Annotated in this window: 100 protein-coding genes (2 of these 100 running past the window's edge); 56 read left to right on the forward strand and 44 right to left on the reverse strand. The window is 40.1% G+C overall.

All coding sequences use genetic code 11. From position 1 onward, the window contains the following. From ACXZ1K_RS07950 to ACXZ1K_RS07965, 4 genes are all read left to right on the forward strand, one after another. Positions 1-84 carry the 3' end of a hypothetical protein gene (locus ACXZ1K_RS07950; RefSeq protein ID WP_458972847.1) on the forward strand. It extends 618 nt beyond the left edge of the window, so 84 of the gene's 702 nt are visible here — the last part of the coding sequence; the start codon falls outside the window, past its left edge; its stop codon occupies positions 82-84. Between the two features lie 28 nt (positions 85-112). Next, entirely contained in the window at positions 113-691 is a 579-nt protein-coding gene (locus tag ACXZ1K_RS07955; protein WP_458972848.1) for a hypothetical protein, read from the forward strand. Between the two features lie 126 nt (positions 692-817). Further along, on the forward strand, positions 818-2,356 hold the full coding sequence (locus ACXZ1K_RS07960) for a PAS domain-containing sensor histidine kinase (protein WP_458972849.1): 1,539 nt from the start codon (positions 818-820) through the stop codon (positions 2,354-2,356). Continuing rightward, positions 2,349-2,708 (forward strand): response regulator, encoded by a 360-nt coding sequence (locus ACXZ1K_RS07965; RefSeq protein ID WP_458972850.1) that lies wholly within the window; start codon positions 2,349-2,351, stop codon positions 2,706-2,708. Before ACXZ1K_RS07960 ends, ACXZ1K_RS07965 begins: the two co-directional genes overlap by 8 nt. A 68-nt stretch (positions 2,709-2,776) precedes the next feature. Here ACXZ1K_RS07965 and ACXZ1K_RS07970 read toward each other — a convergent pair whose 3' ends face one another. Further along, positions 2,777-3,334 carry a PAS domain S-box protein gene (locus tag ACXZ1K_RS07970; RefSeq protein WP_458972851.1) on the reverse strand — a complete coding sequence of 186 codons (558 nt, stop codon included), beginning with the start codon at positions 3,332-3,334 and terminating at the stop codon, positions 2,777-2,779. A 375-nt stretch (positions 3,335-3,709) separates the two neighbouring features. Between ACXZ1K_RS07970 and ACXZ1K_RS07975 the strand changes: the two genes are divergently transcribed. Further along, on the forward strand, positions 3,710-4,660 hold the full coding sequence (locus ACXZ1K_RS07975; RefSeq protein ID WP_458972852.1) for a manganese catalase family protein: 951 nt from the start codon (positions 3,710-3,712) through the stop codon (positions 4,658-4,660). Between the two features lie 121 nt (positions 4,661-4,781). Here ACXZ1K_RS07975 and ACXZ1K_RS07980 read toward each other — a convergent pair whose 3' ends face one another. After that, positions 4,782-5,888 (reverse strand): endo-1,4-beta-xylanase, encoded by a 1,107-nt coding sequence (locus ACXZ1K_RS07980; RefSeq protein WP_458972853.1) that lies wholly within the window; start codon positions 5,886-5,888, stop codon positions 4,782-4,784. Between the two features lie 68 nt (positions 5,889-5,956). After that, positions 5,957-6,718, reverse strand: a complete 762-nt coding sequence (locus ACXZ1K_RS07985; RefSeq protein WP_458972854.1) for a hypothetical protein — start codon at positions 6,716-6,718, stop codon at positions 5,957-5,959. Positions 6,719-6,757: 39 nt separating this feature from the next. On the opposite strand from ACXZ1K_RS07985, the gene ACXZ1K_RS07990 reads away from it, so the two are divergent. Both ACXZ1K_RS07990 and ACXZ1K_RS07995 read left to right on the forward strand, forming a co-directional pair. Continuing rightward, positions 6,758-7,429, forward strand: coding sequence for a hypothetical protein (locus ACXZ1K_RS07990; RefSeq protein WP_458972855.1), 672 nt, complete (start codon positions 6,758-6,760; stop codon positions 7,427-7,429). Positions 7,430-7,434: 5 nt separating this feature from the next. Further along, a complete protein-coding gene (locus ACXZ1K_RS07995; RefSeq protein ID WP_458972856.1) occupies positions 7,435-7,734 on the forward strand; it encodes a hypothetical protein in 300 nt (99 codons plus the stop codon). A 6-nt stretch (positions 7,735-7,740) separates the two neighbouring features. Here the strand turns inward: ACXZ1K_RS07995 and ACXZ1K_RS08000 are convergent, their stop codons facing one another. Continuing rightward, entirely contained in the window at positions 7,741-13,569 is a 5,829-nt protein-coding gene (locus ACXZ1K_RS08000; RefSeq protein ID WP_458972857.1) for a DUF3320 domain-containing protein, read from the reverse strand. Positions 13,570-13,761: 192 nt separating this feature from the next. Between ACXZ1K_RS08000 and ACXZ1K_RS08005 the strand changes: the two genes are divergently transcribed. Beyond that, positions 13,762-14,820, forward strand: a complete 1,059-nt coding sequence (locus ACXZ1K_RS08005; protein WP_458972858.1) for a Fic family protein — start codon at positions 13,762-13,764, stop codon at positions 14,818-14,820. Between the two features lie 36 nt (positions 14,821-14,856). Here the strand turns inward: ACXZ1K_RS08005 and ACXZ1K_RS08010 are convergent, their stop codons facing one another. Further along, on the reverse strand, positions 14,857-15,738 hold the full coding sequence (locus ACXZ1K_RS08010; protein WP_458972859.1) for a hypothetical protein: 882 nt from the start codon (positions 15,736-15,738) through the stop codon (positions 14,857-14,859). A gap of 275 nt (positions 15,739-16,013) precedes the next feature. Here ACXZ1K_RS08010 and ACXZ1K_RS08015 point away from each other — a divergent pair, with 275 nt between their 5' ends. After that, positions 16,014-16,622: a GIN domain-containing protein gene (locus ACXZ1K_RS08015; RefSeq protein ID WP_458972860.1), complete on the forward strand. Its 609-nt coding sequence runs from the start codon at positions 16,014-16,016 to the stop codon at positions 16,620-16,622. 81 nt (positions 16,623-16,703) lie between these two features. On the opposite strand, the gene ACXZ1K_RS08020 is transcribed toward ACXZ1K_RS08015, so the two are convergent. Then, on the reverse strand, positions 16,704-17,477 hold the full coding sequence (locus ACXZ1K_RS08020) for a DUF3667 domain-containing protein (protein ID WP_458972861.1): 774 nt from the start codon (positions 17,475-17,477) through the stop codon (positions 16,704-16,706). A gap of 110 nt (positions 17,478-17,587) precedes the next feature. Here ACXZ1K_RS08020 and ACXZ1K_RS08025 point away from each other — a divergent pair, with 110 nt between their 5' ends. After that, positions 17,588-18,253, forward strand: a complete 666-nt coding sequence (locus ACXZ1K_RS08025) for a DUF4142 domain-containing protein (protein ID WP_458972862.1) — start codon at positions 17,588-17,590, stop codon at positions 18,251-18,253. A 120-nt stretch (positions 18,254-18,373) separates the two neighbouring features. Here ACXZ1K_RS08025 and ACXZ1K_RS08030 read toward each other — a convergent pair whose 3' ends face one another. From ACXZ1K_RS08030 to ACXZ1K_RS08070, 9 genes are read right to left on the reverse strand one after another with little or no spacing between them, the layout of a single operon-like run. Continuing rightward, on the reverse strand, positions 18,374-18,964 hold the full coding sequence (locus ACXZ1K_RS08030) for a WcaF family extracellular polysaccharide biosynthesis acetyltransferase (protein ID WP_458972863.1): 591 nt from the start codon (positions 18,962-18,964) through the stop codon (positions 18,374-18,376). Continuing rightward, positions 18,937-19,473, reverse strand: a complete 537-nt coding sequence (locus tag ACXZ1K_RS08035) for a hypothetical protein (RefSeq protein ID WP_458972864.1) — start codon at positions 19,471-19,473, stop codon at positions 18,937-18,939. The genes ACXZ1K_RS08030 and ACXZ1K_RS08035 overlap by 28 nt, the downstream gene beginning before the upstream one ends. Further along, positions 19,470-20,327: a glycosyltransferase family 2 protein gene (locus ACXZ1K_RS08040; RefSeq protein ID WP_458972865.1), complete on the reverse strand. Its 858-nt coding sequence runs from the start codon at positions 20,325-20,327 to the stop codon at positions 19,470-19,472. The genes ACXZ1K_RS08035 and ACXZ1K_RS08040 overlap by 4 nt, the downstream gene beginning before the upstream one ends. Next, positions 20,324-21,463 carry an XrtY-associated glycosyltransferase XYAG1 gene (locus ACXZ1K_RS08045; protein WP_458972866.1) on the reverse strand — a complete coding sequence of 380 codons (1,140 nt, stop codon included), beginning with the start codon at positions 21,461-21,463 and terminating at the stop codon, positions 20,324-20,326. The genes ACXZ1K_RS08040 and ACXZ1K_RS08045 overlap by 4 nt, the downstream gene beginning before the upstream one ends. Then, positions 21,435-22,820 carry an exosortase Y-associated Wzy-like protein gene (locus ACXZ1K_RS08050; protein ID WP_458972867.1) on the reverse strand — a complete coding sequence of 462 codons (1,386 nt, stop codon included), beginning with the start codon at positions 22,818-22,820 and terminating at the stop codon, positions 21,435-21,437. Before ACXZ1K_RS08050 ends, ACXZ1K_RS08045 begins: the two co-directional genes overlap by 29 nt. Then, a complete protein-coding gene (locus ACXZ1K_RS08055) occupies positions 22,817-23,455 on the reverse strand; it encodes an ABC transporter ATP-binding protein (RefSeq protein ID WP_458972868.1) in 639 nt (212 codons plus the stop codon). The genes ACXZ1K_RS08050 and ACXZ1K_RS08055 overlap by 4 nt, the downstream gene beginning before the upstream one ends. Positions 23,456-23,460: 5 nt before the next feature. Next, the gene (locus ACXZ1K_RS08060; protein ID WP_458972869.1) at positions 23,461-24,300 is read right to left on the reverse strand and encodes an ABC transporter permease; all 840 of its coding nucleotides are present in this window, start codon (positions 24,298-24,300) and stop codon (positions 23,461-23,463) included. Then, a complete protein-coding gene (locus tag ACXZ1K_RS08065) occupies positions 24,297-25,427 on the reverse strand; it encodes a glycosyltransferase family 4 protein (RefSeq protein ID WP_458972870.1) in 1,131 nt (376 codons plus the stop codon). Before ACXZ1K_RS08065 ends, ACXZ1K_RS08060 begins: the two co-directional genes overlap by 4 nt. Then, the gene (locus tag ACXZ1K_RS08070; RefSeq protein ID WP_458972871.1) at positions 25,424-27,760 is read right to left on the reverse strand and encodes a GumC family protein; all 2,337 of its coding nucleotides are present in this window, start codon (positions 27,758-27,760) and stop codon (positions 25,424-25,426) included. Before ACXZ1K_RS08070 ends, ACXZ1K_RS08065 begins: the two co-directional genes overlap by 4 nt. Before the next feature lie 178 nt (positions 27,761-27,938). Between ACXZ1K_RS08070 and ACXZ1K_RS08075 the strand changes: the two genes are divergently transcribed. From ACXZ1K_RS08075 to ACXZ1K_RS08165, 19 genes are all read left to right on the forward strand, one after another. Continuing rightward, the gene (locus ACXZ1K_RS08075) at positions 27,939-28,679 is read left to right on the forward strand and encodes a glycosyltransferase family 2 protein (protein ID WP_458972872.1); all 741 of its coding nucleotides are present in this window, start codon (positions 27,939-27,941) and stop codon (positions 28,677-28,679) included. Further along, the gene (locus tag ACXZ1K_RS08080) at positions 28,676-29,788 is read left to right on the forward strand and encodes an MraY family glycosyltransferase (RefSeq protein ID WP_458972873.1); all 1,113 of its coding nucleotides are present in this window, start codon (positions 28,676-28,678) and stop codon (positions 29,786-29,788) included. Before ACXZ1K_RS08075 ends, ACXZ1K_RS08080 begins: the two co-directional genes overlap by 4 nt. A 50-nt stretch (positions 29,789-29,838) precedes the next feature. Further along, positions 29,839-30,834: a type I glyceraldehyde-3-phosphate dehydrogenase gene (gene gap / locus ACXZ1K_RS08085; RefSeq protein ID WP_458972874.1), complete on the forward strand. Its 996-nt coding sequence runs from the start codon at positions 29,839-29,841 to the stop codon at positions 30,832-30,834. Next, a complete protein-coding gene (locus ACXZ1K_RS08090) occupies positions 30,827-31,261 on the forward strand; it encodes a GNAT family N-acetyltransferase (RefSeq protein ID WP_458972875.1) in 435 nt (144 codons plus the stop codon). The genes gap (ACXZ1K_RS08085) and ACXZ1K_RS08090 overlap by 8 nt, the downstream gene beginning before the upstream one ends. Before the next feature lie 30 nt (positions 31,262-31,291). Next, a complete protein-coding gene (locus ACXZ1K_RS08095) occupies positions 31,292-32,485 on the forward strand; it encodes a phosphoglycerate kinase (protein WP_458972876.1) in 1,194 nt (397 codons plus the stop codon). Between the two features lie 202 nt (positions 32,486-32,687). After that, the gene (gene mraZ, locus ACXZ1K_RS08100; RefSeq protein WP_458972877.1) at positions 32,688-33,161 is read left to right on the forward strand and encodes a division/cell wall cluster transcriptional repressor MraZ; all 474 of its coding nucleotides are present in this window, start codon (positions 32,688-32,690) and stop codon (positions 33,159-33,161) included. Further along, positions 33,151-34,056, forward strand: a complete 906-nt coding sequence (gene rsmH, locus ACXZ1K_RS08105; RefSeq protein ID WP_458973243.1) for a 16S rRNA (cytosine(1402)-N(4))-methyltransferase RsmH — start codon at positions 33,151-33,153, stop codon at positions 34,054-34,056. Before mraZ ends, rsmH begins: the two co-directional genes overlap by 11 nt. Then, on the forward strand, positions 34,053-34,457 hold the full coding sequence (locus ACXZ1K_RS08110; protein ID WP_458972878.1) for an FtsL-like putative cell division protein: 405 nt from the start codon (positions 34,053-34,055) through the stop codon (positions 34,455-34,457). The genes rsmH and ACXZ1K_RS08110 overlap by 4 nt, the downstream gene beginning before the upstream one ends. Next, positions 34,447-36,549, forward strand: a complete 2,103-nt coding sequence (locus ACXZ1K_RS08115) for a penicillin-binding protein (RefSeq protein WP_458972879.1) — start codon at positions 34,447-34,449, stop codon at positions 36,547-36,549. Before ACXZ1K_RS08110 ends, ACXZ1K_RS08115 begins: the two co-directional genes overlap by 11 nt. A 1-nt stretch (position 36,550) precedes the next feature. Further along, positions 36,551-38,008 (forward strand): UDP-N-acetylmuramoyl-L-alanyl-D-glutamate--2,6-diaminopimelate ligase, encoded by a 1,458-nt coding sequence (locus tag ACXZ1K_RS08120; RefSeq protein WP_458972880.1) that lies wholly within the window; start codon positions 36,551-36,553, stop codon positions 38,006-38,008. Next, a complete protein-coding gene (gene mraY / locus ACXZ1K_RS08125) occupies positions 38,008-39,258 on the forward strand; it encodes a phospho-N-acetylmuramoyl-pentapeptide-transferase (protein WP_458972881.1) in 1,251 nt (416 codons plus the stop codon). Before ACXZ1K_RS08120 ends, mraY begins: the two co-directional genes overlap by 1 nt. After that, positions 39,258-40,601: a UDP-N-acetylmuramoyl-L-alanine--D-glutamate ligase gene (gene murD / locus ACXZ1K_RS08130; RefSeq protein ID WP_458972882.1), complete on the forward strand. Its 1,344-nt coding sequence runs from the start codon at positions 39,258-39,260 to the stop codon at positions 40,599-40,601. Before mraY ends, murD begins: the two co-directional genes overlap by 1 nt. Before the next feature lie 3 nt (positions 40,602-40,604). Further along, the gene (locus ACXZ1K_RS08135) at positions 40,605-41,768 is read left to right on the forward strand and encodes an FtsW/RodA/SpoVE family cell cycle protein (RefSeq protein WP_458972883.1); all 1,164 of its coding nucleotides are present in this window, start codon (positions 40,605-40,607) and stop codon (positions 41,766-41,768) included. 4 nt (positions 41,769-41,772) lie between these two features. Then, the gene (gene murG, locus ACXZ1K_RS08140; protein ID WP_458972884.1) at positions 41,773-42,888 is read left to right on the forward strand and encodes an undecaprenyldiphospho-muramoylpentapeptide beta-N-acetylglucosaminyltransferase; all 1,116 of its coding nucleotides are present in this window, start codon (positions 41,773-41,775) and stop codon (positions 42,886-42,888) included. Next, a complete protein-coding gene (murC, locus tag ACXZ1K_RS08145) occupies positions 42,888-44,243 on the forward strand; it encodes a UDP-N-acetylmuramate--L-alanine ligase (protein WP_458972885.1) in 1,356 nt (451 codons plus the stop codon). The genes murG and murC overlap by 1 nt, the downstream gene beginning before the upstream one ends. Beyond that, the gene (locus tag ACXZ1K_RS08150) at positions 44,236-45,168 is read left to right on the forward strand and encodes a cell division protein FtsQ/DivIB (protein WP_458972886.1); all 933 of its coding nucleotides are present in this window, start codon (positions 44,236-44,238) and stop codon (positions 45,166-45,168) included. The genes murC and ACXZ1K_RS08150 overlap by 8 nt, the downstream gene beginning before the upstream one ends. Before the next feature lie 27 nt (positions 45,169-45,195). Then, positions 45,196-46,554: a cell division protein FtsA gene (gene ftsA / locus ACXZ1K_RS08155; RefSeq protein WP_458972887.1), complete on the forward strand. Its 1,359-nt coding sequence runs from the start codon at positions 45,196-45,198 to the stop codon at positions 46,552-46,554. Positions 46,555-46,683: 129 nt separating this feature from the next. After that, positions 46,684-48,321, forward strand: a complete 1,638-nt coding sequence (gene ftsZ / locus ACXZ1K_RS08160; RefSeq protein ID WP_458972888.1) for a cell division protein FtsZ — start codon at positions 46,684-46,686, stop codon at positions 48,319-48,321. A gap of 113 nt (positions 48,322-48,434) precedes the next feature. Then, complete coding sequence (locus ACXZ1K_RS08165) at positions 48,435-49,676, forward strand: aminotransferase class I/II-fold pyridoxal phosphate-dependent enzyme (RefSeq protein WP_458972889.1); 1,242 nt, start codon at positions 48,435-48,437, stop codon at positions 49,674-49,676. 69 nt (positions 49,677-49,745) lie between these two features. On the opposite strand, the gene dapA is transcribed toward ACXZ1K_RS08165, so the two are convergent. The 3 genes from dapA to ACXZ1K_RS08180 are packed head-to-tail and all read right to left on the reverse strand — an operon-like array spanning position 49,746 to position 53,346. Next, positions 49,746-50,627 carry a 4-hydroxy-tetrahydrodipicolinate synthase gene (gene dapA / locus ACXZ1K_RS08170; RefSeq protein ID WP_458972890.1) on the reverse strand — a complete coding sequence of 294 codons (882 nt, stop codon included), beginning with the start codon at positions 50,625-50,627 and terminating at the stop codon, positions 49,746-49,748. 9 nt (positions 50,628-50,636) lie between these two features. After that, the gene (gene ligA, locus ACXZ1K_RS08175) at positions 50,637-52,649 is read right to left on the reverse strand and encodes an NAD-dependent DNA ligase LigA (protein ID WP_458972891.1); all 2,013 of its coding nucleotides are present in this window, start codon (positions 52,647-52,649) and stop codon (positions 50,637-50,639) included. Positions 52,650-52,671: 22 nt separating this feature from the next. After that, entirely contained in the window at positions 52,672-53,346 is a 675-nt protein-coding gene (locus ACXZ1K_RS08180; protein ID WP_458972892.1) for an ACP phosphodiesterase, read from the reverse strand. 101 nt (positions 53,347-53,447) lie between these two features. On the opposite strand from ACXZ1K_RS08180, the gene tyrS reads away from it, so the two are divergent. Then, entirely contained in the window at positions 53,448-54,734 is a 1,287-nt protein-coding gene (gene tyrS / locus ACXZ1K_RS08185) for a tyrosine--tRNA ligase (RefSeq protein ID WP_458972893.1), read from the forward strand. A 48-nt stretch (positions 54,735-54,782) separates the two neighbouring features. Here the strand turns inward: tyrS and ACXZ1K_RS08190 are convergent, their stop codons facing one another. The 3 genes from ACXZ1K_RS08190 to ACXZ1K_RS08200 are packed head-to-tail and all read right to left on the reverse strand — an operon-like array spanning position 54,783 to position 58,585. Next, complete coding sequence (locus ACXZ1K_RS08190) at positions 54,783-55,766, reverse strand: LuxE/PaaK family acyltransferase (RefSeq protein WP_458972894.1); 984 nt, start codon at positions 55,764-55,766, stop codon at positions 54,783-54,785. 27 nt (positions 55,767-55,793) lie between these two features. Beyond that, entirely contained in the window at positions 55,794-56,144 is a 351-nt protein-coding gene (locus tag ACXZ1K_RS08195; protein ID WP_458972895.1) for a hypothetical protein, read from the reverse strand. Between the two features lie 5 nt (positions 56,145-56,149). Continuing rightward, the gene (locus ACXZ1K_RS08200; protein WP_458972896.1) at positions 56,150-58,585 is read right to left on the reverse strand and encodes a penicillin acylase family protein; all 2,436 of its coding nucleotides are present in this window, start codon (positions 58,583-58,585) and stop codon (positions 56,150-56,152) included. Positions 58,586-58,769: 184 nt separating this feature from the next. Between ACXZ1K_RS08200 and ACXZ1K_RS08205 the strand changes: the two genes are divergently transcribed. The 3 genes from ACXZ1K_RS08205 to glgB all read left to right on the forward strand — a co-directional run bounded on the left by ACXZ1K_RS08205 (position 58,770) and on the right by glgB (position 66,365). Then, positions 58,770-61,667, forward strand: a complete 2,898-nt coding sequence (locus tag ACXZ1K_RS08205) for a TonB-dependent receptor domain-containing protein (protein WP_458972897.1) — start codon at positions 58,770-58,772, stop codon at positions 61,665-61,667. Between the two features lie 322 nt (positions 61,668-61,989). Then, positions 61,990-64,458: a glycoside hydrolase family 31 protein gene (locus ACXZ1K_RS08210; RefSeq protein ID WP_458973244.1), complete on the forward strand. Its 2,469-nt coding sequence runs from the start codon at positions 61,990-61,992 to the stop codon at positions 64,456-64,458. Further along, positions 64,458-66,365 (forward strand): 1,4-alpha-glucan branching protein GlgB, encoded by a 1,908-nt coding sequence (gene glgB, locus ACXZ1K_RS08215; protein ID WP_458972898.1) that lies wholly within the window; start codon positions 64,458-64,460, stop codon positions 66,363-66,365. The genes ACXZ1K_RS08210 and glgB overlap by 1 nt, the downstream gene beginning before the upstream one ends. Here glgB and ACXZ1K_RS08220 read toward each other — a convergent pair. The 3 genes from ACXZ1K_RS08220 to ACXZ1K_RS08230 all read right to left on the reverse strand — a co-directional run bounded on the left by ACXZ1K_RS08220 (position 66,310) and on the right by ACXZ1K_RS08230 (position 72,240). Beyond that, positions 66,310-69,027: a CHAT domain-containing protein gene (locus ACXZ1K_RS08220; protein WP_458972899.1), complete on the reverse strand. Its 2,718-nt coding sequence runs from the start codon at positions 69,025-69,027 to the stop codon at positions 66,310-66,312. The two genes, glgB and ACXZ1K_RS08220, sit on opposite strands and share 56 nt — an antisense overlap. Before the next feature lie 92 nt (positions 69,028-69,119). Then, positions 69,120-71,162, reverse strand: coding sequence for a DUF7849 domain-containing protein (locus tag ACXZ1K_RS08225; protein WP_458972900.1), 2,043 nt, complete (start codon positions 71,160-71,162; stop codon positions 69,120-69,122). Between the two features lie 91 nt (positions 71,163-71,253). Next, complete coding sequence (locus tag ACXZ1K_RS08230) at positions 71,254-72,240, reverse strand: hypothetical protein (RefSeq protein ID WP_458972901.1); 987 nt, start codon at positions 72,238-72,240, stop codon at positions 71,254-71,256. 162 nt (positions 72,241-72,402) lie between these two features. Between ACXZ1K_RS08230 and ACXZ1K_RS08235 the strand changes: the two genes are divergently transcribed. Then, positions 72,403-72,972, forward strand: a complete 570-nt coding sequence (locus tag ACXZ1K_RS08235) for an RNA polymerase sigma factor (RefSeq protein ID WP_458972902.1) — start codon at positions 72,403-72,405, stop codon at positions 72,970-72,972. A 1-nt stretch (position 72,973) separates the two neighbouring features. Beyond that, positions 72,974-73,744: a tetratricopeptide repeat protein gene (locus ACXZ1K_RS08240; protein ID WP_458972903.1), complete on the forward strand. Its 771-nt coding sequence runs from the start codon at positions 72,974-72,976 to the stop codon at positions 73,742-73,744. Between the two features lie 15 nt (positions 73,745-73,759). Here the strand turns inward: ACXZ1K_RS08240 and ACXZ1K_RS08245 are convergent, their stop codons facing one another. Further along, positions 73,760-75,280, reverse strand: a complete 1,521-nt coding sequence (locus ACXZ1K_RS08245) for a glycoside hydrolase family 43 protein (protein WP_458972904.1) — start codon at positions 75,278-75,280, stop codon at positions 73,760-73,762. Between the two features lie 113 nt (positions 75,281-75,393). Between ACXZ1K_RS08245 and ACXZ1K_RS08250 the strand changes: the two genes are divergently transcribed. The 5 genes from ACXZ1K_RS08250 (at position 75,394) to ACXZ1K_RS08270 (ending at position 80,506) form a co-directional block, all read left to right on the forward strand. Further along, on the forward strand, positions 75,394-76,401 hold the full coding sequence (locus ACXZ1K_RS08250) for an LLM class flavin-dependent oxidoreductase (protein WP_458972905.1): 1,008 nt from the start codon (positions 75,394-75,396) through the stop codon (positions 76,399-76,401). A gap of 24 nt (positions 76,402-76,425) precedes the next feature. Beyond that, on the forward strand, positions 76,426-77,394 hold the full coding sequence (locus tag ACXZ1K_RS08255; protein ID WP_458972906.1) for a ligand-gated ion channel: 969 nt from the start codon (positions 76,426-76,428) through the stop codon (positions 77,392-77,394). A 70-nt stretch (positions 77,395-77,464) separates the two neighbouring features. Then, complete coding sequence (locus ACXZ1K_RS08260; RefSeq protein ID WP_458972907.1) at positions 77,465-78,094, forward strand: class I SAM-dependent methyltransferase; 630 nt, start codon at positions 77,465-77,467, stop codon at positions 78,092-78,094. A gap of 17 nt (positions 78,095-78,111) precedes the next feature. Next, positions 78,112-78,576: a VOC family protein gene (locus ACXZ1K_RS08265; RefSeq protein ID WP_458972908.1), complete on the forward strand. Its 465-nt coding sequence runs from the start codon at positions 78,112-78,114 to the stop codon at positions 78,574-78,576. Beyond that, positions 78,563-80,506, forward strand: coding sequence for a heavy metal translocating P-type ATPase (locus ACXZ1K_RS08270; RefSeq protein ID WP_458972909.1), 1,944 nt, complete (start codon positions 78,563-78,565; stop codon positions 80,504-80,506). Before ACXZ1K_RS08265 ends, ACXZ1K_RS08270 begins: the two co-directional genes overlap by 14 nt. 49 nt (positions 80,507-80,555) lie before the next feature. Here ACXZ1K_RS08270 and ACXZ1K_RS08275 read toward each other — a convergent pair whose 3' ends face one another. The 3 genes from ACXZ1K_RS08275 to ACXZ1K_RS08285 form a co-directional block, all read right to left on the reverse strand. Next, a complete protein-coding gene (locus ACXZ1K_RS08275) occupies positions 80,556-81,365 on the reverse strand; it encodes a hypothetical protein (RefSeq protein WP_458972910.1) in 810 nt (269 codons plus the stop codon). Positions 81,366-81,463: 98 nt separating this feature from the next. Further along, on the reverse strand, positions 81,464-82,252 hold the full coding sequence (locus ACXZ1K_RS08280) for a hypothetical protein (RefSeq protein ID WP_458972911.1): 789 nt from the start codon (positions 82,250-82,252) through the stop codon (positions 81,464-81,466). Positions 82,253-82,270: 18 nt separating this feature from the next. After that, the gene (locus ACXZ1K_RS08285; protein WP_458972912.1) at positions 82,271-84,907 is read right to left on the reverse strand and encodes a TonB-dependent receptor domain-containing protein; all 2,637 of its coding nucleotides are present in this window, start codon (positions 84,905-84,907) and stop codon (positions 82,271-82,273) included. Between the two features lie 201 nt (positions 84,908-85,108). On the opposite strand from ACXZ1K_RS08285, the gene lspA reads away from it, so the two are divergent. Both lspA and ACXZ1K_RS08295 read left to right on the forward strand, forming a co-directional pair. Continuing rightward, complete coding sequence (lspA, locus tag ACXZ1K_RS08290) at positions 85,109-85,570, forward strand: signal peptidase II (RefSeq protein ID WP_458972913.1); 462 nt, start codon at positions 85,109-85,111, stop codon at positions 85,568-85,570. Between the two features lie 33 nt (positions 85,571-85,603). Beyond that, entirely contained in the window at positions 85,604-86,686 is a 1,083-nt protein-coding gene (locus ACXZ1K_RS08295; protein WP_458972914.1) for a carboxypeptidase-like regulatory domain-containing protein, read from the forward strand. A gap of 67 nt (positions 86,687-86,753) precedes the next feature. Here ACXZ1K_RS08295 and gap (ACXZ1K_RS08300) read toward each other — a convergent pair whose 3' ends face one another. Genes gap (ACXZ1K_RS08300) through pfkA form a run of 3 tightly spaced genes read right to left on the reverse strand, consistent with a single transcriptional unit; the run spans position 86,754 to position 89,590 of the window. After that, on the reverse strand, positions 86,754-87,752 hold the full coding sequence (gene gap, locus ACXZ1K_RS08300; protein ID WP_458972915.1) for a type I glyceraldehyde-3-phosphate dehydrogenase: 999 nt from the start codon (positions 87,750-87,752) through the stop codon (positions 86,754-86,756). 4 nt (positions 87,753-87,756) lie between these two features. Continuing rightward, a complete protein-coding gene (locus ACXZ1K_RS08305) occupies positions 87,757-88,599 on the reverse strand; it encodes a hypothetical protein (RefSeq protein ID WP_458972916.1) in 843 nt (280 codons plus the stop codon). Between the two features lie 4 nt (positions 88,600-88,603). Beyond that, positions 88,604-89,590: a 6-phosphofructokinase gene (pfkA, locus tag ACXZ1K_RS08310; protein ID WP_458972917.1), complete on the reverse strand. Its 987-nt coding sequence runs from the start codon at positions 89,588-89,590 to the stop codon at positions 88,604-88,606. Positions 89,591-89,916: 326 nt separating this feature from the next. Here pfkA and ACXZ1K_RS08315 point away from each other — a divergent pair, with 326 nt between their 5' ends. Further along, positions 89,917-90,606, forward strand: coding sequence for an NUDIX hydrolase (locus ACXZ1K_RS08315; RefSeq protein ID WP_458972918.1), 690 nt, complete (start codon positions 89,917-89,919; stop codon positions 90,604-90,606). 56 nt (positions 90,607-90,662) lie between these two features. On the opposite strand, the gene ACXZ1K_RS08320 is transcribed toward ACXZ1K_RS08315, so the two are convergent. After that, positions 90,663-91,520 (reverse strand): N-acetylglucosamine kinase, encoded by an 858-nt coding sequence (locus tag ACXZ1K_RS08320; protein ID WP_458972919.1) that lies wholly within the window; start codon positions 91,518-91,520, stop codon positions 90,663-90,665. Between the two features lie 320 nt (positions 91,521-91,840). Between ACXZ1K_RS08320 and ACXZ1K_RS08325 the strand changes: the two genes are divergently transcribed. The 3 genes from ACXZ1K_RS08325 to ACXZ1K_RS08335 are packed head-to-tail and all read left to right on the forward strand — an operon-like array spanning position 91,841 to position 94,937. Further along, positions 91,841-92,866, forward strand: a complete 1,026-nt coding sequence (locus ACXZ1K_RS08325) for a threonine aldolase family protein (protein ID WP_458972920.1) — start codon at positions 91,841-91,843, stop codon at positions 92,864-92,866. Continuing rightward, entirely contained in the window at positions 92,863-94,347 is a 1,485-nt protein-coding gene (gene accC, locus ACXZ1K_RS08330; protein ID WP_458972921.1) for an acetyl-CoA carboxylase biotin carboxylase subunit, read from the forward strand. The genes ACXZ1K_RS08325 and accC overlap by 4 nt, the downstream gene beginning before the upstream one ends. A 5-nt stretch (positions 94,348-94,352) precedes the next feature. After that, positions 94,353-94,937: a riboflavin synthase gene (locus ACXZ1K_RS08335; protein ID WP_458972922.1), complete on the forward strand. Its 585-nt coding sequence runs from the start codon at positions 94,353-94,355 to the stop codon at positions 94,935-94,937. On the opposite strand, the gene ACXZ1K_RS08340 is transcribed toward ACXZ1K_RS08335, so the two are convergent. After that, positions 94,938-96,083, reverse strand: coding sequence for a tetratricopeptide repeat protein (locus ACXZ1K_RS08340; protein ID WP_458972923.1), 1,146 nt, complete (start codon positions 96,081-96,083; stop codon positions 94,938-94,940). A gap of 183 nt (positions 96,084-96,266) precedes the next feature. Between ACXZ1K_RS08340 and ACXZ1K_RS08345 the strand changes: the two genes are divergently transcribed. Next, positions 96,267-96,566 (forward strand): hypothetical protein, encoded by a 300-nt coding sequence (locus ACXZ1K_RS08345; protein WP_458972924.1) that lies wholly within the window; start codon positions 96,267-96,269, stop codon positions 96,564-96,566. 8 nt (positions 96,567-96,574) lie between these two features. On the opposite strand, the gene ACXZ1K_RS08350 is transcribed toward ACXZ1K_RS08345, so the two are convergent. Next, positions 96,575-98,341 (reverse strand): sensor histidine kinase, encoded by a 1,767-nt coding sequence (locus ACXZ1K_RS08350; RefSeq protein ID WP_458972925.1) that lies wholly within the window; start codon positions 98,339-98,341, stop codon positions 96,575-96,577. A 149-nt stretch (positions 98,342-98,490) separates the two neighbouring features. Here ACXZ1K_RS08350 and ACXZ1K_RS08355 point away from each other — a divergent pair, with 149 nt between their 5' ends. Together ACXZ1K_RS08355 and ACXZ1K_RS08360 are read left to right on the forward strand one after the other, a co-directional pair. Then, positions 98,491-99,078 (forward strand): porin family protein, encoded by a 588-nt coding sequence (locus tag ACXZ1K_RS08355; protein WP_458972926.1) that lies wholly within the window; start codon positions 98,491-98,493, stop codon positions 99,076-99,078. Between the two features lie 110 nt (positions 99,079-99,188). Beyond that, positions 99,189-99,470 carry a hypothetical protein gene (locus ACXZ1K_RS08360; RefSeq protein WP_458972927.1) on the forward strand — a complete coding sequence of 94 codons (282 nt, stop codon included), beginning with the start codon at positions 99,189-99,191 and terminating at the stop codon, positions 99,468-99,470. On the opposite strand, the gene ACXZ1K_RS08365 is transcribed toward ACXZ1K_RS08360, so the two are convergent. The 3 genes from ACXZ1K_RS08365 to ACXZ1K_RS08375 all read right to left on the reverse strand — a co-directional run bounded on the left by ACXZ1K_RS08365 (position 99,467) and on the right by ACXZ1K_RS08375 (position 102,841). Next, the gene (locus ACXZ1K_RS08365) at positions 99,467-100,387 is read right to left on the reverse strand and encodes a YihY/virulence factor BrkB family protein (RefSeq protein WP_458972928.1); all 921 of its coding nucleotides are present in this window, start codon (positions 100,385-100,387) and stop codon (positions 99,467-99,469) included. The genes ACXZ1K_RS08360 and ACXZ1K_RS08365 overlap by 4 nt on opposite strands. Before the next feature lie 137 nt (positions 100,388-100,524). Further along, positions 100,525-101,655: a 4-hydroxyphenylpyruvate dioxygenase gene (gene hppD, locus ACXZ1K_RS08370; RefSeq protein ID WP_458972929.1), complete on the reverse strand. Its 1,131-nt coding sequence runs from the start codon at positions 101,653-101,655 to the stop codon at positions 100,525-100,527. Positions 101,656-101,686: 31 nt separating this feature from the next. Next, positions 101,687-102,841, reverse strand: a complete 1,155-nt coding sequence (locus ACXZ1K_RS08375) for a homogentisate 1,2-dioxygenase (protein WP_458972930.1) — start codon at positions 102,839-102,841, stop codon at positions 101,687-101,689. Positions 102,842-103,170: 329 nt separating this feature from the next. On the opposite strand from ACXZ1K_RS08375, the gene ACXZ1K_RS08380 reads away from it, so the two are divergent. Both ACXZ1K_RS08380 and ACXZ1K_RS08385 read left to right on the forward strand, forming a co-directional pair. Then, positions 103,171-104,166: a fumarylacetoacetate hydrolase family protein gene (locus ACXZ1K_RS08380; RefSeq protein WP_458972931.1), complete on the forward strand. Its 996-nt coding sequence runs from the start codon at positions 103,171-103,173 to the stop codon at positions 104,164-104,166. Positions 104,167-104,172: 6 nt separating this feature from the next. After that, positions 104,173-105,060 (forward strand): flavin reductase family protein, encoded by an 888-nt coding sequence (locus ACXZ1K_RS08385; RefSeq protein ID WP_458972932.1) that lies wholly within the window; start codon positions 104,173-104,175, stop codon positions 105,058-105,060. 48 nt (positions 105,061-105,108) lie between these two features. Here the strand turns inward: ACXZ1K_RS08385 and ACXZ1K_RS08390 are convergent, their stop codons facing one another. The 7 genes from ACXZ1K_RS08390 to ACXZ1K_RS08420 form a co-directional block, all read right to left on the reverse strand. After that, a complete protein-coding gene (locus ACXZ1K_RS08390) occupies positions 105,109-105,657 on the reverse strand; it encodes a C40 family peptidase (RefSeq protein ID WP_458972933.1) in 549 nt (182 codons plus the stop codon). Between the two features lie 58 nt (positions 105,658-105,715). After that, positions 105,716-106,417 carry an SDR family NAD(P)-dependent oxidoreductase gene (locus ACXZ1K_RS08395; protein ID WP_458972934.1) on the reverse strand — a complete coding sequence of 234 codons (702 nt, stop codon included), beginning with the start codon at positions 106,415-106,417 and terminating at the stop codon, positions 105,716-105,718. Further along, positions 106,417-108,201, reverse strand: a complete 1,785-nt coding sequence (locus ACXZ1K_RS08400) for an aromatic amino acid hydroxylase (RefSeq protein WP_458972935.1) — start codon at positions 108,199-108,201, stop codon at positions 106,417-106,419. The genes ACXZ1K_RS08395 and ACXZ1K_RS08400 overlap by 1 nt, the downstream gene beginning before the upstream one ends. 41 nt (positions 108,202-108,242) lie before the next feature. Continuing rightward, entirely contained in the window at positions 108,243-108,728 is a 486-nt protein-coding gene (locus ACXZ1K_RS08405; protein ID WP_458972936.1) for a GtrA family protein, read from the reverse strand. A gap of 78 nt (positions 108,729-108,806) precedes the next feature. Then, positions 108,807-109,502 (reverse strand): CAP domain-containing protein, encoded by a 696-nt coding sequence (locus ACXZ1K_RS08410; protein WP_458972937.1) that lies wholly within the window; start codon positions 109,500-109,502, stop codon positions 108,807-108,809. 68 nt (positions 109,503-109,570) lie between these two features. Further along, complete coding sequence (locus ACXZ1K_RS08415; protein WP_458972938.1) at positions 109,571-110,212, reverse strand: DUF6266 family protein; 642 nt, start codon at positions 110,210-110,212, stop codon at positions 109,571-109,573. 326 nt (positions 110,213-110,538) lie between these two features. Beyond that, positions 110,539-112,020 (reverse strand): glycine--tRNA ligase, encoded by a 1,482-nt coding sequence (locus tag ACXZ1K_RS08420; protein WP_458972939.1) that lies wholly within the window; start codon positions 112,018-112,020, stop codon positions 110,539-110,541. Positions 112,021-112,364: 344 nt separating this feature from the next. On the opposite strand from ACXZ1K_RS08420, the gene ACXZ1K_RS08425 reads away from it, so the two are divergent. From ACXZ1K_RS08425 to gldG, 5 genes are all read left to right on the forward strand, one after another. Continuing rightward, a complete protein-coding gene (locus ACXZ1K_RS08425; RefSeq protein ID WP_458972940.1) occupies positions 112,365-113,072 on the forward strand; it encodes an ATP-binding cassette domain-containing protein in 708 nt (235 codons plus the stop codon). 169 nt (positions 113,073-113,241) lie between these two features. Beyond that, entirely contained in the window at positions 113,242-113,781 is a 540-nt protein-coding gene (locus ACXZ1K_RS08430) for a hypothetical protein (RefSeq protein WP_458972941.1), read from the forward strand. A 117-nt stretch (positions 113,782-113,898) separates the two neighbouring features. Further along, on the forward strand, positions 113,899-114,414 hold the full coding sequence (locus tag ACXZ1K_RS08435; RefSeq protein ID WP_458972942.1) for a hypothetical protein: 516 nt from the start codon (positions 113,899-113,901) through the stop codon (positions 114,412-114,414). A 9-nt stretch (positions 114,415-114,423) separates the two neighbouring features. Next, a complete protein-coding gene (gene gldF, locus ACXZ1K_RS08440; RefSeq protein ID WP_458972943.1) occupies positions 114,424-115,152 on the forward strand; it encodes a gliding motility-associated ABC transporter permease subunit GldF in 729 nt (242 codons plus the stop codon). After that, positions 115,146-115,343, forward strand: partial view of a gliding motility-associated ABC transporter substrate-binding protein GldG gene (gene gldG, locus ACXZ1K_RS08445; protein WP_458972944.1) — the 5' portion only. It continues 1,485 nt past the right edge of the window; 198 of the gene's 1,683 nt are visible here — the first part of the coding sequence; the start codon lies at positions 115,146-115,148; the stop codon falls past the right edge of the window. The genes gldF and gldG overlap by 7 nt, the downstream gene beginning before the upstream one ends.

Here is a 115,343-nt window from a genome sequence, read left to right on the forward strand (position 1 = left end):
CTGTTTGATGATAACCATAAAATGCAAAAAGTTGAAAACGGGTATTTGAGGTTTAGCGTGCTGAAGGTTCTGGAAGGGGCTTAATTATTATATCTTTGCAAAAACTGAATTGATGGAAGGAATTACACCAAAGGAATTATTAAAATTAGTTGTTGATATCATCAAAGACGCCGTATGCGACATACATATCGACTATGTTTCGGAGCATGTTGCTGTTTTAAAAGATGGCAACGACAGCATTCATTTGGAACAAAAAAATGATGAGAACGGATCTTCTTCCTCCGTTTTCATTAATGATCCGCGCGAAATTATCGTTAGTGAAGATCTGTTGCCAGCACTGACAGCGCTTCAACATGGACTGCCGGGAAGAACAACCGCCAGACCTAAGGATGCTTCAATTGTTTTGAACGGTCTTGATGTAGAAACCTATCAAATTCTCGATGCCGCAAAGGATGCTTATGATGAATTAAATAACAGCTATCAATACGAAGCTACCCTTAAAAAATTGCATAACGAGGTAACCTGCAGTTTCAAATTTGGTGATCATGATTTTCAAATTACCCTGGTTAATCAAAATGACGCGATAGCAATAACAGCTGAAACTTCGGCAATTACCGCCAAAGGAATCGCCGATATTATTAAAAATGATACTGCAAAGGTACAGGTTGCTTTAGAGGCAATCTACAAATAGGAGTCGGTCGTGTAGCCACTCATGCAGTAATCTCAGCGTAGTGATTTCATCGAATCGCTATCAAACAGAATTAAGTAATTAAACAAAACTTGCCTCTCTGACGTTCTTTTATTAAATTTTTTTAGAATGAACGTTAACAATGAACATCTTCTGCAAGATTCTATGCTCTTGGGAAAAGTGCTGGAATCTACTAATACGGGAGTAGTTATTACTGATAATTTACTACCTGATAACCCGATCATCTATTGCAATCCGGCATTTGAGCGGATTTCAGGTTATAGCCGTGAAGAGATTATTGGTCGCAATTGCAGGTTCCTCCAGAATCAGGATCGCAACCAGCCTGCACGTCTTGAGATTAGAAAAGCGATTGATGCAGGCGAAAAGTGTATGGTGCAGATTCGCAACTACACCAAACAAGGAGATTTGTTCTATAACGAACTATACCTATCGGCAGTAAGGAATAATGCCGGGGAGGTGACAAATTTTATAGGGATCCAGAATGATATTTCTGCAAGGATAAAAGCCGAGCAGGAATTGGATCAAAACTATAAAGAGATTGAGCAGAAGGTGGCCGAACGGACTGAGATGCTGCGGGAAAGTGAAGAATATTTAGCCAGTATTGTGGAGACCATCCGCGAAAGCCTGATTGTAATGGATAAGGACTACAAAGTGCTTAGCGTAAATAATCACTTCTTGAATACCTTCAAAGTGAGCATCAATGAAACCAAGGGAAAGTTACTGTATGATCTGGGTAATGGACAATGGAACATTCCTGAACTGAAAAGAATGATGGAAGATATCCTGCCTACTAATAATCCTGTGCTTGATTATGAGGTGGAGCATGAGTTTCCACACATTGGCCGCAAACTGATGTTGCTTAACGCCCACCGCGTGGAGCTTGAAGGAAAATTTAAGGACCGGATCCTGCTGGCCATTGAAGACATCACTGAACGCAGAAATATTGAACAACGTAAGGACGATTTTCTTTCCATTGCCAGCCATGAGCTAAAAACCCCGCTGACGACAGTATTAGGGTATGTGCAAATGATGCAGCGATTGATCCCTGAAAATGCAAGTGATAAATTCAAATCTGTGGTTTCCAAAACTGGACTGTATGTGGACAGGCTAAATCAGTTGCTTAGCGAACTATTGGATGTGTCCAGGATCCAGTCGGGAAATATTGAATTGCATAAAGAGCTTTTTGATTTTGATAAGATGGTAATCGAGGCGATAGAAGGTATTCAAACAGCTACTCCTAAGTATCGCATCATCACCCGGGGAACGTCTGGGGTTTCTTTCTATGGAGATGAATCTCACCTGACGCAAGTGTTGACTAACCTAATCAGCAATGCCATTAAATATTCGCCTGATGCAAATGAGGTGGAGGTTTATGTGTCCAGGGTAAGCGATTTTGTTAAAGTATCTGTAAAAGATTTTGGGATGGGGATTAAAGAAGAGGAACGCAAAAAAATCTTTGAGCGCTTTTATCGTGTTGGTTCCATACAAAAGGACTTCCCGGGAATGGGTATAGGTCTGTATATCTGTGATCAGATCATTAAAAATCATGGGGGTTTATTTTGGGTAGAAAGCGAATTGGGGAAAGGTTCTGTTTTTTCTTTTACCCTTCCATTAAGTGCTGCAGGAAAGGAGAACGGTAATGCGTAAAAAAATTATGATCTGTGACGACGATCAGGGGATATTAGAAATGATGGAAATGATTTTGGACGAATATGGATTTGATGTCATTACAGAGACCAATAGTTTAAATGTGCTTAAAGGATTGGAGCGGGAAAATCCTGACTTGTTATTGTTAGATATATGGATGCCCATACTTTCCGGTGATCTGGTTTTACAGAATATCAAAGCAGACACGCGGTTCAATCAATTACCGGTAATCATGTACTCCGCCAGCTCTGAAGGCAGATCTATCGCTGAAACTGCGGGTGCGGATGATTATGTTGCCAAGCCATTTAATATTGACGATCTGGATAAGAAGATACGCAAATTGATCAACTGATACTTAAATGCTTTATTGATGGTTTAGTGAGCGTGGGGATCGATATGATGTGCCGTCGCCATTGCCTGCTAATGGTACAGCGAGCGGATCACCTGATCGAGATCTACTGCACTCTGTTCAATCATAGTAGAAATTGTTCGCATTTCTCCCGAGTCGGTTTCCTCACTTAGCATTTTTCCTAGAGCAACGAGATTGGCTACATGCTTCCTTACCAGATGTGAGTGCGTATTTTTCATTTCATCAAGTTCTCCCGTGATTTGGGTAAGATCTGTAATGTCGTGACCAATACAAAAAATACCCATAGGTGAACCGTCCTCATCAAACATGGCTTTGTATTCCCACTTGGTAATAAAATATCCGCCATGACCATCATTTTTTCTAATCATTGCAGGGAAAGCAGATTCCCGGTAGGTAAATGCCAGATGAGAAACAATTTTGCAAGTTTGCTGATCGTCAGGGTGTAAGGTTACTGCATAGTTTTGACCGATCAAATCGCCATGGATAGGCTCAAAAATCTGCGCATAGCGCCTGTTGAGATAACTGTAATTAGACTCCATATCTACAGCAATCAAATAATAGGTAGTGGAATTACCTAGCAGCGTTTTGATTTCATCGAATTGCTTCATATTGATGTGTCGTGACGGGAAAATATCGCAATAAACCCGAATGGTGAGCTTCTGGCGGGCAATATAGATAATTTAATTTAGTTAAATAAATTTAGTCGTGCGAAACCTTTATCTTGAAAAAGCTGTGAAGGAATAAATGATCCTTTGGTCGATAAGTTTTTAGGTTGTTCGGGCACGGAAAATATACTTAATGAGGTGTAGTGTTATGTAATAAAATATTTCTAAAGTGAAAATGTTATATTTTATGATAATAAATTGCTAAATTTTCTTTCAGGTATAAATACAGTTAAGTTACAGTACTTTTCTACCAAACTATAGGTTATAAGAATGGTTAGCTATGTGAACAATTCATTAATCACTTTTAACCTACCTATCATGTTTCATCATTCAAAAGATTTACAATTTAATGCCCGTGTGTCTCGTCCCGACCCGGCCTTCGCAAACATCCTGTTGGAACAGTTTGGCGGTGAAAACGGCGAATTAGCAGCAGCCATGCAATATTTTACGCAAGCCTTTGGTGCCAAGCAACCACACCCAGACAAGTATGACATGCTTATGGACATCGCTACGGAAGAATTTTCGCATCTGGAAATTGTTGGCGCGACCATTCAGATGTTACTTAAGGGAGTAAATGGGGAGTTGAAAAACGCCGCTGACTCGTCTGAAATTATGCAGGTTCTGGAAGGCAAGGCTGCTAAAGAAAATATCATCCATGCCGCGCTAAGCGCAAATCCTCAGTTCCCGATCATAACTGGCGGTGGACCAACGTTAAGGAACAGTCAGGGAATTCCATGGTGCGCATCTTATATACATTCCAATGGAGACCTAACTGTTGATTTAAGAAGCAATCTTGCATCAGAATCAAGAGCTAAATTGGTTTATGAACACCTGATGAAGTTTACAGATGATCCTTATGTGAAGGAGACTTTGTCATTTTTGATGACCAGGGAAGTAGCGCACTATAAAATGTTTGAAGCGGCTTTGGAAACGATTCAGCCTAATTTCCCTCCAGGAATTTTGCAGGCCGATCCTCGTTATACCCAACAATATTTTAATTTGTCGCCTTCACAAAGTGTTCGCGGCCCGTGGAATGAAGGTGAGATGCCAGGAATGGGATTACAGTGGGATTATATTGCTGAGCCATTCGATCATATCTCCGAAACGGAGGGATTGACCAATCTGGATGATGACAAAGCGGAAGAATTGGAGACAGCGGACCAACTTAATGAACAATTGAGCGAAGAGCGTAGTTCGGAAGTCAAAAACGCTGAACCGGAAGGTGTAGCGCAATGGAGCGATTATACAGCTGATGAGTCAATGGATTAGCCAAAGTTGATAACGATCTAAACATCATTTATTACTGGATACCTAAACTTAAAACCGGGGAAGATCTGCTTAGATAGTCCCCGGTTTCTTATTGATTACGGAATACTGTGTTTATGTTTCCTCAAAAACGCACTACATTCCAATATGCTGTTTTGGGTTGCAGATCTTTATCAAATAGAAGCGGGTAATTTTTTCTTCCACGAACCGGGAAATTATCAAGCCAGGAAGAGCGGTCTGACAGATTCCAAAAGGTAACTCCCGTTAGTATTCCCTTGTTTTGTCGAAATGTTTTAAAGAGTGTACCGTACTGATTTGCCTGCTGCTGATCCAACATAGGTGTAAATCCTTTTGCAGCATCGCCAGCCTGCTCCTGTATATTGCCATCTCCATAAATAGAGACATCAAGTTCTGTTACCTGAACTTTTAAACCCAGGGAAGCATATTGTTGGATTGCCTGATTGAGCATTTCCTGAGAAGGATTGTTAAGTGACCAATGACCTTGCAGGCCAATGGCGTGCACAGGAACGCCTGCATCAACTAGCATTTTGAGTAACTTGAAAATACGTTGTCTTTTTTCCGGATATTCTGTATTATAATCATTGTAAAAAAGTACAGCCTTTGGATCTGCCTGGTGGGCATATTCAAACGCTTTGCTGATAAAATCTTCGCCACAGATTTTATACCATAGCGAGTTGCGAAGGAATTCTTTTGGGTTATCTGAAATGGCTTCGTTCACCACATCCCAGGCATAGATTTTTCCTTTATACCTGCCTACCACAGTTTGGATATGGTCTTTTAATCGCCCAAATAAAACTTCTTTGCTCACCAAAGCTCCCGACTGGTCGTAAAAGATCCACTTTGGTGCTTGAGAATGCCAGCATAGGTTGTGCCCGCGCACCTTTAAATGGTTGGCAACAGCAAAATTTACGATCGCATCAGCACCCTCCCAATTGTAGCGGTTTTCTTCGGGGTGAATGGGTTGCATTTTCATTGCATTCTCTGCTGTAAGGCTATTAAAGTGTTTGAGTATAAATTGTCGTTGCGTAGAATCCTGCAGCTGACCGGGTGTTACTGCCACACCTATTGGGAAAAATTTGGTATAATAGTCTTTTAGGCCCTTATTGCTAGTTTTCTGTTGGGCAATGGAAATCTTAGGAGCGATACAAGATAACAGCAGTATCGATATAACCAGGTTTCTACTGTTTTGAGGAAAAATTGACTTCGTCATTGAAAATGATAAATTTAGAAGTAAAGATAACATACAGCATGAGAACTTTAGCCAAAACCAGTTGATTCTTATAGATTCCAATATCGGAGGTAGCCGGGCTTTTCATTGCTGCCATAGTAATAGCAAACGATATAGATAACCGTAGGCTTTTTCAGAAACGTAGTCCCACTAACGCTAATATCGGTTAATAAATGCCTTAGGTAAGCTTTGTTTAAATCCGGGTTATTAAATTTTTCTATTGCTTTGACTTTGCCTACTCCTCTGGTTTTTTTTATCTGCACTTTAAAAACTCCGACCATGTTATTGTTTTTATAGCCATCAAATAAATTGTATCCTGGAGTTGTGAACTTGAGGTTTGAAGGATTCAAATTTGTAATACCGTGTTTCTTAAGCAAGTCTAGCGTAAGGACTTCCAGGTCTCTGCTTCTTTTATAATTTTTCGCAGCTTTAGGCTCCTGAATTGGGTCATAAAAATCATCCATTCTATGGCTTCCCGAGCAGGCTCCAAAACTTAAGACCCCTTTATATACCTTGGCAAATATCAACCATGTTGTATTCTCTGTAGCTGCAAACCGGCATGAACTCCTGTCGTCACTCATAATTTTAATTGTTTTTAGCGGATTGCCTTTATACAAAGTAATCATCTCTATGTCGACGTCTTTGTACAATGCATTTGTTGAGTCGGGTGTTATTTTAATAATTTTTACCATTGCCGCGAAACTGGCACGCTGATAATCTTCAACGACAGTGGTATTAGCACAGACGCAGGCAAAACTATCCAATGATGCAAACAAAGATGCGATAAGAAGAATAAGCGTTAAATTTTTCATAGTGACAGGCTAGGTATGTAAGTTATCAAAAACTCCTGTATGTTTGGACTGGAAATTGTACCTAGGTTTTTAATGACCAGATTTACGCTACTTATTCTCACTGCAATACTCTTAGTTGCCTGCAAAAACAAAAAGTCTGTGGAGAAGAACACAGTTTTAAATACCAGCAAGGAAGCCGTTACTCATACCGATACCTTGCAGTTTGTCGCTTTTGATGGTAATGCTGGTTACTGGATCAGTACTTTCCTCAACTCAAAGAACGATACCGTTTCTTTTGTAACCGACAGTGCAATATCCGAACATTTGAAAGACCGGCTTTTTAAAGTGAGCTGGTTTTCCGACACGCTTTATGAGGCTGGCGACAATGATCGTAAGTATACAGCCAACCGCCTTTCTCATTTGCGCTTACTTAAAGGAAAGCCATTTAATGCAGCAGAGGTGATCGCAGCGCCGGCTACTGAAGCGCAGATTATTAAAGACCTTAAAAATATACCTGAAGTACAGTCCGGCGCAGATCAAGTGGGTATTGCCGAAAGGCCGGCTAAAGGGAAAGCTTACTACCTTATTGAAACCGGCACCCATGGGGAAGACAATTTTTCGCGCTTCCTGATGTTCAGGGTATATGTCCACCCTAATTACGAAATCAAAGTATATGACCCTGCTAATGACATAGAACTAACGCTCGAGGAGTGGAGAAAATTAAACAAATGATCATTATGACAATTACTACTGGATTTATTATAAAACTAATATGCCTTGCGCTTCCTTTTACCATACTTACCTTCATCCTTCATGATGGCAGCTCTAGTGGCGGTATTGGTGGCGGGGGTTACGACCTATCGGGCCTGGTTTACGGATCATTACTCTTCGCTGTAATCATCATCTGGTTGCTTTGGATGTTAATCAGTTATTCCAATGCAAAAGATAGTAACCAGAGTACCCAGCAACTGATACTGACGGCAATTGGTGTCGTCGCATTAATAGCAGCCTGGTTTATCACGCCAAGAATGTTTTAATATGGGTTAATCTACAAATTTTACCCGCTCGCCTTCTAGTTTTGCGTAGCCCCGGCCTATAGCGGTTTCAATGCCTTGGTTGACTGCTGTTGAAACATTAGCGCCAACTTTCCCGTATCCGAAAAGCTTTGCGGTTTCTCTGATTAAGTCTTGCCTGGACAGGCTGATTTGGTTTTTTAATACTTCATGTATGCCATTGGCAATTTCTTCTGGAGACAAGTCTTCCGGATCTCTTCGTTGCACTTCCAAATCTGTTGTTCTAAAAGTTTTATAATTGGTGTTGTCTTGTCCGCTTTTCCAGAAGAATGTGGTAACCATATTTTCTGTTTGTTGAAGGGACATGGACATAGTTAAATCATCTAAGTATCTAGCGGCTTTGCCACCCGATCGTGTAATTCCCCAGGCGTTTAGAACACGTTTGTAGAGTAGGGTTTTGCTGATGGGCGCTTCTGTTTGGATGATATTGAACAGCTGTGCTTTTATCTTGCCGCGGTTTGCCGGGTTTAGAAATTCCTCGGGAGTGCTGGTATGGGTGTATTCCAGATCGGTAACTTCATAATGGAGTGCGGAAAATTGCAGGTGAGATTGCTTCGTCTCTGTATTCCTCGCATGTAATTGGGAGCTTCCATTTGCAACAGGGGTTTGCTTGATCTCTTCATTAACGGCGATAGCAGGTTTTGTTTTTGCTTCGTTGATGGCTTTAAGGATACCGGCTATTACCGCTTCTGGTTTTTCCCACCACTCCGTGCTCCATATTTTATGGATATTCCAGCCCAAGGCCTTTAACACGTCAAGTTGCACAATTTCCCGGTCTTTAGAAGTTTTAGCGGCTACGTAGCCTTTGCCATCACACAGTATTCCTAAAATATATTCGTTTTCGTTCTCGGGGTTTACTACCGCCAGGTCTATCTTATAAGCAGAACAGCCAATCTGGGTATGTACCTCGTGGCCGTGTTTCCGAATCTCTTCTGCAATGAGGTTTTCAAACTCGGGTTCCCAATCGGCCGTATTGGCTGTACGCCCTGGCAATGCCACTCTGCCTTTTTCCGCATAGGCCAAAAATGCTTTTAAGCCAGCCATGCCTTCTGAACGGGAGCGGTTTAAGTCAATCTGATCTGCCGTAAGCGTAGAGAAAACCATCATTTCATAACGTGCCCTTGATACCGCTACATTTAAACGCCTCCAGCCACCTTCTCTATTGATAGGACCAAAGTTTAGACTTACGTGTCCTTTTTCATCAGGGCCATAACCGATAGAAAACAGGATAATGTCGCGCTCATCGCCCTGTACGTTTTCCAGGTTCTTGATAAAAATGGGTTCTTCGGTTTCCAGGGCAATTTGCTCTAAATCTGGTCGCAAGCTAAAAATGGAAGTAAGCTTGTCTTCTATCAGGGTTTGCTGTACAGCGCTGAAGGTTACGATGCCGATGCTTTTCTTAGCCAGGGTGGAGTCTGAAAGCCTCCTTACAATCTCATTGACAATAGCATCTGCCTCGAATTTATTTTGCCTGCTTTTTCCTTTATCGTAATACCCCTCAACTGGCACAAATTTAACTTTGGAACTGATGTCGTCCATAGAGGGGAAGGTGAGCAGTTTGTTTTCGTAGTATTTGGCGTTACTAAAGGCAATTAAGCTTTCATGCTTGCTGCGGTAATGCCACAACAGGTGTTGTGAAGGCATGGAGAGGGCAAGGCAATCGTCCAGAATGCTTTCCAGGTCTTCTTTCTCAATATTTTCTTCATCAATATTGTTTACGGCAAAGAAGCTGGTGGGCGGCATTTGTTTGGGATCGCCAACAATGATCACATTGCTTGCCCTCGCGATGGCGCCTACGGCCTCGCAGGTTGGCATTTGGGATGCTTCATCAAAAATGACCAGGTCAAATTGCTCGATATTGGCTTCGAAATACTGCGCTACTGAAATGGGACTCATCAACATACAAGGTGTGAGGCGGTGCAGTAGATTGGGTATGCCATCAAATATTTTACGGATGGAGGTAGCGCGACCGTTGTTACGGATATTCCTTTGCAGGAAGCCGATCTCTGAACTTTGAGAGGCTTCTTGAGCAAAAGAAGGAACTTTGGAAGCCAGTTTGGCGTACAGTTCCTGCCTTGTGAGCAATTCAAATTGCTTGCTGATTTGACGAAATTTTCTGATCTTATCCTGGAACAGGCTGCCATTGAAGGCGTTTAACAGCGGATCGCCTTCTATAACATAATCTGCCGCCGAACGGTAAAAGCTTTTAAGGAACTCTGCATGGAGATTAATGCCGACAATGGTACCACTTTCGTATGCTTCTACCAGTGGTTGGAGGCCAGATTGGTTAGCTTTTGTTTTTACTTGCAGCCAGCTGATCCAGTCTTTTAGCTGGTGAAGGTGATCTACCCAGCCTTGAGCCTCCGTGCTCAGATTAGTGACCCAGTCGGCCCCTGAGCGGGTCAGCAACTTACGGTCTAGTTGTAACACCCGGTTTAGTTCCAGTTCTGTTTTGGACAGTTCATCGCTCTGCGCTATGTAAGTATGTAGGTTGTTGGAATTGGCACTTATAAATAGCTTGCTGCCTTCGGTAAATTGCTCGGCCATGGCCATGCGCCATTTCCGACTGCCGGAAACATCCAGCAATGCCGCTACATTGCGGTTAATTTGAATGAGCGTGTTGCAAGCGCTGAGGATATTGGGCCAATTGGCCGATCCGTTGTTCCATAAGAAGCCCAGTGCAGTTGGCAAGTTACTGGCCTGGTCTATAAATGCTTGCTCTTCCTGCAAGGCGATGATGTTCTTTAACAGGGCGGGTACTTGCTCCTTATTGATTTTAGCGCCAATGCCGTGGGCAGTCAACTCTTTTAGCAGGCTGTTTTGCGCAAACCATTTGGGCAGGAACCACTTTTCTGATGCCATGTTCCATTCGGTCAGCAATCGCCTTGCGGTTAAAGTAAATACACTGTCTTCAAAATACTGCCGCAACGCTGTTTTCAGTTCATCTCGTTTGATACCATGATCGGCTACGCCAATGATTTGGGCCAGGGTTTGCTCAAATGAATCGACCTTTAAAAGCGCGGCGGGAACATCCGGAAGGTTAAGCATATGGTTAGCCAACTCGTACAACGCATCATTTTGATCGCGACTAACCAATGTGATGTCAATTTTGAGCGTTTCTGCTGCCTGCGCAGCACTCGTTCTAATCTGTTGGAGCAATTGGACGAGCTTTTGGGAAAGCAAAGACCCCTCTTCCCTGATTTGTTGGGTGAAATTGCTCACTCCAATGGCTTTAAGCGGATGGCCGTGCGCGTTGCCTACTACCTGGGCTGCCGCCTGCATTTCTTCTGCCAGGTCTCCCCATGTGATGAACTGTTGCTGCGTTAGGTTCTCCAGCCTGGCTGCAGGGAAACGCACGTTCCCAGTTGCATTTTTGATTTGCCCATAATTGCTAAACAGTTCAAACAAGGAGTAACCGAATGACTGCTTTTGGTGTAAGGCCGTAACATATTGGTTGAGTTCTGCGCGGAGATCGAAAAGGCGACCGGCCTCATCCAGATAGTTTTGCGGTGATGCTTTCCCTTGGATATCTGTAGCTGCTTTAAGCTGTTGCAATACCTCAGATTTTTTAGATTTATTGGAGTGAAGCTCCAGGCAGAAACTGCCAATCCCGATGGCTTCCAGCCGACTTTCTACTACCTCCAGCGCTGCTTTTTTGGCCGCAACAAACAATACCTTTTTGCCCTGGTACAGCGCGTTGGCAATGATGTTTGTGATGGTTTGCGACTTACCCGTTCCCGGAGGGCCATGCAGTACAAAGCTTTTGTTTTGCGATGAGCTGATGATGGCCTGCAACTGTGAAGAATCTGTGCTGATGGGCAAAGACAGCGCTGCGGGGTGTAATTGATCGTCTAGTATGGCCTCGTTGTCAAGTTGCTCTCCTATTTCCCATTCCAATTTCCCCGAAACCAAACTGGCCACTACTTTATTACGAAGCAGTTTATGGGAGTTGTTGTGGATATCGTTCCATAAAATGAATTTGCTAAAAGAGAAGTTGCCGAGTATGGCCTGTTCTTCTACATCCCAACGGGATTTCTCCATAACGGCCTGGCGTATGGTGTTGAAGATCATTTTTACATCCACGCCACTTTCGTCTTTAGGCAGGGATTCTAAACCGCCTATGTTGATGCCGAAATCTTGTCGCAGCATTTCCAACAGGGTGATGTTCATTATGGTTTCTTCTTCGCGGCTTTTGATGATGTAGCCTTTGAGCGCAGATTTTCGAACAATTTCTATCGGAATGAGCAGGAGCGGGGCATATCTTGGGCGTTCGCTGGCCTCGGTTTCATACCATTTAAGTAAGCCCAAACCGATGTAAAGGGTGTTTGCACCATTCTCTTCCATGGAGGTGCGGGAAGCCCTGTAGATAGTGGTGAGGCTATAGGCCAGGTCTTGCTCGTTAAGAAAGGTACGAATTTTATAGTGACCAAGCTCATGCTTTACAAGGTCTGAAATGGGATCTGAATTGTTAATTTTTTTATAGATCACTGTGTCGCGCAGGGGATTATCCCAGTCGGACGGTCTTGGTAACATGTGAAATTCGCTGCCAGTGGCAAGCGCATCTTCCAACTTAGAGGCATCAATGGTAATGAACTGGATAATGCTTTTGGTAACGCGTAGATTAAGGAGGCTGTTTCTTAAAGTAAGGTCCAGGAGTTTACGTTCCCAAAGAAGTTGTTTGGATACATCGATCCTATCTGTATAATTTAGTTTTTCGCCTACATAGATATCTTCAGGCGAATCGTGATTTCGCGTTGCGCTGATTTCTTCTTCAATTTCCCAGCCGCCTGGTGTTTGGATTCGTAAAGGTAGTGGTCTGACACTGCCATATCTGGCACGTTTTACATCCAGAAAGAGGATAAAATCTTCTGTAATCTTTTGCATCGCCTGCGCTACCGCGCTATCAAAAGAAGTGTTCATACCGGCATTCATGCAGGTGGCTTCCAGGATGGCGATTTCACTGATGCCATCTGCCATGCGTTTGGTAATGAGTGAGGCATCGTCATTAACGGCATCGGCAAAGGTTTCGTCAATTAACCAGGCGCCGCAAAAGGCATGGCCTTTGGTAATGATAAGGAGTGGTCTGATACCTACTGCCTCCAGACACGCGGCGTAGAGCAGAGAGAGGTCCAGGCAGTTGGCCAGTTTATTGGAGAAGATGGCATCTGCCAGGCGGATACGCTGACCAGACTCTTCGAAGCTTGCCGGAACAGAACAGTAGATGAGTTGCATTTCTGCAATGGCTTCAAAGATGGCGGCCATTTGCTTACGCACCCGATCAGGATTTCTGCTTTGGTATTCATCAAACGAGGGGTTGCCCGTCCACCGCTCTAATATTATTGCCGCATTCCTGATGATCCTGGAGATTTCTGGATGGTTTGGCGTGATAAAAGCGGCAAGCATTTCAGGCAGGATAGAGATCCCATTCCACTGGTCGTATGCCAGGATTTCAATAGGAAAATTTTCAATTTGTTCCTGACCATTAAAAGTGAGCTTTATCGAAACGTGACCTACAACACGTTCTGTAAGTTCTGCAAGGTATTTTGACTGTATGGCAATTGGTATGGCGCCAAACTCAAAGCTTTCGTTTTTTCTTAAAAACTGTATGGATTGTTTCCAGGCGACCGTAAATTCTGGTTCTGTAGATATTTCGATATCAATGTTTTGTATATCGTACTCAGCGTTGTTTTGAATTTTCAGTGATTTTACTGCCGGTACGTGATTTTGCTGCAAAGCGAAATTGAGTACAGGAGTATAAATAAAGTCGGTTTTAAGCAAAGCTTTTGAGAGAATATCCATATTGGTTAAATTATGCAAAATTCAGTAAAGCCCGGTAGTGATTGCTGAAAATAATAGAAAGTGATTTTAGCTGTGAGCCGATTAAATCGCTAATCGGCTCAAAATTTGCTAATATTTGAGCCGAATAAGTTTATTAATCGGCTCATGATTTACAATTGGCAGTTTAGGAATTGACCTAATTTCGTTTACTAGGTGGATGCCGTACAACCTTTTATTGTGGCTTTTGCAGAAGAAACAGGTGAGGTTAATGGCATTATTTCTGGTTTATCTGCACAATTAAAGCAGGAAATGCTTTTAGAGATGATGTTGTCTGAAGCTATAAAAACTTCTGAAATTGAAGGGGAGTATATTAGTGGAGAGGAAGTGATGTCTTCTATACGTAACAACCTTGGGTTAAATGATAACCCTGTAAATGTTAAAGATCAACGCGCAGTGGGTGTGGCTCAACTCATGGTAAAGGTACGTGAAGTTTTTTTTCAACCCTTAAGTTTAGATATGCTATCGAATTGGCATGGCCTGTTAATGGCTAATGTTAAAGGCATCAATGCCGGGCATTGGAGGGCGGGTTCTGAGCCGATGCAGGTTGTTTCAGGATCCTATGGGAAGGAAGTTGTACACTTTGAAGCGCCACCTTCCTCTACAGTTCCGCAGGAAATGGAAGATTTTGTCAGTTGGTATAACACTGCTGCTTTCTCATTAAAGGGCGGAGCAGCAGAGGCTATTCTTAAATCGGCCATTGCACATTTGTATTTCGAAACCATCCATCCTTTCGAAGACGGCAATGGACGTATTGGGAGGGCTATAGCGGAGAAAGCTTTGTCTGAATCGCTAGGTCGTCCGGTAATGCTCAGCCTTTCTAAAATTATTGAGCTTGATAAACGAGCCTATTATGCTGCGCTAAAGGAAGCCCAGCGATCTTTGGAAATTACGCCCTGGATAAATTATTTCGCCAATGTAATTTTGGACGCACAGCGCGATGCAAAAAGCATGGTGCAGTTTACTGTAGCAAAAGCACGTTTTTTTGATTCATTTAAATCCCAATTGAATGGCCGACAATTAAAAGCCATAAATAAGATGATGGGAAAAGGTATGCAAGCTTTTGAAGGTGGTATGACCGCAAAAAAATATATGAGCATCAATAAAACTTCAAAAGCTACAGCCACCCGTGATTTACAACAGCTTCTGGAAATGGGGGTTTTCGTTATTGAAGGGGCAGGGAGATCTATAAGTTATCAATTGAATATCCTTTAGAGAGTACGGATCCAGGTTAGTATCGTTATTTTAAGATTAGACACTTTGAAAAGTTGGGAAATACTTATTGTTACGACGTATTTTTTGATCTGGGAATTTAAGTCTTAAGACATTTCCTCTAATTAGTAAACTTGTAAATTTAATTTGCTCACCATTATTGAACGTAATAACAAATATCTCACAATCACTCCATGGGCTTTTAGAAGCAGTTGTTACAAAATTATCTATGGAGTTGATATCTAGCTTGCTGTATTCTTTTTCATGACCTCTTGTGCCGAAAACGAATTTATTATGGCCTCTGGAGATTTGCAGGAATCTATTCTTATCTGCGGTGAGATAATCGTAATAAAGGTATAGCTGTGGAAGAAGCAAAAAGGCAAGCAGTGCAATTGCGACAATTGGAATGCCTATAGAAAATTTCTCAGGGTTTTCAATATATTTTAAAAAGCATAAAAGGGCGCAAGCTCCTGTTATAATTCCCGTGATCCTAAAAAATCTGCTGATTGCACTGCTATCGATAGTGTATTCAAAAGAATTGGTTTCAAAATGCTTGTAAGGGCTAATTGTAAATCCATATTTATCAAGCCCCTGTAATTGCCCTTTTTGTTCAAAATAAATCTTTACCCATTCGCAAGCCTCCTCCAATTTGCCCACTGTTTTGAGGTAAACTCTCCTTTTGGTATCAAGGTAGTAAAGGGAATACTTTCCTGAGAAATAGGGGCCAATCTTTAGGTATGAACCACTTACATGCTCAACGGTAACAGAAGGACAAGTTAGCTCCACAGAAGCAAGGCTTCGTTCAGCATCCCAAGGGTAACTGAGAATCAGCTTAATGGTTTCATCAAGGTCTCGCATTGCGATATCATGAAACTCGCCTTTTTCGCTTCGCTTGTATTGGAGTTTGGAGGTTAATTGCATAGCATAAAGCTAATAAAAGAAAACGGGGAACGATCATACCGACCTTTCCCCGTTCATCTAAATTAACGCTCTCAAGTATATATACGACCGCATATTTGTTTTATTGTATCTGGGGTCATTTATTTTAGTTTTCTTTTTCGAGTTGGTCGAGATATTACAGGCGTTCGTCGTGAGTTGAGTAACGCTGGTATAATACAGGGAAAAGTGCTGCAACGTTTTGGGATTGACTGCGTCTTAATTACAAAAAACAAAGAAAATCTTAAAAAATATAGATCATGAAGACTCTAACAAAAACATTATTCTCAGTAGCATTAACAGCAGTAGTATTGGCAGGTTCAGCATTCAGCACTTTTGCTGCAACACCAGAAAAAGCATCAACAACAGTTGCAACAGAAACAGGATTTAACAAGATCTGGGTGAGCGGAAACGTAAAGATCGTTTTAACACAAGGCAACAAAGAAAGTGTAAGTGGCTCTGAAAACTTCAATGCAGAGCGAACTTCAGTACAACGTCAGGGCCAAACGCTTTTTATCAATTCCATGGAATCATCGCCGGTAACAATTAACATTACTGTTAAGGATTTACAAAGGATAGAAGCTTACGGAAATGCAGTAGTAACTACCAGCAACAAGTTTGATGTACAGTACTTACAATTGTTTTTAAACCAAAGCGCTACTGCAAAGATCAACGCTGTAACCAGCAGCTTATATACAGAAATTAAAGACAATGCAGTATTGAAAATGAGTGGTATTGCCCACCAAAGCACAATAGTTGCCACCAAAATGCAAAACGTAAACCTGGATAAATTTGCCAGTGTAAGGCCAAGTATGATCCTGCCTCAAAATATGGTGACCGAAACTGTTGCAATGACTTTGGCAAAATAAGATTTTAGTTTAGTTAATAGTTAAAAAGCGGTTAGATGGATGTCTCCCGCTTTTTTTTATTTTCCAATTGAAGTGATAAAGCTATTTACCGGCGTGGAAAAGAAAGTAATAAGTAAAAAAGACGATCAGGGTAATGGTGATTTGGATGATGTAAGATGATAAGAAGATCAACAGTGATTTGCCAAGTGCATTAGCAATTTTTACTTTATAGAATTGGTGATAAGTCATAACCAAACTACCTATCGCCAAAACAAATGAAATTAATGCTGATTGAAACGCAGTACCCTTAACAAGAATAGAAGCTGCCAGAAAAAGTGCGTTAATGGTATTTACTTGTGAAATTGAAAAAACGATAAGCGTGAAATGTTCCGCATAGTTGTTTCCTTTATTACGAAAATAAGCCCAACTAAAAAAAGCGAAAAGCGGTAAAAATGCATAAGTAAGCAAATTGGTATGGCTTTTTAAAAAATGATTTAAATCTGCCATTGCGTTTTGCACACCCTGTGGCAATCCCTTTACATTTGCCTGGTTCATAGACTCCATATTTTCATAGAAGCCCGATTTGACCATCAGGAAAATGACCACTCCAATGCTTAGGAAGAAATACTGGTACGGATTGAAAATTTTCCTTTTGCCGTCAATATATTCTTTAGCCAATATGCCGGGTGTAAGGATAAGTCTCGCGATAAATGGGAAAATACCCTTATCGGCATGAAGGAAGATATGCATGATGTCGTGAGAAACATGCAATGGGGTAATTCGATGCGCTTCTCTTTGTCCGCACTGGCTGCAAAACTGATCTACGGCAACAGCATTACAATTTTTACATGTCTTTTTTAATTCTCCCTCTGTCATGTTGCATAATTTTTAAGCAAGATATAAATTTTCATAATCACAGAAAAAAGCAATCAAAACATTATGATAGCTGTCGCAGTTTAACAGTAAGAAGACCTAAAAATACGACCATGAAACGTTTACTGCAATTGCTCACTTTATCACTTATCCTTGGCACTGTTATTTCGTGTGGTACATCAAGAAAATCAAAAATCACCACACTAAAGCCAAATACCAGTAATCCTAGCCAGGGAGTAATTAACGCATCTGGCGACGCACTAACCATCGGCATACCTTCGGGCAACCCACAACGTGCCGGCTCTTCAGAGAATGCCAATGCAATTGCCAACAATGCAATTTCTAAGTTAAACGGGCCGGATGCTGCTGCACAGATCAGGCTTGATTCATTAAAAGATGTGGATTTTATTAATAAAGCTGCGGTAAGCGAAATGTTGGAAATTGGAAGTAGCAAGGCGATATTAAACAAAGCCAATAACAAAAAGGTAAAAGATTTTGCCGGGTTGCTTATTGCTGAACAAACTAGGGCGAAGGCAGAATTAGATAGGCTGGCGTCAGACAAAAGGGTGATGCTATCATTCCCCAAAATGGAGATGCCTGAACCGAGTTCTGAGGCAGCATATTTAAACTTAATAATTGAAGACCATCAAAATAATATCAGGATTTTTGAAAGCGGTATCAAATCTAAAGATCCAGAGATTAAAGCATTTGCCAGCCGTTACTTGCCGATTTTAAGAAAGCAATTGGCAGCGGCTCAAGCACTAGCCAAAGAGTTATAGAAAGTGGTAAAAAAAAGCGGTGAGTGGTCATACCAACCCTTCACCGCTCCATCTAAATTAACGCTCTCGGTAATAAGACGCCTGTTTTAAAAGATTATTGTATTTAAATCCAAATATCTTCTAAGCTGACGTTTTGATGACGCGTTGGCGAATTGATATTGCGGGATTGCCTTTGTAAATTTGATAGGGCTGGGTTAATCCAGATATTACGGACCCTACTAGAATTACGGAATGTGAGCGAATTGTGGTGCCGGGACAAACAGTGGCATTTGCACCTACCCAAACTCCGTCTTCAAGTGTAATTGCCTGGGCCATAAGATTAAAACTTGTTGATTTATAGTTGTGGTTGCCTGTTAGGAGCATCGCTTTTTGAGAAATACAAACATGATTCCCGATGTTTACTTCGTCTAAATTTTCTATATAACAGTCAGCCAGCCAGGAAAAATTACCAACCTTGAGTTTCCAAGGATATTTAATATAAATACCAGGTTTAATCCGGACTTCCCTTCCTATTTTTGCGCCAAAAGTACGAAGTAGTAGTACAAGGATATTGCTAAATGGCATAAGTCCTGAAGTAAATAGTAGCAGGCGGACAATATGCCAGCAAGACAATCTAAATATTGATGCACCAATGCTGAACTCATGTTTGTCGAAATCTTTTTTGAGTTCCTGAATTGGAAATTTTAGTTGTTCGGTTGATATTTTATCCATAAGTAGCTTCCAGAGATCGTGAATATATATAAGAACAAATTGAAAATTTCATGATAGCCTAGACCCAAAACCATAAATGCAGGCTGATAAAATATTGCAATTAGACACAATCTGACTATGTTTAGTATTTGGATACATAGGATGCCCAAAATTGCTGTCGAATACTTCGGAAAGTTTGCTTTTGGATAAGCAAAAGCGAAGGCGAGTAGGACATTGCTTATACCATACCCCAGACATGAATAGACAATCTTAAAACCAGCACAGCCAATTACTTTCAATCCAGTAGCATTTATCAGCACAACATAGCCAAGTGTTTGGAGAATTTTTGCAGTGCATATGATTAGAAAGCTTCTCCAAAGCGTGATGAAATTTAAGTGGTCATTAAACCAGGAAATGAAAAATCCACCTGGCGTAGTAATTCCAATGAAGGAAATTATAATTGTTTGGAAGGCCATAAAAAGTAAAAGAAATTTTAAGAGGAAACGAAATGTCTCAAGAGTATTTTTCATTCTTGTACGTTTGAGTTTTTTAATTCGTCAATTTTAATATCTATAAGCAGTCGGAACCAAAAGGCTTGTAAGAAGTGAAATATGATGCCATGTCTGCCATCAAGGATACCCCCTCTTATAATGAATCGATAAAAAAAATATAGGAATGGCCGAAGGTATAAAGGCAGCTTAGACCAAACTTGTTTGAGCCATATTATTTTTTGGTTAGGTGTGCCCAACATAGAGGAAATAGGAAGTTGGAGAGCGTCAGCTGGTCTTTTCATATGTCCCTTAGCGGCCAAATCGCTATATCTATTGTGTTTGTCGATCCAAAATTTAATTTGGTTTTCTTTTAAGTTCTCTTCTAGTAAAATTCCTTTTTTGCAGATTAATGTGTTGCCTGGAACCTGAAATCGATGGTCGAAATTTTCTGACAAATCTGAATAGCCGATCCCGGTACGAAACATTTTAAGTAGGTATTTAGGGAAATACCCACCGTATCTAATCCACGTGCCTTTAAAATAATTTTTACGATTAAAATAGATCCCATTAATTTGTTTGAAGTTGTGATCTGAAAAATTGAGGAGAAAATAGTGTAATTCGTTAGACACAATTTGGTCGGCATCTAACGCAACGATCCAAGGTGTCTTGATTTTAAAGTGTTCTAATGCAAAGTGCCACTGATTAGGATGATCTGTAAACGGATGAAACGCCGTCTGTATACCTTTGGTATGACAAATGTTCAACGTATTATCGGTGCTGCCGGAATCAAGTACAAAGGTTTCTGCATTTAGTCCATCTAGTGATTTTAAAAGTCTTGGTAAGTGCATTTCCTCATTTAGGGTTAATATGATTACTGAGAAATGTAAATTCATAGACGATTATATAATTTGATGTATTGCGGTAGCAATGTGGTAGGATGAAAGTTCTCACAAACAATGGAAGCTGCATTTTCGAAGATTGTTTTCCTTTTATCAAAGCCGAAATAAGCAGCCATTAGAGCTGCCTTGATTGAAGGAATGTTGAGGTCTGCCACCCATCCGAGGTCATTTTGTGTGACGAAATGAGCGAGCCCAACTTCTTTTGATATGCATACTGGAAGGCCGAAACTTAGACTTTCCAATATGACGTTTCCAAAATTTTCATTCTTTGAAAATAAGACCAGCAGATCGTGTCGGTTAAAAACTGCATGTTTTTTCTGGTTGTGAATAAATCCTTTCCAAACTATCCTTTTATCGATGTTAAGTTCGCATGCCATTTTTTTAAGCTTGCAGATGTACACTTCCTTCCCGAAACCACACATTGTCAGTGACCAAACTATTTTAAGTTCTGACAAAGCCTTAAATAGCAATTCAATTCCTTTTTTCTCTTCTATTCTTGAAAAAAAGAGCAGATTAAAATCTCTTTCAATATTAACCATCACTGTTTTAAGTTCAGCTGGAATTGGCAATGACTCAGGTATGTTGGCAATCACCGTGGTATTGCTGTTCGGTTGGATTTGTAATACATCTTGCTCTTCTTTTTCTGAGGTCACATGTATTTGGCAATATTTAATGAGTCGATTTCCAATAACTTTATGGATCAACCACTTCAAAAGGAAGTGTCTGTTATTCAAAGAATAAGCAGTGATCATTCCCCTTGGTGACAGGACAACTCGTTTCCCTCTTATCATCCCCAACATACAAGATAGCATAGCAGTTCCATTCCACCAAGAGTGGATATGGACTACCGTATCTTTTTTGCGTAGCTCTTTATTAAGTTGCCTTAATAATTGAAGGGATAAATGTATCTGCCCTCTAATTAACCTTTTGAAGTAATAAACGGGGACGTTATTAACTGGTAAAGCTTTACCAGTTTGTATCTTTAATTCTTGCGGCCCATTTGCTGTTGTCGTTAGTACGATGATTTCTTGTTTGGCCGCTGCCAATTCTTCGCAAAGCCGTGCAACCGAAATCGTTGGTCCGCCGTAAATGTACGCTGGTTTATAAGCCGGTGTAATGTGAATGATCATATATTGGATTTAAGCAATTGGTGTATTTCATAATGTTGTAGATTAGTAGCATGAGGAGGTATGCATAAACAATGTTATTGATGAGAAACTCCAGGTTATTTCCTCGCCACAGTTGCTGAAACAAACTGTTAAATATAATGCTGCAGCCCATTTCGTATCCTCCAAATAGATTTTCTGCCTTATTGCAGATTCTTTGAGTCAGCATCCCGTAAAGGATCATCGTAATAAAAACGCCTACATTTCCATAGATCAGATATCCATCTACAACTGGTCTGGTCTTGGCTGATATCGGTGAGGTTTTTTTAGCCACCCCTGCTTCGTAGACACGTTTCATGGAAAGAGCTTCCATCGATGGCTTTTCGTCCCAAAACATTTTTGGAATCAGGGCGATGCAGGTATTGTAAAAGATTTCCAAACCATAGAAATCATGTGAATCTGGTACCTGAGACACGTATTTGCTAAACATACCTATTTCGCTAAACCGATTGGTTAGAAATTTCCAGTTATTCTGATCAATGATTTCATCATTTCCATCGTCGAAAAATGTTTGGTATGCTTGCTCTCGTGCATTTTCCCGGGGTTTCCCTTTAAACCAGGATTGCTCTCGTATTACAATTGTGTAAGTGGGAAGTATGTATAAGAAAAGACATGCTATTGGCAATCCTAATGCAATTATTGATTTTTTATAAATAGGTAATGCGATAAATATGATGGTTAGCCATTGAACTATTATCCCCTCCTTAAATCCTGATAAGGTTGAATTTATGAAGTTTGTGATGTAGATAGTTGTTCCAAATAATGCAAAAAGAAACGACCGTTGATAGATACCATGAATAAGAAGATATGAACCGCAAGTCGCAGAAAGCACCAGTAATGGGTATTTTAGCTGAATTAGTCCTGGGATATAGTCAAGCGATAGTGCTACAGCCAAACTTACAACACACACTTTTGATAGCGTCCATAGAAATTTCTTAGGGTATAATGTTGTACTAGACTTGTTCTCATTCAACGTAATCATAATGCCAGATACCAGTGAAATATGGCCTAAGAGGCTTATTCTTTGACAGTTCGCTATGACTAAAAGGTCGCCGTCTAAATGGGCGATAAAATAGAATATAGACGTACAGCACATGAACCCTGCAAAAATTAGCTGAATCATAAAAATTGGCTGCATATACGCTATTTTGTCATGACTAAAGACCGAATAAACGGAGCAACGGGAAAACAATGTGATGTAGAAAATATAAAATGACCCCGACCATGCCGTAAGGAAGGAGAGGATAGGGAAATCCGAAAAAATCATGGCTAATAACCAAGGGATGCAAATTAGCGCAAAAGCAGGATGGTTGAGCTTCATACGATCATTCCATTGCTAAGTTTAATCTCCTGATCATAACTAATTTTAATAAAATCCGAATTGTGGTTCACAGAAAGGATGGTCCTGCCATCACGTAAGTTGGTGTCTTGAAGTTTTTCGGCGCATTTTTTCTGAAAATCACGGTCACCTACTGCCATGACTTCGTCAATAATTAAGATTTCGGACCTTAAATGGGCGGCAACTGAAAATGCCAGGCGCATGTATTCTCCCGAGGAATAGTGCTTTACCGGGCTATTGATTTGACGATCGGCTTCAGCAAAAAATATGATGGAATCCAGTTCCTTGTTGATTTCCTTTTTACTCATTCCATGCATTGCTCCATTCAAATAGATGTTTTGAATTCCAGTAAGGTCACGGTGGAATCCTGTCCCTATTTCCAGCATGCTGATTATCCTTCCTTTTCCACTAATTGTTCCGGTTGTGGGGGCTGTTATTTTACTGATTATTTTAAGTAGGGTGCTCTTTCCAGCTCCATTGTGGCCAGTTAGGGCTACTTTTTCACCTTGATCTATTGTGAAATTTATATTCCTTAGCGCCCAGAATTGCCCGTTGTAATTGTTGTTCACTTTCCTAGCTATTTGGTATAACTTTGATATATTTTCTGCTTTTATCATGATTTTTAGATTTTATCAATAAAAGTTCTTCCGGTATGTTCATAGGAAATAACGCCCACAATAAGTAGAATTAAGGATATAAAGAAACTGTAGACCAGTGCCAAATAGTTGATATTACCATTGTTAAGCAGAGCAAATCTGAATGTCTCTATTACGGTAGTCATCGGATTGACCTGCACAAAAATTTGTAAATGTTTGGGTACAGCAGATAATGGGAAAAACAATGTTGTTGCGTACATCATTAGCTGCATGGTGAAAGTTGTCAAAAAGTTCAAATCCCTATATTTTATTGTCAGCGAGGCAATGATTAATCCCATTCCCATTGCCTGACAGGTGGCAATACCAGATGCAAGCATTATTAGGAGCGCTGACCTGGGGACTGATGGTATTTCGTTGGCCAATTTTATTGAGAACAGAATCACTGTAATTATCAGCAATTGAATGATTAATCTTAAAGCCATGGAAATGGATATCGTTAGTGGAACGAGTATCCTTGGGAAATAGACTTTTCCAAAAGTTTCAATATTGTCTTTAAAAACTGAAGATATTCTGGTCGTGCATTCTGAAAAGTAAGACCAGATTGCTAAACCAGTTAGGTAGAAAATTGGCTTAGGTATGCCGTTTGTATGAATATTTACGATGTTTCCAAAGACGAATGTAAATACTCCCGCAGTTATAATTGGGTGAACAATAAACCAGGCTGGACCTAAGACAGTTTGTCGATAAGATGCCACAAAATCCCTGTATACAAGTTGTTTTAAAAGATATTTGTAAGTATAAATATCTCGGAATGTGATTTTTTTGTAGGAGAACTTGGCATCAATTCTCCATTCCTTCTTTGTCATTTTAATAGTGCTAATATTTTATCCTGATAAGTGCGCTGAGTGAACATGCTCAGGCAAAGGTTTTGTCTTTTAAATGCGATCTCGACTTGTCGATTCCTTGAGAGTGATTTACGAATTGCTTTCCGTATCTGATTGTTGTCATTGGGGTCAACCATCATTCCAAGTTGTCCGTATAACATGGCTTCAATACTTCCATCCTTATTGCCTGATATTATATCACACCCGCAGGCAGCCGCTTCAATAAAAACTAAACCAAACCCTTCCTTTTTACTTGGCAACACGAAAAGGTCACATAATGAATAGTGCATAACTAATTCCTTTTGGGGTATAAATCCCAGGAGGCTAACATTTTGGGTGAGGTTTAGATGATTGATAATTCTTTTTAGCCGATCAAGTTCATCCGGATCAATCCTTCCGCAAATTATATAGTGTAGCGTAGGGAATTCCTTTAAAAGCCCAGGTAGTGAGTCTAATACCTTTTCGTGCCCTTTGTCGCGTTCGTGTCTTGTTATTCTTGAAAGTGTCAGCAGTATTTTTTGGTCTTTTTTTAAGCCATATTTGGTCAGCAATTGTTCGGGTTTCCGAAAAGCTGAGGGTGGTTTAAAAAAGGGATCGAGGCAATTATGTAAGACGTGTATTTTTTCATCATCAATTTTGTGTATTTCACAGATTTGACTTTTGGTATAATTGCTAACTGACCATATCACCACCTTCCTTTTTATAAATCTTATTTTCCAGGGGCTGAGTGGTCTCCATATTTCAGTTCCATGAGCAATCAGAATAATTTTTATGCTCCGTTTAAAAATAGATAAGAGGAAAGCTACAGGTAAAAGGTTTACGTGGCTTAAGATAATTGTATCCGTTCTTCTTGCAATGCGAAAGCAACTCCCGATAAGTCTTGCTACATTTCCGTTAAAACCTTGAAACCGACTTGGACATATGTAGTTATCATCCGAGGTAACATCGTACAACGATTTCATGTAAAAATTAAACTGTTGAGATCTTTGCGATATTGATTGAAGTGCAAAACCTAAACTCCTGCAAACACTTTGAATTCCGCCGTCGTTATTGAAGCTATCTAGCGTGAGTAGTATCAATTTTTTTTGTGGGTGTCTTGTTGAGCTCATGCCTTAGGTATCTGCTTTAGTTGTTCGGAGTAGTAATAACTACTTGGATATGACGGATAAGATTTATCTTGACTGTAGTATCGCTGTTTAAAGTTGTCCGGTTCAAAGTCGTTTAGAATAATCGCCATAGAGGTGATTTGGAGGTCATTTCTAATCCTGTCCGCAGTTTTTAGATACTGATATTTTGAAACGCCGCTTCTAAGTACGAAAAGATTAACATCTGCTAACTTCATTATAGGGCTAACATCGGTGACCAGTCCTGCCGGAGCAGAATCAATAATTACAATGTCATAACGGCTTTTAAGGAACAGAATTAAGTCTTTCGTTTTGTTACTAGCAATTAACTCTGATGGATTTGGAGGAATCGGGCCAGACGGGATTACATCCAAGTTAGCAATCGCTGAGGGTTTGGTTATGGAGTCTAAATGGATGTGCCCAGTTAGATAAGAACTTAAGCCATCAACGTCATTGCATAAGTCTGGGAAACTTTGTGATATTTTTCTTAAGTCGGCATTAACTATCACTACTTTTTTTTGGACTAGCGTGAATGCGTACGCTAAATTTAAGGCTATAAATGATTTGCCTTCGCGGGAGGTTTCAGACGTTATACAAATGGTTTTTAGCCCTTGGTCATAGTGAAGCGAAAGGTTACTTCTCAAAAAGCGGATGGACTCAGCAAATATTGATCGAGGTGAATTTTGAAGGGCCAAATAGTTATTTTTCTCGCTTAGACTGCCTTTAAACTTTCGAATTGTGCCCAATATGGGCAAAGAACTGTTTAACTCAAGATCTGACTGGTCATAAATAAATGGATTATTTGAATTAAGCAGAAGTATAATTGCTATCCCACCGGCCATACTAAGGATAATAAACAATGAATACGTTTTTAGAGGTAGGGGAGAGACCAATTCGGAGGGGTCTGAAGCCTGGTCTAAAACCATCGCACCGGGAACCACTGCTGCTTTTGCTACTAATGCTTCCAGCCTTTTTTCAGATAGATATTTATAGATCTTTTGGTCTACTTCATAGCTTGATTGCAGATTTAAAGACTCCGTCTCTATGTCAGAAATACTTTGTAATTTCTTGTGTAAACTATCAAGTAAAACAGATACGATGCTTGAATTTTTTTCGTTAGTGGCCATATACTCCTTAAGGCTATTTTGAATCCCATACAATATGTTTTCAATTTGGGTATTCTGAGATACGATATAATCCGAAGTAGGTGTATATAGATTAAGCCTTTCGTTTCTTGATAGAATCAGTTGTTGATATTTGGTAATTAAGTTAACTAATTGCGGATCAGTTAGACCACGCAAGTCGAATGTTAACTTATTAGTTTCACCTTTTAATTCTATTTTTTCGAGATTGTATTTTATCAGTTGCCTTTGAATTTCCAGCTCATTTTGTCTATCCTTTAAAACTTCCATCTTACTCAAGCTTTGAACTTGCTGTGCATTAAAGTCATAGAGATTGTTCGTTCTATTGAACTGTTGAATTGTATTTGAGGATTTCGTGGCTTTTGTATCCATATCTAATAACATCTTGGAGATGAATTTCGAAGTTTGTGTAAGCGAGGCTTGGCGCTGGTGCCTATCGAAATTAATATATGAGGACATTAGTGCGTTAAGGAAGTCCCTGCAGAATATAGCATTTGAGCTTGTGAATTTGATTGTCAGAGTATTGGTGTTCTGACTATCATCTGATTTTAAATTGCTGCTTATTTTCTTAATTAGTTCATTTCTATCTATCAATTTGAATACGACTGGATCAATTGTTATTTGCTCTCTCTCGTTTACTACCATAAAGGTTACTCCTCTCCAGGAAATATGGTGCCCATATTTAAACCGCCGCTCAATAACATGTCTGCCTATTTCAAGGGAGAGAAGAAAAGTACGGTTGTCGACACGCTTGAATCTAAAAAGATGATCAGGAATGGGAGCTGCGGTTCTTTTTACGATTTGAATTTTTATTGGTGTAACCGGATAAATATTTTCGTCTTTGAAGTGCGTTTGAATGAAGAATTCAATATTGTAGTTTAGTTGATCTATTGCTGCCGAGATTATTCTATTAGAAAATATGATGTTTTTTTCAGACTCAACTTTGTTAGAGCGCTCGTAAAAGTTTTTTGCAGAGATAAGTTCAGCTATTTCAGATTTTTTTTCTTCGAATTTCAAAGTGCTAGTTGAGCAATAGCGAAAAGGAATAAGCTTTAGGTAAACAAAGCATGACCCAACTCCGATAACCACGGCACATATTAGCCAATACCATCTGCTTAGTATGATCTGCACCACTTTTAAATAGTTTATTTCAATATTAATTTTCGTATTCGACATCGACTAAAGTTTGCACAGTATTAAATACAGTTTAGGGTTTTTATAGTTGTTTTGTCCGGCGGTAAAAATTTTAAATAATTGTAAATAATTTCTGTAAAGGTTCAATATTCTAATAAAAAGAAATTTAGTATTTTCAATAAATATTATTTAATATTGAAACGCAAATATATTAATTATTATGATTTTTAGCATCATCACTCCTGTTTTAAATGGAGAAGAGTTTATCGAATGTTGTATCCAGTCGGTACAATCACAGGATTATCCTCATATTGAGCATGTTATTGTCGACGGGGGATCATCAGATATGACGATCTCTAAAATTGAAAATTTTAATTTCAGGAATATCAGGTTACATTCAACACCGAAACTCGGGCTATATGAAGCGATCAACGAGGGGATTTTACGTGCAAATGGCGATGTGATCGGAGTTTTAAATGCAGATGATTTTCTCACACAAGATAAAGTCATCTCATCAATGGCCTCTTATTTTTTGAATGGATATGATGCAGTTTATGGTTGTTTAAACGTTGTAAAACGCAAGGATGGCCGGACGGTCTGCCGCAAATGGGTTTCAAGTAACTTAACCTATCGGAAGCTTAAAACTGGATGGATGCCTCCTCATCCGACACTCTATATCAGACGAACACTATTTAATCAATCTGGTCTTTACACGACAAAATATAGGATTGCCGGGGATTATGAATTTATCCTCCGCCTGTTTTTAACAGTAGAAATTAAGACGTTTTTTGTCAATAGTGTTTTAGTGAACATGAGGGCGGGGGGAATAAGCAATGGTTCCTATAAGAAGCAAATAGATGTCCTGAAACAGGATTACGCCATCATGAAAGCTATGGAGATTAAGTGGCCGATTGTTATCGTACTGTTAAAGAGGATACGCAAAATTAATCAAATACTATGAGCATATTGCTGCCTATCGTGATTTCGTCTGTAATGTTGAATGCAATGCTGATGTCAGTTATCATTAGATTTTCAGCTTACTTTAAGCTATTCGATAGCGCTGATAAGTATCGAAAGAATCACGAATTTTATATATCAAGACTAGGTGGTGTAGGAATATTTTTAACCTTAAATATAATTACTTTTTTAGCCTTAGACCATGCGACTTTTATTTATGGGATTTTGAAAGCAGGAGCCATTTTGTTTTTGCTAGGACTTAAAGACGATCTGCTTGGTGGTGCAAAACCAAGTGAGAAATTTTTAATGCAGTTATTAGCTGTGGGATTATTGATAGCGCAGGGTCAATGTCAGGCTGTTGAATTGTTTCCACTTGTTTATGGAGTGCAACTTAGTCAATTTTTAAACGTGTTAGTGATAATCATTTTGATGCTTTTTATCATTAATGCTTTCAATCTAATTGACGGAATTGACGGTCTGGCTGCAGTTCTTGGTCTTATTGTAATCCTCTATCTCTCCTTGCAATTGCTAAGATTTGGATATAGTGAATATGCCGTTGTGGGGCTGATAACTTCCGGATCGTTGATCGGATTTTTAAAATATAATTTGATAAGCCGGAAGATATTTATGGGTGACGTAGGTGCCATGCTGGTCGGCCTGATTTCTGTTATTTTAGGAATAAAGTTTATCCAAATTTGTGACGAGGGACCGGATACCTTCTACAACGCGCCTTACGCTTTATTGATGTCGTTACTAATCGTTCCGTTTTTTGATTCGTCGAGGATCTTACTTATCAGGTGTTTTCATGGAAAATCATTGTTAAAGGGAGATCGAAACCATATTCATCATCGTTTACAAGATATAGGCCTTCGCGATTCTCAAATAGTGTGTGTGTTGGCGACCCATACCATTTGTATGACTTGTTTTGTGCTTTGCTTTCAAAGTTTAGGTAATTTCTCTTTGATCTGTATGACTATTTTTTGCAGTTTAATTGGGAATTCTTATTTGACATACCGAAGAGGGAAATTTTTATTTAATCATTATAGTTTCGTCGATCTTTTTTTTAGAGACACACTAAACCTCAGGCGGAATATTTTCCGTCGCGATTCTTAAAAAACAATCTCTTATTATCGGTACTTTTGCGACCTCAAATATTATTAACGATGAATGTTGCAATTAATGGCTTTGGTCGAATAGGTCGTATCTTTTTGCGTACCGCAATTGAAAGGAACATCAATGTGGTGGCCATCAATGATCTTGGTGATGTGGGTACTTTGGCGCATTTGTTCAAATACGATTCTGTGCATCAAGGTTTTAAAGGCACAGTTAGTTTTGATGATAGTAATTTGATCATCAATGGTAAGAAGATAAAGGTTTCTTCGCACGCTAGTCCTGAATTGTTACCCTGGAAGGAATTGGAGATAGATCTCGTTATTGAATCTACCGGCAAATTCATCACCAGGCAAGCGGTTGAGCTCCACATCAAGGCAGGTGCTAAGCAAGTCATTTTATCCGCACCTTCTCCAGATAGAGATATCCCGATAGTGGTATTGGGTGTTAATGACGAGCTGGTCGACTTGAAGTCTCCAATTTTGTCAAACGCTTCTTGTACAACCAACAATGTGGCGCCAATGATTAAGATATTGGACGACAATTGGGGTATCCTGGAAGGTTACATCACCACTGTGCATTCAATGACGGGCGACCAAAACTTGCACGATGCCCCGCACAAAGATTTGCGCAGGGCAAGGGCTGCTTCTACATCTATCATACCTACAACTACCGGTGCTGCAAAAGCAATAACCCGTATCTTCCCGCAATTGGAAGATAAGCTGGGTGGTGCGGGCATAAGAGTACCTGTACTTAATGGTTCCCTTACTGATTTTACCTGTTTGCTAAAATCTCCAACATCAATAGCCGAAATCAATGCTGCTTTTAAAAAGGCTGCAGAAAATGAGATGCCTGGTATTTTGGAGTATACCGAAGATCCAATAGTGTCTGTAGATATTATTGATAACCAGCACTCTTGTATATTTGATGCCCAGCTAACTTCTATAGTAGGCGATATGGTTAAGGTTGTGGGATGGTATGATAATGAAGCTGGCTACTCTGCACGTTTGGCCGATCTTGTACAAAAAATCGACAATAACAATGGTTAAATACATCAACTCAGATCAAGTGCTTCCGCTAAGAAGCAAAGTGCTCAGAAATGGTCTCGATCCCGACAAATGTAAATTCCCTACTGATGAAATTACGGATGGGTTTCATTTAGGTTGCTTTGTAGGCGAAGAGCTCGTTTCCATTGCCACATTTTTTCCTGAAGATTACCCTGAGCAGGGAACAGGTGGCTATAGGTTGAGGGGAATGGCCACTGATTCCCTTTCTGCAGGCAAGGGTTACGGAGCAGAATTGATTAATTTTGCGGTAGAAACACTTACATCTGCTAATGCTTCTTATATTTGGTGCAACGCCCGTAAAATTGCGGTTGGTTTTTACCATAAACTGGGCTTTGAAATCATCTCTGATGAATTTGAAGTTCCCGGAATAGGGCCGCATTTTAACATGATTAAACTTTTAACTCAATAACACATACGGAACCAGAAATTTAAATTAAAAATGAAAACAGTAGACCAGTTTAATTTCAAAGATAAAAAAGCCCTGATCCGGGTAGATTTTAATGTGCCCCTGGATAAGGAATTTAACATTACGGATGACAAAAGAATGCGCGCAGCGCTGCCTACAATTAATAAGATTTTAAAAGATGGTGGCTCAGTAATTCTGATGTCGCACCTGGGCCGACCTAAAGGCGGACCAGAAGATAAATATTCTTTGAAACACATTCTCAAGGATCTTTCTGCAATGTTAGGTCAGGATGTGAAATTTGCTGCTGATTGTATTGGTGAACAAGCTGAATCTGCTGCTGCACAACTAGCTGCAGGTGAAGTGCTTTTGCTGGAAAATCTTCGCTTCTACAAAGAAGAGGAAAAGGGAGACAAAGCTTTCGCAGCGCAACTCGCCAAACTTGGTGATGTCTATGTAAATGATGCATTTGGTACTGCACATCGTGCACACGCATCAACGGCTATCGTTGCAGAGTTCTTCCCGGATGGTAAATATTTTGGCTACTTAATGGCTGAAGAGCTAAAGAATGCTGAAAAGGTAAATCACGGTGCTGAAAAGCCCTTTACTGCAATTATGGGTGGTGCCAAGGTTTCAGACAAGATTTTACTAATTGAAAGCCTGTTGGATAAAGTAGACAACCTGATCATCGGTGGTGGTATGGCCTATACTTTCGCAAAAGCTCAGGGCGGTGAAATCGGTACTTCTCTTTTAGAAGAGGATAGAATGGCGCTTTGTCTTGAGTTATTGGATAAGGCAAAAGCTAAAGGGGTGAATTTGTTATTGCCTTTGGATACCGTGATTGCGGATAAATTTGACAATGAGGCGGACAAAAAGTTTGTAGATACCGGAAAAATCCCTGCTGATTGGATGGGTCTTGATATTGGTCCGAAAACCGTTGAATTGTTCTCAAAAGTGATTAAAGAATCTAAAACTTTGTTGTGGAATGGTCCGATGGGCGTGTTTGAAATGGCAAATTTTGAACAGGGTACCCGTGCTATTGCCGATGCAGTAGTGGCCGCTACACAGGACAATAATGCCTTCTCTTTGATAGGTGGGGGCGACTCCGCCGCTGCCATTGCTAAATTTAATTTAGAGGATAAAGTTAGCTACGTATCAACCGGTGGTGGTGCATTGCTGGAATATATGGAAGGTAAGGAATTGCCTGGTGTTAAGGCAATTAACGACTAGTATGACTGAACTATTTTAAGGACAGGCGTTTCGTTTTTTCGAAACGCCTGTTTTTTTTACCACTTCGTTTTTAGGGCCTGAAATGCCTAAAATGGGGGAAAGTGGTAGAAACAGAATATGTGGAAAACTTTTTGTGGTAAGATGTGGTAAAAAGTGGTAGAGATATCTATTTTTACACTACATAAAAAGCGCGTATTATAAAATGGTTCAGTTGTTAGGAGAGTTTGATTGTAAATTAGATGCGAAAGGTCGCCTGATGGTGCCTGCGAAGCTAATTAAGCAACTTCCTAATGTTGATAAAGAGGGCCTGATCATCAACCGCGGCTTTGAAAAGCACCTGGTCATCTATCCTAAAAAAGTATGGGAGGATGTTGTAGAAGATCTACACAAGCTGAACCGGTACGAAGAAAAGAACAGAGAATTTATTAGATATTTTACCCGTGGCGCTACAGACTTGTCTATGGACACCACCGGTAGGGTAAATTTGCCAAACTCTTTAATGGAGTCTGTGGGCATTGAACCAAACTCAGAAATTGTGCTGGCCTGCCAGTTCGATAAAATTGAGGTTTGGTCTAAAAAAGCATACGAAGCACTTTTTGATAAGGCGCCTGCTGATTTCGCCAATCTTGCGGAAGAGGTAATGGGCAGCAAGAACAGGAGGGATGATGGAAGATAACTACCATGTGCCTGTCTTGTTGGAAGAATGTATCGCCGGCTTACTCATTAAGCCTGATGGCGTTTACGTTGATGTGACGTTTGGTGGCGGTGGGCATTCCCGTGAAATCCTAAAAAATCTTAATCAGGACGGCGTATTGATCGCTTTCGATCAGGATCCGGATGCGCAGCGCAATAAAATTGATGATCCTAGGTTCCATTTCGTGGATCAAAACTTTGCTTTTTTGAAAAATAACCTTCGATTATTGGGTTTTAAGGCGGTAGATGGCATTCTTGCTGATCTTGGGGTTTCTTCTCATCAGTTTAATGAGGCCGAAAGGGGTTTCTCTACAAGATTTGAGTCGACGCTTGATATGCGGATGGATAAGCAAAGAAAATTGACTGCTGCCGATGTATTGAATACCTACACGGAAGAACAACTACACCTCATTTTCGGGATCTACGGGGAAGTGAAAAATGCAAAGTCGCTTGCTAAGGCTGTTGTAACCGGCAGGGTAGAGAAGCCAATTGTAACGCTATCTGATTTTAAGAAGGTAGTTGCGGCTCATATTCCAAAGGGAAAAGAAAACAAATACCTCGCCCAGGTTTTTCAGGCACTTAGGATAGAGGTGAATGGGGAAATAGACGTGTTAGAAAGTTTTCTGTCGCAAACTGCAGACGTTTTAAATACAGGTGGGCGACTGGTGGTGATGTCTTACCACTCGCTGGAAGACCGGCCGGTAAAGAATTTTCTTGCCAAGGGTAAGTTTAGGGGAGAGGTGGATAAAGATTTTTTTGGTAATGAACAAAAGCCATTTAAGGTGATTACCCGAAAAGCCATCATTGCTGATGAGGATGAATTAACGCGAAATAGCAGGTCAAGAAGTGCGAAACTTAGAATTGGAGAAAAGTTATGAATAACCGGTTCAGAGAAGAGATAGAAGAGCAAGCCCCTTTAGAGGAGGTGGAGGTTAAGGTAAAGAAGAAAGAGCCTGAGAAGGATAACTTTTTTACTAAGTTCTTTAGCGAGGATCTGGTTACGAAGGAAACCGCTACGGAAATGATGCCTTTCTTAATCTTCATTGCGGTGTTGTGTATGCTTTATATTGCCAACAGCCATATGGCCGTAAAGAACATCAGAGATATTGATAAATTAAATAAAGAGGTGAAGGAGCTGAGCTGGGAGTACAAATCGCTAAAAGCAGACCTCATGTTTAAAAGTAAGTTGACAGAGGTTGCTAAGAAAGTAGATACCCTGGGTATTAAAGAATTAACTGAACCGCCAAAGAAAATTATAATCAGCAATAATGAATATTAGGGCTAACATATTATTAAGGGTTTACCTGTCTTTCGGTCTGATCGTGCTGTTTGCCGTTGCAGTTTTGATCAGACTAGGCGACGTACAATTTGTAGAGGGACATAAATGGCGTGCCATGGCCGATAGTCTCTCTACAAAGTATGTCACCGTGGATGCTGCCCGTGGCAATATCTACTCCGTTGATGGCAGTCTGCTGGCCACGTCGATTCCGGAATATGAATTGCGAATGGACATGAAAGCGGGAGGAATAAGTGACAGCACTGTATTTTACAGTAAAGTTGATTCTCTTGGTATGGCACTGGCCGATTTTTTTAAGGATAAAACTGCTAAAGAGTATTCACGTTACCTGCGTGCGGCCAGGAGGGATGATGAAAGGTATTTGTTGATCAAACGCAAAGTAGGCTATCAGGAACTGAAACAGATCAGGACTTTTCCTTTATATAATATTGGCAAGTATACAGGTGGTTTAATCGCCGTTCAGCAAAATAAAAGAATTAAGCCCTTTAAATTTCTCGCAGCCAGAACTATTGGCTATAAGAATGAGAATGTAAGCAATGGTGTTGGTTTGGAAGGTGCATACGGTGAATACATCAATGGTGAATCTGGTAAACGTTTAATGCAGAGAATCGCCGGAGGTGTTTGGATGCCAATTAATGATGAAGCTGAAGTAGCGCCTAAAGAAGGTGCTGATATCATTTCAACGATTGACATCAACATGCAAGACCTTGCTCAGAATGCGCTTGAAAAGCAATTGAAGGTAAGCGATGCAGACCATGGTACGGTTATTTTAATGGAGGTAAATACTGGAGAAGTTAGGGCTGTAGCCAACTACACCCGTGTTAGTGAGGGGGTTTATACGGAACAATTCAATTATGCCATTGGTGGCAGTCAGGATCCTGGTTCTACCTTTAAACTTGCTTCCTACATGGCTTTGCTGGAAGACAAAAAGGTAGATACCAATACACTTGTAGCTACTGGTGATGGTTTTTATAAGATCCCGGGACATATCATCAAAGATTCGCATGGTGGTATCGGGACGGTTACTGTGAAGAAGGCATTTGAAGAATCTGCAAATACTGCGGTTGCCAAACTCGTTAATCAGCATTATCAAAACAATCCTTCTCAGTTTACTGATCATCTGTATAGAATCCATATGAACGAGAAACTGGGACTACAGATTCCTGGTGAAACCAAACCAGTAATTAAAAATCCGGGGTTCAAAAGCTGGAATAAGAACATGACATTACCGCAAATGGCTTATGGATATGAAATGCAAATAACGCCATTGCAAATGCTTGCTTTTTATAATGCTATTGCCAATAACGGAAAGTATATCGCTCCAATCTTCGTAAGAGAAATTAGGCGGCTGGGTAACCCTATTGAGCAATTTAAGGCCAGGGTAATCAGCGAACAAGTTTGCTCGCCGGAAACGGTTAAGAAATTGCAAGCCATGCTGGAGGGTGTAGTTACTGAAGGTACGGGCAAGCTAATGGGTTCTCCGCTATACCGTGTTGCTGGTAAAACAGGTACTGCTCAAGTTGCAGATGGTAATAATGGTTACAAAGCCAAAAAAAGTTACCAGGCATCTTTTTGCGGCTATTTTCCTGCTGATAAACCGAAGTATGCAATCATGGTTGCGATCAACGGTCCTAAGCATGGCTATTATGGTGCCGCAGTAGCGGGACCTGTATTTAAAGAGATAGCCGACAGGATTTATGCCAGCGATATGCAGATGTATAATAAAATTCCGGATAGATTGGTGGGCAATACGGTTAATCCTGAAAGTAAATCCGGGCCAAGTAAGCCAATTAAAAAGGTTTACAATGCATTTGGTATCAAAACTTTATATGCCGCTAAATCCAAAGACTTCAATAAAGTAGATACAAGTAACGGCATCGTGTACGAGGAGTTTAATACTGTAAAAGGTATAATGCCTGATATTAAAGGAATGGGCCTGAAAGATGCACTCTACCTTACCGGGAATGCCGGCTTAAAGACACGTGTTAAAGGAAGCGGTAGGGTTGTGGCACAATCAATTGCCGCAGGAAGCAGAATAGGTAAGGGGTTATTATTGCAAATTGAATTACAATAACATGCAGTTGCAGGAATTATTATATGGAGTATCAATCGTAAGCCTCTCTGGTCATACAAACAGGGAGATAACCGCGTTGGTATTCGACTCCCGCAAAGTAAGCCCGGGATCTGCATTTTTTGCCATTAAAGGTACTTTGTCTGACGGGCATCAATACATAGAATCTACGATCAAAGCAGGTGCATCTGTTATTGTTTGCGAGGATATTCCTGAGCAAAAAAGCGGTGATGTCACTTATATCCAGGTTGCAGAAAGTAGTGCTGCCCTTGGAATTATGGCTGCAAATTTCTATCAGAACCCCTCCGCTAAGCTTAATTTGATTGGCATCACCGGTACCAATGGAAAAACGACGATTGCCACATTGCTTTTTAAACTATTTGTAGCACTGGGTTATAAAGTAGGACTGATATCTACTGTACAGAATCAAATAAATGATGAAATCATTCCTGCTACGCATACTACCCCTAATCCTCTAGCTTTGAATGATTTGCTAAGCAAAATGGTAGAGCAGGGTTGTAGCTATTGTTTTATGGAAGTGAGTTCTCATGCTGTAGTGCAACACAGAATTGAAGGGTTAACTTTTGCCGGTGGTGTGTTTTCCAACATCACTCATGATCACCTGGATTTCCACCATACGTTTGACAACTATATCAAAGCAAAGCGTGGATTCTTTAATCTTTTGCCCAAATCTGCATTTGCCCTAACGAATGCGGACGATAAAAATGGTATGGTCATGTTGCAAAATACCAAAGCATCAAAAAAGACTTACGCACTGAAGCAGCTTGCAGATTTTAAAGCCACTGTGGTTGAAAATAGTTTCAATGGCCTTCATCTTGATGTTGACGGTATTGAAGTATTCTTTAAACTGGTAGGGTCGTTTAATGCCTATAATTTATTGGCTGTTTATGGGACTGCCTTGTTGCTTGATCAGGATCAGCTGGCTGTGTTAACTGCATTAAGCAAACTTGATGGTGCAGAGGGAAGGTTTGAATACCTGACTTCTAAAAATGGCCTTATCGGGATTGTTGACTATGCGCATACTCCAGATGCCGTACAAAATGTGTTAAGCACTATTCAAAATATTAGAAAAGGTACAGAACAGGTCATTACTGTTTTGGGTTGTGGCGGCGACAGGGATAAATCCAAGCGTCCGATAATGGCACAAGTTGCCTGCGATTGGAGTGATAAGGTTATCCTTACCTCTGACAACCCGCGTACTGAAGATCCTGCCACAATTGTAAGAGAAATGGAAGCAGGAGTGTCGCCAACAAATAAGAGAAAGGCACTAAGCATTATAGATCGAAAAGAAGCAATTAAGACGGCGTGCCTTTTGGCAAGACCAGGCGATATTATTTTAGTTGCGGGAAAAGGCCACGAGAAATATCAGGAAGTGAATGGGGTTAGGCATCACTTTGACGACAAAGAAATCTTATTGGAACAATTTAACTTAATCAGCTAATGTTATATTATTTATTCGAGTACTTAAATCAGAATTATGATTTTCCCGGATTAAGGTTGTTTCAGTACATCACTTTCAGAACCTCTCTTGCGATTATAATTTCCCTTATTATCACAACAGTTTACGGAAGAAGGATTATCAATTATTTGCAGCGCATGCAAGTGGGAGAGACCGTTAGAAATCTGGGCTTAGAGGGACAAATGCAAAAGCAAGGTACGCCTACCATGGGTGGTATCATGATTTTATTGGGTATTCTTATTCCAACGCTGCTCTTGGCAAACCTAACCAATGTTTACGTGATCTTGATGATCGTGACCACAGTTTGGATGGGTGCAATTGGTTTCGTTGATGATTATATAAAGGTTTTTAAAAAGAATAAGGAGGGCTTGGCCGGTAGGTTTAAAATAGTGGGGCAGGTTGGTTTAGCAATAATAATAGGCTGGACCATGTATTTCAACCCGAATATTGTAGTGAGGCAAACTGTTGATGAAGGAAGTATCACAAAGCCTGCCGACGCACCAATGATTCTAAGGCAAAAAGGGGAAAGCTTTTACTATACACAAGATGTAAAATCTACCTTAACGAATGTGCCTTTTTACAAGAACAATGAGTTTGATTACGCCAAAGTGCTTAAGTTTTTAGGTCCAGGCTACGAGAAGTATGCAGTAATAGTCTTCATGTTTTTTGTGATCACTATCATCACCGCAGTTTCAAACGGAGCCAATATTACAGATGGAATTGACGGGCTAGCCACGGGAACATCTGCTATTATAGGGATTACCCTGGGGTTATTGGCCTATGTTTCTGGTAATACGGTTATTGCAGACTACTTAAACATCATGTACATCCCCAACTCCGGAGAGTTGATGATATTTGCTGGTGCTTTTGTTGGGGCCTGCGTAGGTTTCCTTTGGTACAATTCATACCCGGCGCAGGTTTTTATGGGTGATACCGGAAGTTTGGCCATCGGGGGCATAATTGCGGCCTTTGCAATAATGATTCGTAAAGAATTGCTAATTCCCATTTTATGTGGAATATTTCTGTTAGAGAATCTATCTGTAATTATTCAGGTAAGTTATTTCAAGTACTCGAAAAAGCGTTTGGGTGAAGGTAGGCGCATATTTTTAATGGCACCGCTACATCATCATTATCAGAAAAAAGGATATCACGAAGCTAAGATTGTAACCAGGTTCTGGATCATCGGAATTTTGTTAGCAATTATCACCATAATAACGCTAAAACTAAGGTAATGCAAAAGGGTAAAATTGTAATTCTTGGAGGCGGAGAGAGTGGCGTTGGAGCAGCTATGCTGGCACAAAAGCAGGGCTTTGAAGTCTTTGTTTCTGATTTTGGTATCATCCCGGATCAGTACAGGCAACAATTACAGGAATTGAACATTGCATTTGAAGAAAAGCAACATACGGAAGATCAAATATTAACTGCAACGGAAGTAATAAAAAGTCCTGGTATACCAGATACTGTCCACATCATAAAAGAGATCAAGCGCAGGCAAATTCCTGTAATCTCTGAAATCGAATTTGCTAAACGCTACACGAATGCAAAGACAGTTTGCATTACCGGTTCAAACGGTAAAACCACGACCACCATGCTCACCTACCATATCCTGAAGAATGGTGGTTTAAACGTTGGTTTGGCAGGAAATATCGGGAACAGCTTTGCTGCATTAGTTGCAACTTCAGATTTCGACTGGTATGTGCTGGAACTTTCCAGCTTTATGCTTGATGACATGCATGAGTTTAAAGCAGATATAGCAGTATTGCTCAATATAACCCCTGATCATTTAGACAGGTACGATTACAAATTAAGTAATTACGCAGCCTCTAAAATGAGGATTACCAGGAACCAAAAGCCTGATGATACCTTCATTTATTGCGAAGATGACGAAGAGACGATTAAGATCATGAAAAAATTAAGGGTCAACGCGAGAACATATCCTTTTTCTATTCACAAGAAGGTGGATAGTGGCGCATACCTCGAAAACGATAACATACAAATCAATATAAACCTAAACGACCAATTAACCATGTCTATTACAGAGTTAGCCCTTCAGGGAAAACACAATATCTATAACTCTATGGCTTCGGGCATAGTAGCAAAAGTTTTAGATATTAGAAACGCCACAATACGCGAAAGTATGGGTGATTTCAAAAATATTGAACACAGACTGGAGCATGTCGCAAAGATATCTGGCGTTGATTATATAAATGACTCAAAGGCTACGAATGTAAATTCCACCTGGTACGCACTGGAAAGTGTTAATGCAGAAGTGATTTTAATCATGGGTGGTGTAGATAAAGGCAATGACTACTCCATGTTAAAGGATATGGTTCATAAAAAAGTAAAAGCAATAGTCTGTTTAGGTAAGGACAACAAGCGTATACATGAGGCCTTTGAAGATGATGTGGAGATCATCGTAAATACTTTCTCGGCAAATGAGGCTGTTCAAGTTGCCTACCATCTTGCTAAGAAAGGGGACACGGTATTGTTATCGCCCGCTTGCGCAAGTTTTGATCTTTTTAAGAATTACGAAGATAGAGGCAATCAATTTAAATCGGCTGTAAAAGAATTGTAAGCTATGATCGCATTAAATACTATTCTGGATAAAACAAAAGGCGACCGTTGGATTTGGTTGATCATTATTCTTTTGTCGATGATCTCTATACTGACTGTATACAGTGCAACAGGAACAATTGCCTACAACAAAGGTGTTACCGTAGAAAAGTATTTATTATATAAGCACGTGATTTTTGTGGTTATGGGCGTTGTAATGATTTATGTGGCCCACTTATTGGACTACAGGTATTATGCAGGTATTTCAAAAATACTGATGTTAATTACCATACCGTTGTTGGTATATACATTGTTTACCGGTCAGATTAACGGTGCTGCGCGCTGGGTTCAGGTACCTGTTATTGGACTAACCTTTCAGACCTCAGATCTTGCGAAACTTTCTTTGATTACATTTCTGGCCAGGATGCTGACCAAAAAGCAGGAAAATATTAAGGATGTTAAAAATTCCTTCTTACCCATTATGGGTTCTGTGGTGATTGTTTTCGGTTTAATTGCTAAAGCCAATTTGTCGACAGGCTTGATGCTTTTTGGCGTGAGCATTCTGTTACTGATTGTAGGACGTGTAAGTATCAAACAGATATCTATTGTTTGTGTAGCTGGCGTTTTTATGATGGTCATCTTGTTTTTAACAACTGAACGTGCAGCAACATGGAACTCAAGGATTGAGGCGTTTATGCACCCTGAAAGACAAACATCAGATAAGAATTTCCAGGCAAACCACTCCAAGATTGCCCTGGCAACAGGGGGTATGTTTGGCAAAGGTCCGGGTAACAGTACAGAAAGAAACTTTTTACCGCATCCTTATTCAGATTTTATTTTCGCGATTATAGTTGAAGAATACGGCACGTTAGGAGCAATGGTTGTGGTAGTTCTGTATATCGTGCTGCTGTATCGGTGTGTACGAATAGTAACCAAAGCACCAAAGGCATTTGGCGCCCTGCTGGCGGCAGGGCTTAGTTTTAGTTTAACCATACAGGCCTTTGCAAATATGGCTGTAGCAGTAGGCTTAGGGCCCGTTACCGGTGTCCCTTTACCCCTGGTAAGCATGGGAGGTACATCACTGATATTTACCAGTATTGCATTTGGAATAATATTGAGTGTGAGCAAGGATGTAGAAGAGTACGGAAGTAAAAAGATAATAGTAGGCGAAATACCTGCAATGGCATAGCATAATGGGAGCAACAAGAATTATCATATCAGGTGGCGGAACTGGCGGACATATTTTCCCGGCAATTTCCATCGCGAATGCGCTAAAACGTATGAGGCCGAACTGTGAGATTTTATTCGTTGGGGCTACAGGACGTATGGAAATGGAAAAAGTTCCTGCGGCAGGTTATAAAATTGTCGGACTTAATATCGCTGGAATTCAGAGAGGGTCAATAGCTAAGAATTTGAGTTTGCCATTTAAATTGGCTGGAAGCTTAAGGGCAGCCCTAAAGCTCATCAAGGATTTCAAACCAGATGTGGTTGTCGGGGTTGGTGGGTATGCATCTGGCCCAATTCTTTTTGCAGCTTCAATAAAGAACATCCCATATCTAATACAGGAACAGAACTCCTATGCTGGGATCACAAATAAGTGGTTGGGCAAAAAGGCAGCTAAAGTTTGTGTTGCATTCGATGATATGGATCAGTTTTTTCCGCCATATAGTTTGATGAAAACCGGTAATCCGGTTAGAAAGGATGTGGTGAATATCACGAATAAGCACCACCAAGGTGCAGAAATGCTGAAACTGGATCCTTTAAAGAAAACAATATTGGTTACCGGTGGTAGTTTAGGTGCTGGAACCCTAAATAAAAGTATTGAAAAGCATTTGCCTGAAATCCTGAAAGCGGATGTTCAGCTGGTTTGGCAAACTGGAAAATTTTATTACAAGGGCATCATAGACAGATTGGGCGTCGATTTTCATCCAAATATTAGGATACTTGAGTTTTTAAATAAAATGGACATGGCGTATGCTGCTGCCGATTTGATCATTTCCAGGGCAGGAGCAGGTACCATTGCTGAGTTATGTCTGATTAAAAAGCCGGTAATATTGGTTCCATCGCCAAATGTGGCAGAGGATCATCAAACCAAAAACGCGATGGCACTGGTTAAGAATGGCGCTGCGTTGTTGATTAATGATAGGTCTGCAGAGGACACGTTGGTTAGTGAGGCTTTGGCTTTATTAAAAGATGAACTACGCATGCAGGCATTTTCAGAAAATATAGGAAAAATGGGCTTGCCTGATGCGGACGACCTGATTGCCCTGGAAGTATTAAGTTTAGCGGATGGGAGGGATGCAAGCTGATGGAACTAAATACAATTAAGCGCGTATATTTTGTAGGCATCGGAGGAATCGGTATGAGTGCAATTGCCAGGTACTTTTTAAACAGGGGCTGCGTTGTTTCTGGATATGATAAAACGAAAACAGCGCTTACCGAAACCCTGGAAGCGGAAGGAATGCTAATTTCTTACGTTGATGAGCCTTCTTCACTGCCTGGTAATTTAGATGCTGCCGATCAGGAATTACTTATTGTTTATACACCGGCTATTCCCAAAGACTCGTTGATACTTAATTATTTTTTAGATCATCATTTTGAACTAAGAAAGCGTTCTGAAGTTTTAGGAATTATTAGTAAAGGTCAATTTTGTATCGCAGTAGCCGGTACACATGGAAAAACCACTACTTCCTCCATAATTGCGCACATACTTAACGATAGTGGATTTGGATGTACGGCTTTTCTTGGCGGCATTGCTACAAATTTTAATAGCAACTTTTTGTTAGGTGATAATGATGTTGTGGTTGTAGAAGCAGACGAATATGATCGGTCGTTTTTGACCCTTCATCCGGATATCGCCGTAATCACTTCCATGGATGCAGATCATTTGGATATATATGGAGACGCAGTTCAGTTACAAGATTCTTTCAGGTTATTTGCAGGACAAGTTAAACCAAATGGTTCTTTATTTGTAAAAGCTGGTTTGCCCATTGTGGACGGAGAAACTTACGGAATTGATAACGACAAAGGTATCCGGGCCACAAATATTCAAGTTAAAGACGGGCGGTTCGTATTTGATTTCACTGACGGAATCCATCACCTTAAAGAGGTTGAATTGGCCCTTCCCGGCAGACATAACATCGAAAATGCTACTGCGGCAGTAGCTGCATCAATAAAAGCAGGTGTAGAACCTGAAAAGATTAAGGCTGCTATTGCTAATTTTAAAGGAGTAAAACGCAGGTTTGAATATATTGTTAATAGACCAGAGGTGATTTATATAGATGATTACGCACATCACCCTGAAGAATTAAAGGCCTGCTTTGATGCGGTTAGGGAATTGTATCCTAACAAAGCATTGTCAGTGGTGTTCCAGCCTCATCTATTTACAAGGACACGTGATTTCGCAACAGGCTTTGCTGAAGTGCTCAGTACAGTTGATCACTTGATGTTATTGGAGATCTATCCTGCACGTGAAAAGCCTATCAGCGGAATCGATTCCAGGTATTTGTTGGATCTGATTAGTCTGGAAGATAAAATGGCATGCACCAAGGAAGAGGTGCTGGAAGTAGTGAAACAAAGAAGGCCTGAACTTTTGGTAACGGTTGGGGCTGGAGATATTGATACATTAGTTAATCCGCTTAAAAATCTCTTAGCTTATGTTTAAAAGAATTAATTGGAGAGCGGTTTTTAAAGGTTTTGCCTGGATAGTCTGTCTAAGCGGTGTGATTGTGCTGATGAGTTTCGTTAGTGTAAAGCAAAAATCCATGGCGTGTAAAGACATAAAAATCCTTATTCCCGGTGCCGACAATTTTATAGAGCGCGAAGAGGTAGATGCTATACTGAATCAGAGCCAGGGTCGTTTAATAGGGCGAAACCTTGAGGATATTAATCTTGAGGAAATTGAAAAAAGTATTAAGTCTAACCCTTATATCGCATTTGCTACAGTTTATGCGGATATGGATGGTGTAATCAATATTGAAATTCAGCAACGCCAACCAATTCTAAGGGTAATTAATTCCAATGACCAGGACTATTACATTGACAGAGATGGATTAAAAATGCCAGTTTCCGGAAACTTCACTGCAAATGTGTTGGTGGCAAATGGAAAAATAATGGAGCATTTTAGTGGGAAGGTAGATACGCTGATTACAAAACTAGCTGCAGATTTGTATAAAACCGCATTATACATCAAGTCTGATACGGTATGGGATTCGCAGATTGAGCAATTGTATGTTAACGACAAAAATGACATAGAGCTTGTGCCCCGCGTAGGGATTCAGAGAATAATTTTGGGATCAGCAGATTCGCTTGATGTGAAAATGAAGAATTTGCTGGCTTTTTATAAACAGGCAATGCCGAAGGTTGGATGGGATACTTATAAGTCTATTAACGTGAAATACACGAATCAGATTGTGTGTGAAAAGAACAAAGTAGATTCGACTGCACTAGCAGCTGCTCCAACTAAATTTGGTGCCGACAGCACTCAAAGAGAGTCTCCTGATATTGATTCATTGATCCGCGAGGACATCAAAAAGGAAGAGACTGTTGTTAAAGAAAAGAAGAAAACAGATACCAAGAAAAACAAATAAATATACACTCAACAAATCAATATTGTTATGGGCAAAGAAAAATCATCCGTTCAATCTCCAATAGTAGTAGGCTTGGATATTGGTACAACCAAAATTTGCGTTATCGTTGGCAGGAGAACGCAGCATGGAAAAATCGAGGTTTTGGGCATCGGCAAGGCAGAGTCTGCCGGGGTAACCAGAGGCGTAGTATCCAATATCCAGAAAACAGTTCAGGGCATTTCGCAGGCGGTTGAACTGGCAAGCGGGCAATCTAATGTAGAGATTCGCGTTGTTAATGTAGGTATCGCCGGGCAACACATCAAAAGTTTGCAGCATAGGGGTATCCTTACAAGAAGAGAATTAAATAACGAGATAGGGAAAAAAGATATCGATAAACTGATTGATGATATGTTTAAACTTGTGATGCCACCGGGTGAAGAAATTATCCATGTGTTGCCACAAGAATTTACCATCGATAATGAGCCGGGTATTAAAGATCCAATAGGAATGGCAGGAGTAAGGCTTGAGGCCAATTTCCATATCATATCCGGGCAAGTTACCGCAGTAAAGAATATCATGAGGTGTGTAACCAATGCAGGCTTACAAACTCAGGAATTAATATTAGAGCCATTGGCTTCTTCAGAATCAGTGTTGAGTGATGAAGAAAAGGAAGCTGGTATCGCTTTAGTTGATATTGGTGGTGGTACTACTGATATTGCAATCTTTCATGAAGGTATCATCCGACATACTGCTGTAATTCCTTTCGGTGGAAATAGTGTTACGGAAGATATCAGAGAAGGTTGTTCAGTAATGAGAAATCAGGCTGAATTGTTAAAAACAAGATTTGGATCTGCATTGGCAGAAGAAAATAAAGAAAACGAAATAATTTGTGTTCCCGGACTAAGGGGCAGAGAGCCAAAGGAAATTTCAGTAAAGAACCTCGCTTATGTAATCCAGGCCCGTATGGAAGAGATAATTGAGCATGTTTATTATGAAATTAAGTCTTCAGGCTATGAGAAAAAATTAATTGGCGGAGTGGTGATTACCGGTGGTGGCGCTTTGCTGAAGCACCTTTCGCAGTTGGTAGAGTATGTTACTGGCTTAGATTGCAGAGTTGGTTATCCAAATGAGCATCTTTCCAAGTACGATGACATGCCGAAGACTGTGTATGACGATTTGAAAAGTCCGATGTACGCAACCAGTGTTGGTTTATTGATAAAAGGAATTCAGAAAGCTGAAGAGTTAATTGAGGAAATGAAGCAGCCTGGTGTATATGTAGACACTCCGAAAGACAAAGAAAAAATTAAGCGCTCGGGAGGCGGATTGTTTGATAAATTGTTGGCAAAGACCAAGGATTTTATCAAAGATGATATGAGCGTTAGCGACGAAGATTACATTAAGCCGTAATACTTTTCAACAAACCACGATTTTTCCACATTGTTCACACTTGTGGAAAACGCCTGTTAAAAAAGTGTTAATATTACATAGGTAGATGAACAGGTAAAACAAATTTTTAAATAACTGATTCATAAAGATATGCAGTTCGAAATGTTAAAAGATAAGTCATCCATCATCAAAGTTATTGGTGTTGGTGGCGGTGGTGGTAATGCGGTAAACCATATGTACCGTCAGGGAATTACAGGTGTAGACTTTATAATTTGTAATACTGATGCCCAGGCCCTGGAGTTTAGTCCGATCCCAAACAAAGTACAGTTAGGCGCAAGTTTAACAGAAGGTATGGGTGCCGGGTCAATTCCTGAAGTTGGTAAAAACTCAGCAATAGAAAATATTGATGATATCAAACAAATGCTTGGTAGCACAACTAAAATGCTGTTTATTACTGCTGGTATGGGTGGTGGTACAGGAACAGGTGCCAGTCCTATTATTGCCAAGGCGGCAAAGGAAATGGATATACTTACTGTAGCCATTATTACAACCCCTTTCGCGTTTGAAGGTAAAAGGCGGAAAATGCAGGCAAATGACGGACTGGATGAATTAAAAAAGTATGTCGATTCTTATTTAGTTATATCCAACGACAGGTTAAGAGAGATATTTGGAAACCTAACCTTAGGTTCTGCATTTGCTCAGGCGGATGATATCTTAACAACAGCCGCAAAGGGAATTGCTGAGATCATTACTGTGCCAGGATATATCAACGTGGATTTTAAGGATGTTCGGACTGTAATGAAGGAAAGCGGTGTATCTATTATGGGTAGCTTTGCCTGTGATGGAGAAAATCGTGCCTTGAATGCAGTTGAAGGTGCTTTGGCCTCTCCATTATTAAAAGACAATGAGATTGAGGGTGCAAGATATATTCTCCTGAATATCAGTTCAGGATTACGTGAGGTTACCATGGATGAAGTAACGATTATCACCGATTACATTCAAGAAAAAGCAGGTCTATCTGCAGATTTGATCTGGGGTAATTGTATTGATGAAAATCTGGAAGATAAACTGTCGGTAACCATCATTGCAACTGGTTTCCAAACCAAGGAGCAACGTGAAGAAGATAAAAAGAATGTTAAGAAGATATCACTATTAACTCCCGAAGAAGCTCCTTTAGTTAGACCTGTGGAACCTGTCAACTCCTTCATGGCACCAAAGGCTGAAGTTGTTCATAATCTGGAGCCTGTGATGAAATTAAAAGAAGACACTAAACAGTCTGATCTTTTCGGTGACCTATTTAACACTGGAAAGAATAAGGTAGTGGAAGAGTCTGAAAATAGCTTTGTAAAGCATTCCTTTATGGAGGAAGAAGCCAACGAGGCAGAAGCTCAGAACGAATCAGGATTTGAGTTTGAAATCAAACTTGCAGAGACTGACTTCGTTTTTGAAACTCCGGCTGAAGTGTTCAACAATGACTTTGAGCCAGAACAAGAGTTGCAGGCTGAAGTGGGAGAGGATGATGATAAAAGCGACGAATCAATTGAGGATCAGCTGAAAAAATCCAAGGAACGCATTTTGAGGCTGAAAGATCTTAGCATGAAGTTAAGAACAAGTAACGGCCTTCAGGAACTGGAAAATGAGCCAGCTTATAAGCGTAAACAGATGAATTTACAACAAGTGCAGCATTCGTCGGAATCGCAGGTATCTCGGTTTACTTTGAGTAGCGATGAAGATGGAACTACAGAGATTAGACCCAACAACTCCTTTCTGCACGATAACGTTGATTAGACAATTTAATATTTTAAAAGAAGCCTTAGCAATTTGTTAAGGCTTTTTTGTAATTATTGATTATCCGTTATAATAACCCTAAATTTGCAGCATAATAACTTAATACTATAGCATTGGATATTTTTGAAAAGATAGCGAAGCATATGGGCCCGATCGGGCAGCACCATAAATGGTCACATGGATACTTCTCATTTCCGAAATTAGAGGGAGAGATCGCTCCACATATGAATTTTCGCGGTAAAGAACATTTAGTTTGGAGTTTAAATAATTACCTGGGCTTAGCCAACCATCCCGAGGTTCGAAAAGCTGACGCGCAAGGTGCAGCAGAATTTGGTATGGCATATCCTATGGGAGCGCGCATGATGTCTGGCAACTCCAAATATCATGAGCAACTGGAGCAGGAGCTTGCAGCATTTGTGGGAAAACCGGACGCATTCTTGTTAAACTTTGGTTATCAAGGGATGGTTTCCATCATAGACGCCCTTGTAGACAGGAATGATGTTATTGTTTATGATGCCGAGTCTCATGCCTGTATAATAGACGGTTTGCGTTTACATATGGGTAAACGCTTTGTTTATCAGCATAATGATATTGATGGCGCAAGAAAGCAATTGGAACGCGCTACTAAATTAGTAGAACAGACCGGTGGTGGTATACTATTGATCACCGAAGGGGTTTTTGGTATGTCTGGTGCACAGGGTAAACTAAAGGAACTTGTTGCACTTAAAAATGAGTTCAACTTCCGTATTTTGATAGATGATGCTCACGGCTTTGGAACAATGGGTCCCACCGGTGCAGGTACACATGAAGAGCAAGATTGCATAGAGGGGGTGGATGTATATTTTGGAACTTTTGCGAAGTCTATGGCTGGTATTGGAGCATTTGTAGCTTCCAGCGTAGAAATCACCAATTTCTTCCGATACAATATGAGATCTCAAACTTTCGCAAAGGCGTTGCCGATGCCAATGGTTATTGGCTTGCTTAAGAGACTTGAATTGTTAAAGAACAATCCGGAGCTAAGAGAGCGGTTATGGAATATTGCCACAACACTTCAAAGCGGCCTCAAAGAACGCGGATTTGATATTGGCGTTACTAATACAATGGTTACTCCGGTGTTTCTTAAAGGGGAGCTATTAGAAGCCACTGCGCTTACTATGGACTTACGGGAAAATTATGGTATTTTTTGTTCTATTGTAGTATACCCGGTGATCCCTAAAGGATTAATCGAATTAAGGTTAATTCCTACAGCTATGCATACACTTGAAGATGTACAGCGGACTCTGGACGCTTTCAGTGAGGTTTCTGACAAACTTAAGAATGGTTATTACAAGGAAAACCAGTTCGTAATGGAATAAGATAATTCGCAATAACAAAAAAAGCGCCTTGAACTTCAGGGCGCTTTTTTGTTATTATGACATCATTACTTAATTGCTGAGCTTTTTAGATTCGGCAACAATTGCCTGTCTAAGTGAATCAGATACTTTTACCAATGGAAGCCTTAAATGGTCTTCGCAAACTCCGAAATACGCCAATGACGCTTTCGCACCTGCAGGATTACCTTCCGCAAACATCAATCTTGTAAATTCAATTAACGAAAGATGCAATGGCAAAGCTGCATTGTAATCTCCTTTAAGGGATAGTCTGATCATGTCAGAAAGTTGTTTTGGCAATGCATTACCAACTACTGATATTACCCCAACTGCACCAAGTGCGATCATTGGTAAAGCTACCGGGTCATCCCCAGAAATCAGTAAAAAGTCTTTCGGCTTATCGCGCATAATCTGGTTGAACTGATCAAAATTTCCAGAAGCTTCTTTTATTCCAAAAATATTTTTGAAGTCGTACGCCAATCTGCAAGTCGTTTCCGCAGATACATTGCTTCCAGTTCTGCCAGGAACATTGTATAACAATAATGGGAGCTCACTAGCTTCGCTTAACGCCTTATAGTGCTCATATATACCTTGTTGAGTCGGTTTGTTATAATAAGGGCTGGCTGAAAGAATCGCATCATACCCGTCTATTTTAAAATTGCTAACCGAGTTGGCAATAGAGGCGGTATCATTGCCACCAATGCCAGCAATAAGCGGTAAACGACCGTTGTTAACCTCTGCTGTAAATTCCCAAATTTTCTTCTTTTCGTCCTTATTAAGGGTTGATGCTTCACCGGTGGTGCCTAATGATACCAGGTATTCTACATTTCCATCAATCTGGTAATTGATCAGGTTTTTTAACCCGTCAAAATCTACCGATCCATCTGCCTTAAATGGTGTAACCAATGCTACACCTGTTCCATGAAATTTGTTCATTTTACTTTATTATTTCAACATCTCAAATAAATCATCCTCTGTTATCAGTGGTACATTTAGTTTTTTCGCCTTATCCAGTTTAGACGGACCCATATTTTCACCTGCAAGGAGATAGTTAAGTTTAGCAGAAATGCCGCTTAGTATTTTGCCTCCATTACTCTCGATCAAATCCTTCAACTCCTCTCTGCTGTAATTTTCAAAAACGCCCGAAATTACAAATGTTTTTCCAGTTAATTTCTCACTTTGCAATGCTATTTCATTTTCTTGTGCCTGAAATTGCAAGCCGAAGACTTTTAGCAGGTTAATTTGCTCTATATGATCCGGCTTAGCAAAGTATTCGGTAATGCTTTCTGCTATCCGCTGACCAATTTCATCGATACCCATTAACTCTTCGACGCTACTAGTCATCAAATTATCAATGTTTTTTGTACCAAATGCAAGTTTTTTAGCTACGGTTTCGCCAACGTAGCGTATACCTAAACCAAACAGCACTTTTTCAAAAGGCATCTTTTTTGATTGTTCAATTCCGGCTAACAAGTTTTCTATGGAGCGTTCACCAAACCTTTCCAGCGTTTTTAGTTCATCAGCTTTGTTTTGCAGTAAATAGAGGTCGCTGATGTGCTTTACCAATCCTTTCTGATAAAAAGTTTCAATCGTTTCATCGCCTAATCCATCTATATTCATTGCCTTTCTTCCAATAAAATGTTGAATTTTACCCACAATCTGCGGGGGACATCCCTCATCATTGGGACAGTAAAAAGCAACCTCTCCATCCTTACGTATAAGGCGCGTCCCACATTCCGGGCAATCAACCGGATATATAACAGGTTTCGCCCCTGCAAGTCGCTTATCCAAGTTTACATTGATAATCTTTGGAATAATTTCTCCGCCTTTTTCTACATATACGCTGTCTCCCAAGTGCAAATCCAGGCGCTCAATTTCGTTGGCATTGTGAAGTGTAGCCCTTTTTACGGTAGTACCAGCAAGCTGTACAGGTTTCAGGTTGGCTACCGGTGTTACCGCGCCAGTTCTGCCAACCTGGTAGGTTACGCGTTCCAATACAGTCTCTACCTCTTGGGCTTTATATTTGTAAGATATTGCCCACCTGGGAGATTTGGCAGTAAAGCCTAACTCTTGCTGTTGTGCATAGCTATTTACTTTAATGACAATACCATCAATATCGTAACTCAGTTTAAACCTTTCATTACTCCAATGCTCAATAAATGCTAAAACATCTTCAATTCCATTCACCAACTTAGTATCATCAGATACCTTAAAACCCCATTCTTTCAACGCTTGCAAGCTATCCCAATGTGTTTTGAAGTAATTTTTATCGGTATTTAAAGAATACAGAAAACAATCAAGTGGTCTTTTTGCTACCTCTGCAGAATCCTGCATCTTTATGGTTCCTGCCGCGAAGTTTCGCGGATTCGCGTATTGAATTTCACCCAGCTCTTCACGTTCCTTATTTAATCTGGCAAAGGCAGCCCTGTGCATAAAAATCTCACCCCTGATCTCGAAAACCGGAGGAACATCTTTTGCTTTAAGTAGGTGTGGGATCTTATTTAAAGTTTTAACATTCGTCGTTACATCATCACCTTTACTGCCATCACCACGGGTAACAGCTCTTATCAATTTATCGTTTTCATAGGTAAGACTAATCGAAAGGCCGTCAAATTTCAGTTCGCATACATATTCAAAATCCTCGCCAATTGTTTTTCTAACACGCTCATCAAAATCTCTAAGGTCTTGCTCGCTGTAGGTATTACCCAAAGACAGCATTGGCCACCGGTGGTTAACTGTAACAAATGATTTTGTGATGTCGCCTCCAACTTTTTGTGTTGGAGAATTTGGATCTGCCAAATCCGGATGCTCCAATTCCAGCTTCTGAAGCGCTTCCAGCTTTTTATCGAATTCATAATCGGCGATGGTTGGCATCGCCAAAACATAGTAATTGTAGGTATGCTGATTAAGTTCCTTAACCAGCTCGTCCATTTTGTCTTTTATATCGAGGAGTGACATGGAACGAAGATACAAATTAAGCCTATTTTAACTGGCGCTCTATATCTACAAAAATCGATAAATATTGTTCTTCTAACTGTTTCGCAAATACAATGAGCTGTTTGGTCAACATAGACAATTGTTCTTCAGTAAAGGGGTTGTTCCAAACACGCATGCAAATTCGGTTCAACGCATAAGAGATGTTTTCTAATTTTTGGTAGCTGAAAAGATATCTGTTGGTAATAAAACCGTTTAAGAAGTTAAAAAATATAGTCGTGTTATCTAATTTGCTTTTTACTAGGAACTGTTCAGTAGCCAATTGATCAGCTGCTGCCAGCGCATTGTAAAACGCTTCAACGCTCAAATTTCCGTTTATAATGAGTAAATGATCAAGAACCAGTTCAAGGCCAATGTGCGCCAGGAAAAATGGTTTAACCACAGTGGTCTCCATTATCGGCAGTAGCAACTGCTTCAGCTGTTGGGTTTGGTAGGTAAAGAAATCAGATGAATGGAAAAACGCATCAACCTTTATGTGCCGCTCCCAACCTTTATAAATGCTCAACTGATTGTCATTCCCGGTGAAAAGATGAGGTGTTTTAGCGGGGTAGAGGTTAATTCCTTTGTCCGCATTTTTAACAAAATCCGGCAGTACAACACCAAGGATCATGTTCACATCCGGGTTATCTCGCTCAAAATAAAAATGGGAAAGGAAGTTCATTACTAAAAGTAAGGATTTTTATCTGCCCAGCAGGTTTTTTGGATCAGAGTAATTATAGGATAACTCAGCTTTTCCTATATTTGCCGCAAAAGGATACAAAAATGACCAATTTTATTGAAGAGTTGAAGTGGAGAGGTATGTTGCACGATGCGATGCCTGAAACAGAAGAGAAACTAAATGCAGGAATGTGCTCAGGGTATATCGGATTTGATCCCACTGCAGATTCTCTTCACGTTGGTCATTTAACCCAAATCATGACATTGATTCACTTCCAGCGGGCCGGTCACAAGCCTTACGCATTGGTAGGTGGTGCAACTGGTATGGTTGGAGATCCTTCCGGAAAATCTGACGAACGTAATCTGCAGACCGAGGAAATGGTGCAGCACAACCTGGCAGGGATGAAAGTGCAGCTGGCCAAGTTCCTTAACTTTACAGACGAAGGTAATGGCGCTGTAATGGTCAACAATATAGACTGGTTTAAGAATTTCAATTTCCTTGATTTTATAAGGGACGTAGGGAAGCATATCACTGTCAACTACATGATGGCTAAAGACAGTGTTAAGAAGCGTTTGGAAGGTGATACAGGTATGTCATTTACAGAGTTCAGTTACCAGCTAATCCAAGGTTACGATTTTTATTACCTTTGGAAACACCACAATTGTATTATTCAGATGGGCGGTTCAGACCAATGGGGAAACATTGTTACTGGTACAGAGTTGATTAGAAGAAAGGATGCCGGTGCGGCATATGGGTTAACGACACAGCTTATTAAAAAAGCAGACGGAACCAAATTTGGTAAAACAGAAAGCGGCGCGGTTTGGTTGAATCCTGAGAAAACATCTCCTTATAAATACTACCAGTTTTGGTTAAATGCCAGCGATGACGATACTAAAAAGTGGATCAGGATTTTTACGCTGAAAAGCAAGGAAGAAATAGAATCATTAGAAGCAGCGCACAACGAAGCTCCGCACCTGAGAACTCTACAAAAGGCACTCGCGGAAGACATCACAGTTAGGACCCATTCTGAAGCAGCTTTAGAGACGGCTATCAAAACTTCTGAATTCTTGTTTGGAAACGGTGCGCTGGAGTTTCTTCAAACCCTGGATGCCAAAAGTGTTTTGGAAATATTTGAAGGGGTTCCTCAATTTCATATTTCAAAAGTTGAACTAAGCAGTGGAATAGATATAGCTACGCTTCTGGCAGAAAAAACAAATGTATTTCCTTCAAAAGGAGAGGTTAAGAAAACAGTTCAGGGGGGCGGACTTAGTGTTAACAAGCTTAAAGTGGCTGATGCAAGTGCTAGTTATAACAATGCTGATTTAATCAACGATCAATTCATCATAGTCCAAAAAGGTAAAAAGAATTACTTTTTGATCATAGCTGAATAACAATTTTCTTATTCTTGTCAGTTAAATTCGACAGACGGTTAAAAGTAATTACTGCACCAGCAGGTTGCAGCCTCTGATATCAGAATTGTCAAATCTGCCCAGCACTTCAAAAGAACCATCGGGATTGCTTCTGCCAAGATCTTGTGTGGCGATAAATGAGCAAGAATTGATATTGGCCAAGTCTATCACGTTAATACCCCCAGTTTTCTGGCCTGATACAGCAGAAAGTGGGTCATTCGTATCGCGTAGGTTAATTTGCATCCAGGGCGGGCAATTAAAAATGCCCTGGCCATCAGAATAGCCTTGAGATAGCAGTTCAGTCATGCCATATTCGCTATGAATTGCATCCACACCGAAACCAGCTGTCAAGGCCTGGTGCAATTCTTCCCGCACCATTTCCTTTCTTTTACCCTTCATGCCTCCTGTTTCCATTACAATCAGTTCGGGAAACGAGATGCTGAAGTTGTCCAGAAAATCAAGTAAAGCGTAAGTAACTCCAATTAGTAGCGTCTTCTGCCCCTTGCTTTTCTGTCTTTGAAGAGCATCAAATAGCTCAGCATGATTGTGTAAAAAATATCCGCTGTCGATATGTTTGCTTCTTTCCAGTAAAGCATCAACCATGTAAATCAAGGAAGAACCGTCCCGTTCAAGGTATGATGGGAGCAAGGCGAGAATACAAAGCTCTTCTGCTGGACCGTAAAATAAGTCGAAAGCCCTATTGAAACTTTCTTCATAAATATTTAGGTCAGTCACGAAATGCCTGCTTTGAATCATTCCTGTAGTACCAGAACTGCTAAAGGTAATTTGCGGCTGCTCCTCGCTGCTTAAAACTTTATGGGTTTTGAAAAAGCCAATTGGCAAATAGGGGATTTCATTGACAGCCTTCACCTTTTCAGGTACAATCTTCAAGTTAGAAATGTATTGTTTGTATACGTGGCATCTTTGCGCCTGGATGGCAAAAACAGCTAAACAAGCCTTATCAAAGTCGTCCTTGCTGCTAATGGAAAATATACGCTGCGCTAAATCGTTCACAGCGCAAAAATACACAACAGCCTGTAATTAAGATGTACTTTTCTTAACCAACACAGCTTTTCTAAAGTGATAGCCACAAAAGCCACTGATGCCGGCCACAAAAGCGCCAAGAATTGCAGTTAATACCAATACTATCCACCAAATTTTAACCCCTAGCATTTCCGCTACGCGGCCTGCAAGCACATTTTCGTTTGGCAAACTTTTATAAAGTGCCATACCTGTCCAAAGAAATAAAATGGCAAAAAAAGGCGACCATAATGCAATCTTGCCGGTTTTTCCAATTAATCCGCAGGTGGCAAAAGAAACAACAACAATTACCCACCATGGCAAAACCATTTGCAATAAGAATGAGGCTATAAGGATAACAAGAAATACCATATTTATTACTTTTTGGATATTTTTAAATTAGCTATTATTTTAGAATTTGGATCCGAAGGAGTCTGCATGTAATACAAATCGTACAACTGCCCATTGGCCCAGGTATCGATCATATTGTCGTAAAACTTGCTTCCTGGATTGCCGGATTGGCCACCCGGAAAAACGCCATGGCCCTTGGGTGTCTTACCCAATTCGACCACCATACGCCAGGATGGCCCATTTGTCTCACTAAGTGCATTTATGGACATTTTTCCGCCCCCAATCATTAACGTTTTGGAACCAAATCCTGGTACTTTAGCAAGGTGGGGTACGTTGGTATGTTTAACATTGGCCCATTCCCATAATGTGCCAATTGGCCCATATTTTCTTTCCAGACTGTCACAGCTCCATTTGAAAGATTCATTGACTAAATCATTCAAAGTTTCTTTCTGAGGTGTTTTCGTGTTGTCAATCCATCTGGAATTCGGCTCATTCAATATCAATTGTAAAGTCCTGTCTCTCGAAGGATATTTCATCGGTACATCATCAACGCTAAACTCGTCATCCCAAATATCATATTGCAGTCGTTTTGCCCAAAGGTCAAATACGCTGGCTGCAATTGCGTTTGGGGCATAGAACTTATCCCATTCAGTAACTTTGTTTAAAGCCTCTTTTTGCGTAGCATTTAAGGTGGCATTGTCAACTTTAGAAACCATCGCAGAAACGGCATTTTGTGCAAAAATACTGTAGCTGTCGCTTTGCATTAATCTTATACTATCTGCCGTCGCATTTTTCATTACAGTTAGCCTGTCATTGATTCGCTTAGCACGTTCATACGGGGCAAACTCCCAATTGATATAATATGGATAAGTTTGATCGGTAGAAGACTGATTGGCGGAGCTTACAAAATCCCTTGGCGGATTTTTAACGGTAGGATTCTGTGATGATGGAATCCAGCCTTGCCAATCATTTTTTGGATCAGAACCATCAAGGACAAACTTACCCTGATCTTTCCATTTCAATGGAAATTTTCCATTGGCAGTTATGGCAATGTCGTTCTCGTTGGAGGCAAACACGAAATTCTGAGCCGGTGCGGTAAAAAATGTAAGTGCCTTGCGGTAATCGGCGTAGTTCTTTCCCCTATTTAGCAGGTAAAAAGTTTTAAGCTCATTTGAACGATCATGGGCTATCCACCTTAGCGCACTGCCGGTTGGAACGTTGTTAGATCTGGAATAATTTTTCGGCCTTTCCAGGTAAACAACCGGTCCGTGATGCGTGTAAAAAACCGTGTCTGTTTCTGTCTTGCCACCCCTAACTTCAATTTTCTCATACCTTACTTTGGTATTGTTCCATTTATTATTATACCAATAGCTGCTATGGGAACTATCTTTAAACTTAATTTTGTAAAAATCCAGTATATCTGCTGCAACATTGGTTACTCCCCATGCAATATCTTTGTTAAAACCTACAATAATGCCTGGAGCTCCCGGTAAAGAAACGCCATAAGCATTTACCCCAGGAGCATTGAGTTGGATCTGGTACCAAATAGACGGCAACGTTAAATCCAAATGTGGGTCATTGGCCAAAATAGGACATCCTGATGCTGTTTTTTTGCCAGAAATGGCCCAGTTATTACTGCCGATTCCTTCCTCCAATTCTTTAGTCCTCACATTACTCGCCACATCATTATCTGTCAAGGTAGGAGCTTCAGGAATTGGAAGCGGTGTAAAATCCCATTTAGTTCCGGAAGGGATGATCGGATCCTCTTTAAAAGGATAATCTGGGAACAGGTCTTTGATGACATCGGTTCCAAATTTTTTCCTAATGTTGGTCATATAAAATTCGTCCGAACCCATGGCCAGAACGGCTGACATTTGTTTCAGCAATAAAGCACATTTTATCGGTGTCCAATCCTCCGGTTTAAAATCCAGAAGCTTATACTCAAGTGGGAGCTGAGCTGCAGATAATGAATGGATATAAGCATTGATTCCGGCAGTATAAGCCAAAATCATTTCTTTAGATTGAGGATCGGCCATCATGCCCTCCAATGATTTTTCTGCGCCGTAAACCATCCCCATTCTACGTTGGTACCGATCAACCTCAATCGCTTTTTTACCCACCACTTCACAAAGTCTTCCGGCCGCATACCGAGTTTGGAAATCCATTTGCCAAAGGCGATGCATGGCCGTTACATAACCCTGAGCGTAATATACATCGTGGTCATTTTTCGCGAATACGTGGGGTATCATACGGTCGTCGAAAGCGACATCCACATCCTGTAAAGCATCCTTTAAAACAATATTTTTGCTGGCCTTTACGGTAGTGCTTTCTGCGTTTTGCCAGAACCCTGTAAACGGGTTGAGGAACTTAAGCAGCGGGGGTGTATCACCGAATTTAGTATTGAGGGAATAGGTTAATAAAACAGGTATAACAACGGTTATAATAGCTTTTATTTTATTCATCACTGCTTAAATTAAAGATATGCCAAGGTACTTATTAGAAATATTTGGTTCTGCAATTTAACATAAAACTTAATCATTTATAGCATATTAGAAATATGCACTAATTTATAACTGGAAAGCAATTTGGATAATTGAAAATTTGTACTAGATTTAGAATATAATTAACCATTTATAAAATTACAGTATGAGCAAAACTTTTACAAAAGCCGTATTTATGCTTTTAATCTTGTGCGTTACAGTTGTATCTGCACAGGCACAGAGCGTAACCATTAGCGGAGTTGTCACAGACAAAGCCACTAGTGCACCAATGCCTGGCGTAGGTATTACCATCAAGGGGAAAACTTCCGGAACAGCAACAAACAGCAATGGAAAATACTCCTTCTCCACCACAGAAAAAGCACCCTTTACCATAGTAGTTACTTACGTAGGCTATACTTCAATTGAAAAGGAAATTAGCGGAACTGTAAGTAATTTAGACTTCCAGTTGGAATCATCTGCAATACTGGGTCAGGAAGTTGTCGTTTCAGCCTCACGTACCCCAGAGCGTATCCTTGAATCTCCGGTTTCTGTAGAACGTATGGGACAATCAGTATTAAGAGAGTTGCCAACACCTTCTTTTTATGATGCCTTAACCAACATGAAAGGTGTGGAGGTAAGTGCGCAAAGTTTAACGTTCAAATCTGTAAATACCAGAGGTTTCAACTCCAACGGTAATACACGTTTTAACCAATATGTGGATGGAATGGACAACCAGGCACCGGGACTTAATTTCTCGGTTGGTAACATTATTGGTGTTAACGATCTGGATCTGGATAACGTAGAGTTACTGCCAGGCGCATCGTCAGCATTATATGGAGCTGGTGGTATCAACGGAACTATGTTAATGAGTTCCAAAAACCCTTTCGCCTATCAAGGTGCAAGTTTCCAATTTAAGACAGGAATCAACCATGTTAATGATAACAATACTGGTAACCAGGAATACAAACAACTGGATGTGAGACTAGCTAAAGCCTGGAACAACCGTTTCGCGCTTAAAGGAACCTTTTCATTCTTGCAAGCTAAGGATTGGCAGGCTGATAACTACAGCAACTTTGACCGTGCTTCAAGAACGTTTAAAGCTGGAGACCGTGCATCAGATCCTGCTTATGATGGAATAAATGTTTATGGTGATGAAAGCGGTCAAAACATGCGTAGCGTTGTATCGCAAAGCATTGAGCCTGCTGTAAGAGCTGGTATCTTAGCTGCATCAGGTGGTTTGTTCAATCCAAGAACAGTACTGAATAATGTTCCTGCCGGTGCTACTTATGCACAATACCTTGGCTTTATCAATGCTAATGTACCTGCGGCTCTAAGACCTGCAGTTATTGGTCAATATCTTCCTTTTTACTTCGGGCTAGCTAATCCAAGCGTGTTACCAAACCAAACAGTAACACGTACAGGATACAATGAAAGTGCTCTGGTAGACTATAATACACAATCCCTTAAAGCTTCAGGATCAGCGCACTATAAGCTAACTTCAACGGTTGAAGCCATTGCTCAGGCAAATTGGGGAACAGGAACTTCAGTATATACTGGTTCAGACCGTTATTCTTTACGCAACTTCAGCATCGGGCAATATAAACTGGAATTGAAAGGTGAAGACTTCTTTTTAAGAGGATACACCACACAAGAAAGGTCTGGTGACTCCTACATTTCCTCTATTCTGGGTTCATTTATTAACGAAGCGGGTAAGAAATCTACAGACTGGTATCCGCAATACATAGGGACTTATATAGGTGCTAAACTTGGTAATCCGGGTATAACAGACGCACAGGCACATGCTGCTGCCAGGAATGCTGCCGATCAGGGACGTTTAATTCCTGGAACACCTCAATTTGAAACTGCAAAAGCTAACCTGACCAACAGTACCATCGCTTCTGGAGTTGGTGCTAAGTTCAATGACAAAACTAATTTATACCATTACGAGGGAATGTACAATTTCTCTAATGTTTTTAATAACGTAGTTGAGTTTCAGGTAGGTAGTTCTTACAGGATATATCAATTAAGATCAGGCGGAACCATATTCGACGATCTTAACGGCGAAATCAATATTAAAGAATACGGAGCATTTGCGCAATTGGGTAAAAAATTGTTGAACGACAAACTGAAGCTAACTGTTGCGGGTAGGTATGATAAAAATAGCAATTTTGAGGGTCGCTTTACGCCAAGAGTAACTGGTGTGTTCACTGTAGCTCCAAACAACAACATCCGTGTTTCTTATCAAACTGGTTACCGCAATCCAACTACACAAAATCAATATATTGATTTATCTGTTGCAGGTGGTTTACAACGTTTAATTGGAGGTTTACCAGGTAGCTTAAATAAATACGGATTGTTAACTACAAACAAGCCATACACTGATGTAAGCTACCGTGCATTCCTGGGCTCTGTTGCGGCAGGCACTCCAAACCCGGCACTATTGCAAGTTTATAATTTTGATCCTAAGGGTGTAACACCAGAAAGTGTCCAAGCTTATGAATTGGGATATAAAGGATTACTTGGATCTAAATTGTTAATTGATGCTTACGGATATTACAATAAATACAAGAACTTTATCACAGCTGTTGATGTATATCAGCAAAACGGAACGGCATTTTCAAAATTCGGCGTTCCTGTAAATGCAGAAGGTGAAGTAACATCTTACGGTGCAGCACTAGGCCTGGATTACCTGATTGGAAATTACAACATTAGTGGTAACGTTTCTTATAATGAAATTGGCGACTTACCTGCGACGTACATTAATGACTTCAATACGCCAACCATCCGTTATAACCTTGGTTTCGGTAACAAAGAAATCATTAAAAACCTAGGTTTTAATGTAGCATACAGATGGCAGGATGCCTTCTATTGGAATTCATCATTTGCTTCTGGGGACGTACCTGCATTTAGCACCTTTGATGCACAAATAAACCTAAAAGTTCCATCAATTAAATCCATGATTAAATTAGGTGGATCCAACATCCTTAACAAGTATTATTTCACTTCGTATGGTAATCCTTCAGTTGGAGCATTGTACTATGTGGGTTTAACATTTAACCCTTAGTCAACAATATTATAAAATCTATTCCAGGTATTTTCTGGCAAAGCGAAGCAACCTACTGATCTTTTCAGAGGTTGCTTCGTCATTTTATGCTGTTTCTAAAATGTCACAGGAGCAGTTGTCTTGTTTGATAAAAGTAAGTTTTGCCGACTTACTGCATCAATGCGGACAGTAAGCTCGTCAACCTATTTCATGCCGAATTAATTTACATGGCAGCTAAATCATTTTATCTCTCCACATTCCTTTGCTTTTCGTAGAAATTTTAACACTTTAGATGTATAAATTACACGATCTACAGGGAAGCAAATTATACTTAAAGATTTTCATGGAAGAAATTACAGATCCGAATACAGACAATAACTCAATTATAAATAAGCAGGAAGCAGTTGAAGAAGTAATTCAACACTTAAATAATCCGGTTACTGATTTAAAGCCAATCGTAAAGCAATACCTGGGACCTGTGCAAAAGGTAATTGCCGATGGCAATAGGTTCTTTTTTGGTGATGACAGCGCTAGGGTAGAGGTTAGGGTGGTTAGCGATGAGATTATTCGCGTTCGCCTCGCGCCGCACAGCGTATTTCTGGACGACTTTTCTTACGCAGTGCCAGTTGTAGATCAAAAGGTAACTACTTTCAGGTTGCAAGAGGAGCAAGACCACTATGCAGTCTCTACCAATACCATCACCTGCAAGGTATGGAAAAGCGATTTCCACATCTCTTTCGTAGAAAACCAGAGTCAGATGGTGATGAGCGAGGATGCGGTACCTATGCACTGGGAAGAAAATGTGGAGTTTGGTGGTTATTATGTTTATGCAACTAAGAAATGTCAATCGGAAGAAAACTTCTTCGGTCTGGGCGATAAATCTGGAAACATGAATTTAAGGGGTCGTAAATTCCAGAACTGGAATACGGACGCCTATTCCTTCGGTTGGGATCAGGATCCGTTATATAGAACTATTCCTTTTTATACGGGCGTACATGATGGAGCGGCTTATGGTATCTTTTTCGACAATACCTTCCGTTCCTACTTCGACTTTGCCAGGGAAGATAATGAGAAAACAAGCTTCTGGGCTGACGGAGGGGAATTACAATACTATTATATCCATGGTCCTCATATGATGGATGTGGTTAAAAGATACCAGACTTTAACAGGTACTCATCCTATGCCCCCAAAATGGGCTTTAGGATATCAGCAGTGTCGCTGGAGTTACTATCCTGAAAAGAAGGTAAAAGAAATTGCAGATGGTTTCAGGTCAAGAAGTATTCCTTGCGATGCTATTTACCTGGATATTGACTATATGGATGGTTACCGTTGCTTTACCTGGAACAAAACCCATTTCCCTGATCCGAAAAGGATGATTAAGGAGTTGGCTAACGATGGTTTTAAAACCGTGGTGATGATTGACCCAGGGATTAAAGTGGATGATAATTATTGGGTGTTTAAAGAAGGTAAGGAGAATAACTTCTTTTGTCGCCGTAGCGATGATTACTTTATGGAAGGCCATGTGTGGCCGGGCCGATGCCAGTTTCCTGATTTTACCAATCCAACTGTTCGCGAATGGTGGGGTAACCTATACAAAGAGCTGGTAGAGATTGGAGTTGCCGGTGTTTGGAACGATATGAACGAGCCTGCTGTATTTGGTTCGGGAACTTTCCCCAACGACGTAAGGCATAACTATGATGGTTACAGAGGATCACATCGTAAAGCGCATAATGTGTATGGGATGCAAATGGTTCGATCTACTTATGATGGATTGAAAAAACTAATGCGCAATAAAAGGCCATTCACCATTACAAGGGCAGGATATTCTGGTATGCAGCGCTATGGTTGCGTGTGGACAGGAGATAACGTGGCCACATGGGAACACCTAAAATTGGGAAATATTCAGTGCCAGCGAATGTCTATCTCTGGGGTACCGTTTGTTGGTACGGACATCGGTGGGTTTAGTGGAGAGCCGGACGGAGAATTATTCACTCGTTGGATTCAATTAGGTACATTTTCACCGTTTATGCGTGCACACTCTGCAGGTGATACCGCAGAGCGGGAACCATGGAGCTTTGGTGAGCCTTTTACAAGTATAAACAGAACATATATTGAACTGCGTTATAGGTTGATGCCATATTTGTATTCTGTTTTCTGGGAGCATCACCGTTATGGTTTCCCTATTTTAAGGCCTTTGGTAATGCTTGAGCAGGAAAATCTGAGTAACAGCTTCCGCCAGGATGAGTTCACCTTTGGCGATAAAATATTGGTGTGCCCGGTATTGGAACAGGGTGCAACTTCCAGAATGGTGTACTTACCAAAAGGTAAGTGGTATAATTTCTGGACGCATGAAGTGCTTACAGGCGAGAGCGAACATAATATAGCTGCAGCTTTAGATCATATGCCATTATTTGTACGCGCAGGATCCGTAATTCCGGAATATCCGGTAATGCAATATGTTGGTGAGAAGGATGTGGATGAGGTGCTGCTGAATGTTTATTTTGCAGATTATGAGGTTAACTCATTCTTGTATGAAGATCATGGTGATACTTTTGCATATGAGCAGGACATCTACTCAGAAAAGAAATTTACAGTTAAAGGATCTGAGGCGAACCTACTCATTGAGCAAAGCAGAACCGGCTTGTATACACCTAATTACGAGCTTTACAATTACAACATCGTTGGTATACCTTTCAACGTAAATAAAATTACTGTCGACGATAAGGAAGTGACTGATTATACATTAGATGAGCGCAGTTGTCTTCGTTTCAAATCAAATAAGAATTTCACCATAATTAAAATATACAACTAATGGGGGTGCTTGCCTTTAGCTTATTGAGCGATTTTGATATTGCATTATTTATTTCAGGCAAGCATTTCAGGCTTTATGACAAGCTGGGTGCCCATTTGGTTGAGGCAGATAATACTGCCGGTACTTACTTTGCTGTTTGGGCCCCTAACGCTCAGGAAGTAAGGGTGATTGGCGACTTTAACCAATGGGACAAATCTGCACATTACCTCAATAAAAGGCCTGATGAATCTGGCATTTGGGAAGGCTTTATTGCAGGTGTAAAAAAAGGTGATGTTTACAAATATGCAATAAGAGGATTTCATGGAGAAGAGCTTGAGAAAGGTGATCCCTTTGGAAAACGCTGGGAGCATCCTCCAAGAACAGCATCTATTGTGTGGGACAATGCCTATACCTGGAAAGATAAATCCTGGTTAAACAAAAGGCCTAAGTTGACCGCACTTAACCAGCCCATGTCTGTTTATGAGATGCATCTGGGCTCCTGGCAACGTGACCCAAGTGAGCCTAAACGCGTGCTCACTTATAAGGAAATTGCAACAAGCCTTATTCCTTATATCCTGGACATGGGTTTTACACATGTAGAGTTTATGCCTTTGATGGAGTATCCTTACTACCCATCCTGGGGTTACCAGATCACCGGATATTTTGCAGCAAGTTCCAGACATGGTACACCGCAGGAACTGATGTACCTGATTGAGGAATTGCATAAGAACAATATTGGCGTGATCATGGATTGGGTGCCATCTCATTTTCCGGGAGATGCACATGGCCTCTATAATTTTGATGGTACGCATTTGTACGAGCATGCTGACATGAGAAAAGGTTTTCATCCAGATTGGAAATCTTATATTTTTAACTACGATAGGAATGAAGTCCGCTCTTTTCTAATCAGTAATGCGCTTTATTGGTTTGATCATTTCCATGTAGATGGTTTAAGGGTTGATGCGGTAGCATCAATGCTTTATTTCGATTTCTCCAGAACACCGGAACAATCAGGCACCAATGAATTCGGTGGTAGTGAAAACCTAGGTGCAGTAACTTTTCTTAAGGACATGAACGCCGCAGTTTATGCCAATTACGAAGGGGTACACACCATTGCCGAAGAAAGCAGCACTTATCCGGGTGTAACGCATCCGGTACATGCCGGTGGATTGGGATTTGGTATGAAGTGGATGATGGGTTGGATGAACGATACCTTAAAGTATTTTAAAAATGATCCGATAAACCGTAAACACCATCACCATGCACTTACTTTTAGCATCACATACGCTTTTAGTGAGAATTTTATGCTTCCTTTTTCTCATGACGAAGTGGTTCATGGTAAGTCTTCCATGATTTACAAAATGCCAGGAGATGAGTGGCAAAAATTTGCCAATTTACGTGTCTTGTATGCTTATATGTTTACACAGCCAGGCACTAAGTTGTTATTTATGGGTAACGAGTTTGCCCAAACGCACGAGTGGGATTTCAAGAATTCATTAGATTGGCACCTGTTGAAGCATCCCCCTCATTTGGGTATGCAAAAGACAGTTAGGGCTATTAATAGGCTTTATAAAACTGAACCTGCTTTATATGAATATAGTTTTTCTCATGAGGGGTTTGAGTGGATAAATGCTGATGATGCGCAAAGGTCTGTTTACATCTACATCCGAAAAGGGAAAAAAGCAAAAGATACGCTGATTGTGATCTTAAATCTAACTCCTGTTTTATGGGAAAATTATTTGGTTGGTTTGCCATTTAAAGCCAAATGGAAGGAAATTTTTAATACGGATGCAACGGAATTTTTTGGCAGTGGGGTAGCAAATGAAACAACTTTAAAACCTTTAGAAGAGGAATGTCATGGTAGGGAGTTTGCTATTTCTTTAAATATACCGCCTTTAGCCGCACTCGTCTTAAAATCAGTAAAGTAATAACGGCAATAAGACCAAATAGCAATGAAGCCAGCAGATAATATTTGGAAAAGGTTTCTGCGGGTTTCAAATGCAGGACCTGATCATACCCCATATATACCAGAGCATCCCAGTAATAGGGTAAATATTCTTGTTCACCGTTTCGTTTGTCATTCAGCCAATTCAGTTTTGCAAGATGTAACGCTGTGCTGATCTTTTTTCCAGAGAGTATACCCTGATAGCAGTCGGCCGTAATCGCCGAGGCGGCCTCATCATTAATGTTCCATAGACCTGCGATTGTGCCCTGTGCACCCAAAGCGGTAAAGCCGCGACTCAAGCTCATGATGCCTTCACCTTCTGCAACTTGCCCATCAGCAGTTCTGCAAGCACTTAGTACAATCAATGCAGGAGCATTTTTAAGGGCAGACAATTCAAAGAGGTAAATTGGCCCGTCTTCAAAAGCGAGAGTAGGTTCTTTATTGATACCAGACAGGTAAGCGTGTGTGCTGATGTGTAATACACGTGTCTTTTCAAAGGCATTGGTAAACTCCTTAACATCAGCATCTTTATCCATTAAAAATTTGCCTGTGACCATCTTCTTTATCGACGCGGCTTCTTGAGCTACTGCAGGGATAAATTGTTTATTATCGTTCTGATGAGTAATGAACAATCCCGTAAAGCCATCTACAGGTTTACGTATTTCGTGTGACTGGTTATTTAATGTTTGTAAGGAGAAGCCGTAGGATGTACTTAACCTTTTTATCAGGTAAGGCCAGGAGGATATTGACAGACTGTAGGTGCTATCGGTGACTAGCCCATCGAACGACAAGTAGCCAATTACCTCATCTGGTATTATGGTGAGCTGATCCTTAGTCTGCAAGTTTAAGTTGCCAAGTAAAGTTTGATAGAGTTGGTAGGATTGTTTGAAGAATGCTTTCGGCTCATTCATCATCACCTCTGGCCCTTTTTGATAGTATTTGTTAACAAAACCAGTGACCTGTGATTTAACCTCAGCTGCACCTGCCACTCTCTTAATGTAGACTATTCTTTTATCTTGTATTTCTATTACGTAGAGGTATCTGTTTCCTAAAAAATATTCAATTGTAAGGCCTTTTGCAGGAAGAAGTTGCAACAACTGCCGTGCAGATATGGTCTGGTTCGCTTGGAGCGCCGCCAATGCTGGGTATTTTTGTCGGAGTTTTTTTTCCAGCGACTCCAACTGGAATCGGAGCGACTCAATTTTCTGTTTGTCAGCATCAGTATTTTGCAGCCTTTCTTTCTCCCGGTAGGCTATGGCCTGACCCAATTTTTGGCGGGTGCTAAAAAGTGGATCTTTGTGCTGTTCGGTTAGTTGTAAATTGTTTCTTGCAATGTCGTCCAGCAAGGTGCGGGCTTTATTTTGCTCCATCAATTCCAAAATAATTTCTGCATATCGGGATTGCTTCGTTTGTTCCAATAATTGAAAACCCAATCCAATGGCCAGCTCCGCTTTTCTTTTGGTATCAGCCTGAAACCGATGTTTGGTTTTTACATCTGCCAGCTCAAGCCTGATCTTATCTGCTGCAGCTAATGAATATTGCATGTCTTGCAGTGAAGCAGCTATTTTACCTAAATTTTGATAGGTTAAAGCACGTTGGTAAAACACATCTATCAAACGATTGTCGCCATATAATGCTTCTATTTTAATGGAGGTCTCATTATTGAAGCCCAGAAGCTTTAGTGTTTGGTCATAATAACTAATTGCTGTGGTTGGCTTACCAGTTTTTAATTGCAGAGTACCCATTTGGGTAATGATGTAGGCTTGTTCTCTTAAACGCTCGCCTTTGTAGTATTGCTGGTTGATGTTTATCGCCTGTTGGTAAAATCTTTGTGCTGAAGCGTACTTTTTCCTTTGCAATTGGACATCCCCGGCAGTGATATAACTGCTCATTAACCAATAGGCGGTTTCGAAATTTTGAGGATGTAGCTTTTGATTAGCAATGTTTTTTGCGATGAGTGTAACTGCAAGTTCCGTTTTCCCTTCATCCCTATAAACATCAGCTAAAGTATTGTTTAATAAAGCAAGAGAAATAGCTCCTGATTCCAAATAGCTAATGCCCAATTTAACTGCTTTCTCTGCTTGCTGCAGATCTCCTAAAGACCTATACGAAATGGCCATATTGTTGTAGCTACTTGCAATTGATTTTTTGTCGCCTTCTTTGAGAGCGTAGGCCAGGGTTTGCTTTTGAATAAATAAGGCTTTTTCATAGTCCCCTAACCGTGTATAGTTATTTGCCCAGGGTTTAAATATATAGTCTACCACACCCGCTACATTGAGTTTGTTTTCAATGTAGTAATTATAGGCTTTTTCATACCTGTCTATAGATTCAAGGATGTTTCCAGAGAAAAGCTGATTATAACCCTGGTTACTAAATACCAACATTAATGCTTCTTTTTCTTGATCCGTTTTAGGCAACCTCCACATGTTATTTTCAGTTTCCATTAAAAAACTGAGACTTTGTTTTGGGTTACTGTAACTGTAATCTATTCTTAAGTAAAGCCAGTCTGTGAGGTTGTTGATGCGTTTGAGAGAATCTAGAGCGTATTTTAAGACCGGGAAGTTTTTTGTGGATTGCGCGGGTGATGTTACTGTTGATAAAAACAGGAAGACTATCGTAAAATAACAAAATTTAGCAATCCTCATCACGAAGTATTTTAGCTAAAATAGGGAATAAGCGATTAATTTCAAATGGTTTGGATAGTGGAACTGCCCTTTGAATGCTTTCGGATCTGCAACTAGAACTTCCAGCTTAGGTAAGTAATTAGCCTGTTGCTAGAATTTTGTAATGTAAACAGATAGCGGAAACCCAGTGCAGGGCCTATATGTACTTTGCCCAATTGGAGATCAGCAAAAACGGTGTTTTGGAAATCGCTGATTCCATCTTTTGTTTTAGTATAAGTTTCTTTTAAGGTTGTTGTCATTCCTGGAGTAACTAGCGATTCTAATACGCCAGATCTCGAAGGCAAAGATTCTTTGTTGATGTTGAAAGATACAAGAGTTCCTATTCCTGCCCCTAGATATTTATTGAAATTCCTTCGCAATTGTAGTGGCACCAGGTTAATGGTAAGTGCCTTGACCACAGCTGTACTGTCGATGTAGTTAACGCGAAACTCTTCTTTTCTTCCGTTTGCACCGTCCATCACCACTACTTTGCCACCATCTGTTCGGTTGATTAGGTATTCCTTCTCTGCAAATGTACTGGCATATACTTCTGCCTGTAAAAAGTATCTGTGCGGTGCAAAGGGAGCAATGCTTAGACCAAAGCTTACATTTTTTTGTCCGTTATAGGGGGTATTTCCATTTTCAAAAGGGAAGCCATAACCGGCAACTATACCAGGGGAGATGCCTGTCTTGTATTTTCCGGTCGAGTTGTTTGTATAAATCGGTTCGTTTTTATCAAATACGATTGCCGCCCCACTTTTAAATGGGAGTTTTGCAGGTTTTTCTTTAAATCCTATCTGGTATTCGATAAAGCCCATGGTAGAGTCTGCATCATGAACACCTTTTTGCTGAAGCCCGGGCAGATAGATATTACTAAATATAAAGTGGAGACTATCAGCCCGATTTAAGGTATCTAAGCAGCTCTGATTGGCATAGGCTGAGTCGCAAAGTGTGAGTTTTGGTTTGGAATCCAGCACCTTAACTGATTGAGCATTTAATACGTCAGCTATTACCACGCCTACGTCGACTTTCTTTGCCGGACCTTTACCCGTATTTTGAAAATGAACTTTATACGTCAGCTTCTTTTTCTTCCCAACCAATCGGAAGTTCATTTTGCTGTTTTTCATCATCATCTTATTTGGATCATGGGAAGCAACAATTTGAAGCTCCATTGTAAAGAACTCTGTTGCGGCAAGTGGGTTTTCGGGTACAAACATGCCAGTCAGCTTTACGACAGCATTTGTGTCTTTTATCATTTCTGGTGTGGTTTTAAATTCTAGGAAAAGGAATTGTTGCTCACCAGCTTTTAGGTTTTCAAACCTCCAACTTTGTCCTGATCTAAAGGCATCTGCTGTATGCTTCAGTAATGCTGTGCCTTCTTCGTCCAACATAGAATTGCCAATTGCTTCCTCAATACTCGGACCTGAATTAGATGCTAAGTACCCATTGGAAATGTTGGATGATTTTAAAATGGCCAGGTTTCCATTTTTACGGTATTCTACTTTTTTCTCGTTATGATAAGTGCGGGCGTCTACCAGCTCAAAGTTGTCTTGGTTGAACTCTTTGTCATTGAACAATATAGTTATCGTTCCGTTCAGAGTAGCTAGCCTGTTTTCCGTTCTATTCTTATACCCCATCAAAAGCATCATGTCTTCACCGGGTTTGGGCATACAATTGGTTTTCATCTCAATTGAGCCTTCTGTTTTGAAGAAAGTTTTTTCTGAAGGGTCTTCAATTGATGCCAGGACAGGTCTACTGCTGCCTGGTTTGATCGGTTTAGGCCGGGTTGGTGGGCGCTTTCCGTCATCGTAACTATTGGTGGCGAATAGTCGCACATTATGAATAATGGAATCAGTATAATTGTGAGATGGTTCTTTTTCAAATGAAAATTTGCCATCTCCAAACTCCCAGAAGTAAGTGTAAAATGGTTCAGGTGCACCAGCTATTTGTCTAAGCGGCCTTAAGACAGATGTAAATTTAAGTGTACCGTTTTCTTCCTTAACGTTGATGATAGCAGGAACCGTGTCGGCAGGCAGTGTTTTTCCCTGTGGAGCTTGTCCGAATGCAACAGTGGCTCCGATTAGTAATAGCGTTATCAGGAAAAAACATTTCTTCATGTTATTAAAATTAGTAAATAAGTTTATAATAACTAAAAAAGATAAAGCGCCAGGCGGCACTTTATCTTAATTGTTTATTTTATTGTTAGTGTTAGTAGTTATCCAGTTCATTGATCGCTGCTTGTACCGCTGCTTCTGTAGTTTCAGTTAAGGAGAGGCTAAAGTTTTGATTGGCTGAAATTGTAGTTTCTACGGCTGCATAGTAATACCTTCCATCTTTGATGGAGAAAGCAAACATTCTTCCTTCAGAACCGATTGGCATCATGTTGTCATAGCTTTTAACTTTATTGAGTCCATTTGGCGTGTAAATTTGCGCCACAACATTTGCACCCTTAGCACAGAAGTAAACAAACGTTTCTCCGCTGTAGGCATGGAAGCTGGCCATCGATCCCGGGTTATTCAATACATCTACAGTTATCGTAGTTTTAGGGTTAGCATTGTTATAGAAGATGTCGCAATTTACCCATCCCAAACTGCCGAAATCAAATGTAAAAGCTTGTTGTACTGCACCAACTTCTTTCATTCCAACACCGTTGGCTTGTCTAGGAGCTGCCCATGCCATTTGGTTTGCTGCGGCGGCTACTAAGGGTTTTTCTGCCTGATCAACTCCGACCCAAAGTTGAGTTGCTCCATCTCTTTTTGCAGGTATAGATATTTTTACCGGTACCGCCAGATTCTGATCTACACTGCTACCGTTTGTTTTTACACCAATAAAGATAAATCCATCTGATGCTAGTGGTGCTCCAGAAGCGTGATTAGTGTTGGTTCCGGTAAATATAACTGCGCTTCTCTTTAGTACTTCATAGGATTCAACAGTAACATTCCCGGTTACCGGAATACCACCTTTTGTTAGCGATCCAACCGGAAATGTGATTTTTGTTCCATTTGTAAGTGAAACTGTTTGAGGAAGGTTAGAGGCATTTATGGTATTTAATTGTTTTTGAGCCCCAAATTTCTCTGTAAATTCTTTGGCAGTGTTTACTGTGTTGGTGCCCGTAATGGGACGGTCTTTTTTACATGCAATTGTTAATGATAAGATTGCGATAAATAATGCTGATGTGAAGTTTAACTTTTTCATGATGTTTATATTTTATATTTCAATACTTGCTTACTCTATTCTGGCTTTTCAGCTTTCGCCTTTAGGTGATTCGAATAGATATCAATAGCACTTGCAATTTGTTACCCCTCTTTTGAAAAAAAAATATACTTTAGTGTGATTTCTTTAGTAATTATAGCGCCAATGGCTAAAAACATACATTCTGATCAACACCTCGTTACAGGTCTAGTTAATAATGACGCGACAATTGTTAATGAAATCTATAAGCGATGTGCCCCAAAGGTTAAATCATGGATAACATTTAACAGTGGTAGTGCAGACGATGCTGCTGATGTATTCCAAGAGGCCTTACTGGATGTCTATAAGCAGGCTAAATACAATTCATTGGAATTGACCTGCCCTTTTGAGCCCTACATTCTCTTGATCTGTAAACGTAAATGGTTAAACGAAATAAAAAAAAGATCAGTTTTACCGGTAACAAATAGCGATGAGGATTTATTACTTATCGGAGAAGATACTTTTGCAAATGCAGATTACCTGCAAAATCAGGAGCAGCAATTCAAACGCTTTCTTGGTGCTTTTGAAAAACTGGGCGACCGGTGTAAAGAAATTATCACATGGAGCATGAAGGGTGAAGCACAGGAGAAAGTTGCTGAAAGGATGGGCGTTACATATGGTTATCTGAGAAAGAAGAAATCAGAATGTATGGCATCACTCATTAAAATGGTTCAATCAGACAAAATGGAAGAATAAGATGAAAGAGGAGAATATACTATCCGTAGCCCGTTATAGCGAGGGCGATATGGAGCTTCATGAAAAACTAGAATTTGAAGCTAAACTTCAGAATGATGTATCATTGCAGCGTGACCTGGAGGAATACCAGAAAATACATCAAGCACTCCAAATCAATATTGCACCAGATAATCGGGACCAACAATTGGCCGCCAGTTTACAGTTATTGAATGCGCAATATTTTAAAGAAGAATCCAAGCCCCTCATTGATGAAGGAGCTTCAGTTAAGAAAGAAGCTAAAGTGGTTTCTTTTAAACCTTTTATCAAATATTTCAGCATTGCTGCTGTATTGCTCATTGGTGTCATGGTGTGGGCACCATGGTCTGGAGGTCTATATGAAAAGTACCGCATTAGCAAGGAAATGTCTGTAGCAGAACGTAGCGCATCTCAGCAAAATAACATAGCCGCTGGCGCCGCGCTGTATAATAAGGGAGATTATGAAGGCGCGAGAAAAATTTTGCAGTCAGAATACATGTTAAACCCGCAAAATCCGCTGTTGTCATATTATTTCTCTATAACTTTAATAGAAACTTCTCAGGCTATGGAAGCCAGAACAGTGCTTGTAAATCTTTACAACGGAGATTCTGTTTTTAAATATGACGCGGCTTATTTCATCGGTCTAAGTTTTGTGAAAGAGCACAACAATGCTGAAGCTGTTAAGTGGTTTCAAAGGGTGCCACAGGGAACTGCGAACTTTAATCAAGCGCAGGAATTGATTGGTAAGTTGAAGTAGTAATCAGTTTTTCTGTTATTGAAAAGCTAATTTAAATGACGAGAAAACAGCATTTTGGTCGGCCCTTCCGTTGAAGTTTAACCCAACTCTAGGACTTCGATCCCATTGTGGCAAAAATTGATAGGAGTAGTCAGCCTCTCCCTTGAGTTCTATCCATTTTCCCGGCTCCTGACTCCAATACACCTTGCAGTTAAGATCGGGTTGGGCAGTTAGCTTAAGACTCACCCCCTTATTTACCAGGGAAAGCGGCTCTGAGGCGATAACGGTTCTTTTATTGTCTTTTACAATCCAGTATTCAATTTTATTGCCTGCAACTCCTATTCCTATTGCGCTGTTGGCATCACCATAAAATGCCAATCCTTTAAGCGCACTGTTTGAGTTGGTAACGGTAGTTGTTGCCGTAAAGCTAGTTGATACTGGTCTCAACGTGAGCACAATCCCGGCATTGTTTCCTGCTTTAACTGAGCCTGATAGATACAAGTTTCCATTTGCCAGTTTTGTAGAAGGAGTAGAATTTCTAAAATCCCACTGCCATGCTTTACCTACAGTTTTACCATCAAAATTATCAGTAAAATTTGTCCTTTGCGCATCGATTGAGGTTTTTGCTGCTTTTTTAGGATTTAAAGACGGCCAACCTGTTTCTTTATCCCAGCTCAATTCTGCCAGCATGCCTTCCCGCCCTGTAAATACATTATTCTTTTTGCTGTAAGAATGGTAGAGGTAAAAAGTTTTGCCGCCGGGTGTGTTTACAAATGTGCCGTGACCGGGGCATTTCCATTCTGCTGTTTCTGCCAGAATTGGGTTGTTCTGATAGTTTTCAAAAGGACTGGTTAGCGATTTAGATCTGGCTACCCTCACGTTGTAATCACATTGGAGTCCGCAGCAATTCCCCGCTGAATAGAACAGGTAATAATAATCGCCCTGCTTTAAGATACTTTGACCTTCCAGGCCGATGCCTTTCTCATCTTTTAATAAAGAGAAAGTATCGCCTTCAAGCGTTAAGCCATCTGCTGAAAGTTTACTTCCCAAAATTTCAATTGGTCTTTTGTCTAATCCGTAGGCCTTGAATGTGATATATAACTGCCCGTTATCATTGTAGACAAAAGCATCAATGGCTTCTTTGCCGTGTTCAATGATAACCCCGTGGTCTTTAAAACCTTTGTCTGGAAATGCAGAAGTGGCTACTCCGATATAGGATACCCCATCTTTCTTCCTTCTTGCTGTATAGTAAATGAAATAAGTTCCGTTGTTAAAATAATATTCAGGAGCCCAGAAAGAACCCGATGTCCATTCAGGCGCTTTGTCAAAAATGTAGCCGGTTTGCTTCCAATCTACCAAATTACTTGAAGTGTATATTGGAAAATGGGGAGCCCATTCTGATGAGGTGCCTACCGCAAAATATTGATTTCCTTTTCTAATCACTGAAGGATCTGCAAAGTCTCCGGGAATCACTGCTTTTTGTTCTTGAGCACTAACATTTGAAAGAACTGGCAAAAGGGCAGTGAGAAATAACAGGCATCTGGAAAGTGAGTTCATTTTATTGATTTTGGTTGCGGCAATATAGGAAAAAGTGGATTTAAAGTCATATCCCTGTTTATGAAATCGGTTTCAAACAATTAGGCAGTAATTTTGACTATCATCAATTGTACATGAAGAAGTTACTTAATAACACGCCATATTCTGTTTTAGACCTTGCAACGGTTGTACAGGGTAAAACACCAGCAGATACATTTAAAAACAGCCTTGACCTGGCCAGGCATGTGGAGGAATGGGGATTTAAACGCTATTGGCTTGCCGAACACCATAACATGATTAGTGTCGCCAGTTCTGCCACATCAGTTGTAATCGGACACATTGCCGCAGGAACGAAAACCTTGAGAGTCGGATCTGGAGGTATTATGCTGCCCAACCACTCACCCTTAGTGATCGCTGAACAATTCGGTACTTTGGCTTCACTGTTTCCAGATAGGATTGATTTGGGTTTAGGAAGGGCTCCAGGGACTGATCAGGTAACTGCAATGGCAATACGCGGTGAACGTTTTAGCGCCGCAAATGATTTTCCTAAAGATGTATTGAAACTTCAACAGTACTTTTCCAGCGCTAACAGTACCAGTAGTGTGAGGGCAATTCCCGGAGAAGGACTTGATATTCCGATCTGGATTTTAGGTTCCAGCACAGACAGTGCACACCTCGCTGCAGCGCTAGGCTTGCCTTACGCTTTTGCAAGCCATTTTGCACCCGCACAGTTTTTAACGGCAATTGACATTTACCGAAAGAATTTTAAGCCATCTGCGCAATTGGACAAGCCTTACGTGCTGGCTTGTATTAATGTTGTTGCTGCTGATACAGATGCTGAAGCAAATAAGCTCGCAACGTCTTTGTTTCAATTGTTTAGGGGTATTGTTACGGGCAAGCGCCAACTCTTGCAGCCGCCGGTTGACAATATGGATGATATTTGGGACGTTTACGAAGAAGCTCAAGCGAACCAAATGCTGGCCTGCACCTTTATAGGTAGTAAAGAAACTTTGACGCAAGATCTGCAAAGTTTTATAGATCAAACGCAGGTAGATGAGGTTATGGCTACTTCCCATATCTTTGACCATCAGGCGCGTTTGCATTCTTACGAAATTTTTTCGCAAGTATTCCTATCTTTATAGGACATTCGTTAACACCTATCAACATTGAATAAAAGAAGCCGGCTCGTTCTCTCGTTTTTATTGGGGTTTTTAATCCTTTCACTTCATTCATTCGGTCAGGCCGAAGTGAGGGATTCCGTAAAGACGGGAATTTACATAACGAGTATCCATGATATAGACTTCAAGGCAAAGGAATATACAATAGATTTCTGGCTCTGGCTGAAATATAAGAATAGGGAGTTCAATTTCGTAGAAAACCTGGAGATTCCGCAAGCAAAAAGCGTAACAAAATCATTTTCAACTATAGATTCATCAGGAAAGGAGGTATACCTGCTAATGAAGATACAGTGTATTATGAAGGATTCCTGGGCTATAGATAATTTTCCTTTTGATCATCAGACGCTCAGGCTATCGATCGAAAACTCACAATTCGATTCCAAGGCACTCATTTTTAAACCTGATACCCTGGGTAAACAATTTGATCCAAGATTTACGCTGAGGGGATGGGACGTAGACAGTCTAAAGATAAGTGCGGGAACGAAGCTTTACGAAACTGCCTTTGGCGATACTTCAGTGGCAAAACCACATACAGAATATAGTAATTTTAAAGTTCGTGTTGGAATAAGTCGCAATGCCATGGGTATCTTTTGGAAAATGTTTCTGGGGATGTATGTTGCATTTTTGATTGCGTTTATGTGTTTTTATATCCATACAGATAGTATAGATTCCAGGTTTGGTTTAAGTGTAGGTTCTCTCTTCGCTGTAATCGGTAATAAATATATTATCGATGCCTCTTTGCCTGAAACTACAACCTTTACGCTTGTAGACACGTTACACGGGATTACACTGTTGTTTATTTTAGCCGTCATTGTATCGACTGCTTATTCATTAAAGCTGATTAAAAACGACAAATTGACCAAGGCCAATAGATTTGACAGGATATCTTCTTTGGTGCTTTTATCGACATATATTGCACTTAACTTCTTATTTATTTTAGAAGCCATTTACGGTTAGGGTCAGAAAGTTACCTCCTTCGTAGTTTTTATATACGTGTTATTCATAATTGAAGTATTTTTGATCCACTATGAATACTAAACAAGCCTATAACATTTGGGCCGCACAATACGATACCAATGATAATAAAACCAGAGATCTGGAGGGACTGGCCTTAAAGCTTACCTTAGCCAGCATTTCTTTCAATAAAGTCTTAGAGATTGGCTGCGGAACTGGTAAAAATACGGAATGGTTAATTGATAAGGCGGTACAGATTACTGCTGTAGATCTTTCAGATCAGATGCTGGCACGCGCTAAAGACAAGTTTACTTCAAATAAAGTGCAGTTTAAACAAGCGGATATTACCCGTAGGTGGAATTTTAGAGATGGCCTGTATGACCTGGTGACGTTCAGTCTGATCCTGGAACACATCGAAAACCTGGACTATGTATTTAATGAAGTAGGAAAGTCTTTAAATGCAGGCGGGTATGTTTACATCGGGGAACTGCATCCATTTAAACAATACACTGGCACAAAAGCGAGGTTTGATACTGCCGGAGGCGAGCAACAGGTGGTTGACTGTTTTAATCACAATGTGTCTGACTTTATCAATGCAGGTAGAAAGCACGGGCTAAATCTTGTTGGATTGGAAGAATATTTCGACGACAATGATCGCAGCCAAATCCCGAGGATTTTGACGATCTTGCTTAAGAAATCTTAAAACATCCAAACCAAGTTATGAAAGCAAGTGTTCTAATTATCTTAACATTAATCGTTTTTTACCCATTTAAAAAAGCCATGTCGCAAACTGAAAAAAAACCACAAGCTGTTGTATTAAACCACATTGCAGTTTATGTGGCAGATTTACAAACTGCTACAGCGTTTTATAAAACTGTTTTCGGATTGGAACAAATACCGGAACCCTTTAAAGACAACAGGCACACGTGGTTTACTCTTGGTGCAGCAGGTCAGCTACATTTGATCCAGGGTGCTAAGACAGGTTTGGTGTTCGATAAGAACGAGCACTTGTGCTTTAGTGTTCCATCAGTAGATGCATTTGTAAAGAATTTAAACGCACTTAAAATCAGTTTTGAGGATTGGCCTGGTAAAGCGAGTACCATTACAACCAGGGTAGACGGTGTTAAGCAGATCTATTTTAAAGATGTTGATGGACATTGGCTGGAAGTAAATGATGCAAAATAAAGAACACGTAGAAGACCATCCCGGCCATGACCACGAGCATAAAGATGATGATGATCATGATCACGATCATGGTGGGGGAGAAGGATGGAAGGGGCACTGGCCACTAATTACTTCCTTTGTAATTTTGCTGGTGATGCAGGTGTTAGAGCTAGGATTTAAAGTTAAACTACCACTTGTTATTAATCTGCCTGTTTATGTTGCTGCTTTTTTTCTGGCAGGGTACAATGTATTAAATATCGCCTTTAAAAAGGTGCTGCACTTTGATTTCTTCAATGAGTTCTTTTTAATGAGTGTAGCCACTATAGGTGCATTCGCTATTGGTTCTTATAGTGAAGGTGTAGCAGTTATGGTTTTTTATTCCATAGGAGAATGGTTTCAGGATTCAGCAGTTGACAAGGCGAAAAGAAGTATTAAGGCGTTACTTGATGTAAGGCCAGACCGTGTTGAAGTCATCAGAGATGGAAAAGTAACGGAAGTCAGTCCGGCGGAAGTAAAACTGGATGAACTCATACAAGTAAAACCTGGAGAAAAGGTGGCACTGGATGGTCTATTAAATTCTGAATCGGCAACTTTTAACACCGCAGCCCTCACAGGAGAAAGCAGACCTGATAAAAAGGAAAAAGGGCAGCCTGTGTTTGCTGGGATGATCAATTTAAATCAGTTAGCAGAAGTGAAGGTAACTTCATTATTCAAAGACAGCAAGTTAAGCAAGATCCTGGAAATGGTACAGGATGCTACCGCAAGAAAATCACAAACTCAGTTATTCATATCCGGTTTTGCCCGTATCTACACGCCAATAGTATTTTTGCTTGCAGTACTTGTTGTAAGTCTTCCCTACTTTTTTGTGGCAGATTATCAGTTTAGGGAGTGGCTATACAGAGGATTGGTGTTTTTGGTAATTAGTTGCCCTTGTGCGTTAGTAGTTTCCATACCACTCGGGTATTTTGGTGGTATCGGCCTAGCTTCTAAAAATGGTATACTATTTAAAGGTTCTAACTTTTTAGATGTCATGACCAAAATAAATACCGTGGTGATGGATAAAACAGGTACACTAACGAAAGGGGTATTTAACGTGCAGGAGATTGTTGCCAATGGTATTGATGAGGACCAACTGATGCGCTACGCAGCTGCATTGGAGTCTAAATCCACACACCCTATCGCAACTGCGATTAAGGCGCATACAACGGATTTTGAGCATTTAAATGTTACACACATTGAAGAGATCCCTGGTCATGGATTAAAAGGGACAGTTGATGGCAAGCTTGTTCTTGCTGGTAATACCAAGTTGCTCAGTAAATTCAATATTGAATATGATAAAGAGATAGAGGACATAGCCGACACCATTGTTGTAATCGCTATTGAAGGTAAATATGCCGGGTACATTCTTATAGCAGATGAAATTAAAGAAGATGCCATCGATGCCATTAAAGGTATAAATAGTTTAAATATTCAGACGGTGATGTTGAGCGGAGATAAGGAGTCGGTAGTTGCCAAGGTGGCAAAACTTCTGGGAATTGAGAAAGCATACGGTGCCTTACTGCCTGAAGATAAAGTTAATAAGGTAGAAGAACTTAAAGCGCAAGGCAGGATACTGGCTTTTGTTGGAGACGGGGTAAATGACGCACCGGTAGTTGCCCTGGCAGATGCAGGAATAGCTATGGGGGGACTTGGAAGTGATGCCACAATTGAAACTGCAGATATTGTGATTCAGAACGATCAGCCAGGGAAAATCCTTACGGCGATTAAAATAGGAAAAATCACCAGGCAGATCGTGTGGCAAAACATAACTTTAGCAATGGTGGTAAAAGTAGTAGTTCTAGTGCTTGGCGCGGGAGGGGTAGCAACACTATGGGAAGCAGTCATCGCAGATGTAGGTGTAGCTTTACTGGCTATTCTCAATGCGGTACGCATTCAAAATATGAAATTATAAAAAAAAGCCGGCGCTATTTGAGCCGGCTTTTTTGTGTCAAAATAACTCGTTATTTAAAGGTTGCGATATCCACTACTTTATCGCTGCCACCCTTGTTAATCTTTTGAAGAAAGGAGATGCCATTAGCAGTAACCCATTTGTAATTGCTTTGAATAAACAAGGCAACTTGGTCTGGGTTTGTGCCAGATTGTGCTGGCAATACCGTGTTTAATACCTCATTGGTAGCGTAATGAACCTGATAGAGGCTAGTCTTTGTTAAGAATACCAAAGTTTGTTTATCGTGAGATAAGAGAAAGAAATCACCTTGTATGCGTTCTTCTGGTTTTTCTCTTTTAATCAGATAGGCCTTTGCGTTTACGTTAGTAATAAAGAAATCATTATTAATCAAATAGCCTGTTTTAGCCACTTTAACCAATCCTTTTGTAAATTCCTTATCATTTGATCCAGATGATGCACGGTAAAGACTTACCACATCTATTTTATTTTCATTTAAGTTGATGATGTAACATGGGGCAGTTAAGCCAGACTTGTCAGCAATCTGTACAAGAATAGAAGTTTTTTGCGTGTTTACATATTGTGCAAAAGAGAACTTATCAGCAACTGCAGCTTTATCAGATGGGTTAGTTTGGATTTTAATTAACGTGTCTCTGAACTTTACACTAAACTCTCCCTCTGCATTCTTATCTTCTGCCAACCGCTCATCAGTACCGTATTTTACGATGAATAAAGCATCCCCTTCCTGGTAAGAGTTAAAACGTTCAGTATCGTTCAGTACTCTCGGAACGTAAACAGATTCATGTTTGCCTTTGCAGCTAGCAAAAAGGATCACTACTGCGAATACATAGATTAAATTTTTCATTTGAATTATATTTGATTAAGGGGTATATATTGAATTGTGTTAATTTTTCTCAAAGTTAAATGATGCGGCGATATATCCAAATGTAATCGCTGTGGTATTTAATTTGTTGCAAGCGTATTTTTGTCTTCCATTAGAAACATGATGCCGGGCCGCTTGGATCTCCAAACGTAATTTTCATAGATATGGATAAAAAGTCCGCCCTTTGTTGCATCTACTTTTAATGGTACCGTCAGGCTCTCATCTGTTGGGTAATTTATTTGATATAATGATGATTGCTGGAGAAAAACAAGAGTTGAATGGTCTGGCGATTTCATGATGAATTGTCCTTGGATAGGTTCATCAGAATTTTGTCGCTTTAGGAAGTGGACTTTTGCGTTGACAAAACCGATTAAGAATTCATTATTGATCAGAAAGCCATCGCTACCCAAGTCTGTCAGACCAATATATTTTTTATCTCCCCGTGTTTCTGATGGTCTTGCTAATTCAGTAATCCTTAGCTGGTGATTTTTCAAGGCGATTAGGTAAAATTTAGCCATTAACCCTGAATCATCTGCCACTTGTGCTAGAAGGCATGTCTTCTGGGTATTCATAAATTTGCCCCTGATAAACTTGCCATTAACTGTAGAAGGATTATTTTTATCCGTCTGGATGCTTACTACAGTATCTCCAAATTTTACCTGGTACCACGCTCTCGGATTTTTCCCAAATTGGTTTCCTTTCTTTTCATTCTTTGGATTAAAGGTTATCGTACTGTCAGACTCGGCAGGATAGTCGTTAAACGTTTCTCCCTGACTGATCATTCTGGTAGGATATGTTTTCTCAATTTCCTTCTCAGCGCAACCGAAAAAGAGCAAAGAAAGGATAAATAGGTAAATGATTTTCCTCATGGAAAATCAAATTACGAATTATCCGCCAAAGTTCCTCACCTTAAATATAAAGGAACACATAAAGTATCTTCCCAAGCGGTTAACCCTCCTGTCAACTATTACGTTATCATAGGCATCAGTAGTAATTCCAGAGTTTTGGTTGAACAAATCAAACCCATCTAAACGAAGAACACCCATGTCCTTTTTCAGGAACTTATACTCCATATACAATCTTAGAATGGTCGGGTTGTTTACAAATGACGAGTTAAAGCCTGAATTGACCACTTTTGAAAAATCATAGCCAACTGTTAATACTTTGAAAAAATAATTTCGCCCGTTGATTCCATATTCTAAACGACCAGTTTTCCTGTCTTGAGAGGATGGCAGCGAGTTGTCTATTTTTGTTTCTGAATACGAGCTTTGCAATTCCAGGTTGGTAATGTCTTCCAGATCAACCCTTAAACCAAGTCTTTGTCCCCAGGTTATCCTTTGCGCATTGTTTCTGTTTCTATCAATGAAGGAAACATTATTTTGTGTTGATGCCCAGCCTCCGTAGTTGAGCGTAAATTTCTTGCCGGTAAAAGGTTTGGTATAGCCGTAGTTTCCATTTAGGTCGTAAAAGCCGTCTGTGTTGGTATAGGTGGTAAATTGATTGATGGTCCCCGGGACGAGTACTTTTGTAGTTACGATCTTATTCTGTGTTTGATTGTACGAGATACTGGCATCCAGTAAATGGCCCAGGTTCCAATCAGCTTGTTTGTAATGTGCGTTTATGCTATTTACAAATTCTGGTTTTAGATTGGGGTTTCCGGTGACGATATTTTGAAGGTTAGAGTTATCTGAAATAGGCTGTAGCTGGTAGAAACCAGGCTGGTTATTTCTTGCCCAGTAATTTACCTCTACTGTTTCTTGTTTAGTGAATTTGTATACAAATCTTGCAGAAGGAGTGATGTTAAATGTCCTTTGCATGGTATTCACGTTTTTGCTCAGGTTCTGCCCCTTCAATACTGCAGGTTGTGCATTTATCCCTATGGTGTAGTTTAGCTTCTCGTCAATAAACCGGTAATTTACGCCAACTTTATTGGTGATAAATTGGAAATCGTAATTGTTGCTCAAATCATTATTGTAAACTTCATTACCACCAATTACATCCCTTAGGTTTTTTTCGTTCGAAGTTGCTGATCTTCCAAAATTATAGTTAAACTCAACAAATGTCTTCTTGCCAAAGGGCTCCATATAAGAAGCGCCCGTATATGTTCCCAGGTTTGTATTATTCTGATCATTTAACTGGTTCTGGTATCTTGTAGAGTCCAAACCAACATTAGTAATGATGTAGTCGTTAACAGAGTTTCTGAAATTATCACCATTTGAATAGTTAACATTGCCCCACATGCTCAGGTTGCGTCCTTTTGCAGAGAATTTATGGTTGTAAAAAAGATTAGTTCTAAAATTTAGGGAGTTGGAAGTGTTAAAGTTTGTGCTTGATCTATTTGTTTTTAAGGTCTCCTGAGTAATTTCTGATGCCCCCTGACTGTTGCCCTGATTGTCATTGTAGGAGAAGCCAGGAGAAATTTTAAAATAGTTCATAGTATCTGCTTTATATTCCAGATTACCCGAAAAATCATGATTAAAACGGTTATTAAAATTGTTATTGTTTGAATTTTCTAACCTTGTAAATGCGTGTGTGGAATCCTGAAGAGAACTTCTGGTAAATGCAGAACTGATGGTGTTGTTCTTCGTGTTGTCAAAGTTGTAATTTGCATCTGCCGACAATTTCGGTCCCCATTCGTTTCGGTAATTTATCCCGCCCGCGCTTCTGGTAGTTACACCATCGCCGCCTCCGTTTCTCATGTTTGCGTTTGCAATTGTACCATCAAAGGAGATTTGACGTTCGCCTTTCATTAAGTTTCCCCGCAAGCTGGTGTTGTAGCGGTCTGAACTGCCCATGCCGCCTGATGCCCTTGCGAAATATCCTTTTTTCTTGTCTTCCGCTATTGTTAAGTTTAAAACTTTTTCAGGTTCACCAGTTTTAATTCCGGTAAGTTTTGCCTGATCGCCATAATCGTCAATTAGCTGAATGTTTTTAATGATGTCTGCAGGCATGTTTTTTATCGCAGTAGCCACATCAGTGCCATAAAAATCTTTTCCATTTACCTTGATCTTAGTAATTGGAACACCCTGGTTGGTTACGTTTCCATCCTTGTCAACTACTATGCCCGGCAATTTTTTGAGAACTTCATCGACAGCATCACCTTCCCGAACAGGAAATGCGGCAGCATTAAAACTTACCGTGTCTTCAGTTACCCTAATTGGTGGCGTACCTGATATGGTTACGCCATCTAACGTATTTGATATGGGCAGCAATTTTATAGAGGGGACGATAAATGTATTGCCTTGTGTAATTTGGTATTCTTTTTTGAAGGGCTGAAAACCTAAATATGCCGCAGTTAATGTGAATTGTGCAGACTTTACTTTAGCCAGACTAAAAGCACCTTCTGTATTTGTTGAAGTGGCAAGACTGTCTTTAAGCCAGTTAATTCTCACTACTGCACTTGGAAGGGGCAGCCCTGCGGTATCAAGTATTGCTCCTTTAACGGTGTATGACTGTGCTTTTCCATAGAAAAAGCTGCCCGCAACCAAGAGGCATGGTAAAGTTAATTTAGTAAAAAGATTCATTTGTTGTGTGTGTACCATAAAAGTACAACAACCTTTGTTAAAGGATTTTAGCGTAATTGATATGTTACATATAATATTGATGATTTGAAGTGCATTGTTTGGATAAAATAGTATTCATGGGAATATTCTTTTTTATATTACCATTTGTGTCTATCTTGTAATTGACTGAAAGAGATAAAAGTAACTAAACACATTACCCGATTGGCAACATTAGTAATTGTACTTGCTACAGCGGGTTGTGACCAGATTTCCAAAAATATTGTCAGGACTAAGATAGATCTTAATGAACAGATAAAGATTGGGATAGATAATATCACCCTAACGAAAGTAGAAAATACTGGTGCATTTTTGAGTATTGGTAGCTTTTTACCCGCTTCAGTAAAGTTTACTTTGTTAATTATTCTGCCTTGTTTGGTTATGCTGTTGGGTTTGTATCATGTTATGATTAACCGGAGATTACCTAAAATGGTTGTTATAGGTGTTGCACTAATCGTTGGTGGGGGGATAGGCAATTTATTTGATCGTGTAGTATTTGGATCTGTCACTGACTTTCTTCATATCGATTTTGTTATTTTTAAAACTGGAATATTCAATGTGGCTGATATGGCAATTATGATGGAATGGTATTGGTGGCTATTACCATTTATAAAAATAAGCTCGTAACTTTAAGTCATTAATTAACCAAATAAGCTCTTAATGAAATATGTATTTATTGCAGTTTTTATGGTGTTCACCATCAGCTGCACTTTTGCGCAAAGTAATTTGAATATCGTAGGTACCGTTAAAAATGAAAGCGGTATACCATTGGATGCAGCATCAGTGTTTCTCAGTGGAACTACCCAGTCAACCAAAACCAACAGTAAAGGAGAATTCAGTTTTTTTAATATCAAATCAGGCTCTTATGTTTTGGTGGTAAGTATGGTAGGGTTTACACCAGTCAACGAAACAATTGCTGTTTCTGATCAGTTGCTTAAGAGGAGTGTAGTACTCAAGGAACGGCGCATCCAACTAAATGAAGTTCAGGTGGGTAATAAGGGTGATGTTCAGCGTTCAGCACATTTTAAAACTTTTTTCGATAACTTTATAGGGATCTCCAACAATGCAAAGGACTGCAAAATTATAAATGCAGATATCATTGAGTATACAACAAACCGAAGTATTCTTGGTGCGACATCTCCCGATTTCTTGATTATTGAAAATAAAAATCTGGGTTATCGGATCAAATACCTCCTCTCAGATTTTACTTTTAACGGGGAAAACGGGATTACAAACTTCACAGGAGATTGCATTTTTGAACAGTTAACGGGAAATGAGAAGCAGGAAGTGAAATGGAAGAAAAATCGGTTAAAAGCATATAATGGATCATTTATGCACTATTTGAGGTCTATCTATAACAATGTGGATAGCGCTGAAGGGTTTGAGACCCATATTGTTAAAGGCGATGGCGAGCCAGATTCCAATCGGGTAGATATGAGTAAATACCTGATCAAGATGGATAATAATCTGGCTGAACTCAAATTTAAGCCAAAGTTATTGATCACATACTTAAAGCCCGCAATGTCCACTAATAAAAAAATACAAAGGGGAACATCTCAACTGGCCAGAACAAATGTAAAAGCAGTACCTAAACACCTTCCGGCAACTTACCTTAATTTATATGCTGGCAGAACCATAATTGATAGCCGTGGCAGTTTTGAAAATTACCAGAGCTTTTTTATTAATGGAGTTTGGGGAGCAATGCGGTTAGGCGATCAGTTGCCTTTCGAGTATCTTCCTTAAATTAAAAAGAGGCAATCTATCCAGAATTGCCTCTTTTCTAACCAAATATAAACCTGTTGAACGGGTTTTATTTTAAGTTTCCGTAGTACTCAACGAATTTAGCCAGCGCATTTGAATAACCCCATTCGTTGTCATACCATGAAACCACTTTAACGAAGTGATCGCTCAATGAAATACCAGCTTTTGCATCAAAAATTGAAGCATGTGGATCTCCGATAAAGTCAGATGAAACAACCTCATCTTCAGTATATGCCAATACGCCTTTCAGCTCACCTTCAGAGGCAGCTTTCATCGCTTTCTTAATTTCTTCGTAAGTAGCTGGTTTTTCTAAACGAGCAGTTAAATCAACAACTGAAACGTCAGATACCGGTACACGGAATGACATACCTGTTAATTTACCTTTTAGCTCAGGAAGAACTAAACCTACAGCTTTAGCAGCACCAGTTGATGAAGGGATGATGTTTGAGAAACCACCACGTCCGCCTCTCCAGTCTTTAGCAGAAGGGCTGTCAACTGTTTTTTGAGTTGCAGTTACAGCGTGAATAGTGCTCATTAAACCTTCAACTATACCAAAGTTATCGTGTAATACCTTAGCAATAGGAGCTAAACAGTTAGTAGTACAAGAAGCATTTGAAACAATAGTTTGGTCTGCTGTTAATTTAAGGTGATTTACGCCCATTACATAAGTAGGGGTATCATCTTTTGCAGGTGCAGAGAATACTACTCTTTTTGCTCCGGCATCAATGTGTTTTTGTCCGTCAACTTGAGTTAAGAATAAACCAGTTGATTCGATTACAGTCTCAACACCAACTTCATCCCATTTCAGGTTAGAAGGGTCTCTCTCTGCAGTAATACGGATTGTTTTACCGTTAACTACCAAATGTCCGTTCTCAACAGCAATTGTGCCATCAAAACGACCATGAGTAGAGTCATACTTTAACATATAAGCCATGTATTCTGGCTCAACAAGATCGTTAATTGCAACGATATCTAATCCTCTTTTTAAAGCAGCTCTAAATACCAGTCTGCCGATACGGCCAAAGCCGTTTATTCCAATTTTGCTCATTTTGTTAATTTGAATAGTAGTTTAATAGATTGTATATGGGTTCTTTAGTAATTGATGTTATTTCCAGGCCATGTTTCTTTGCCATGGCCCGCAGTTCCTGTTGAAAGTTGCCTGCCACAATACCTACAAAATGTATCTCCTTACCTGGATGTAATTTTATGGTTGGCAACAGGTATGTGGAAAAATAATTTTCAAAGGCATTTTGCAGGATGTCAGTAATAAATGGATGTTCTCTATGTTCCAAAAAGAAATCGAAGAAGGAACTCAGAAATTGCTGCACCATGGGCTTTTTATATACCCGTTCCAGAACTTGCGGCCTGTCCAGGTTATACCTAACAGAGAACTCAGTTTGCAACTCTTTTGGTAATTTGTGTTGTATGAATTTCTTCAAAATAATTTTGCCGAGGTAATTTGCAGACCCCTCATCACCAAGCACAAAGCCTAGGCCAAAGTTGTTCTTTTCCAGCTTTTTACCATCAAAATAGGAACAATTGGCGCCACTGCCTAAAATGCCTACAATTCCGCCATTATTGTAACATGCAGAAATGGCAGCTCCATATAAATCGTCACGTACTTTGATCTTACTGTTCTTAAAAAACAAGCCTAATGTTTGAGCAAGTTCATCCCTTCTTTCTTTTGAAGACGCCCCTGCTGCAAATACGTAGATTTTTTTGATGCTTTCGGCGTGATTGATCAGCGTAGCTTTTTTATTCAGAAACTGAAGAATGGTTTTTTGATCGTTAAAGCAGGGGTTGATCCCGGGCATAGTACAGTCAGCAATGGTTTTCCCATCTCTGGCAATCTTCCAGAAAGCTGTTTTAGAACCGCTGTACACTACTGCTACCATTTTTTTATATAGACAATACCTTTGTCATTTCTAATAGATCACTTTCCAATTTAAAGAAGTGCCTTGTGAGCGCTTCATCAATACTTGTTGTTTCAATATCGTTGCCCCTTAAGCCAACCATATGCATTGTATTTCCTTTTAAAAGCTCATTAACTGCAGCAAAACCAAGCCTGCTGCCTAATATTCTGTCGAAACTACTCGGGCTTCCTCCACGTTGCAGGTGTCCTAAGATAGTTACTTTTGTATCATAATGGTTAAAACGTTCTTTAACCTTTTTCGCAATGTCGTATGCACCGCCGAACTTATTACCTTCTGATACGATTACAATACTTGAAGATTTTTTGGTAGAGGCTCCAGATTCCAGTTGGGCAATAAGTTCATCCAAACTGGTTTCTTTTTCCGGTAACAAAACTGCTTCTGCGCCACTAGCTATTCCACTTCTAAGTGCTATACATCCAGAATCTCTGCCCATCACTTCAATAAAGAATAACCGGTCGTGAGAGTCTGCGGTATCCCTGATCTTATCAATAGCTTCAATTACTGTATTTATAGCGGTATCGTATCCTAAAGTAAAATCAGAACCGTAAAGGTCATTGTCTATCGTGCCGGGAACCCCCATAACACGCACACCAAACTTTTTACCAAAACGTTGAGCTCCTGTGAAGGTCCCGTCGCCACCAATAACCACAAGACCATCAATATCTCTGGCTTGAAGGTTTTTGAAGGCAATTTCCATTCCCTCATCGGTTTTGAATTCTAAACAGCGGGCAGTTTTTAAAATGGTGCCGCCCATGTGTATCGTATTACTTACGGATCTTGCATCCATTGGGATAATGTTGTCGTTGATCAGTCCCTGGTATCCCTGCAAAACCCCAAACATATTTACACCATTGTATATCCCTGTACGAACTACTGCCCTAATGCAGGCGTTCATTCCGGGAGCATCACCGCCTGATGTAAGTACAGCAATATTTTTAATATTTGGTTTCATAATTATATACGAATATAAGGTGTAATTTTTACACTAAGTAATTTTATTTGTATTTTTTATGTAATTAGGCGGCAAGTATATTTAAATGATTTTATATTTTAAAGATCGGTTTTAAAGTTTTAGTTTATATCACCTATCTTGTTGCTCAATAAGATCGCACATTGAAATGTTACAAGCCTTTAAAATCATCATTTTATAGTTTTCCATTTAAAATTCCTATTTTTCTAAACTATTCCTTATTCTGATTCAGCAGAATCAATATATATTTGCAGGATAGCACTTTCAGAGCGGACAATAAATTAATGAATCACTAAACAATAATTATTTTGAGCGAAATTTTACCAAAGTTTAATTCCACATTCTCCATAGACTGCGTTGTATTCGGTTTTGATGGTGGAGAATTGAAAATTCTTTTGATCGAAAGAAATGAAGAGCCATTTAAAGATTGGTGGGCTTTGCCGGGTAACATTGTTGGTGAACAGGAAAGTTTAGACCAATCGGCCGCAAGGATTTTGAATGAACTAACTGGCTTGTCCAATATCTACATGGAACAATACTACACCTTCGGTGATGTAAACCGTCACCCACAGGGTAGGGTGGTCAGTATAGCCTATTATGCCTTGCTAAGGTTGGGGGGTGATAAAGCAGTGAAGCCGATTAGTACTTACGCTAAGAAAGCAAACTGGGTTGATGTGAAGGACTTGCCTAAACTGGCCTTCGACCATAAAAAGATATTTGAAACCGGGCTGGAGAAAATTAAGCGCAGGATTAAACACCAGCCTATTGCATTCGAACTATTGCCTGAGAAATTTACTTTGACGCAATTGCAAAATGTTTACGAGGTGATTTTAAGTAAAAAATTAGATAAGCGTAATTTTAGAAAGAAGATGCTCAGCTTTGGTGTTCTGAAAGATCTGGAAGAAAAACAACAGGGGGTTTCTTTCAGGGCCGCAACGCTGTATAAATTTGATAAAAGGAAATACGCCAAATTATTTGGCAAAGAGATATCGTTTTAAAAAGCATTTAAAGCCAAAAGAAAAGGCCCGGAACAATTGTTCCGGGCCTTTATAATTTATTTGTTTGCAATGTGCAAATGATAGTCTACAAGGTCATCTATAGGAGATCTGATGATCTTTCCTATCCCCATCTCGTACTTATCAGCTACAACGCTTAGAATGTCCCTAAAGCTATATCCAACAGAACCCACGCAATTTAACTTGTAGTCCTTGTAGTTTGGATAGTGAATTACCAGATTTTCAAAAAATGCGGTAAAAGCATATACAATCGTGTTATAGGTATAATCTTCGTAACTGTCTTTGAAGTCGTAAAGGAACTTACTAAAGCTTGCGCAAAAACGGTTAGGTAATGGTTTGTTGTATATATTGTCGAATATGTCTTCGTTTGTTAGTGCAAAATTATCATAAAAACTTTCTCTTAATCCTTTTGGCATATAACCTTTCATATAATCAGAAAGGATTCTTTTGCCAATGTAGCAACCACTTCCTTCATCACCCAAAAAGTAACCTAAAGAGTCGATGTTCAGGCTAATGTCTGTTCCATCGTAAAGACAAGAGTTAGTACCTGTACCCAGAATAGCTGCGAAGCCTGGTTCATCTCCAAGTAAAGCTCTGCATGAGGCCAGTAAGTCATGCCCGATGCGAACGTCTGCACCTGTGAATACCTGTTTCATCGCATCGTAAACTATTTTGCGTTTTGCATCTGTAGAACAGCCTGCGCCATAATAGTGAACTTCTGTAAGCTTCTCTTTTTCTAAATGATCAGGTAGTGAATTGTTTAAAGATTCCACTATATATTCTTCACTTGAAAAATAAGGATTATAGCCTTCTGTGTTGAAAAGGATTTTCCTGCCTGCCTCGTTAATTAAACACCAATTGGTCTTGGTCGAACCACCATCTGCAATAACTATCATTTTACTTAGAATTTAGAATAAAAGTAAACAATCCTACTGCCTGTACCTGGTTTTCTTTCATAAATTTTGTCTTTTAGTTTTGGTTGTTTTAAGTTTTTATATGTTAAAAACGCTAAAAAAGGCCTTTTTTAACACAATGCTCGTCGTTTTTGTGTTACCATATTGTTAAATAAACACTAAGCTAAAATACGCTTGTTATTTTAATTTCCAAATTTAAAATTGTCTCTTTCCTTTTACAGTAGAAAAAAGTATCGGATATTGGCTTCACGACGGCTAAAAAGACCCTAATCTCTCATTATATTTGGCTTTGTTAAATTTTTATGGCAATACGAATTGATTTAAGAAGCGACACTGTGACCAAGCCAACACCAGGCATGTTGGAGGCAATGATGAATGCAAAAGTGGGTGATGATGTATTCGGAGAAGATGAAACAGTAAGTGCCTTGGAGGCAAAACTTGCTGCCACTTTTCAGATGGAAGCAGGAATGTTTTGTCCTTCCGGAACCATGACCAATCAAATTGCCATCAAATGCTTTACTAAGCCGATGGATGAAGTGATATGCGACCAGACCGCGCATGTTTACCGGTATGAGGGCGGTGGTATTGCCTATCATTCTATGGCTTCCGTACGTTTGCTCAACGGGCCGCGCGGTATTCTCACACCAGAAATGATTGAACCGGAAATTAATGAGCCAAATATCCATTACCCGGATTCTACCTTGGTGGTTTTGGAAAACACCGTTAATAAAGGGGGAGGCGCTTGTTATCAGCTCTCACAGATAGAATCGATCAGCGCACTTTGCAAAATTAAAGGTCTGAAGCTGCATCTGGATGGGGCCAGGATCTTTAACGCGTTAATTGCTACCGGAGACCAGGCAAATGGTTATGGTAAATACTTTGATGGGATTTCTGTTTGCCTTTCCAAGGGACTTGGCGCACCCGTTGGGTCAGTTTTGCTTGGTTCAAAAGAGACCATCAAAAGTGCAATTAAGATCAGAAAGGCATTTGGCGGTGGCATGAGGCAAGCAGGTTACCTGGCTGCCGCAGGAATTTATGCGCTTGATCACCATGTGGACAGGCTTGCGGAAGATCATCAGCATGCCAAAGCACTTTCAGCGGCCTTAAAAGAAGTAAGTTATGTAACTGATGTGATGCCGGTTGAAACCAATATTGTAATCTTTGAAGTAGCACCCGAATATAAAGCTACAGATATTGTGGAGCTATTTGCTTCAAAAGGTCTGGCTTGCAACACCACCAGTAGCAAAACCATAAGAATGGTTACGCATCTAGGTATTTCTCCTTCGTTAATTGACATGGCTGTAGGTATTATTAAAAATTTAAAATGAAGAAAATACTGATTGCCAACAGAGGAGAAATAGCCCTTCGAATTATGCGTTCGGCGCGGGAGATGGGCATAAAAACAGTAGCTGTTTTTTCAGAGGCTGATAGAAATGCATTACATGTCAGGTATGCTGATGAGGCAATATGCATTGGGCCCGCGCCGTCTAATCAATCTTACCTCGTTGCTGAAAAAATTATTGAGGCATGCATAAAAACTGGGGCCGAAGCAATCCATCCAGGCTACGGGTTTTTATCGGAAAATGCCGCCTTTGCCAGGCTGGTACGTGAAGCAGGGCTAATTTTAATCGGACCATCTCCTGAGGCAATGGAAATTATGGGGAATAAGCTTTCTGCGAAGGCGGCTGCATTAAAATACAACATTCCCATGGTTCCTGGTACTGAAGAGGCGATCACTGATATAGCGGAAGCTAAAAGTAGGGCGGTAGCAGTAGGTTTTCCAATACTCATCAAAGCCGCTGCAGGTGGTGGCGGAAAAGGCATGCGTATAGTCAATTCTAAAGAAGAATTTGAAGAACAAATGCAACTAGCGGTAAGTGAAGCGATCTCAGCATTTGGTGATGGAGCTGTTTTTATAGAACGTTTTGTGAGCTCTCCAAGACATATCGAAATCCAGGTTCTCGGCGATTCGCATGGTAATATCGTCCACTTGTTTGAACGCGAATGTTCTGTACAACGCCGGCACCAGAAGGTAGTAGAAGAGGCACCATCCAGTATACTCACTCCAGAAATGCGAGCGCAAATGGGAGCTTGTGCTGTCGACGTAGCAAGGGCTGTAAATTACGAAGGCGCAGGCACAGTAGAGTTTATCCTGGATGAAAACCTGGATTTCTTCTTTTTGGAAATGAATACTCGGCTCCAGGTGGAGCATCCGGTAACAGAACTGATAACAGGTTTAGATCTGGTGAAGGAACAAATTAAAATAGCCCGGGGAGAAGCGCTCAGTTTCCGGCAGGAAGACCTCAAGATCAGCGGACATGCAATTGAACTCCGGGTATACGCCGAAGATCCGGAGAATAACTTCCTGCCTGATATTGGCACGCTAGAGACTTACGTCGTCCCTAAAGGCAATGGTGTTAGGGTAGACGATGGTTTTGAACAGGGGATGGAAATTCCAATTTACTACGACCCAATGATTGCTAAGCTAATCACCTATGGGTCAACCCGTCAAGAAGCCATCAATAGAATGGTTAGAGCTATTGATGAATATGACATTACCGGTATTAAAACCACACTGAAATTTGGGAAATTTGTGATGCAACACGAAGCCTTTACCTCTGGTGAATTCGATACACATTTTGTGGGTAAGTACTTTAAACCTGATAGTTTATCTACCTCAGATCCTGATGAAGCATTGATTGCAGCGATTGCTGCAGTATTAAATATTCAAAAGGCTGGCTCTGGAAAAGAACAAAGCATGTTTGAGGCTACGGAAAGCAACTGGAGGAAGAACAGGCTCAAATTTTAATAAACATGTTTACAGGAATAATTGAAACTCTTGGTGAGGTCACGGCAATATTAAATGAAGGCAGTAATGTGCATTATACAATTGCATCTGCAATCAGCAGAGAACTTAAAGTAGACCAAAGTGTAGCACACAATGGTGTATGCTTAACGGTTGTTAAATTGGATGACCATACGCATATGGTTACCGCAATAGAGGAAACCCTTCAAAAATCAAATATAGGAAGCCTTAAAGTTGGTAGTAAAGTTAACCTGGAACGGTGCATGCAGATAAATGGCAGGCTTGACGGGCATATTGTGCAGGGGCATGTAGACCAGACTGCCGTGTGCATCAAAAGAACGGAACTGGACGGCAGCTGGGAGTATCGTTTTCAATATAACGTCAGCACTGGTAATGTTACCGTTGAGAAAGGCTCTGTCTGCGTAAATGGAATCAGCCTAACTGTTGTTTCCTCTGAAGACGATGCCTTTTCCGTTTTCATTATCCCCTATACTTTTGAACATACCAATCTTCAGGAGGTTCAGGTAAACGACACTGTTAATATTGAATTCGACATCATTGGAAAGTATGTTGCGCGATTGGTAAAACGGTAATTACTTTTTCAGTTCAGCAATTTTATTTTTAATGAAGATGACCAGTTTCGGTTGTTCTTTTTCGTTGACTGTTTTCAGGTATTGCTCATAATAACTGATGGCGTTCTTTTTGTCGTTAAGTTTGGTTTCATAAACCAATGCAATGTTATACAGTAAACTACCATTGTTCTCAAACAACAGGCCCCTTTTGTACGCTATATTGGCATCCTCATTTTTACCAATTTCTTCAAAAGAATCACCTAATAAACCGTAATAGGAAGCAATCTTATTGGATATGCCTTCTTTTATGGCTTTTTCAAAATAGGGTACAGCACTCTTATAGTCCTTAATACCCCGGTAGCTAAGCCCGATATTGTAGAACAGGCCTTCGTTATCGAAAGATTTATCATTAATGATCAAAAAATATTTTAAAGCATTTTTATAGTCAAGCTGCAGGAAGTAAGACTTCGCAAGGTTATTTAAAACAAAGGTAGAGCTGTCTCCATAACCTAATAATTTAGTGCCGGTGGCGATAGATTCTGTATACTTCTTGTTGGCCATGCTAATTGGCATTTTCATTTTCAACAATTGCAGGTTAGTAGTATCTGCTTGTAACGCAGGCTCCAGGATCTTACTTGCTTCAGCGAAAAAGTTGATTTTAAAATACAGTTCGCAAAGCTCAAAAGCCACTTCAGCATCAGTTGGGATCAAGGCATTTGCTTTTTTGAGGTTCTTTATTTTAGTCGTCGTCATATCCCCTTTATCCAACATTGCCAATTGCTTATAGGCGTTAAAATTGGTACTGTCCACTTTTAATACTTCCGCGTAATAACCTTTTGCTTTTTCATCATTGCCTCTTCTAATGTTGATGTTGGCTAAGCTAAACAACGTGGGCAAATTTGTTGGCTGCAGGGCATATAGCTTTAAATAGTTTTTTTCAGCATCAGGCAACCGGCCTGCCATCAAGTTGGCATATGCCAGTTGTGAAAGTTCCTTGGGATCTTGAGTGTCTTCCTTATAAACACTTTGGAGGTAAAGCGCCGCCTCGCTATACTTTTGTGTCTGGTAAAGTTCCAATAGCTTCTCATTATTTAATGCAGTTTGTGCCTGTAAAGCAGCAGCGCTTAAAAATATAAAGGCTATGAGCGTAATCACTAGTTTTTTCATATCGGGGGAAATTACAAACAACTAAAGTATTAGTTATTTATGGTCTATCCAAATTTAACTTCTTTGTCTTAAGTTTTTTTAACCAACCAACAATATGCCGGCCAAGTTTGGCATGTAGATTTGGCAAGGTAATTGGGTGATGCTATAAGTAAATAATTGATAACCTAACTAAAAAACAAAAATATGGATACTTTAAAAAAGTTTGAGCTGATGGAGAAAATTGTAAGAGAATTAGAAGACTTACAACATTCACAACAGGCGATTATACAAAAGATAGGTAAAATCGAAGTTGATAATATTGAGTTAAGTGATAAGAAATTGGATAAAGATCTTCCTGATATGCATCAGCGTGTAGCCGATAACTTGGAGACGATCAAGAGCATATTAGAATATTTTGCAGAGAAGACCGAAAACTTTGGTTCTAAAAATAATGTAGATGCTTTAAAAGAGCAGCAGGCCATAGACGAAGTAACTGGCCACTAATCATCCTATTAATTTGAATCAACGGGAAGGTGCAGACAAAATTTTGCACCTTTTCCTTTTTCACTGGTTACGGATATCGTGCCGTTATTTCTTTCCATAAAATCTTTACAGACAACGAGTCCTAATCCAGTTCCCTTCTCATTCATGGTACCTCGGGTAGATTGGTTCTCTCCACTGAATAATTTGTCAAGCACCTCTGGCGACATGCCCACACCATTATCCTCTATACAAAGTTTGATCTTGTGCGCTTTTGTATAAACTGCAAATATGTTGATCTCGCAGCCTTCATGACAGAATTTAATTGCATTATTAATGATGTTCCTGATTACAATTTGAATCATGAGCATGTCTGCATAAATCATCTCGCCTGGAAATACATCCTGAACAATTTTGATGTGCTTAGCCTCCGCTGAAGGCAAATGATAATTCACTTCATTTACAATCAACCCTTTTAAGTCAAAAAATTCCTTGTTGATGCCATATCCTTTCAGCTGACTTCTTGACCAGTGCAAGATATTTTCTAGCAAATCTGTGGTGTAGATGATGTCTTTACTAAGCGTAGGCGTCAGTTCTTTAAACTCCTCTGGGGAAATCAGGTCGTGAGATATCATCTTCAGTACCTCAGATAGGTTAACAAGTGGAGCCCTCAAATCATGCGCAATAATGGAAAATATCCGGTCCTTCAATTGATTTAACCGTTTTAACTCTTCTGCTTGTTGTTGCGAAATCTTTGCATCCTGCCTTAATAAAGTTAGGTCCTGCATTTTGATGATAATGGCCTCACTATTTAGTTGATTTTCGTTTAGGTAACCTATGTCCGCCTCGAGGTCATAAAGGCGACCATCGTTTTCTACCTTCAGTTCTATCTTTCCAGATTGATGCGCTTCAATAAATTTTATAAATTCGGGTTGTCCCGGAAGTAACTCACTAATACCCGAACCGATAATATTACTTTCTTTAACAAACGTCAGGTATTTTTTAAAGGCACGGTTGTAGTCGATAATCCTGTTTTTGTTGTCAAGTATAACAAAGCCGTCCTGCATGAGGTCCATTACTTTTTCACGCGCAACAGGTACGATATCAAAAAGCTTAAACCTGTATATAGCTATAGCAATTAAAAAAATAGTGGCTACAAAGGCAAAAGGAGTGATGTCTAAATTACCCATTGGCCTTATCCCAGTCACATATGCAATGTTGGCTATCCAGGGAATGAAAGAGGCAATAATGATCAGGTAATTTTGATTCCTGTAAATGGGATCTGCTTTTCTGAATTTGGTAAATAGTAAGTAGTTACCAATCCCTAGCAGCACATAGAAGTAAACAGTAAAAAGATGATATCCATAACCTGCATCTATCCTAACCATAGGGAAATAGCTGGAATAATCCATGCTAAGGCTGTTATAATAAAAATGATGGTACTGATTTGTCCAGACCAGGATCATCGTAGAAAAGGTGATCAGTAATAAGATACCAATGTTAAATGGTTTTTTGTACCATCGTTCTTTGCCGGAAAGATGTAAGCAGAATAGAAACCAGGTTAAGGGGAGTGTTGTGATGCCAACATATTCAATGTCAATAAATAACTTAATTTGACTGAGCGTGGAACTGGCCAATTCAAAACCGTATGCGATAGACCACACCGCATTTGTAAACATCATTATCGCGAAAAGCCTTACTGCACCACCTTCTTTTTTGAATACATAATAAGAAAGAAAAAGAGTAAGCTTGCCAAAGAAGATCAGGATGAGCGCGTAAACATTAAATTTCAAATCCATCACTAGTTATGCTTTAGCGTAGAAACGATATTTAAAACAAAATCATTAATATTCATATTTGATATATAAAAGTAAGCAATTAGTTTTGAATTTAAAATATTCCTATTTTTACTTAAATAAATAATTAATCGAGCACTAAACTTTATATTATGAAAAAAATAATTTTATCAGCACTCTTAATTTGCGCGGGGTTTGCCGGATACAGCCAGGTACTTCCGAGCTTTCAACTGGGCATTAAAGCGGGTACTAACCTTTCCAAACTGAGTACGGAAAATACCTTAAGCAGCGATAACCGCGCGGGGTACTATGCTGGTTTATGGGCACGTATAGGTGCTGCAGGTATTCATTTACAACCAGAGTTGTATTTGAGCGGAAAGAACACTACACTGAAAGATGCCAATGGATTGGAGAACAAAGTGAAATTTACCAGTTTAGATGTGCCAATTTTAGTAGGTACCAAAATTGGTGCTGCGGGTGTTGGATTAAGATTAAACACAGGTCCGGTTGTGTCTTTTATCCTGAGTGATGACCAGTCTTTGGGACAAGCTGCAAGCAGTGCATTTTCTGGTAACTTTAAAGGACAGAATTTTGCATGGCAATTTGGTGCAGGTTTAGATGTCAGTAAGCTGGGTATTGATTTAAGGTTTGAACAAGGCCTTTCTAAAATTGGTGAGAATGGCTATAATGATACAAAATTGAGACTATTCACTATTGGATTAGCTTATAAGTTATTCTAATAAAAGGTAAGTTTTCAACATTTATTTTAAAAGGGTGAACATTCAGTGTTTACCCTTTTTTTTGGCAATAAAATTGATACTGAGGCCTTACTAACTCAATCTAAACTGTCATGAATATCAAAGAACTATTGCTAAACGGACAAAGCTTCCTGGAAATGCTTAAACAATTTTCAATTGATGCGGCAAATGTCAAAATACAGGACGAAGATGTAATTCTTAATGATCAAAATCTTGAACATCGTGAAATCGTTAAAGAAAGCATTTGTATTGAAGGTAGAAACCAGCAAGGGATAGTTAATTTCTTCGGTACGCTGCACTTTAATATCTTGAGTAAACTCGCTGTATTCGAAATGCAGGGCTTTGAGCAGATCCACCAACCTAAAGCTGCTTAGGTTTCTTTGGGAACTTCCTTTATTTCATAATTATAGGTCCCTTTTATTGGTCGGATAGGTGTTTCTCTGGAATCACTCAGTATTTTAACATAACAAGCGCCAAAATAAAATATAAAGGAAGAATAAAATACGAACAACATGATCAACACAATTGATCCTGAGGTGCCGTATATATTGCCAATGCCGCTAAGTGGTAACATGATCCTCAATATGTATTTACCAATGGTGAACAATACACCTGTAAGTATACCGCCTCTGAATGCAGTTATCCAGGTTGGTCTGCCGTTTGTTAAATACCTGAATAATACGGTAAACCAGGTAGTTACGATTGCCACGAATAACAACTGGTTCAATGCAGAAAGAAATATCTTACCAACGGTAGGTGAGGCATTATTGATGTACCCGCCAATAAATGCCTGCATACTATCTGTCATAAAGCCCGTGATAAACAACATACCCGCCAGTAGGATGATCACCATCGACCTGGCACGTAGTTTCAATTTAAAAAGAAAGCCCGATTTGGCGCTGATCCCAATAGACCAAATCTGGTCCATAGAGTTTTTGATGACGTTGAAAAGGGTAGTAGCAACAAAAAGAAAAAACACAAAACTGAGTAAAGTTGCATACCATTGATGGTCAATTCCCCGGATATTCCTAAGCGTTTGCCTGATCTGCAATGTGCTGCTGGCGTCAAGAATCTCTGCAAGTCTTTCAAATAATCTCGAAGCCAGTATTTTTCTATCGATAAAAAAGCCGAACAATCTGATTAGTATCAATAGGATTGGGGGTAATGCGAAATTGGCAAAGAATGCTGTGGCACCGGCAAGGCGTAAGGGATCATTTTTTTGAAATAGCGCAAAGGCGTCCTTAAGCCTGGTAAAAAGAAGTTTTGTTCTGCTAATAATGTTTACTGCCATTCCCGCATTGATATCACAGCCCGAAAATAGTAAATATTATTTAAGCTGCGGAAAGTAAAAGCCGGATAGCCATTTACAAAAAAGAGGACAGCTGAATCACCCGCTGCCCTCCCCAGTTTTTGAATGAATAAGAGATCTTATAAATTACCCCTTAACTCTTGCTCGCGTTCCAGAGATTCGAACAGCGCTTTGAAATTTCCTGCACCAAAGGACTGTGCCCCTTTGCGCTGGATGATCTCAAAAAATAATGTTGGCCTGTCTTCCACAGGTTTTGTAAATATTTGTAGCAAATAACCCTCCTCATCACAATCAACCAGTATGCCCAGCTCTTTCAGTTGTGCTATTTCTTCATCAATTTCACCTACTCTCGTCGGCATCATGTTGTAATAGGCTTCAGGGGGTGCACTTAAAAACTCAACCCCTCGAGCTTTTAAAGTTTTAACGGTACTAAGGATATCCTTCGTAGCTACCGCAATATGTTGCACCCCTTCGCCTTCGTAATATTCCAGGTACTCCTCAATCTGTGATTTTTTCTTGCCTTCTGCCGGCTCGTTGATCGGAAATTTGGAGAACCCGTTGCCATTGCTCATTACCTTGCTCATCAAGGCAGAGTATTCTGTATTGATTTGTTTATCGTCGAAAGACAGGATATTCACAAAGCCCATCACTTCTTCATACCACTTTACCGTCTCATCCATTCTGTTCCATCCCACATTGCCTACGCAATGGTCTATGTACAGCAAACCAGCATCCGAAGGGTTATAGTCACTCTTCCAATCCTGATAACCCGGTAAAAAAGTGCCGTTATAATTCTTTCTTTCTATAAACATGTGAACCGTTTCTCCATAGGTGTAGATTCCGGAAATTTTCACTTCTCCATGTTCATCTTTCTGAGTATATGGAGCAACATAAGGTTTTGCGCCTCTTTTTGTGGTTTCTTCAAATGCACTATACGCATCATCTACCCAAAGGGCCAATACCTTCACACCGTCACCGTGCTTTAACGCATGGGCCGCTATTGCACTGTCAGATTTAAGACCTGACGTTAATACCAGTCTGATTTTACCTTGTTGTAAGACATAAGATGAACGGTCGCGAACCCCCGTTTCCGGACCGGCGTAAGCTAATGATTGGAATCCAAAAGCCGTTTTGTAATAATGTGCGGCCTGTTTGGCATTACCTACATAGAACTCAATATAATCCGTGCCGTTTATCGGGAGGAAATCTTGTGCCTTGGCAATTTTCTCTGCAAATGTTTGTGTTGACATTATTCTGTTTTTTTATGATAATATTAGTTTCTTACTGCCAGCTCTTGTAATAGGACTCATCTTCAATGCCAATTGCATAATCTGTAAGCATTAAAGGCCTAAAGGGATCTATCATTACCGCCAGTTCATCGGTACTTTCCTTGCCAATAGACTTCTCAACCGAACCTGGGTGCGGACCGTGCGGAATGCCACCAGGGTGGAGGGTAATCTGGCCTTTAACTACACTTTTACGACTCATAAAATCGCCGTCAACATAATAAAGTACCTCATCACTGTCTACATTACTGTGGTTGTATGGCGCAGGAATCGAAAGTGGGTGGTAGTCGTACTTTCGTGGTACAAATGAGCAGATCACAAAATTATGTCCCTCAAATGTTTGATGCACAGGCGGCGGCTGGTGTAGCCTGCCGGTAATTGGCTCAAAGTCATGAATAGAAAAAGCCCATGGATAATGAAAGCCGTCCCAGCCAACAAAATCGAATGGATGGGTTCCATATACATATGGATAGATCAAGCCTTGTTTTTTAATTAAAACTTTGAAATCTCCATGTTCATCATTCGTCTCTAAATCTGTGGGTTTCCGGATGTCCCTTTCGCAATAAGGCGAATGCTCCATCAACTGACCATATTCATTGCGGTACCGTTTTGGTGTGCGGATCGGACTAAAGCTTTCTACGATGAAAAGACGGTTTTGCGCATTGTCAAATTGAAGCTGATAAATGGTTCCACGAGGGATCACCAAATAATCTCCATACTTAAAGCTAATCTTTCCAAAACCCGTTTTAAGTATGCCGGTGCCCTCATGAATGAAGATCACCTCGTCTGCCTGACTGTTTTTATAAAAATAATCAGTCATGGATTTTCTTGGCGCAGCCAAAGAAATATGGAGATCGCTGTTCACCAGCACCGGCTTCCGGCTCTCCAAGTAATCATCCTCGGGTTTGATGTTAAAACCGATCAGGCTGGTGTGCTTCAGGTGTCGTTCCCTTGCAATCTTTGGTTCAACACTATAAGGTTCTCCGAGAGCTTTTACAATTGTTGGCGGATAACAGTGGTAAACCAGCGAATACAGACTGGAAAATCCTTCTGTTGAAACCAGTTCTTCTGCATACAATTGTCCGTCAGGTTTACGAAAAACCGTATGGCGCTTAGCAGGTATGTTTCCTAACGTATGGTAAATAGGCATAGTTGAGGCAATTAGGTTAAATAAGAAAATAATAGCGATTAAAACGTTAAAAACGTTTTACAGGAGGTGCCGGAAAATGAGTCTTATGAAAAGGAATACTGAGCGAAGATCAGCTTAGACAACATGGCATACCTAAAAGAAGACAGTGCCTGCCTTGCAATTTGATCCTGATATGTGATTTCGTAATGTGTCATCTATTTCGTCTGCTAAATTAAGTAATAAAAATTACATAGTCCAAACTCTATATATTTTATTATACCTATCGATAGTTTTATAACCACCTTTGACCGAATTTTATATAGCTTTGAACAACCTAATTTAAATCATATATGAAGCTGGTATCTTATAAAACAGAGGACATCGAACACCTTGGTGTTTTTGTAAACGGTCATATTTACAACCTGAACTCCTGCGATAAATTATTGCCTGATAACATGGCTGAATTTTTAAAAGGCGGTGAAGTATTAATGGATCGTGCAAAAAAGGTTAATGCGCAGATCAGTTCAAAAGAAATTGAGCCTAAAGAAGAAGTTTTTTATGAAATTCTCGCACCCGTTCCTCATCCAACCTCTTGCAGGGATGGTTATGCATTCAGGCAGCATGTTGCTGCTGCCCGTAGAAACCGTAAAGTGGATATGATTCCACAGTTTGATCAATATCCAATCTTCTATTTCACCAACCACAATGCGGTGCAAGGTCCCGGAGAAATAGCCTGCATGCCTGATCATTTTGATAAATTGGATTTTGAACTTGAAGTTGCCATCGTAATTGGGAAGCAAGGAAGGAATGTAACTGCTGCAGAGGCCGACAGCTATATTGCAGGTTATATGGTGATGAACGATATGAGTGCAAGAACCCTTCAAATGGAAGAAATGCTGTTAAATCTTGGGCCTGCAAAAGGGAAAGACTTCTCTACCGTAATTGGACCGTGGCTGGTTACTCCCGAGGAATTGGAACCCTATAAAACTAAGGCGAAGGAGGGGCATGTTGGTAATGCCTATGATCTCAAAATGACCTGTACCGTTAACGGCATACAACTGTCTGAAGGTAACATGGCAGATATGGACTGGACCTTCGCAGAAATCATTGAGCGTTGTGCTTATGGTGTCGATATTCTGCCAGGTGATGTGATTGGCTCTGGTACAGTAGGTACCGGATGCTTGCTGGAACTTAACGGTACGGGTTTGCTCAATGACCCAAATTATCAAACCCAGTGGCTTCAGGATGGCGATATTGTAGAAATGGAAATTACAGGCTTAGGCCGTTTAAGCAACGTCATTAAAAAGGAAGATACCGATTTCTCTATACTGGCATTAAAAAAATAAGTATCAATGTTAACCGTTAATACATCAGACCTTAGTCCGGCGCAATTGCAAAACTATCTTCAGTATGCCATTGCGCCGCGACCAATCTGTTTTGCCACTACCATTGATCTGGCCGGTAACATCAACCTCAGCCCCTTTAGCTTCTTTAATCTGTTTAGTACCAACCCGCCATTATGTATCTTTTCGCCTGCCCGAAGGGTGAGGGACAATACCACTAAACACACCTTGGAGAACGTACTCGAGGTAAAAGAATGTGTGATCAATATTGTTAATTACCCCATGGTTCAGCAAATGAGCCTGGCCAGTACAGAATATGCAAAAGGTATTAATGAGTTTGAAAAGGCAGGCTTTACCATGCTTAACTCAGAACTGGTTAAGCCGCCAAGGGTTAAAGAGGCCCCGGTGCAAATGGAGTGCATCATTAAAGAAGTTATCAGTCTGGGCGAAAATCCCGGTGCCGGTAACCTGATCCTCGCAGAAATTAAACTGATACACATCAATGAAGATATCCTGGATGCCGACGGGAAAATAGATCAGGAAAAGATAGACCTGGTAGCCCGTTTAGGGGGCGACTGGTATTGCCGCGTTACTGCAGATAATTTGTTTAAAGTTCCAAAGCCGCTCACTACCCTAGGAGTAGGTGTGGATGCATTGCCAAAAGCAGTAAGGCAGTCTATGGTGCTCACCGGTAATGATCTTGGTTTGTTAGGCAATAACGAAAGTTTACCGACTCAGGAAGAAATTGATGCAATGATGAATATACCGCAGGTAAAAGAGATTATGGATGCTACTATAGGCGACCCCTCCAATCGCGACCGGGAACTGCATCAACTTGCACATCACTTCTTAAGAGAAGGAAAAGTAGCAGATGCCTTGAAAATAGTGTTGCTGTAATCAGAACCTTCATCATCTCGCTACGCTTGTATTGAGACTAGGCTTTGCTTATAATATACTGATCACTTTGATGAAACGCTTTTTGTAGAAACCCTCATTTAAACTAGAGATGGTAACACCACGTGCATTTCCAGAAGAGGAATGGATGAACTTTACTTCATCGCCATTTATTGAATATACAATGCCAACGTGGCCCGGCGTTCTTGATCTGCTATTGGTGCCGGTAAATAATATGACATCACCAATCCTCGCATCCTGAATTTTCTTACCCTCGCTACTCGCTGCAAAATCACGTGAAGAACGGGGTACTTTAAAACCAAAGTTGCTGAATACATAGTTAACGAAACCCGAGCAATCAAACCCGCGGGTTGGACTGCTTGATGCGGCACGGTAACGAATACCCAACATGGATTTAGCAAAATCAAGAAGTGAGCTGGGATTGGTATTGTTAACAATGCTTTCCTTTTCTTTCTGCTCAGGAAGCTGGTTCATCAGTTTTTTTACCATTTGCTGGTACTCAACCGGTATCGTAGTTTGCGACTTTGCAACCGACACGCTAAAACAAATTAAACTGAAAAGTATAATGGTTTTCTTCATATCAACGAGCCCAATATATAGATAAATATCTTTGGGCGTATAAAATGTGGAAAACTTGTTAAGGTGTTGTAACTGCCACTGGTAAAGTTTTACCATTAAAGAAACGATGACCAGTTTTGGCGAAGTCGGCCACATATTTACCCATCTCAAAAGCCATCACCGGCGACTGGTAACCCGGGAAAGCTTGTTCCAGCATTTCTGTCTGCGCAGAGCCCAAGGCCAGGCAGTTAATTTTTACTCCAGATTCCACCAACTCCTGGGCCAAGCACTCGGTTAGCGTATGCAAAGCAGATTTACTGGAAGAATAAGCAGATAAGCCAGGAAACTTCACACTCCCCTGAAAACCACCCATACTGCCAATGTTTAAGATGTGGCCACCAGAAACCATTAGCGGCAACACATGCTGGATCATGTTAAAATGCCCCATCACATTACTCTCCAGCATTTGCCACATATCAGCTGCAGTTGTTTCCAAGAATGGTTTATTCACTAACGAGCCAGCATTGTTAATCAGGATATCTACTGTGCCCAGCCTTTCTTTCAAAAACGGCACTAAGGCTGCATAATCATCATTTACAATATCAAATTCTACAGGAAGCAAAGTGCAATCTGGCGTTATGCCTTTCGCAATCTCCAATAATTTACGCAGCTTATCTGCGCTTCGCGCGATACAAACTACTTTGTTCTCCTTATTCAGCGTAAATTCTAAAGCGGTTTCAAAGCCAATTCCGCTACTTGCTCCTGTAATTACAATGTTCATTAGTCTTCAATCGTTATCAGCTGACTAACTGGATTTGCAATCACATGCAAACCATCATTAATCAACTTGGTATGGTCTTTCTCGTTCAAAGCTTTCATTTCCAGGTAAATTCTTACTTCCTTCGCCAAATCAGCATAGATTGCATTGTGATGCAAAATCTCCAATATTTCCAGCGAAGCCAGCCAATCATGCCTGTGCTCGGTCTTCAAACTTTTAAAAAGCTCGTGTAAAAATAGGTCACTTTCCTCACCCTGCCGAATTTCGCGTATTTTTTTATAGATTCCATGCAACTTAAGTGTTTTCTCATCATAAGAAACCTGGTGCGTCTGTTGTTTGCTAACAGGAGCCAGTTCCTCGTAGGCCTCTTTATCTGCGGCTCCATTAAATACAGAAACTATCTTTTCTCCAATAGCCAGATCATATCTGCCCCATTCCGGCTTAAACAAAATGTTGCCGTTTTTTTCTTTAACTGTGCAGTTGTTAAACTCAATTAAAAATGTCCTTCCTTCCGTCTGGTGAATGACCATAATTGTTCCCTTTACAGTAATGCCGCTTTCAAATTCCAGTTCGGCATCAAACATAGGGCGTATGCCACAATCCATTAATTCTAGCAAAGACATGTCTTCAATTGGCTTATCAATACCCAATAGCTTGCCAACGGGTGAAGAAAAACCGTCTTTATGATAGTCCTTACCATGATCTGATAATTGTTTGTTATCAATTGATAATGCGGAAGGGCCAGTGGTTTTGATGAAAGTAAGCTCATCATCTTTATTTAAACCCAAATCAGTAAACACACCGGTAACTTGTAAGCCAGAACTGTACACCGCCGTTGCCACATTTTTACAAGCTACGGCTTTCAACATCCCCTCCGCACCACCTGTGCGGAATGCCATGGTGTTTGCAAAACCTTCCAGCACATCAATCAGATTTTGAAACGTTTCAGTAACAAATAATTGTGGCTGTGTTTTGGTAATATCATAAGAATAATCTACTGTATGCTGATTGTACCAAAGCTTCTTAACATCCCGCTGCATACAGCTGGCACTCTCGCCAATGGACGAAAGGAGTCCTGCACCATATATTTTAGGGTCTTCCAGTGTGCCGATCAAACCGTATTCCACTGTCCACCAATGAAGCCTGCCCAGCAATGCCATCTCAGAAGGCTCGCCCATATCTTCGGAGATCCGTTGCAACTGCCGCTCAGCTTTGGCAATTGCTGCCGGAGGGGTATCTATGGCTTCCTTTAAAATGGACAATGCCCTGATGGCTTCATAAAGCTCAAAGTCTTTAGCAGAGAACATGGCTTTAGCACCAATAGACCCGAAATAACTTAAATAACTATTGTAATCTGCATCAGCAATAATAGGAGCGTGACCAGCAGATTCATGGATAATATCGGGAGCAGGTGTATATTCAATGTGGTTGATCTGCCGGATGTCGGCCGCAATGACCAATACCCGGTAAGCCTGGTATTCCATAAACGCCGCAGGCGGAATAAACCCGTCAACCGTAACTGCACCCCAGCCAATTTTACCAAGATTGTCATTCATAGTTTGCAGGTTAGGGATATATTCTATACTCAATCCCGCACGGTTAAGTCCTTTTATATAAGGGTAATAAGCAACGTCTTTAAGGTAGCTGTAGTTTTGGCGCATAACATATCTCCAAACGGCCTGATCTACCGGAGTATATTTTTCATAATGCTGCTCCACAATAAATTGCCTCAAATGTCTGGGCAAAGCAGCAACCTGCGGATTATTAAAATCGTTAAAATCGCTCATTTCGGACTATAAAAAGTTAGTTGAGTAAAGTTAATTACTTTTTACTTCTTAACCCTAAAAGTGAAATGCTTTTGAGAAAAGTAGCTGAAAACAGAAAGGATAACCGTGATGGTAATCTTGGAAACGGTAGGATAAAATCCGAATGCCTCAACCAGCACTTTAAATAGTGCATAGTTCAATAATACATTGGTGGCGTAGACAGAAAGATACCTAAAAAGCTGAATACGGCCTTTTAAGTCCGATTGTGTAAAGATCAAGTATTTGTTTAATACAAATCCGATACTGAAAGTGATTACAGATTCAATGGCAAGGGCAGCAATAGGAGCGGTAATTAAATTAGGTAAAAAAGGTACGTTAAGATGTACGTCTTTTTGATGCAGGATCCAGTTGTAGCAAATGTAATAAACGATAACCCCTGATGCTGCAGTGCTTCCTCCAGATACCAAATAACGGAAAGTATGCAAGGGTAACCAACGCGAGAAAGGGGGATAAAAAAAGTCTATTATTCTTAATAAGGCTTTGCGCATTCAGCTCATTTATATTGCTGCAAAGTTATCAGAACCTTTTAGAATACCATGTAACAAATCATTTATCTGCAATAGATTTTATTCTCTGGGCAGGGCAACAAAATCCGTCACTGAACAATATTTGTACCCTTTATGAGGCTGGATGCTTACGCCTATAAAAGTAAACTTGTAATCGTCATTGATAATTATTTTTCTATGCCCAAGATCTGGAACTCCTCTGTCCAGCAATAACATACAGATGTTCGCCAAACCTGAAGAGTAACCAAAAGCCAGGTTCTCGCCGCAGGCTTTTCTTGGGTACATCTTTCCGATCCTGTCTTTCACTGTCCGGCCATCCAGAGAATTATGTGTTGCATAATTGTTCTTGTTCATGTCTTTAGCATGCTGCTTAGATACCCAGCTCATGGCCTCATCCGGCCAAAATGCAGGCAAACCTTTTGTTGCTTTCAGGTCGTTTTCTAAACTCTTGTAATACTTATCCGTACGCGAAATTTTCAGCTCACTGTAATTGCTGTACTTTTGCATTTGCCTGTTGTGCTGCTCTATGTAGTCCTGAAAATAAGTGTTAAAGAACTTCTCACCATCCATTCTAACCAGGTTCATATAGATGACCATGTCCTTTTCCTCGCCGCTTAGGTATTTGGCATCTCCGGCGGTATTTGCGTTTCTTAATTCCTCTTTAGACCAGGAATACTCTTCTTGATTGATGGTATTCTCTGCAGGGAAAATGGAGATGTGCAGTGCCAGGAAAATGATCAGACTAATTGTGTGCATATGGTTATGACACAAAATTTAGGCCTTAGTTTAGCAAAACAATCAAATAAATAAAATTGTGGCAAGGGCTAAGGCAAAATGGTTACCTCTCCAAGGTATTCGTTAGTGGATGCAAAATCGAGTTCTTTTGAATAAAAGCTGATGTAACAATGCACACTTTTGCCCCAGAAACCCATTGGTGCTTCTAGTCTTATTGCACTTGATTCTCTTACACCTCCATCAGTTAATACGTAGAAACCCTCTTCATCGGGACAATATAATACCAGCAATACCTGATCATCTGCTGCCCGCAAATTGTTGTACGGACCATTTGTCCAGGTAAAATCAATTGACTTAGGTTCGTTGGAGGCCACATTTGGCGACCACGTACCGTGTAAATCACCCTTACTGATTACCAAATTAGGAAAATCAATATACATCTCTGGATGTGTGCCGGTTACACTATGGCTCATATTGTAAGAAAGTGCGCCATTCATTGCAGATGTTTGGGTATAATTTTGAAAGCAGATCTCAATAATTTCCTCAATTCCTAAAAGGAAGCCCCTCAGCAGGCTCATTTTCATTCTCTGCGTTAATTGTTTTACTGATGCTGGCTTATTTGAAATCCTTGGTAAGCTACGCATGTAATCAATACCACGCCATGATGCACCAATCACGGCACCTATTTTTCCTGAAAAGGCACCTAATATTCCATTTTTGTATTTACCCATCTATTTTTGGCATTAATTTAAATTGATTGTTAAATTAATTATTTTTTCCTGCCTAACCAAATAGAGTATGGTTCTGGAAAAGTAGTGGATTAGTAGATATGATGATATAGGCAAAGTGTCACCTTGTACACACCTTCGTCACATTTTCTTCACAAAAAAGTACCTCATTGTGACTTTGGTGTGAACGAGGTGTGAATAATATGTGAATATGCTTATACTTTGTGAAGAAGTTGGTAAGTTCTTGTTCCTATTCCAGTCCAATTAGTCCTAAACGAAAAATGCCCGTTTTGATTAAAACGGGCATTATATTTTTGATTGGAAGTTTACTATTGCAATAAATTTTTCCAGCTGGTTTTGCTTTCAATTAGCGACTGCAAATCTTTAATTTCAATACGTTGTTGCTCCATAGTGTCGCGGTGACGAATAGTAACAGTATCATCTTCCAGTGTTTGGTGATCGATGGTTAAGCAGAAAGGAGTACCAATGGCATCTTGTCTTCGGTAACGCTTACCAATAGCATCTTTTTCTTCATAAATACAATTGAAATCCAATTTTAAGCTGTTCATGATCTCTCTTGCTTTTTCAGGAAGTCCATCTTTTTTGGTCAGTGGGAAAATAGCCACCTTCACAGGCGCCAGGCAAGGGTGCAAACGTAAAAGTGTTCTGCTGTCCTGCTTATCTTCAGTACTTAGATCCTCTTCTTCGAAGGCATTGATCATGGTTAACAAGAACATCCTGTCTAAGCCGATGGAAGTTTCAATTACGTAAGGAATATAATTTCCGTAAGGTTTGCCTTCTTCGTTTAGCTCAGCGTCAAAATATTGCATTTTTTTACCTGAATACTCCTGATGCTGGGAAAGATCGAAATCTGTGCGGCTGTGGATACCCTCTACCTCTTTAAATCCAAATGGGAATTCAAACTCAATATCAGTTGCAGCATTTGCATAGTGCGCTAGTTTTACGTGATCGTGGTAACGGTATTTTTCTGCTGGGGTACCCAAAGCGGTATGCCATTTTAGGCGGGCTTCTTTCCAGTAAGCAAACCATTTCTTGTCCTCACCGGGGCGAACAAAGAACTGCATTTCCATTTGTTCAAATTCACGCATGCGCATGATAAACTGACGGGCAATAACTTCGTTTCTAAAAGCTTTACCTATTTGGGCTATACCAAATGGGATTTTCATCCTACCTGATTTTTGCACATTAAGGAAGTTGACAAAAATACCCTGTGCAGTTTCTGGTCGCAAATAAACCTCTTCAGAACCTTCAGCCATGGCACCAAATTGAGTGCTAAACATTAAGTTAAACTGCCTTACTTCGGTCCAGTTTTTTGTGCCGCTAACGGGGCACGCAATTTCATGCTCTTCTATTAAGGTTTTAAGCAAGGGAAGGTTTTCAGCTTTGAGGGCATCATCCATATCTGCCTGAAGTTTGGCAGCTTTATCTGTTTTGCCGTCCTTTTCGTAGCGGGCAATTTTATCTTCCAGCAGCTGATCTGCACGGTAACGTTTCTTGGAATCCTTGTTATCGATCATGGGATCGTTGAAGCCGTCAACATGACCGCTTGCTTTCCAGATCTTTGGGTGCATAAAAATAGCAGAATCAATACCTACTATATTCTCATGCATTTGCACCATGGCTTTCCACCAATAAGATTTAATGTTGTTCTTTAATTCAGCCCCAAGCTGTCCGTAATCGTAAACTGCGCTTAGTCCGTCATAAATTTCACTGCTCTGGAATACGAAACCATATTCCTTGGCATGTGATATCACATTTTTAAATTGCTCGTCGTTGGTGTTTTTTGCCATAATAGTGCAAACTTAGAAAAAATATGTTAATGGTTTTCATGAATGCACGGGTGTTTTTTCTACTTTTGAGTGTATTGCGCACCACTTGCACCTTACTTGTAGTTTGCTTGCGCCCTGCATGTCATTGCGAGGTACGAAGCAATCTCATAGTACAGGGGATTGCTTCGTACCTCGCAATGACGATTGTAAATCAGGTATAGTACATATAGTATGTCGATGACCACCGATTGACATTAAGAGCATACGCATATACTAACTCAAGACAGATAAAACATAAGCGTAAATACAATTTATATTAAAATAGACAATAAAATAACCCCCATATAGGATTAACCTAAAACACATTGAGCATTAAAGTACAAAACCTTTCTAAACATTATGATAAGCAAAAAGCGGTAAACAATATCAGCTTTGAGGCTGGTCCGGGTAAGATATTGGGGTTTTTGGGGCCAAACGGTGCAGGGAAATCTACTACGATGAAAATGCTGGCGGGTTATCTTCAACCTACATCCGGAACGGCAGAACTTGGAGGTTTTGATGTGCTCGGGCAGGCAATTGGGGTTAAGCGTGTGCTGGGTTATCTGCCAGAGAATACGCCCTTATATAATGACATGTACGTTAAAGAGTTTCTTGGGTTTGTAGCCAGTACTTACGGCTTGAAGGATGTTACAAGGAAAGTGGATATCGCGATAGCACAGGTTGGACTGGAATCTGAACAGCACAAGAAAATCAGCATGTTGTCTAAAGGCTACAAACAACGGGTAGGTTTGGCGCAAGCAATAATTCATGACCCGCAGGTATTGATACTGGATGAGCCCACCTCAGGTTTGGACCCAAATCAGTTGGCAGATATTCGTGAATTGATTAAAGAGCTGGGTAAAAAACGTACAGTTATCCTTTCCACCCACATTATGCAGGAGGTAGAAGCATTATGTGAGCAGGTTATTTTGATCAGCAAGGGAGTTATTGTAGCAAATTCTAGTCTGGCTGATCTTAAGAAAGCCCATGCTCCATTGTCTTTGGAAGCTATTTTCAGGAAACTCACGGCTTAAAACTTATTTCATCCCATTGCCTAAATTTCTCTACACTTAGGATCTTAAATTATAAGGCTGACTATTAGTTGTTTATAGTCAAATGCTCGACTTCAATATCCCGTTGGCCTGGAATTTGTAATTATGTGTTCAATCAAATTAAATATTAGACATATTAATTTTTAAGATCATGAAAAGATTACTTTTAACAACAGCAATAGCAGGAATTTTAGGATTTAGCAGTGTTAACGCACAAACAAAAGATGTAGCCATGACTGGCTCTAAAATCGGTATCGGCGCTGAGTTTGCTTTTCCAACGGGGAACTTCGGTGATGCATTTGATTTGGGGTACGGAGGTTCATTGCAATTTCAAACACCAATTGCAAATAAATTGAACTTCATTGCAACTGGTGGTTATTTAAACTTTACCGGGAAAGATATACCTGGAACAGGTGGTACAGTTAAAGTTGCAGACTTTGGAGTCGTGCCTTTGAAAGTTGGTGCAAGATATTTCTTAACTGAGAACTTTTACGCAGGTGGTGAGCTAGGTGCTGCAATTGGAACAAGTAAAGGTTCTGAAACTGCATTTATTTATACTCCACATATTGGAGTTGAGTTTCCAGTAGCAGATAAGAGTACTATCGACTTGGGTGCAAGATATGAGGCTTGGTCTAACAACGGCACTTCAAGGTTTGTTGGCTTAAGATTGGCTTATAACTTTGGTTTGTAAGTAGAAAACATAAGTAATTAAAAGGCCTGCCTCTTTCTGGAGACAGGCCTTTTTTGTTTCTATTGTCTTAATCACTTATATTTCCTAATATCGCTGATTAATAAAAATACTGTTTAAATGAAGAGATTTTTAGTATCGCTGGCGTTCTGTTGTCTTGTGGGTTCATTGGCTGTACATGCCCAAAAGAGCGGACCAGTAGTGGGTATCGGGTTTGATTTTGCATTTCCGCAAAGCAATTTTGGTAACCATGCTAGCTATGGTGCCGGCCCTTCTATTGTGTTTCAGAATGGCATCAGTAAGAACTTAAACTATACCATTAGCCTTGCTTACTTGAAGTTTAATGGAGATGGGGAATTTGTGAATGTAAAATACCGTGAAGGTTTCGTGCCAATTAAGGTTGGCTTAAGGTACTTCTTCGGCGAATATCTATACGGAGGCGGAGATGCCGGTGTATCTCTTTCATCGGCAAATGGATCGGGCAGCGGCACATCATTCGCCTATGCGCCTACCATTGGTGCTGCTTTTCCGGTAAGCAAAAGTGGTAGCCTGGATTTTGGTATTAGATACGAAGGCTGGTCCAGGAGTACAGGCACAAGGTCTTTCATTGGCCTCAGAGCCGGTTATAATTTCTAGTCTGCCGATATGTACGCAGTATTTAAACGGGAACTGTTCAGCTTGCTGAATTCGCTGATGGCTTATATCACCATCGGTGTTTTTTTGTTGGCTACTGGTTTATTACTTTGGTTATTTCCCGATACTTCTATACTGGAATACGGTTATGCAGAACTTTCTGGCTTCTTTAACCTCGCGCCTTTCTTGTTCCTATTTCTGATCCCGGCACTAACCATGCGTTCTTTTGCCGAGGAAAGAAGGGAGGGGACCTACGTGCTATTGGCAACCAGGCCATTGAGCGACTGGCAGATTATACTAGCCAAGTATTTCTCCTGTTATTTACTGGTGATTTTTTCACTGCTACCAACTGTAGTTTACTATATTTCAGTTTATAAACTTGCACTACCCATTGGAAATGTAGACGGCGGTGCTGTCATTGGATCTTATATTGGTCTTTTGTTATTGAGTGCAGCATTTACTGCAATAGGGATTTTTGCCTCGTCCATCACTAAAAATCAGGTGATCGCCTTCGCGGTTTCCGTCTTTATTTGCTTTATAGCTTATATGGGTTTTGATGCCCTGAGCGGGATATTTGGATTAAGAGCATTAGAAGGCATTTTGCTTAATTTAAGTGTAAACCAACATTACCAATCCATAAGCAGGGGTGTGCTGGACACGCGTGACCTAATTTACTTTATCACTTTTGTCCTTGTCTTTTTAGGTTTAACGAAGTGGATCCTGGGAGGCAGAAAATGGTAAAGCAGGGTAATAAAAAGCTCGTTAATGCACTTGGGTTTTTAGTAGCAATTGTATTACTGAATGTATTGGCACAATACTTTTACCTGCGTATAGATTTTACAAAAGATAAGCGGTTTACTTTAAATCCGGCTACCCGTTCCTTATTAGGGGATGCGAAAAAGCCAGTTACGATTACCGTGTTCCTGGATGGG

It is taken from the genome of Pedobacter jaeyakensis, from assembly GCF_054461315.1.

Coding starts and splice junctions, on each gene's coding strand:
- ACXZ1K_RS08055 (WP_458972868.1), bottom strand. CDS start 23,455: ATGATAAAAGCAGAAAATATATCAAAGTTATACCAAATAGCTAGGAAA.
- ACXZ1K_RS08430 (WP_458972941.1), top strand. CDS start 113,242: ATGAAAAGATTACTTTTAACAACAGCAATAGCAGGAATTTTAGGATTT.
- ACXZ1K_RS08060 (WP_458972869.1), bottom strand. CDS start 24,300: ATGACAAAGAAGGAATGGAGAATTGATGCCAAGTTCTCCTACAAAAAA.
- ACXZ1K_RS08080 (WP_458972873.1), top strand. CDS start 28,676: ATGAGCATATTGCTGCCTATCGTGATTTCGTCTGTAATGTTGAATGCA.
- ACXZ1K_RS08245 (WP_458972904.1), bottom strand. CDS start 75,280: ATGAACTCACTTTCCAGATGCCTGTTATTTCTCACTGCCCTTTTGCCA.
- ACXZ1K_RS08350 (WP_458972925.1), bottom strand. CDS start 98,341: ATGGATTTGAAATTTAATGTTTACGCGCTCATCCTGATCTTCTTTGGC.
- ACXZ1K_RS08435 (WP_458972942.1), top strand. CDS start 113,899: ATGAAGAGATTTTTAGTATCGCTGGCGTTCTGTTGTCTTGTGGGTTCA.
- ACXZ1K_RS08020 (WP_458972861.1), bottom strand. CDS start 17,477: ATGACAGAGGGAGAATTAAAAAAGACATGTAAAAATTGTAATGCTGTT.
- ACXZ1K_RS08240 (WP_458972903.1), top strand. CDS start 72,974: ATGAAAGAGGAGAATATACTATCCGTAGCCCGTTATAGCGAGGGCGAT.
- ACXZ1K_RS08405 (WP_458972936.1), bottom strand. CDS start 108,728: ATGCGCAAAGCCTTATTAAGAATAATAGACTTTTTTTATCCCCCTTTC.
- mraZ (WP_458972877.1), top strand. CDS start 32,688: ATGGTTCAGTTGTTAGGAGAGTTTGATTGTAAATTAGATGCGAAAGGT.
- ACXZ1K_RS08345 (WP_458972924.1), top strand. CDS start 96,267: ATGGATACTTTAAAAAAGTTTGAGCTGATGGAGAAAATTGTAAGAGAA.
- tyrS (WP_458972893.1), top strand. CDS start 53,448: ATGACCAATTTTATTGAAGAGTTGAAGTGGAGAGGTATGTTGCACGAT.
- ACXZ1K_RS08305 (WP_458972916.1), bottom strand. CDS start 88,599: ATGGTAGCAGTAGTGTACAGCGGTTCTAAAACAGCTTTCTGGAAGATT.
- ACXZ1K_RS08180 (WP_458972892.1), bottom strand. CDS start 53,346: ATGAACTTCCTTTCCCATTTTTATTTTGAGCGAGATAACCCGGATGTG.
- ACXZ1K_RS07990 (WP_458972855.1), top strand. CDS start 6,758: ATGTTTGGACTGGAAATTGTACCTAGGTTTTTAATGACCAGATTTACG.
- ACXZ1K_RS08390 (WP_458972933.1), bottom strand. CDS start 105,657: ATGAAGAAAACCATTATACTTTTCAGTTTAATTTGTTTTAGCGTGTCG.
- ACXZ1K_RS08035 (WP_458972864.1), bottom strand. CDS start 19,473: ATGAAAAATACTCTTGAGACATTTCGTTTCCTCTTAAAATTTCTTTTA.
- gap (WP_458972915.1), bottom strand. CDS start 87,752: ATGAGCAAAATTGGAATAAACGGCTTTGGCCGTATCGGCAGACTGGTA.
- ACXZ1K_RS08320 (WP_458972919.1), bottom strand. CDS start 91,520: ATGATAGTTATTGCAGATGGTGGTTCGACCAAGACCAATTGGTGTTTA.
- ACXZ1K_RS08070 (WP_458972871.1), bottom strand. CDS start 27,760: ATGTCGAATACGAAAATTAATATTGAAATAAACTATTTAAAAGTGGTG.
- dapA (WP_458972890.1), bottom strand. CDS start 50,627: ATGAACAAATTTCATGGAACAGGTGTAGCATTGGTTACACCATTTAAG.
- ACXZ1K_RS08275 (WP_458972910.1), bottom strand. CDS start 81,365: ATGAAAAATTTAATCTATGTATTCGCAGTAGTGATCCTTTTTGCTAGC.
- murC (WP_458972885.1), top strand. CDS start 42,888: ATGGAACTAAATACAATTAAGCGCGTATATTTTGTAGGCATCGGAGGA.
- ACXZ1K_RS08220 (WP_458972899.1), bottom strand. CDS start 69,027: ATGAGGATTGCTAAATTTTGTTATTTTACGATAGTCTTCCTGTTTTTA.
- ACXZ1K_RS08075 (WP_458972872.1), top strand. CDS start 27,939: ATGATTTTTAGCATCATCACTCCTGTTTTAAATGGAGAAGAGTTTATC.
- mraY (WP_458972881.1), top strand. CDS start 38,008: ATGTTATATTATTTATTCGAGTACTTAAATCAGAATTATGATTTTCCC.
- murG (WP_458972884.1), top strand. CDS start 41,773: ATGGGAGCAACAAGAATTATCATATCAGGTGGCGGAACTGGCGGACAT.
- ACXZ1K_RS08400 (WP_458972935.1), bottom strand. CDS start 108,201: ATGAGCGATTTTAACGATTTTAATAATCCGCAGGTTGCTGCTTTGCCC.
- ACXZ1K_RS07975 (WP_458972852.1), top strand. CDS start 3,710: ATGTTTCATCATTCAAAAGATTTACAATTTAATGCCCGTGTGTCTCGT.
- ACXZ1K_RS08090 (WP_458972875.1), top strand. CDS start 30,827: ATGGTTAAATACATCAACTCAGATCAAGTGCTTCCGCTAAGAAGCAAA.
- ACXZ1K_RS08115 (WP_458972879.1), top strand. CDS start 34,447: ATGAATATTAGGGCTAACATATTATTAAGGGTTTACCTGTCTTTCGGT.
- ACXZ1K_RS08360 (WP_458972927.1), top strand. CDS start 99,189: ATGAATATCAAAGAACTATTGCTAAACGGACAAAGCTTCCTGGAAATG.
- ACXZ1K_RS08280 (WP_458972911.1), bottom strand. CDS start 82,252: ATGAGGAAAATCATTTACCTATTTATCCTTTCTTTGCTCTTTTTCGGT.
- ACXZ1K_RS08420 (WP_458972939.1), bottom strand. CDS start 112,020: ATGGCAAAAAACACCAACGACGAGCAATTTAAAAATGTGATATCACAT.
- ACXZ1K_RS07995 (WP_458972856.1), top strand. CDS start 7,435: ATGACAATTACTACTGGATTTATTATAAAACTAATATGCCTTGCGCTT.
- ACXZ1K_RS08015 (WP_458972860.1), top strand. CDS start 16,014: ATGAAGACTCTAACAAAAACATTATTCTCAGTAGCATTAACAGCAGTA.
- ACXZ1K_RS08250 (WP_458972905.1), top strand. CDS start 75,394: ATGAAGAAGTTACTTAATAACACGCCATATTCTGTTTTAGACCTTGCA.
- rsmH (WP_458973243.1), top strand. CDS start 33,151: ATGGAAGATAACTACCATGTGCCTGTCTTGTTGGAAGAATGTATCGCC.
- ACXZ1K_RS08335 (WP_458972922.1), top strand. CDS start 94,353: ATGTTTACAGGAATAATTGAAACTCTTGGTGAGGTCACGGCAATATTA.
- ACXZ1K_RS08040 (WP_458972865.1), bottom strand. CDS start 20,327: ATGAATTTACATTTCTCAGTAATCATATTAACCCTAAATGAGGAAATG.
- ACXZ1K_RS08355 (WP_458972926.1), top strand. CDS start 98,491: ATGAAAAAAATAATTTTATCAGCACTCTTAATTTGCGCGGGGTTTGCC.
- ACXZ1K_RS08050 (WP_458972867.1), bottom strand. CDS start 22,820: ATGAAGCTCAACCATCCTGCTTTTGCGCTAATTTGCATCCCTTGGTTA.
- ACXZ1K_RS08200 (WP_458972896.1), bottom strand. CDS start 58,585: ATGAATAAAATAAAAGCTATTATAACCGTTGTTATACCTGTTTTATTA.
- ACXZ1K_RS08025 (WP_458972862.1), top strand. CDS start 17,588: ATGAAACGTTTACTGCAATTGCTCACTTTATCACTTATCCTTGGCACT.
- ACXZ1K_RS08205 (WP_458972897.1), top strand. CDS start 58,770: ATGAGCAAAACTTTTACAAAAGCCGTATTTATGCTTTTAATCTTGTGC.
- glgB (WP_458972898.1), top strand. CDS start 64,458: ATGGGGGTGCTTGCCTTTAGCTTATTGAGCGATTTTGATATTGCATTA.
- ACXZ1K_RS08375 (WP_458972930.1), bottom strand. CDS start 102,841: ATGCCTATTTACCATACGTTAGGAAACATACCTGCTAAGCGCCATACG.
- ACXZ1K_RS08325 (WP_458972920.1), top strand. CDS start 91,841: ATGGCAATACGAATTGATTTAAGAAGCGACACTGTGACCAAGCCAACA.
- ACXZ1K_RS08260 (WP_458972907.1), top strand. CDS start 77,465: ATGAATACTAAACAAGCCTATAACATTTGGGCCGCACAATACGATACC.
- ACXZ1K_RS08385 (WP_458972932.1), top strand. CDS start 104,173: ATGTTAACCGTTAATACATCAGACCTTAGTCCGGCGCAATTGCAAAAC.
- ACXZ1K_RS07955 (WP_458972848.1), top strand. CDS start 113: ATGGAAGGAATTACACCAAAGGAATTATTAAAATTAGTTGTTGATATC.
- ACXZ1K_RS08285 (WP_458972912.1), bottom strand. CDS start 84,907: ATGAATCTTTTTACTAAATTAACTTTACCATGCCTCTTGGTTGCGGGC.
- ACXZ1K_RS07965 (WP_458972850.1), top strand. CDS start 2,349: ATGCGTAAAAAAATTATGATCTGTGACGACGATCAGGGGATATTAGAA.
- gldF (WP_458972943.1), top strand. CDS start 114,424: ATGTACGCAGTATTTAAACGGGAACTGTTCAGCTTGCTGAATTCGCTG.
- ftsZ (WP_458972888.1), top strand. CDS start 46,684: ATGCAGTTCGAAATGTTAAAAGATAAGTCATCCATCATCAAAGTTATT.
- ACXZ1K_RS08000 (WP_458972857.1), bottom strand. CDS start 13,569: ATGGATATTCTCTCAAAAGCTTTGCTTAAAACCGACTTTATTTATACT.
- ACXZ1K_RS07980 (WP_458972853.1), bottom strand. CDS start 5,888: ATGACGAAGTCAATTTTTCCTCAAAACAGTAGAAACCTGGTTATATCG.
- ligA (WP_458972891.1), bottom strand. CDS start 52,649: ATGTCACTCCTCGATATAAAAGACAAAATGGACGAGCTGGTTAAGGAA.
- ACXZ1K_RS07960 (WP_458972849.1), top strand. CDS start 818: ATGAACGTTAACAATGAACATCTTCTGCAAGATTCTATGCTCTTGGGA.
- gap (WP_458972874.1), top strand. CDS start 29,839: ATGAATGTTGCAATTAATGGCTTTGGTCGAATAGGTCGTATCTTTTTG.
- ACXZ1K_RS08150 (WP_458972886.1), top strand. CDS start 44,236: ATGTTTAAAAGAATTAATTGGAGAGCGGTTTTTAAAGGTTTTGCCTGG.
- murD (WP_458972882.1), top strand. CDS start 39,258: ATGCAAAAGGGTAAAATTGTAATTCTTGGAGGCGGAGAGAGTGGCGTT.
- ACXZ1K_RS07985 (WP_458972854.1), bottom strand. CDS start 6,718: ATGAAAAATTTAACGCTTATTCTTCTTATCGCATCTTTGTTTGCATCA.
- ACXZ1K_RS08340 (WP_458972923.1), bottom strand. CDS start 96,083: ATGAAAAAACTAGTGATTACGCTCATAGCCTTTATATTTTTAAGCGCT.
- ACXZ1K_RS08235 (WP_458972902.1), top strand. CDS start 72,403: ATGGCTAAAAACATACATTCTGATCAACACCTCGTTACAGGTCTAGTT.
- ACXZ1K_RS08380 (WP_458972931.1), top strand. CDS start 103,171: ATGAAGCTGGTATCTTATAAAACAGAGGACATCGAACACCTTGGTGTT.
- ACXZ1K_RS08095 (WP_458972876.1), top strand. CDS start 31,292: ATGAAAACAGTAGACCAGTTTAATTTCAAAGATAAAAAAGCCCTGATC.
- ACXZ1K_RS08110 (WP_458972878.1), top strand. CDS start 34,053: ATGAATAACCGGTTCAGAGAAGAGATAGAAGAGCAAGCCCCTTTAGAG.
- ACXZ1K_RS08210 (WP_458973244.1), top strand. CDS start 61,990: ATGGAAGAAATTACAGATCCGAATACAGACAATAACTCAATTATAAAT.
- ACXZ1K_RS08270 (WP_458972909.1), top strand. CDS start 78,563: ATGATGCAAAATAAAGAACACGTAGAAGACCATCCCGGCCATGACCAC.
- ACXZ1K_RS08365 (WP_458972928.1), bottom strand. CDS start 100,387: ATGGCAGTAAACATTATTAGCAGAACAAAACTTCTTTTTACCAGGCTT.
- ACXZ1K_RS08030 (WP_458972863.1), bottom strand. CDS start 18,964: ATGGATAAAATATCAACCGAACAACTAAAATTTCCAATTCAGGAACTC.
- ACXZ1K_RS08265 (WP_458972908.1), top strand. CDS start 78,112: ATGAAAGCAAGTGTTCTAATTATCTTAACATTAATCGTTTTTTACCCA.
- ftsA (WP_458972887.1), top strand. CDS start 45,196: ATGGGCAAAGAAAAATCATCCGTTCAATCTCCAATAGTAGTAGGCTTG.
- ACXZ1K_RS08410 (WP_458972937.1), bottom strand. CDS start 109,502: ATGCACACAATTAGTCTGATCATTTTCCTGGCACTGCACATCTCCATT.
- ACXZ1K_RS08195 (WP_458972895.1), bottom strand. CDS start 56,144: ATGGTATTTCTTGTTATCCTTATAGCCTCATTCTTATTGCAAATGGTT.
- ACXZ1K_RS08135 (WP_458972883.1), top strand. CDS start 40,605: ATGATCGCATTAAATACTATTCTGGATAAAACAAAAGGCGACCGTTGG.
- ACXZ1K_RS08045 (WP_458972866.1), bottom strand. CDS start 21,463: ATGATCATTCACATTACACCGGCTTATAAACCAGCGTACATTTACGGC.
- hppD (WP_458972929.1), bottom strand. CDS start 101,655: ATGTCAACACAAACATTTGCAGAGAAAATTGCCAAGGCACAAGATTTC.
- ACXZ1K_RS08010 (WP_458972859.1), bottom strand. CDS start 15,738: ATGCAATTAACCTCCAAACTCCAATACAAGCGAAGCGAAAAAGGCGAG.
- ACXZ1K_RS08065 (WP_458972870.1), bottom strand. CDS start 25,427: ATGAGCTCAACAAGACACCCACAAAAAAAATTGATACTACTCACGCTA.
- accC (WP_458972921.1), top strand. CDS start 92,863: ATGAAGAAAATACTGATTGCCAACAGAGGAGAAATAGCCCTTCGAATT.
- ACXZ1K_RS08415 (WP_458972938.1), bottom strand. CDS start 110,212: ATGGGTAAATACAAAAATGGAATATTAGGTGCCTTTTCAGGAAAAATA.
- ACXZ1K_RS08225 (WP_458972900.1), bottom strand. CDS start 71,162: ATGAAGAAATGTTTTTTCCTGATAACGCTATTACTAATCGGAGCCACT.
- ACXZ1K_RS08395 (WP_458972934.1), bottom strand. CDS start 106,417: ATGAACATTGTAATTACAGGAGCAAGTAGCGGAATTGGCTTTGAAACC.
- ACXZ1K_RS07970 (WP_458972851.1), bottom strand. CDS start 3,334: ATGAAGCAATTCGATGAAATCAAAACGCTGCTAGGTAATTCCACTACC.
- ACXZ1K_RS08230 (WP_458972901.1), bottom strand. CDS start 72,240: ATGAAAAAGTTAAACTTCACATCAGCATTATTTATCGCAATCTTATCA.
- pfkA (WP_458972917.1), bottom strand. CDS start 89,590: ATGAAACCAAATATTAAAAATATTGCTGTACTTACATCAGGCGGTGAT.
- ACXZ1K_RS08120 (WP_458972880.1), top strand. CDS start 36,551: ATGCAGTTGCAGGAATTATTATATGGAGTATCAATCGTAAGCCTCTCT.
- ACXZ1K_RS08295 (WP_458972914.1), top strand. CDS start 85,604: ATGAAATATGTATTTATTGCAGTTTTTATGGTGTTCACCATCAGCTGC.